This window comes from Nostoc sp. DSM 114161, from assembly GCF_052692665.1.
Map to the genome: position 1 here is coordinate 8488538 of NZ_CP195141.1, position 115343 is coordinate 8603880.

General features: G+C 40.4%; 77 protein-coding genes and 2 pseudogenes (2 of these 79 running past the window's edge). 24 read left to right on the plus strand and 55 right to left on the minus strand.

The window, feature by feature from the left end; all coding sequences use genetic code 11:
• Window positions 1–919 carry the 5' portion of a NupC/NupG family nucleoside CNT transporter gene (locus tag NSTC745_RS35535; RefSeq protein WP_445635222.1) on the minus strand. It extends 290 nt beyond the left edge of the window, so the window shows 919 of its 1209 coding nt (coding positions 1–919); it begins with the start codon at window positions 917–919; its stop codon lies beyond the left edge, outside the window.
• A gap of 434 nt (window positions 920–1353) precedes the next feature.
• Here NSTC745_RS35535 and NSTC745_RS35540 point away from each other — a divergent pair, with 434 nt between their 5' ends.
• The 4 genes and pseudogenes from NSTC745_RS35540 to NSTC745_RS35555 form a co-directional block, all read left to right on the plus strand.
• Window positions 1354–2568, plus strand: coding sequence for a lipid-A-disaccharide synthase-related protein (locus tag NSTC745_RS35540; RefSeq protein ID WP_445635223.1), 1215 nt, complete (start codon window positions 1354–1356; stop codon window positions 2566–2568).
• A gap of 1044 nt (window positions 2569–3612) precedes the next feature.
• Entirely contained in the window at window positions 3613–5361 is a 1749-nt protein-coding gene (locus tag NSTC745_RS35545) for an ABC transporter ATP-binding protein (protein WP_445635224.1), read from the plus strand.
• Window positions 5362–5492: 131 nt separating this feature from the next.
• Complete coding sequence (locus NSTC745_RS35550) at window positions 5493–5756, plus strand: peptidase (protein ID WP_445635225.1); 264 nt, start codon at window positions 5493–5495, stop codon at window positions 5754–5756.
• Window positions 5738–5937: pseudogene (locus tag NSTC745_RS35555) on the plus strand (transposase); the annotation flags it as partial. The gene NSTC745_RS35550 and the pseudogene NSTC745_RS35555, both read left to right, overlap by 19 nt.
• A gap of 456 nt (window positions 5938–6393) precedes the next feature.
• Here NSTC745_RS35555 and NSTC745_RS35560 read toward each other — a convergent pair.
• Window positions 6394–6882 carry a hypothetical protein gene (locus NSTC745_RS35560; protein WP_445635226.1) on the minus strand — a complete coding sequence of 163 codons (489 nt, stop codon included), beginning with the start codon at window positions 6880–6882 and terminating at the stop codon, window positions 6394–6396.
• 164 nt (window positions 6883–7046) lie between these two features.
• Between NSTC745_RS35560 and NSTC745_RS35565 the strand changes: the two genes are divergently transcribed.
• The gene (locus tag NSTC745_RS35565; RefSeq protein WP_445635227.1) at window positions 7047–8948 is read left to right on the plus strand and encodes a protein kinase domain-containing protein; all 1902 of its coding nucleotides are present in this window, start codon (window positions 7047–7049) and stop codon (window positions 8946–8948) included.
• Window positions 8949–9378: 430 nt separating this feature from the next.
• Here the strand turns inward: NSTC745_RS35565 and NSTC745_RS35570 are convergent, their stop codons facing one another.
• Window positions 9379–9717 carry a CU044_2847 family protein gene (locus NSTC745_RS35570; RefSeq protein WP_445635228.1) on the minus strand — a complete coding sequence of 113 codons (339 nt, stop codon included), beginning with the start codon at window positions 9715–9717 and terminating at the stop codon, window positions 9379–9381.
• 69 nt (window positions 9718–9786) lie between these two features.
• Here NSTC745_RS35570 and NSTC745_RS35575 point away from each other — a divergent pair, with 69 nt between their 5' ends.
• A complete protein-coding gene (locus NSTC745_RS35575; RefSeq protein ID WP_445635229.1) occupies window positions 9787–13311 on the plus strand; it encodes an nSTAND1 domain-containing NTPase in 3525 nt (1174 codons plus the stop codon).
• Window positions 13312–13699: 388 nt separating this feature from the next.
• On the opposite strand, the gene NSTC745_RS35580 is transcribed toward NSTC745_RS35575, so the two are convergent.
• Together NSTC745_RS35580 and NSTC745_RS35585 are read right to left on the minus strand one after the other, a co-directional pair.
• Entirely contained in the window at window positions 13700–14008 is a 309-nt protein-coding gene (locus NSTC745_RS35580; RefSeq protein WP_445635230.1) for a Txe/YoeB family addiction module toxin, read from the minus strand.
• Window positions 14005–14250, minus strand: coding sequence for a type II toxin-antitoxin system Phd/YefM family antitoxin (locus tag NSTC745_RS35585; RefSeq protein WP_445635231.1), 246 nt, complete (start codon window positions 14248–14250; stop codon window positions 14005–14007). Before NSTC745_RS35585 ends, NSTC745_RS35580 begins: the two co-directional genes overlap by 4 nt.
• Window positions 14251–14465: 215 nt before the next feature.
• On the opposite strand from NSTC745_RS35585, the gene NSTC745_RS35590 reads away from it, so the two are divergent.
• From NSTC745_RS35590 to NSTC745_RS35605, 4 genes are all read left to right on the plus strand, one after another.
• Window positions 14466–14870 carry a thiol-disulfide oxidoreductase DCC family protein gene (locus tag NSTC745_RS35590; RefSeq protein WP_445635232.1) on the plus strand — a complete coding sequence of 135 codons (405 nt, stop codon included), beginning with the start codon at window positions 14466–14468 and terminating at the stop codon, window positions 14868–14870.
• Window positions 14871–15094: 224 nt separating this feature from the next.
• Window positions 15095–16942 (plus strand): malto-oligosyltrehalose trehalohydrolase, encoded by a 1848-nt coding sequence (treZ, locus tag NSTC745_RS35595; protein WP_445635233.1) that lies wholly within the window; start codon window positions 15095–15097, stop codon window positions 16940–16942.
• Between the two features lie 244 nt (window positions 16943–17186).
• Window positions 17187–19985 (plus strand): malto-oligosyltrehalose synthase, encoded by a 2799-nt coding sequence (gene treY, locus NSTC745_RS35600; protein WP_445635234.1) that lies wholly within the window; start codon window positions 17187–17189, stop codon window positions 19983–19985.
• A gap of 157 nt (window positions 19986–20142) precedes the next feature.
• Window positions 20143–21657, plus strand: coding sequence for a trehalase family glycosidase (locus tag NSTC745_RS35605; protein WP_445635235.1), 1515 nt, complete (start codon window positions 20143–20145; stop codon window positions 21655–21657).
• A gap of 116 nt (window positions 21658–21773) precedes the next feature.
• Here NSTC745_RS35605 and NSTC745_RS35610 read toward each other — a convergent pair whose 3' ends face one another.
• Entirely contained in the window at window positions 21774–22757 is a 984-nt protein-coding gene (locus NSTC745_RS35610) for a DUF1517 domain-containing protein (protein WP_445635236.1), read from the minus strand.
• A 913-nt stretch (window positions 22758–23670) separates the two neighbouring features.
• Between NSTC745_RS35610 and NSTC745_RS35615 the strand changes: the two genes are divergently transcribed.
• The 3 genes from NSTC745_RS35615 (at window position 23671) to NSTC745_RS35625 (ending at window position 28137) form a co-directional block, all read left to right on the plus strand.
• Window positions 23671–24903 (plus strand): glycosyltransferase family 4 protein, encoded by a 1233-nt coding sequence (locus tag NSTC745_RS35615; RefSeq protein WP_445635237.1) that lies wholly within the window; start codon window positions 23671–23673, stop codon window positions 24901–24903.
• 632 nt (window positions 24904–25535) lie between these two features.
• Window positions 25536–26789, plus strand: a complete 1254-nt coding sequence (locus tag NSTC745_RS35620) for a phosphotransferase family protein (RefSeq protein ID WP_445635238.1) — start codon at window positions 25536–25538, stop codon at window positions 26787–26789.
• A gap of 250 nt (window positions 26790–27039) precedes the next feature.
• Window positions 27040–28137, plus strand: a complete 1098-nt coding sequence (locus tag NSTC745_RS35625; protein WP_445635239.1) for a T3SS effector HopA1 family protein — start codon at window positions 27040–27042, stop codon at window positions 28135–28137.
• A 587-nt stretch (window positions 28138–28724) separates the two neighbouring features.
• On the opposite strand, the gene ahcY is transcribed toward NSTC745_RS35625, so the two are convergent.
• Entirely contained in the window at window positions 28725–30002 is a 1278-nt protein-coding gene (gene ahcY, locus NSTC745_RS35630) for an adenosylhomocysteinase (protein ID WP_445635240.1), read from the minus strand.
• A gap of 596 nt (window positions 30003–30598) precedes the next feature.
• On the opposite strand from ahcY, the gene NSTC745_RS35635 reads away from it, so the two are divergent.
• From NSTC745_RS35635 to NSTC745_RS35645, 3 genes are all read left to right on the plus strand, one after another.
• On the plus strand, window positions 30599–32230 hold the full coding sequence (locus tag NSTC745_RS35635; protein WP_445638768.1) for a mechanosensitive ion channel family protein: 1632 nt from the start codon (window positions 30599–30601) through the stop codon (window positions 32228–32230).
• A gap of 238 nt (window positions 32231–32468) precedes the next feature.
• A complete protein-coding gene (locus tag NSTC745_RS35640; RefSeq protein ID WP_190958943.1) occupies window positions 32469–32732 on the plus strand; it encodes a hypothetical protein in 264 nt (87 codons plus the stop codon).
• 280 nt (window positions 32733–33012) lie between these two features.
• Window positions 33013–33384, plus strand: a complete 372-nt coding sequence (locus NSTC745_RS35645; RefSeq protein WP_193917874.1) for a hypothetical protein — start codon at window positions 33013–33015, stop codon at window positions 33382–33384.
• A gap of 456 nt (window positions 33385–33840) precedes the next feature.
• On the opposite strand, the gene NSTC745_RS35650 is transcribed toward NSTC745_RS35645, so the two are convergent.
• From NSTC745_RS35650 to NSTC745_RS35665, 4 genes are all read right to left on the minus strand, one after another.
• Window positions 33841–35589: an NAD+ synthase gene (locus tag NSTC745_RS35650; RefSeq protein WP_445635241.1), complete on the minus strand. Its 1749-nt coding sequence runs from the start codon at window positions 35587–35589 to the stop codon at window positions 33841–33843.
• A gap of 123 nt (window positions 35590–35712) precedes the next feature.
• Window positions 35713–36459 (minus strand): NUDIX hydrolase, encoded by a 747-nt coding sequence (locus NSTC745_RS35655; protein ID WP_445635242.1) that lies wholly within the window; start codon window positions 36457–36459, stop codon window positions 35713–35715.
• Window positions 36420–37019 carry a nicotinate-nucleotide adenylyltransferase gene (locus tag NSTC745_RS35660; RefSeq protein WP_445638769.1) on the minus strand — a complete coding sequence of 200 codons (600 nt, stop codon included), beginning with the start codon at window positions 37017–37019 and terminating at the stop codon, window positions 36420–36422. The genes NSTC745_RS35655 and NSTC745_RS35660 overlap by 40 nt, the downstream gene beginning before the upstream one ends.
• 4 nt (window positions 37020–37023) lie before the next feature.
• Window positions 37024–38430, minus strand: coding sequence for a nicotinate phosphoribosyltransferase (locus NSTC745_RS35665; RefSeq protein ID WP_445635243.1), 1407 nt, complete (start codon window positions 38428–38430; stop codon window positions 37024–37026).
• Window positions 38431–38890: 460 nt separating this feature from the next.
• On the opposite strand from NSTC745_RS35665, the gene NSTC745_RS35670 reads away from it, so the two are divergent.
• Window positions 38891–39052 carry a hypothetical protein gene (locus NSTC745_RS35670; protein ID WP_445635244.1) on the plus strand — a complete coding sequence of 54 codons (162 nt, stop codon included), beginning with the start codon at window positions 38891–38893 and terminating at the stop codon, window positions 39050–39052.
• A gap of 495 nt (window positions 39053–39547) precedes the next feature.
• Here NSTC745_RS35670 and NSTC745_RS35675 read toward each other — a convergent pair whose 3' ends face one another.
• The 9 genes from NSTC745_RS35675 to NSTC745_RS35715 all read right to left on the minus strand — a co-directional run bounded on the left by NSTC745_RS35675 (window position 39548) and on the right by NSTC745_RS35715 (window position 57108).
• Window positions 39548–41365, minus strand: coding sequence for an SUMF1/EgtB/PvdO family nonheme iron enzyme (locus tag NSTC745_RS35675; RefSeq protein ID WP_445635245.1), 1818 nt, complete (start codon window positions 41363–41365; stop codon window positions 39548–39550).
• Window positions 41366–41575: 210 nt separating this feature from the next.
• Complete coding sequence (locus NSTC745_RS35680; protein ID WP_445635246.1) at window positions 41576–42337, minus strand: Uma2 family endonuclease; 762 nt, start codon at window positions 42335–42337, stop codon at window positions 41576–41578.
• Window positions 42338–42461: 124 nt separating this feature from the next.
• A complete protein-coding gene (locus NSTC745_RS35685) occupies window positions 42462–44300 on the minus strand; it encodes an SUMF1/EgtB/PvdO family nonheme iron enzyme (protein ID WP_445635247.1) in 1839 nt (612 codons plus the stop codon).
• Between the two features lie 608 nt (window positions 44301–44908).
• Complete coding sequence (locus NSTC745_RS35690; RefSeq protein WP_445635248.1) at window positions 44909–45712, minus strand: ABC transporter permease; 804 nt, start codon at window positions 45710–45712, stop codon at window positions 44909–44911.
• Window positions 45713–46063: 351 nt separating this feature from the next.
• Window positions 46064–46681, minus strand: a complete 618-nt coding sequence (locus NSTC745_RS35695) for a 2OG-Fe(II) oxygenase (RefSeq protein WP_445635249.1) — start codon at window positions 46679–46681, stop codon at window positions 46064–46066.
• A 123-nt stretch (window positions 46682–46804) separates the two neighbouring features.
• On the minus strand, window positions 46805–47200 hold the full coding sequence (locus NSTC745_RS35700) for a type II toxin-antitoxin system VapC family toxin (protein ID WP_445635250.1): 396 nt from the start codon (window positions 47198–47200) through the stop codon (window positions 46805–46807).
• The gene (locus tag NSTC745_RS35705; protein WP_445635251.1) at window positions 47200–47487 is read right to left on the minus strand and encodes a hypothetical protein; all 288 of its coding nucleotides are present in this window, start codon (window positions 47485–47487) and stop codon (window positions 47200–47202) included. The genes NSTC745_RS35700 and NSTC745_RS35705 overlap by 1 nt, the downstream gene beginning before the upstream one ends.
• A gap of 216 nt (window positions 47488–47703) precedes the next feature.
• Window positions 47704–48573 carry a fructosamine kinase family protein gene (locus NSTC745_RS35710; RefSeq protein WP_445635252.1) on the minus strand — a complete coding sequence of 290 codons (870 nt, stop codon included), beginning with the start codon at window positions 48571–48573 and terminating at the stop codon, window positions 47704–47706.
• A 150-nt stretch (window positions 48574–48723) separates the two neighbouring features.
• Window positions 48724–57108, minus strand: a complete 8385-nt coding sequence (locus NSTC745_RS35715) for an FG-GAP-like repeat-containing protein (protein ID WP_445635253.1) — start codon at window positions 57106–57108, stop codon at window positions 48724–48726.
• 413 nt (window positions 57109–57521) lie between these two features.
• Between NSTC745_RS35715 and NSTC745_RS35720 the strand changes: the two genes are divergently transcribed.
• The gene (locus NSTC745_RS35720) at window positions 57522–60731 is read left to right on the plus strand and encodes a TIGR03032 family protein (RefSeq protein ID WP_445635254.1); all 3210 of its coding nucleotides are present in this window, start codon (window positions 57522–57524) and stop codon (window positions 60729–60731) included.
• A 104-nt stretch (window positions 60732–60835) separates the two neighbouring features.
• Window positions 60836–61687: a hypothetical protein gene (locus NSTC745_RS35725; RefSeq protein WP_445635255.1), complete on the plus strand. Its 852-nt coding sequence runs from the start codon at window positions 60836–60838 to the stop codon at window positions 61685–61687.
• Between the two features lie 510 nt (window positions 61688–62197).
• On the opposite strand, the gene NSTC745_RS35730 is transcribed toward NSTC745_RS35725, so the two are convergent.
• From NSTC745_RS35730 to NSTC745_RS35750, 5 genes are all read right to left on the minus strand, one after another.
• Window positions 62198–62566: a pentapeptide repeat-containing protein gene (locus NSTC745_RS35730; protein ID WP_445638770.1), complete on the minus strand. Its 369-nt coding sequence runs from the start codon at window positions 62564–62566 to the stop codon at window positions 62198–62200.
• Window positions 62556–62870, minus strand: a complete 315-nt coding sequence (locus NSTC745_RS35735; protein ID WP_445638771.1) for a hypothetical protein — start codon at window positions 62868–62870, stop codon at window positions 62556–62558. Before NSTC745_RS35735 ends, NSTC745_RS35730 begins: the two co-directional genes overlap by 11 nt.
• Before the next feature lie 222 nt (window positions 62871–63092).
• Window positions 63093–63629, minus strand: a complete 537-nt coding sequence (locus tag NSTC745_RS35740) for a hypothetical protein (RefSeq protein ID WP_445635256.1) — start codon at window positions 63627–63629, stop codon at window positions 63093–63095.
• Between the two features lie 263 nt (window positions 63630–63892).
• Entirely contained in the window at window positions 63893–64459 is a 567-nt protein-coding gene (locus NSTC745_RS35745; RefSeq protein ID WP_445635257.1) for a hypothetical protein, read from the minus strand.
• A 201-nt stretch (window positions 64460–64660) separates the two neighbouring features.
• Entirely contained in the window at window positions 64661–66013 is a 1353-nt protein-coding gene (locus NSTC745_RS35750) for a helix-hairpin-helix domain-containing protein (RefSeq protein WP_445635258.1), read from the minus strand.
• A 519-nt stretch (window positions 66014–66532) separates the two neighbouring features.
• Here NSTC745_RS35750 and gatA point away from each other — a divergent pair.
• On the plus strand, window positions 66533–67993 hold the full coding sequence (gene gatA, locus NSTC745_RS35755) for an Asp-tRNA(Asn)/Glu-tRNA(Gln) amidotransferase subunit GatA (RefSeq protein WP_445635259.1): 1461 nt from the start codon (window positions 66533–66535) through the stop codon (window positions 67991–67993).
• A gap of 135 nt (window positions 67994–68128) precedes the next feature.
• Here the strand turns inward: gatA and NSTC745_RS35760 are convergent, their stop codons facing one another.
• On the minus strand, window positions 68129–68584 hold the full coding sequence (locus NSTC745_RS35760; RefSeq protein ID WP_445635260.1) for a helix-turn-helix domain-containing protein: 456 nt from the start codon (window positions 68582–68584) through the stop codon (window positions 68129–68131).
• A 199-nt stretch (window positions 68585–68783) separates the two neighbouring features.
• On the opposite strand from NSTC745_RS35760, the gene NSTC745_RS35765 reads away from it, so the two are divergent.
• Entirely contained in the window at window positions 68784–69674 is an 891-nt protein-coding gene (locus NSTC745_RS35765) for an alpha/beta hydrolase (protein ID WP_445635261.1), read from the plus strand.
• A 500-nt stretch (window positions 69675–70174) separates the two neighbouring features.
• On the opposite strand, the gene NSTC745_RS35770 is transcribed toward NSTC745_RS35765, so the two are convergent.
• Together NSTC745_RS35770 and NSTC745_RS35775 are read right to left on the minus strand one after the other, a co-directional pair.
• Window positions 70175–70573 carry a TIGR02588 family protein gene (locus NSTC745_RS35770; protein ID WP_445635262.1) on the minus strand — a complete coding sequence of 133 codons (399 nt, stop codon included), beginning with the start codon at window positions 70571–70573 and terminating at the stop codon, window positions 70175–70177.
• The gene (locus tag NSTC745_RS35775; protein ID WP_445635263.1) at window positions 70570–71454 is read right to left on the minus strand and encodes a TIGR02587 family membrane protein; all 885 of its coding nucleotides are present in this window, start codon (window positions 71452–71454) and stop codon (window positions 70570–70572) included. The genes NSTC745_RS35770 and NSTC745_RS35775 overlap by 4 nt, the downstream gene beginning before the upstream one ends.
• A 323-nt stretch (window positions 71455–71777) precedes the next feature.
• Here NSTC745_RS35775 and NSTC745_RS35780 point away from each other — a divergent pair, with 323 nt between their 5' ends.
• A complete protein-coding gene (locus tag NSTC745_RS35780) occupies window positions 71778–71960 on the plus strand; it encodes a CsbD family protein (RefSeq protein WP_190956154.1) in 183 nt (60 codons plus the stop codon).
• A gap of 159 nt (window positions 71961–72119) precedes the next feature.
• Here the strand turns inward: NSTC745_RS35780 and NSTC745_RS35785 are convergent, their stop codons facing one another.
• The 27 genes and pseudogenes from NSTC745_RS35785 to NSTC745_RS35915 form a co-directional block, all read right to left on the minus strand.
• Window positions 72120–72392 carry a GlsB/YeaQ/YmgE family stress response membrane protein gene (locus NSTC745_RS35785; protein WP_445638772.1) on the minus strand — a complete coding sequence of 91 codons (273 nt, stop codon included), beginning with the start codon at window positions 72390–72392 and terminating at the stop codon, window positions 72120–72122.
• 252 nt (window positions 72393–72644) lie between these two features.
• Entirely contained in the window at window positions 72645–73196 is a 552-nt protein-coding gene (locus NSTC745_RS35790) for an RNA 2'-phosphotransferase (protein WP_445638773.1), read from the minus strand.
• Between the two features lie 72 nt (window positions 73197–73268).
• On the minus strand, window positions 73269–74579 hold the full coding sequence (locus tag NSTC745_RS35795; RefSeq protein ID WP_445638774.1) for an amino acid permease: 1311 nt from the start codon (window positions 74577–74579) through the stop codon (window positions 73269–73271).
• A 184-nt stretch (window positions 74580–74763) separates the two neighbouring features.
• Window positions 74764–75735: a threo-3-hydroxy-L-aspartate ammonia-lyase gene (locus NSTC745_RS35800; protein WP_445635264.1), complete on the minus strand. Its 972-nt coding sequence runs from the start codon at window positions 75733–75735 to the stop codon at window positions 74764–74766.
• Window positions 75736–75769: 34 nt separating this feature from the next.
• Complete coding sequence (locus NSTC745_RS35805) at window positions 75770–76606, minus strand: GNAT family N-acetyltransferase (protein ID WP_445635265.1); 837 nt, start codon at window positions 76604–76606, stop codon at window positions 75770–75772.
• A gap of 1 nt (window position 76607) precedes the next feature.
• Window positions 76608–77837, minus strand: a complete 1230-nt coding sequence (locus tag NSTC745_RS35810; RefSeq protein WP_445635266.1) for an AAA family ATPase — start codon at window positions 77835–77837, stop codon at window positions 76608–76610.
• A gap of 210 nt (window positions 77838–78047) precedes the next feature.
• Window positions 78048–78860: an SDR family NAD(P)-dependent oxidoreductase gene (locus NSTC745_RS35815; RefSeq protein WP_445635267.1), complete on the minus strand. Its 813-nt coding sequence runs from the start codon at window positions 78858–78860 to the stop codon at window positions 78048–78050.
• Between the two features lie 144 nt (window positions 78861–79004).
• Window positions 79005–80207, minus strand: a complete 1203-nt coding sequence (locus NSTC745_RS35820) for an AAA family ATPase (RefSeq protein ID WP_445635268.1) — start codon at window positions 80205–80207, stop codon at window positions 79005–79007.
• A gap of 915 nt (window positions 80208–81122) precedes the next feature.
• Window positions 81123–82286, minus strand: coding sequence for a bifunctional glutamate N-acetyltransferase/amino-acid acetyltransferase ArgJ (gene argJ / locus NSTC745_RS35825; RefSeq protein WP_445635269.1), 1164 nt, complete (start codon window positions 82284–82286; stop codon window positions 81123–81125).
• A gap of 212 nt (window positions 82287–82498) precedes the next feature.
• Window positions 82499–84013: a response regulator gene (locus tag NSTC745_RS35830; RefSeq protein ID WP_445635270.1), complete on the minus strand. Its 1515-nt coding sequence runs from the start codon at window positions 84011–84013 to the stop codon at window positions 82499–82501.
• 17 nt (window positions 84014–84030) lie between these two features.
• Window positions 84031–85056, minus strand: coding sequence for a PAS domain S-box protein (locus tag NSTC745_RS35835; RefSeq protein ID WP_445638775.1), 1026 nt, complete (start codon window positions 85054–85056; stop codon window positions 84031–84033).
• A 102-nt stretch (window positions 85057–85158) separates the two neighbouring features.
• Window positions 85159–85992 (minus strand): annotated as a pseudogene (locus tag NSTC745_RS35840) (PAS domain-containing protein); the annotation flags it as partial.
• Window positions 85993–86431: 439 nt separating this feature from the next.
• A complete protein-coding gene (locus NSTC745_RS35845) occupies window positions 86432–86791 on the minus strand; it encodes a DMT family transporter (RefSeq protein WP_445635271.1) in 360 nt (119 codons plus the stop codon).
• A 122-nt stretch (window positions 86792–86913) separates the two neighbouring features.
• Window positions 86914–88284, minus strand: coding sequence for a hypothetical protein (locus NSTC745_RS35850; RefSeq protein WP_445635272.1), 1371 nt, complete (start codon window positions 88282–88284; stop codon window positions 86914–86916).
• Window positions 88285–88332: 48 nt separating this feature from the next.
• Window positions 88333–89481 carry a glycosyltransferase family 2 protein gene (locus NSTC745_RS35855; protein WP_445635273.1) on the minus strand — a complete coding sequence of 383 codons (1149 nt, stop codon included), beginning with the start codon at window positions 89479–89481 and terminating at the stop codon, window positions 88333–88335.
• Window positions 89482–89640: 159 nt separating this feature from the next.
• Window positions 89641–90528 (minus strand): SDR family NAD(P)-dependent oxidoreductase, encoded by an 888-nt coding sequence (locus NSTC745_RS35860; protein WP_445635274.1) that lies wholly within the window; start codon window positions 90526–90528, stop codon window positions 89641–89643.
• Between the two features lie 198 nt (window positions 90529–90726).
• On the minus strand, window positions 90727–92109 hold the full coding sequence (locus NSTC745_RS35865) for a hypothetical protein (RefSeq protein ID WP_445635275.1): 1383 nt from the start codon (window positions 92107–92109) through the stop codon (window positions 90727–90729).
• Window positions 92078–93730 carry a cyclic peptide export ABC transporter gene (locus tag NSTC745_RS35870; RefSeq protein WP_445635276.1) on the minus strand — a complete coding sequence of 551 codons (1653 nt, stop codon included), beginning with the start codon at window positions 93728–93730 and terminating at the stop codon, window positions 92078–92080. The genes NSTC745_RS35865 and NSTC745_RS35870 overlap by 32 nt, the downstream gene beginning before the upstream one ends.
• Window positions 93731–94502: 772 nt before the next feature.
• Complete coding sequence (locus NSTC745_RS35875) at window positions 94503–96380, minus strand: TubC N-terminal docking domain-related protein (protein ID WP_445635277.1); 1878 nt, start codon at window positions 96378–96380, stop codon at window positions 94503–94505.
• A 144-nt stretch (window positions 96381–96524) separates the two neighbouring features.
• Window positions 96525–97853 (minus strand): phthiocerol/phthiodiolone dimycocerosyl transferase family protein, encoded by a 1329-nt coding sequence (locus tag NSTC745_RS35880; protein ID WP_445635278.1) that lies wholly within the window; start codon window positions 97851–97853, stop codon window positions 96525–96527.
• Window positions 97854–97890: 37 nt separating this feature from the next.
• Window positions 97891–98196 (minus strand): phosphopantetheine-binding protein, encoded by a 306-nt coding sequence (locus NSTC745_RS35885; protein ID WP_445635279.1) that lies wholly within the window; start codon window positions 98194–98196, stop codon window positions 97891–97893.
• A gap of 180 nt (window positions 98197–98376) precedes the next feature.
• Window positions 98377–98664 (minus strand): 2Fe-2S iron-sulfur cluster-binding protein, encoded by a 288-nt coding sequence (locus NSTC745_RS35890; RefSeq protein WP_445635280.1) that lies wholly within the window; start codon window positions 98662–98664, stop codon window positions 98377–98379.
• 169 nt (window positions 98665–98833) lie between these two features.
• Window positions 98834–100132 carry a hypothetical protein gene (locus NSTC745_RS35895; protein ID WP_445635281.1) on the minus strand — a complete coding sequence of 433 codons (1299 nt, stop codon included), beginning with the start codon at window positions 100130–100132 and terminating at the stop codon, window positions 98834–98836.
• Between the two features lie 14 nt (window positions 100133–100146).
• Window positions 100147–101808: a PfaD family polyunsaturated fatty acid/polyketide biosynthesis protein gene (locus tag NSTC745_RS35900; protein WP_445635282.1), complete on the minus strand. Its 1662-nt coding sequence runs from the start codon at window positions 101806–101808 to the stop codon at window positions 100147–100149.
• A 51-nt stretch (window positions 101809–101859) separates the two neighbouring features.
• Window positions 101860–105132 (minus strand): PfaB family protein, encoded by a 3273-nt coding sequence (locus NSTC745_RS35905; protein WP_445635283.1) that lies wholly within the window; start codon window positions 105130–105132, stop codon window positions 101860–101862.
• A gap of 225 nt (window positions 105133–105357) precedes the next feature.
• Window positions 105358–112443 (minus strand): SDR family NAD(P)-dependent oxidoreductase, encoded by a 7086-nt coding sequence (locus tag NSTC745_RS35910; protein WP_445635284.1) that lies wholly within the window; start codon window positions 112441–112443, stop codon window positions 105358–105360.
• Between the two features lie 628 nt (window positions 112444–113071).
• Window positions 113072–113470 (minus strand): hypothetical protein, encoded by a 399-nt coding sequence (locus NSTC745_RS35915; RefSeq protein WP_445635285.1) that lies wholly within the window; start codon window positions 113468–113470, stop codon window positions 113072–113074.
• A gap of 632 nt (window positions 113471–114102) precedes the next feature.
• On the opposite strand from NSTC745_RS35915, the gene NSTC745_RS35920 reads away from it, so the two are divergent.
• The gene (locus tag NSTC745_RS35920; RefSeq protein ID WP_073640979.1) at window positions 114103–114426 is read left to right on the plus strand and encodes a hypothetical protein; all 324 of its coding nucleotides are present in this window, start codon (window positions 114103–114105) and stop codon (window positions 114424–114426) included.
• Between the two features lie 259 nt (window positions 114427–114685).
• Window positions 114686–115343 carry the 5' portion of an ABC exporter membrane fusion protein gene (locus NSTC745_RS35925; RefSeq protein WP_445635286.1) on the plus strand. It continues 560 nt past the right edge of the window, so only the first 658 of its 1218 coding nucleotides appear in the window; the start codon lies at window positions 114686–114688; the stop codon falls past the right edge of the window.

Consider the following 115343-nt stretch of genomic DNA (forward strand, 5'->3'; position numbering starts at 1 on the left):
GACAATCAGCCCAAGGCACGCCCATCAAAAATGCTACGGGAGCCATAAAATAAGACAAAATCCGCTGTAATGAAAGTTGTTGTAAACCGACAAATCCGCCTAACCATCCCAGCAGCGCATTCACAGCAGCTAATAACCCCAAAAAAGCAATAATCATCACCCCAACATTAACAGCTAACTTTACGCCGTCAATGGCTCCGCTACTAGCCGCATCAATTACATTTATATAATTAGTTTCTACATTCGCTTTTACTTTACCAGCCGTTTCTGATACTTCTGTTTCCGGGTAGAGCAATTTTGATACCACCAAAGATGTGGGAGCAGTCATAAAAAAAGCCGCTATCAGGTGTTCTGTTTGTACGCCAAAGGAAATATATGCCCCTAGAACTCCACCTGCAATTGTGGCAAAACCAGTCGTCATCAGCGCATGGAGTTCAGATTGCGTCATATTCGCTATGTAAGGTTTCACCATCAGCGCCGACTCTGTTGGCCCCAAAAAGATGTTACTGGCACAAGATAAAGATTCCGAACCCGATGTTTTCATCGTCTTCATCATCACCCACGCCATTATGTTTACTATTCGCTGTAAAATGCCGTAGTGATACAAGACACTAATGAAGGCAGAGAAAAAGATAATTGTCGGCAGCACTTGGAAGGCAAAAAGATGATCCTTAAAATTTTCTCCAAAGACAAATTTGGCACCAACATCAGAGAATGCCAAAAATTGACTGACAATATCTCCGAGAGATTTAAACACATTCAAGCCCCAAGGAGTTTTCAGAATTACTAGGGCAAATATAAACTCCAATCCCAAACCCCAGGCGACTATTCGCCAACGCACCGCCTGACGATTCACCGAGAAAGCATAAGATATGCCGATAAAAATTAAAATCCCCAACGCAGAAATGGCGCGTTCCATATTTTCTCTGGCGATACAACTTTTTTATAACTTTGTCGTCAACACTAAAAATTACTAAGTTCAAATTTATGAAACCAGATTAATGTACGCATACCACTTGTACTCCTAATACTGTATTCTCTGATAAATCAGCGTCTGCAAAAACAGGGCAATCATTCCATTCCGGTTTACACCTGAAAAAGTAACTTTGTAGATTTGTCTATAAAATTACAACTCTCAAGAGTAAAAATACCAAACTGTGGCGCATTTAAGTTGTACATTTTTTTGTGTTGGCTATGACTGTTGGCAGTTAACTGTCAGCCGTCAACTAATCTCATGAATAACTGTGCAATTTCAAAGCGTAATAGCCGATCGATTTCTTTGCCTACTTACTTTATGTAGGTTAAAAATTTCACTAAACAAGCATTCTAGACCTAACACTTACCAACCCCAAGATGCCTTCTAAGCGAATCTTGTTTATCAGTAACGGTCACGGAGAGGACAATCACACCTCTCATGTGATTCAGACCCTCCGGGAATTGTCTCCTTCCATTGAAATGGCGGCAATGCCGATTGTGGGGGAAGGAAAAGCTTACCGCAGCTTGGATATTCCCATTATCGGGCCCACACAAACAATGCCCTCTGGCGGATTCTTTTACATGAAGCGCCTCTATTTGCTCAAAGATTTTCAATCGGGATTGATTGGGTTAACGTGGCGACAGTTACAAGCGGTGTTGCAGTATGCTCCCAACTGCGATTTGGTAATGGCTACTGGGGATTTTATCTCTCAGACATTTGCTTACTTAACAAAGCGCCCCTTCGTGTCGTTTATCTCTTGTCTTTCTGCCATCTATGAAGGGCGATTGCGTATCAATCCGCTGCTGTGGCACGATTTGAATTCTCCTCGGTGTCTGACAGTTTTTACCAGAGATTCTTATACCGCTTCTGACTTGCAACGGCAAGGTATAGCTAAAGCTCAGTTTGGTGGTATTCCAGCTTTAGATCGCCTTGTGCCCACTGGCAAAGACTTGCAGCTCAAACCAGACATTCCGGCGATCGCTCTCCTCCCCGGCTCGCGAATGCCAGAAGCCGCGCGAAATTTCTGTTTGCAGTTACAGCTAGCGGTAGAAATTGCCAAGGTAATGCCATCAGGATTCCAGTTTCGCGCCGCCTTGGTACCGCGTTTGATGGCAGAACTAGACGACATTGCTAAAAGTCAAGGTTGGCAGTTGAATCAAGGCGTACTCACCTATTCTTTGCCAGGAAGTTCTGCTGGAGAATCGCCACTTGTGGAAGTGAGATGTTACTCAGATGCCTTCAGCGATATCGTATATTATTCTAACCTCGTCATTGGTATGGCAGGGTTGGCGGTGGATTTAGCAGTGGCGATCGGCAAACCAATTATCCAAATTCCTGGAGAAGGCCCTCAATTTACCTATGCATTTGCAGAGGCGCAAACTCGACTCTTAGGCATTAATGCCCAAACCATCGGCACTGGCCCAGCAACCCCTGAAACTCTCAAACAAGCGGCCCGACGAGTAATCGAGACATTGGAAGATGCAGACTACCTTGCTAAGTGTCAACAAAATGGCCCTGAGCGATTCGGCCCCCCCGGCGCATCTGAAAGAATTGCCCGCTTTTTGCTAACCTCTCTAGGAGAAATCGAGTAAAAATTACGTCATAACTCAGGAGTCAAAATTCAGAATTCAGAATTCAGAATTGACAAAATTGCTGGTGCTACCAAATTTGAATCATGAAGGCAAGGATAACAATACAGAATTCAATTAAGTATTTCGGAAGTTCCAAAAAATAAAAACAATCGCTTTAGGTTGTTGACTGTTGACTTTGAAGCGTCAACCGTCAACAGTCAACAATAGCAATGGAATATTTTTTTACTTGGAACTCCCTTATTGAATTCGGGGTATCGTTCATTGAATTCGGGGTGTCGTTTATTGAATTCGGGGTATCGTTTATTGAATTCGGGATGTCGTTTATTGAATTCGGGGTATCGTTTATTGAATTCGGGATGTCGTTTATTGAATTCGGGATGTCGTTTATTGAATTTGGGATGTCGTTTATTGAATTTGGGATGTCGTTTATTGAATTTGGGGTATCGTTCATTGAATTCGGAGTGTCATTTATTAGATCTGTTGCAAAAATCCCTAACACCCCACCCCCAACCCCTCCCCTTGCTAAGGGGAGGGGAGACAAAGCGTAGCTTTGGCGGGGTGGGGTTTTTATTTTCGATTTATGCAACAGATCTATTGAATTCGGGCAACCACCGATAATGCACAGCGCAAAGTGTTGCCACGCTACTAAGTAAGTGGACACAATTATTTAGAAGACGCATTTCGACCCTTCGGCAAGCTCAGGGCATCGCTGCGGTCAATGCTCGACCTTTGAGAAGACGAGGGTTGAGCCAAGTCGAAACCCGGTAATCTCAAGTTAGGTTTAATTTAGTCCTTCTACTTACAAACAAATTGGATATTTTTTAATTGCAAGTCTCTTATACCAATTCTCTGTGAAGATGCACTTTATTTTTAAAACGAACCGCCAAGAACGCCAAGAGCGCCAAGAAAGTACCAAGAAGAGAGATTAAATTATTTAGTGCAAGTTTATAGAGAATTGATATTAGACAGAATTAATTACACGCGTTGTTTTCTTGTTCCCTGTTCCCTATCTCCACGAATAAATTTAATTTTGTCCAACTACTTATGAAAGTCCGCTCTAGCTACTGGCAACTGTTACCTTATTTGTGGCCCCAATGGCCGCTGTTAGTTCGGGGATTCGCTTGTATCTTAGGATTTGTGTTGTTCACCCTAGCACTGCCCTACCTAACAGGTCAGATCGCTTTTTTTGTCGGTCAGGGAAATGTTAACCAGATTGCCTACTGGCTCGGACTAGCTACTTTGGTATTTTTGGTTCGAGGGCTTTGTCAATACGGGCAGAATGTGTTTATGATTGCTGCCGCTCTGAATATGGTTTTAGAGTTGCGTAAGCGGATTTACGCTCACCTGCACAAACTCGGATTGGATTATTTTGAAACTACCCAGACGGGTGACCTCACTTATCGGTTAACTGAAGATATCGATCGCGTAGGCGAGATTGTAGACAAGTTATCCCATCAGTTTCTTTCCAATCTCTTGCAGCTAATTGCGATTCCCATTTACATGCTCTACCTGAATTGGCGACTCACCCTTGCAAGTTTGATTTTGGCTCCTTTGATGGCTTGGTTGATTGGGTTATTTGGTCAGCGATTGCTTATACTATCTCGCCAGAGTCAAAATCAGGTTTCCAATTTGTCGGCAATGCTAACTGAAGTATTTAGCGGGATTCGTGTTGTTCAAGCTTTTGCAGCACAGGGTTATGAAATTAAGCGATTCAATCGAGAAGCAGAAAGTAATCGCAAAGCTAAGTATCGCGCCCTACAACTCAAATCTATTCAATTTCCCGTTGTCGGTTTTTTGGAAGCAATTAGCATTATGCTGCTGTTTCTATTGGGAGGATGGCAGATTTCTCAAAATCAGCTGACAGCTCAAGGGTTTATTAGTTTCTTAACTGCTGTGGCTATACTGATTCAGCCAATCGACTTGTTGATTAGCAATTACAACGAGTACAAACAAACTGAGGCTTCTGTCGAACGCATCTTTGAATTGATGGCGAAGCAGCCGAGTTTAAGCGAAAAGCCAAATGCTAAGGAATTACCACGAGTTGCAGGGAAGGTAGAGTATCGTCATGTCAATTTCGCTTACAATCCCGGTCAGCCAGTCCTTAAAGATCTCTCTTTGGTAGCCGATCCTGGCAATGTCATAGCCTTGGTTGGTACTTCTGGTGCGGGAAAATCAACATTAATTAGCCTTTTACTTCGCTTTTACGATCCCCAGGCGGGTGAAATTTTGATTGATGATATCGATATCCGGGATGTCAGCCTTACCAGTTTGCGCCATCAAATTGGCATTGTTCCCCAAGACATTACGCTTTTTTCAGGAACGATCGCCGAAAATATCGGTTACGGCCAGGAAGAATTAGATTTAGCAGCAATTGAGGAAGCGGCGAAGATTGCCAACGCTCACTCGTTTATTAGCCAATTTTCCCAAGGTTACCATAGCTGGGTAGGCGAACGCGGAGTTAATTTATCGGGGGGACAACGCCAAAGATTAGCGATCGCCAGAGCGATCGTCAATAATCCGCGAATTCTCATCCTCGATGAAGCTACTTCTGCTTTGGATTCGGAATCAGAAGCGTTAGTTCAAGAGGCACTAGAGCGAGTGATGCAAAACCGTACTGTGTTTATCATCGCCCATCGCTTGAGCAGCGTTCGTCGGGCTGACTGCATTCTCGTACTAGAACAAGGACAGGTAGTTGAAGCTGGTACTCACGCCTCCCTCCTGGCTAAAGAAGGACGCTACGCGCGTTTTTATGCCCAACAGTTTTACTCCACAGATGAGGGAGGGAGGGAGTAGCTTTAGTGGGCAGGGGAGCAGGGGAGGCAGGGGAGCAGGGGAGGCAGGGGAGCAGGGGGAGAAGAAATCAGTCGTATGGATGTAGGAATTGAGTAATTTAATTTTTGGATGTTCTTTTTCAGGAATTGTTTATGACTAGAATGTTTCGACGATATCATCGTCAGATTGCGATCGTGCTGTGTCTGCCATTATTTCTGACTGTGCTGACTGGCATGAGTTTTACCATCGCCCATGAATGGTTGCATCAAAATGACTTAGGCGAATTTCTCCTGAGATTACACACCTTGGAAATTTTCCATTTAGAAAAAATTTATCCGCTTTTAAATGGTTTGGGATTAGTCGGCTTGTTGATTACTGGTTTAAGTATGACGGGGTTATTTCGTCAACGAGCCTAATTACTTTCGCGATCTATAGCAAAAAGTTTATTACTAAGTCCAAAAAAAGCATGAAAAATCGTTTAGTCAAACTAATTGACAAAATCTGGTTACGCAAGCGAGCCGTAATTGAGTCAGTTAATGACACCTCAAGAATATATGTCAAATAAAACACTCAACACATCATAGTCCATTAAACTTTTGTTATTTTCGATTTATGCACTCTTACTCCATGAGTTGCACGCACAAGGAATAATGAAAATATCTTGGTTTTCCCAGTCACCAGTCCCCAGTAAAGAGTCCCTATTTTCAAGGCAGATCTAATTCTAATAGACCTCTTGCAAAAGTACTTTTGGCAAGAGGTGGGAAAAGGGAAAAGGTTAAAGGGGAAAGGGTAAATACCAAACCTTTCCCCCTTTCCCGCCCCTTATCCCCAGAGGGGGCCCCACCTTCCCCTTTTCCCGACTTCTGCAAGAAGTACAATGAATACCTGCATGAATTAATCGTTATTCGAGTAGCACTGAATAATTGGAAACCAGAATAGGCATTCACAAAAGTAACCAAACAACACTGAACAAACCCGAACAAGCTGAAAAAATCCATTAGCCCACCCAGGTGGGCTTTGTTCGTAAAGTCCCAAAATCCTATTTTCAGAGCTTTAACTCTCTGGTAAAGCAGCAAAGGCCTCTTCAATTAACTGCTTTGCCTTAGCATCCAAACGCAGCCAATCAACTTCGCCAAGTTCATCAATTAAACTAGTATCAATAACAACCTTTTCTTTCTCTGGGTTGTATTCAATAAAACACACTTGGTAGCATAACTCCCACAAATCGATACTTACTTGTTGCTCTTGACGCTGCAAAAGTAAATGATATCCTGGATGGGGCATTGGTAGACGAGTTAGAGTCTGTCTGATTTCATCTGCTTCTTCGGTGGTTGCAGTTTCCATTGCTTGCAACAGTTGAGTCACCAATGCTTTGATTTCATCGGTGGTGTTAGGCGGCCAAATCAGGACATCTTGGTAAGTCCCCGTCCATGAAGACTCATCAAGCTGTTTGCGGATATTGTCGATAACGCGAATGAAAGCAGGTTGCATGAGGATTTCAGCCTGCTGCCATGCAACTGAGTTTGTTATTTTAGGTGGCATTGGTAATAAATAGGGGCACTAAACAGAGAAATAAACAGTCTGCGTTTATTAAAAAGCTGCATTTTTAATCTAAATCTTTTTTCAAGATAGCGGATTTCATTGAAGAAAATTTGGAGATATTTATTACTAGCCGAAAAATTAGGTGATAACTGTGGGGAGGGAATATGATAGGCAAGTTACTAGACCATCGTTACCAAATAATTCGAGTCCTGGCGACGGGAGGATTTGGTCAAACTTACATTGCCGAAGATACTAGGCGGCCAGGTAACCCCATTTGCGTTGTCAAGCACCTCAAACCCGGAACTGACCCCAGAGTTTTTGCTACTGCTAAGCGTCTGTTCAACAGTGAAGCCGAAACCTTAGAAAAACTTGGCAACCATGACCAAATACCCAGGCTATTGGCTTACTTTGACGAAAATCAAGAATTCTATCTAGTACAAGAATATATAGAAGGACATACCCTAGCCGAGGAACTTTTACCTGGTAACCGCTGGAGTGAAGGCCAAGTAATTCAACTTTTGCAGGAAATTCTTGGCATTCTCGAATTTGTCCACCAGCAAGGCGTGATTCACCGCGACATCAAACCAGATAATATTATCCGCCGCGCCTCAGATAATAAGTTAGTTTTGGTAGATTTTGGGGCAGTGAAGCAACTGCGTACCCAAATGGTGACAGTTGGCGGACAAGCTGCTGCCACAGTGGTAATCGGCACTCCTGGCTATATGCCTACAGAACAAGGGCAAGGTAAACCCCGCCCCAACAGTGATATTTATTCCCTGGGAATCATTGCCATTCAAGCATTAACAGGTTTACCAGCAACAGAATTACAAGAAGACCCGGAAACAGGGGAAATCATTTGGCGGCATTCAGTGACTGTGAATCCTCGACTGGCGGCGGTGTTGGTGAAGATGGTGCGTTATCACTTCAAAGACCGTTACCAAAGCGCCACGGAAGCACTCCAAGCATGTAAAAACGCGATTAATCCTGTAGCTGCAATTTCTACGCCTCAAGAAGCTGTAAAAAATTCTAGCTACCAAGCAACGAAACCCCAACCTCAGGCAGTATCTCGCCAGCAAACTCTGGCAGTTGCACCAGCAAATCATGTTCCCCCTAGACCTGTCCGTCAGCATAGCAAATCCGACCCGTGGCCAATATTAATTGGCATATTGTTGGCGGGTGGTGCTGCGGCTTTGGTAGCAAATGTATATCCTAATGTGAAAAATTTAGCTGCTAATTTTACAGGTAAAGATGGCACTTTAGCCAACAAATGTTCGGCTGTTGTTGTGGGAAATTCTAATATCCGTTCTCAACCTAGTTCCATCAATTCCGGTAATATTGTGCAAACTGTTGGTGATAATACTAACTTCGAGGTGACTGGCAAGCAAACAAAACGAGGTTGGGTAGAAATTAAACTCAAATCTGGAAGTTTGGCTTGGGTACACCCGGATGTGATAGCCAATAAAGGAGAATGGACTTCTTGCCTGCGGGAAAAAGGCATCGCAACTAAGACAATAGATGATAGTACCTTGATTACTACTCGACAGATTGCTCCGGTAAAACCAAAATCTAAAGATGTAGTAACTTCATCGTCAGAAAAATCAAAACCGTCAACTTCTGATAATGGAAAATCGCAGCCTAGTGAAAATAGCGCTCAGATTTTAGAACAGGCAAAAAAGAAGTATGATTCTGGAGATGTAGTTGGAGCGATCGCACTTTTAAAATCAGTTCCAACAACTGCCGCTTCTGATATCCAAGAAACGGGCAAAGTCATTGCCCAATGGCAAGAAGATTGGGCGAAAGCAGATGCATTATTTAATGATATTAACCAAGCACTAGAATCCGGTGAATGGAATAAAGTTTTAGATTACAAAAATCATCCAGAAAAATTGCCTAATACTCAATATTGGCGAAATAAAATAGAACCCTTATTTAAACAAGCGGCTGAAAATTTGGCAAAACAAGCAATAGAAAAAATAGGCGATCGAGGTAATCAAAAGAATCCCCAAAAAGAAGTTACTGATAGTAAACAATCTGAAACTATAGAAACTCCTAAAGGAAGTTTGTAATATCATTAGCAAAGCAATTTGTTTACAGCGATTTTCAGGTAAATGAAGTACACGGTTGGGGGCTTTAGCATTGTTCATTGGTGTCAATTTAAGCTCAAACACCTATCCCACAGGCATTTTACCCCACCCCTTAATCCCCTCCCCTTGCCAAGGGGAGGGGAAGTTTTGCGTCAGCAAAGCTGGGGTGGGGTAAAGCGGATCTTGATGGGAGATGAATAAATTCAAAATCAAGTATTCATCAGGTTTCACGTTAAGTTGACACCAATGAACAATGCTAAAGCCCCTACAGTGATTTGTACCTCACCAAGCTACAATCTCCTGTATATTGTTGTTTTGAACTATTGCTATTTATACCAATTCTCTAAAATTCGACAACAGATTCAAACTTTGAAACATAGATACAATCTGAATTCTTAATTACGAATTGCTATTATGGCTTCTTTTCTGGAAACTTATACTTAACCTCAATTTCAAAATTACTCTCCGCCGAACCTTCAGTTAAAAATGGAATGCCAGTTTTACCACCCAATTTGATACCAAACTTAACTGTTACCTCTTCAGCATCAGGTAAATTCTTGAATGCACCAACAGCTAACTTGGCATAATTACGAATCTTGCCCTGAAATTCCTGAATATTCAACGTGGGTAAAAAACCATCACGATATCCCGGTTCCTCTTCTTCTGGAACCTCAGGAGCGGTATTTGATTCTACGTAGATTTCGTACTCTAAATCGTCTTCTTTGATGATTAAACGTTGCACTTCTGACATAATAGCCTCAGTTAATCTTTAAGGTATTCTTGGTAATATTACGTAAAAACGGATGCCAGGTTAGATTATATGGCTAGATATGCGCTGGTGCTGGGGATTGCCAAATATGACAATTTCAGCAACCTACCAAAGGCTGTCAATGATGCAGAACAAATCGCCCAACTGTTGCGCGAACAAGGACGGTTTGATGTTCAGCCTTTACCTAGCAAGTTAATCGAGAGTGAGAATCGCTGGCAAGTCACACTGGATAAAAAATTAACTGGTAAAGAACTGGGACAAGCGCTGAGGATATTTTTGTTAGAAAAAGCTAAAGGTAACGAGGCGCTGATTTATTTTGCGGGATATGGATTTGAAGCACCCAGCCTGACGGGTGAAGCGAAAGGGTATTTGGCAACATCAGATTGTAACAAGGATGGGCAAAATGCGATCGCCTTTGATGACCTCAACACTTTAATCGCTAAATCTCAACTCAGCAGCTTGGTGGTATTGCTGGACTGCTGCTATGCTGGGTCTTTATTAGAGAGGAGTTTTATCAAGTCTGGTTTCTCCGTATTCAATAGTAAACAAGACTACAGCTTAATTACAGCCTCTCGTGCCTTTGAAAGAGCGCGTGAAGATGCTGAAGGTGGAATTTTCACCAAAGCAATTCTCAAAGGACTGGCTGAGGATAAAGCTGATGAAGCTACCGGAGAAATTAATGTCAATGATTTGATGAGCTTCATTTCACGGGAACTCAAGGGAAGTGGGCAAGAACCAATTTACATGGGCGGTGGTAGGTCAATTCCTTTGGTTTGGTATCCACCCAAGAAATTAATAGTTATTACAGAAGTACTTGACGAATGTCCCTATCGGGGCTTGGAAGCTTTTGACAAGCAACACGCAAAATTCTTTTTTGGTCGTCAAAAAGTAGTTAACCATATTCAACAGAAACTCGACTTGGCTAAATTTGTCCCCATCATTGGCGCTTCGGGGAGTGGTAAATCTTCAGTAGTGCGGGCGGGTTTGATTCCCCAATTAGATGATCGTGAGTGGCAAGTATTAGAACCAATTAAACCAGGATTTGAACCTTTAATTAAGTTGCGCGGAGCTTTTCAACAATTTTTTCCAGGAGTTAAAAAAGAGAAGCAACTGAAGGATTTGATTGAAAATGAGCAGAATAGTCTATCCACAATTCTCGAAAATCTCTCTGATTCAGCAAAACTTTTGCTAGTGGTAGATCAGTTTGAGGAAGTATTTACTGGCGGTGCTAGTCAGCAAGAAAAGCAGAGATTTATTGACTTGTTGACTCAGGTCGTAGAGATTACCGATTTGCGCTTAGCAGTTGTGATTACCATGCGAGCGGATTTTCTCGAACCCTGTTTGCAATATCCCTCGCTAACTCAGCTGATTCAAACTCAGGCTGTTTATATGCCGCCCTTAACTGGGATTGATTTAAAGGACACTATTACCGAACCTGCTAAGCTTCAAGGCCATAGTGTTGAAGAAGGGCTAGTACTGAAGATTTTAGAAGATGTGAAACAAGAACCAGGGTTTTTGCCTCTGTTGGAGTTTGCTTTAACTAAACTTTGGGAAAAACGCGACCAAGAAAAATATCAACTCACCCTAGAAGAATATCAAAAATTGGGAGGATTAACTGGGGCGTTGAATCTACATGCAGAAAATGTTTATCTTTACCAAGATTATGAGGAGGAATTCCCAACCCAAGAACGCACTCAGCAGGAGAAAGAATGGATTGAGCGAATTTTTCTGCGCTTAGTGCGAACGGGAGAGGGGGAAAACGATACGCGACAGCGCCAACCAAAAGTTGGACTGTTAGCCATTGCTGGTAATGACCAAGAACAGGAGCAAGCATTAAGTGAATTGCTAGATGAAGGATTAGTCAAAGGACGTTTGCTGGTAGCAGGAAAAGATGAACAAGGAAAAGCTTGGATTGATTTAGCCCATGAAGCATTAATTGAGAGTTGGGAGAGGTTTGGGGAATGGCGACAACAAGACCGGGATTTGCGGCGATTGAGTGAAAGGTTAGCAGATGCTTTACGTGAGTGGGAAAACAAATGTGAGAATGAAAAATATTTAATGCACGGGGGATTGCTGGCAGAGGTGCGTGAAAATTGGCATAAGCTAGAGATCTCTGTATCATCATTAACTAAAAAGTTTTACCAGCGCAGCGATTCCTATGAAAAAGACCAAATTGCCGAACTGCAACGGGCACTCACTGAAGCTAACTTGGCTACCTTGCGAGAGAAAGCGGCAAGGGCACAGAATTTATTATCTGTTCAACCTCTAGATGGTTTAGTCCTTACAATCCTGACAGTAGGTGAGAATCTAGAGAAAATGCCTCAGCAAATCATCGAACAAGTTCAGAAAAGTTTGAATTGGGCAATAACAAAAGGTATAGTCTCAATTCCCTTTCGAGGACATGATGGTATTGTCATGTCTGTCGCCTTCAGCCCAGATGGGCAAACAATTGTCAGTGCCGGTTTTGACGGAACAGTGCGGTTGTGGAACATCCAAGGCTACCCCGTAGCAGACCCCTTCCGAGGGCATCAAGGTTTTGTCAGATCCGTTACTTTTAGCCCGGATGGGCAGAAGATAGTTAGTGGTGGTGAAGATGGCACAGTGAGGTTGTGGCATATACAAGGTAAGCCGTTAGCAGACCCCTTCTGCGGACATGAAGGTATTGTCATTTCTGTCGCCTTTAGCCGTGATGGACAGACAATTGCCAGTGGCGGTCTTGACGGGACAGTGCGGTTGTGGAATATCAAAAATAATCCTATGGTAGACCTTTTTAGTGGGCATAAGCATTGTGCCTCGTCCGTAGTGATTGGGGTGGATGTAAAGCAGATTTTCCCTGGCGGTTATGTTTCTTCTGTCGACTTCAGTATGGATGGGCACAAGATTGTCAATGGCAGTGTTGAGGGGAGGGTGTGGTTATGGGATATCCAAGGTCAATCTTTAGCAGACCCTTTGCGTGGACATGAGGGTTATATTCCTTCAGTAGCAATTAGCCTAGATGGACAGAGGATTGCCAGTGGCGGTGCTGACGAGACAGTGCGCTTGTGGGCTATCCAAGGTCATCCGCTAGCAGACCCCTTGCGCGGTCATCAGGGTTATGTTTGTTCCGTTGCCATTAGCCCTGATGGACAGACAATTGCTAGTGGCGGTGTTGATGGCACGGTGCGGTTGTGGGACATTCAAGGACACTGGTCAGATATCCCAACACACTCGCTGGTAGATCCTTTACGTGGGCATGAAGGTGATGTCTGTTGTGTTACCTTTAGCCCAGATGGACAGATGATTGTCAGTGGTGGTAAAGATGGAACTTTGCGGTTGTGGAACATCCAAGGTCATCCCCTAGCAGACTCTTACCGTAGCCGTAAGATAGATGTCATGTCTGTCGCCATGAGATCAGATGGGCAGACAATTGTCAGTAGCGGTAGTGAAGGTGAGGTACAAGCGTCGTTGCAACTCTGCTGTGATAGGTTGCGTTACCATCCCATCTTCACCAATCCGGAAACAGAGGAGGCAAAAGCCGCTTGCGAAGTCTGCCGTAAATATGTTTGGAGTAAAGAAGCAGTTAAAAGCGGGGATTAATGAGAAGAAAACAGGAGAAATAAACCTCTAATCTCCAATGCTCAGGCTCAGAACTCCGCTTTTCACTTTCAGAACTAAAAACTTCCTGTTCAAAACGAAAACGTTCTTGTTCAAAACGAAAACGTTCCTGTTCAAAACGAAAATGTTCCTGTTCAAAATCAAAACGTTCTTGTTTAAAACGAAAACGTTCTTGTTCAAAAAGAAAACGTTCCTGCTCAAAACGAAAACGTTCCTGCTCAAAACGAAAATATTCTTGTTCAGAACTGCAACAACCGAGTTAGGAGGGTGAGTGATGCTGAATGAAAGGCGATTATTTAAGAGTGAACCACAATTAATATCAAGTTCGAGTCAACCCTAAAACTAAATGTTGTCATCAACTACCTAGAACTTACTCATAATGCGTCCACATCCGAATTATCTTGACTACTTGTTCGGATTCGATAACTTCATATACCAAACGATGCTGTATGTTTATCCTGCGAGAATAAGCACCTGATAAATCACCAAGTAGCTTTTCATAAGGTGGAGGATTTTGAAAGGGATTTTTTTTAAGAACTACAAGCAACTCCTCGGCTTTTTCCTTTAAATTACTAGAAGCTAACTTCTTGGCATCTTTTTGCGCTTGTTTTGTGTAAACCAACCTCCAACTTACTTCTTTAGAATTAGGAAATGGTTCTTCATTACTGCCATGACTCACCAATCCAACTCCTCATCGCATTCTTCGATTGGCGTTGCTAGTCCTTCTTTGATAGATTCTCGCATTCCAGGTATAGATAACAAGTAAAGAGTCTCCTGAATTGCAGACCAGTCTTTTTCTGCAAGCAGAATGGCATTACCACGTTCACCCTGAATCATCACAGGCTTACCCTGCTCTAAAACTTGGTCTATGAGCTGTTGTAAATTATTTTGAGCGTCGTTGACGGGAAGCGAAGACATCATAATTTTTTGGCTAGTAATAATTATAATTTAGTTTATTTATGAGAAGTCAGTAGCGATCGCCTTTCATCTACCAGAAGAAGGAAGCCATAGGAATAACTTAGTTCAAATCAATATTCTAAACTGGAATTATATTGTCAGCAATCGATGAAATTAGATACGATTACTGAGACGTGATTAATTTTGAGTTTTGAATTTTGAATTGGGAGCAAAGCGACGTGACTTACTACGTAATCTACGACGGAAATTGTAATCTCTGCGTTACCTTAGTACAATTGCTAGAAACCTTAGACAAGGGAAACCTGTTTCAATACACTCCTATGCAAGACGAACAGAAACTTTTAGAGTGGGGAATTACAGCCCAAGATTGCGAACAGGGAATGATTTTAATTGATGGTAATGAGCCTCAAAGACGTTGGCAGGGTAGTAACGCAGCAGAAGAAATTGGGCGATTATTACCATTAGGAAGTATATTTGTAGACGCTTATCGGGCGTTACCAGGGGTGAAGTGGGCAGGCGATCGCTTTTACGAACAAATCCGCGATAACCGCTACACTATATTTGGCAAGCGTTCTAGTACTTATCAATCAACATACTGTGTTGATGGCAGCTGCAAGCCGTAGGAGTGGATGGCTGTGGGGGATATAAAGATACGACTAAAGCACAGCCACTAAAATTAATCATTAGAGAGAGTTTTATACTAAGAAATTCAGCCCTTCGATACTAGTAAAAAGTCTGGTAGAACCACCATGATCCTATTTGGCGTGTTTGTAAAGATCGTGTAACAACATGAAATTACTTTCACGGCAAAATTCAGCACAAAGTATTGTTGAAGAGGGGAATCTGCGTGAGAATAGGTGCTAATTATTTGGGTAACGGAGAGTGTGAATTTACAGTTTGGTCTCCAACGTTAGATAGCGTTGCTGTGCAAATTTTGACGCCCCAAGCGCAAGTAATTGCGCTTAAACCTCAAGCAGAGGGATACTGGCAGACGAAAGTGAATGATGTGTATCCGGGTACGCTTTATAAGTATGTGCTGAATGAGGAAAATGCTTTTCCCGACCCGGCGTCACAGTATCAACCAGAAGGCGTGCATGGCCCATCTCAAATCATAGATCCTCAGTTTGAGTGGACTGATGAAGGATGGTCTGGCATTCCTGTAGAATCGATGATTTTTTATGAACTTCATGTGGGGACATTCACCCCTGAAGGCACTTTTGCCGCCATTATTCCCCGCCTACCGGAACTACGAGAACTGGGAATTAATGCTATTGAAATCATGCCTATTTCCCAGTTTCCTGGAGATACCCATATTGAGCCTGCTTTAGCATACCGTAACTGGGGCTATGATGGCGTTTACTCCTATGCAGTACAAAATTCCTACGGTAGTCCAGCGGATCTCAAACAGCTGGTGAATGCTTGCCACGAAAACGGTATTGCTGTTGTGCTGGATGTGGTGTACAACCACTTTGGCCCGGAAGGTAATTACATGGGTCAGTTTGCGCCCTACTTTACCAGAACCTATAAAACGCCGTGGGGCAATGCGATGAATTTCGATGACGCCTTGAGTATGGGCGTGCGAAATTATTTTATCCAAAATGCGATTTATTGGTTGGGTGAATTTCATATTGATGCATTGCGGTTAGATGCAATTCAAGCAATTTATGACTTGGGAGCAAAGCATTTTTTGTGGGAATTAGCAGAAGCAGTTCATCATTTTTCCCAACAAGGGCAAAGATGGAAACAGCATTTAATTGCAGAAAGCGATTTAAATAATCCACAAATAATTCGTCCGGCAGAATTGGGCGGATATAATCTAGATGCCCAATGGAGCGATGATTTTCACCATGCATTGCATACACTTTTAACAGGCGATCGCCAAGGATATTATCAAGATTTTGGCACATTTGCCGACTTAGCAAAAGCTTATCAAGATACTTTTGTTTATGATTGGAAATACTCAGTCGATCGCAAACGATATCATGGTGTATCTTGCAGCGATCGCCCTTTATCACAGTTCTTAGTTTGCAGCCAAAATCACGACCAAATCGGCAACCAAATGAAGGGAGAACGCCTCACAGCGCGTATCTCTTTTGAAGGATTAAAAGTAGCTGCTGGTGCTGTTTTACTATCACCTTATTTGCCGTTATTATTCATGGGAGAAGAATACGGCGAACCCGCACCCTTCATATATTTTGTCAGTCACTCCGACCCAGATTTAATTCAAGCAGTTCGAGCCGGACGTAAAGAAGAATTTGAAGCATTTCACTATGAAGACGATCCCCCAGATCCCGAATCGGCAGAAACATTCTTAAAAAGTAAACTCAACTGGGAATTACGCCACGAAGGTAACCACAATGTTTTGTGGAATTGGTATCGTCAATTAATTAATTTACGCAAAACACATCCCGCACTTCTCAATCAAAACCGCGATTCTATCCAAGCAACTAGCGATGAAGAAAAGCAAATAGTTATCGTGCGTCGTTGGAGTGAAACGAGTGAAATAACATTTGTATTGAATTTTAATTCGTCTCCAGTAACAGTAACTCTCCCAATTCAAAGCAAGGCTCACAAACTATTAGATTCGGCAGACACTTCATGGTCTGGGCCTGGTTCCCAAGCGCCTGAATGTCTGTCTGCGGGAGAAGAAGTGAAATTGCAACCCATTAGTTTAGTACTGTATGAAAGGGAGTAGGGAGTTTAAGAGTTAGGAGTTAGGAGTTAGGAGTTATGAGTGGGGAGAGTTAGAATTTAAAGTTTTAGCCTAAAGGTTCAACGTTGAAGCTCAGAGGTTCACTGTTAAGCTTGAAAACCTCAAACTCTCAACTTTCGACTTATAACTCCCAACTCCTAACTCCTAACTCCTAACTCCCAAATAACTCCCAACTCCTAACTCTTCAGTCAACAGTCAACCATCATCACTCCCACGAAAAACAAGTATGCGAATTCCTAGAGCAACTTATCGAATTCAGTTTACACCTCAATTTGGCTTTGAAAATGCAAAAGCGATCGCTGCTTATCTTTCTGATTTAGGCATTTCGGATTTATATGCTTCGCCGATTTTCAAGGCGCGGTCTGGTAGTACCCACGGCTACGATATAGTAGATCCGACTCAACTCAACCCAGAACTGGGAACTAATGAGTCCTTTGATGCATTAATCAGTGAAATACAATCTTTAGAAATGGGTTGGTTACAAGATATTGTGCCCAACCACATGGCCTATAGCAGCGAAAATGAGTATTTAATGGATATCTTGGAACACGGGCCAGATTCCAGCTATACTGATTATTTCGACCTTTCTTGGAATGTACCATTTGGCGATCGCCAGCAACGAATTCTCGCTCCTCTACTGGGAGATTTCTATGGTGTATCTTTAGAAAACGGACACATTCAACTGCAATACGAACAAAACGGTTTAACCGTCAATTATTACAGTTTAAAACTCCCTCTGCGGTTAGAATCTTACACAAAATTTCTCACATACAATCTCGGCAAACTCACGCGCACGCTAGGCCGCAATCATCCTGATTTTATTAAGTTATTGGGGATTCTCTACATTCTCAAAAATGTACCTTCAGAAGTTGCAGGCAAACAGCGACAAGACCAAATTGCGTTTATCAAAGGGTTGGTTTGGGAACTCTACAATACCAACGATTTAATCCGCGAATTCGTTGAAGAAAACCTCAAAACTTTTAACGGAGAACCGGGCAATTCTGAAAGCTTTAATCTGCTAGACGATTTACTCAAAGACCAGTTTTATCGTCTTGCCTTCTGGAAAGTCGGGGCAGAAGAAATGAACTATCGGCGGTTCTTTACTGTCAATGAATTAATTTCTGTCAAAATCGAAGAACTGCGGGTTTTTAATAACACTCATAGTTTCATTCAAAGGCTAGTTGAAGAAGGCAAATTTACAGGTTTACGCATTGACCACATAGATGGGCTTTATAACCCACATCAGTACCTCGAACGGCTGCAAGAAAAAGCCCCAGATGTTTATATCACTGTTGAAAAAATTCTAGAACTGACGGAAGATTTGCCAGAGAATTGGAAGATTCAAGGTACGTCTGGATATGATTTTTTGAATTATGTCAATGGGGTATTTTGCCAAACTGACATAGAATTTTGGTTTGACAAAATTTACCATGCTTTTATCAGCAGTAAAGTAGATTATGCATCTTTGGTCAAGGAGAAAAAGCAGCTAATATTAGAAAAGAACTTAGCAGGTGACATAGATAATTTAGCCATCCTGTTAAAAAATATTTCCAGCAAATATCGCTATGGCAATGACTTTACCATCAATGGACTCAAAAGAGCGATCGCGGAAATTTTAACACTGTTCCCAATTTACCGTACTTATATTACTCCCGATGGCATTGGGGAAAGCGATAAACTCACCATTCAAGACGTAATTAGTCAAGCAAAAGAACAAGCACCTTTATTGCAGCATGAGTTAAATTTTATTGAAAAATTGATGCTGCTGGAATTTGATAATTCTCTTTCGCAAACAGAACGCGAACAGTGGATATATTTTGTCTTACGAATGCAGCAATACAGCGGCCCCCTCATGGCCAAAGGTGTAGAAGACACAACATTATATGTTTACAATCGCCTGATATCGCTCAATGAAGTGGGAGGAAATCCCAGCCATTTTGGTATTTCTGTAGCTGACTTCCACAGCTTTAACCAAAAGCACCAAGCAACATGGCCTCACACCATGAACACCACAGCTACCCACGACACCAAACGCGGTGAAGACGTGCGAGCAAGGTTAAATGTATTGTCGGAATTGCCAGAAGAATGGGAAGAAAAAGTTAACATCTGGAGTCATTATAATCAAGGACATCGCAAAATTCGCCACGGATTTGCCATGCCCGATCGCAATGATGAATATTTTCTCTATCAAACCTTAATTGGTGCGTTTCCCTTTGCCGAAGAAGAACGCGAATCTTTCGTAGAACGGGTGAAGGAATACATTATTAAATCAATTCGAGAAGCGAAGGTGCATACTGCATGGTTACGCCCTGATAGCGAATATGAAGAAGCTTGCACTTCCTTTGTGGAAAACGTTTTAAATCCTGCAAATTCTGGGCAATTTCTTGAAGCCTTTCATCCTTTTCAACAGCGAGTTGCCTACTTCGGAATCTTCAATTCTTTTTCCCAAACTCTACTCAAAACTATTGCTCCTGGCGTACCTGATTTTTATCAGGGAACGGAACTTTGGGAATTAAGTTTAGTCGATCCAGATAACCGCCGTCCCGTGGATTTTGATTTAAGGCGCAGTTATTTAAGCGCCATTAAAGAGCAAATCAAAACCGATATACTGGGATTAATTCAAAACTTGCTCAAAGACAAAACCGACGGTAGAATTAAACTGTTTTTAACGGCGCAATTACTCAAAGCCAGAAAAGATTATCTCTCATTATTCCAAGACGGAAATTATCTGCCCTTAGAAATTCACGGAACTCACGCTAATCATATTATTGCCTTTGCGCGACAATTAGGGAATCAAACAGCGATCGCCATCGCACCCCGCTTTTTCACTCGCCTCATTCAGCCTGGAGAAGATCCCTTGGGCGAGTCAGTCTGGAAAGATACGCACCTACAATTACCCCCTGGAACTTCCTCCTCTTGGAAAAATGTCTTAACCGAACAACCGTTAGAAAGCAAAGGAACTTTATCTATCGGGTCTGCTCTGGCTCATTTCCCAGTTGCTCTTTTGGTTAGTAGTGCTGAGTAAAAAATAGAATCTCACGCAGAGGCGCAAAGGCGCAGAGAAAACGCTGAAAAGCTCTGCGTTCCACCGAAGTTAAGATCGGCGGAAGCCGCCGCTCTGACTTCTCTCTGCGATTTCCTTAGCGTTCCTTAGCGTTTAAAAATAATTCCGAGTCCACATTATGACTACTTCACCACTCACCACCATACAGATTGACGCTGTACAAGCTCATATCAAAAAAACCTGGAAAACCTTAACCCGATCGCACGAACACTTATTACAATCTGCAAAGGATAGCAAGCTAGACCACACATCAGATACTCCTTGGATTGTCTACATTTCACCTTTAGAAGATTGTCCTAACGTCCAAAGTGTGTTAGAGCGAGCGCTATCTCCCAAGGATATGCAAAGAATTGAAATTCGCACTTTGCCTACCGAAATGGATGCAATTAAAGAGCATGGATTATTGTACCTGCCAGGGCCTTATGTTGTCCCCGGCGGTCGGTTTAACGAAATGTATGGTTGGGACAGCTACTTTATATTATTAGGACTTTTGCACGATGGCGAATTAGAACTTGCCCAAAGCCAAGTAGATCAATTACTCTACCAAGTGCAGCATTACGGTACTATCCTCAATGCCAACCGGACTTATATGCTGTCGCGATCGCAGCCGCCCGTCCTGAGTATGATGGTTATGGCGCTATTTGAACATACCCAGGATGAAGAGTGGTTGAAGTCAACTGTACCGCTACTAGAACAGTTTTACTATTACTGGGTAGTTCCGCCGCACCTCAATCCTGCAACAGGTTTATCCCGATTTTATGCCTTTGGCGAAGGCCCTGCACCAGAAGTTTTGTTTTCCGAGCGAGATGAGAACGGAAAAAGCCATTACGATCGCGTTAAAGAATACTACCAAACCTTTGACATTGAAGATTATGATGTCAGCCTTTATTACGATCGCGAAAATGACGAACTGACGAGGCTGTTTTATAAGGGCGATCGTACCATGCGCGAATCGGGTTTTGATATCACTAACCGATTTGGTCCCTTCAGTGCTGATATCCTGCATTACGCTCCTGTCTGCCTGAACAGTTTGCTGTATCAGATGGAACTAGACTTAGCAGAAATTCAGGAAATATTCGGTAATCTAGAATTAGTGCAACAATGGCGCGAACGTGCAGAGAATCGCCGCGAACGCATCAACCAGTATCTCTGGGATGAAGAACAGGGATTGTATCTAGATTATCATTTCCAGAGCGAACAACGCCGTCGTTATGAATTTGCCACGACATTCTATCCGCTATGGTTGGGAATTGCTTCCCCATCCCAAGCCAAACGCCTGGTAGAAAATCTTTCTTTGTTTGAAGCCCCAGGGGGAATTTTTACCAGTACTCGCGTTACTGGTAACCAGTGGGATGCCCCCTTTGGCTGGGCGCCGCTGACGTTAATCGCTGTCCAAGGACTTCATCGCTATGGATATCATACAGAAAGCGATCGCATTGCCAACAAATTCCTCGCTATGGTGGTTAAGGAATTCGGGCGTCACAACACTTTAGTTGAGAAATATGATGTCGAACGCTGTTCTGCCAACGTTTCCGATGAAATCTGCTTTGGATATAGTTCTAACGAAGTTGGTTTCGGCTGGACAAATGGAGTCATTCTCGAACTTTTAGCAGCGTCTTGGAAAAAAAGTTAAACCAAGAACCTCAGCCTACAAAAATAGAGACGTTGCAATGCAACGTCTCTACATTTGTTTTAAACCCTTGTCTGGCTGGTTATGAATTCTGACTCCTGAATTCTGATTCCAAAAAATTAAACCAATCTCAAATCAGAATAATTTGCCAACACATCATCTGATGTCAGAGTATCGCCTTCAGCTTGGGGAGTCCAAAGAACCTCAATTGCTAGAAGTCTATCGCTGGGGATACTACCAATTTGGCGTAGGGCTTGGCGCAAATCATCACCGCTGTTAATTTTTGGGATTTCAGATTTGCCTAGTGTCGCCGCTAATAAAGTGACGATAATGTATTCGCCAGGGCCTTCAGTGATTAGACGGGTGGGGTTGTCGATTTCATCAGCTGGAGGTAAAGCTTCTTTGGCGAGGGCTGCTTTGAGTTGGTTGTTGACGTTAGTCAGAGTTTCTTCGCTAAACTTGCTGCGTTCTGCTAGTGATAAGCGGTTGAACTGAGCTTCAGCTGAGTTTAATCTGGCTTGTTGAGTATCACCACCTGCGTATACCCAATACTCTGGATGGCGGAGTAAAGCTAAACTGGCTTCTTGAAGTATTTCTGCTCTTCCTTCTGGGGAGTTGGTATCAGCAGTTTCAGCAATGTGGTTGAGTTCATTTTGCAAATCGCGAGCTTGAGCCAATAAGCCGACTTGCAAACGAGTCACGGAAACTGGAGAGCTGGTGCTGTAATCTGCTTCTTGTGTTTCACCGCTAGCAGCACGACGGAAACTTTGTAATAAGAAATTACCGATCGCCAAAAAAATTAAAATGCCAAATAGGCCGCCAAATCCGCCTCCAATTCCCCAAAAAGGAATCAAGAAGGGAAAGCCAAAACCGCCGCCGGGATAATATCCACCACCGGGATAATATCCGCCACCGCCTGGAGGTGCATAGGTGCGCGGTGTATACGTGCGGCTAGAGGGGACTCTAAATGAGCCACCGCCAATTCGTCCGCCACTAGCAGCTAAGGCGCCATCGGCGTGACTCAGAGCCAATGTTAACACCAGGCTGAGGGCTAGGAAGGTTTTTAGTAGCGGTTTGATGATTTGTTGTAGTTTTTTACGCATAATACAATCGCTTCAAAAACGGAATTTTTTATGATTTTTCCCTACGTTCTTGGGATTCTTGTGGTGTGTCACTAACGCCAGCCCGTAACAACCTTTGCGATTTGTAGCATTTAGCTTTAACAGCTACACATTCACTTTACCGCGTCCGATCTTGGGTAGGCAGCGAGCGCAGGGGGGATTTCTCTACAGGAGAACCGTACCTAAAGATATGTTCGCGATTAGAGAAATTGGCATCGACTAATTTCGCAATCCTAATTTGAATTGTAGAAATTATCAGCGATGAGTGTTGAGTGTCAACAGCTTCTACCAAGATTTAACAAATTATTTAGGATTGTTATTATTGCTATGTCTTTGACTAGCAATTTTTGACTACAGTTTTGAATTATACAGATTATTTGAAATTTTAGTAATTATTTTCACTTATTTATTTAATACTTGGCGCTAATTATTTTCTTCCCTTCTCGGAAATTTTGTAATAAATTACACAACAATACTATAAAAATCACTTTAGCTCCACACACAAGGGTTAATCGCCTCTCTACTCGCTATTCTCCAAACAATAGACATCTTGGCATTCTGGCACAACTGTCGAGACTATTTCAGATATTCTGTTGAACGTAGCTAAATTTCAAAATTTTCGCCACGTTTGCTCGTCGAGCGATTTAGCTGCAAGTGATAGCTTCATATTTATTGTTGACGAAAGACAAAAATTCTCAGGTGATGAGAAATTTACCAAATGAAATCAAATATACAGAAATTAAAACTAATATTACTGGCTAATGTTCTCAAATCAGCTTAGAATTTATCTACAGCATTCGTGAAAAAAACAAACAATAATTATCCTGCTTTGGAAAATCATCTCAATTGTAAATAAATACAAAAAATATTTAAAAATCGAGTTCTCAAGTTGATTATGGAACATATTTCTCAACTCACAGCCAACATTAGAGACGAAACTGCACATCCGGATATTCTGGTTATATCCCGAATCTTCTTACCGAAACAAGCTGTCATTGGGGAATATATCTACAATCGGTGTTTGCAAGATCCAGAACGAGTGATTGTGTTGGCGGCTGGTTGCTCAGGAGATAAAGTATTTGACGAAAATCAACAGTTTCCTATATATCGCTGGTTTTATCCTAAATACTGGCATAGCGGCTGTTTAGCAAGTTTTCTCAAGCCTTTGGTGAATATTGTTTGCTCCTTTGTGCTAGCAATTAGACTTTATTTTCGCTATCACTACCGTTATATTGAGTGGGGCCACGGCTATGATTTTCCTTCACTGTTGCTATTGAGCTATTTCTTACCGATTCGCTTTTTTATCTATCTGCATGGCAACGATCTTGTGGTTCCGTTGCATAATCCGGTGTGGCGATCGCTATTTAAATTAACACTTCATAGAGCTGAAGGCATTGTTTGTAATAGTTCTTATACACAAAACTATCTCAGAAGTGCCTTGCGGTTAGACACACCAACCTATGTCATCAATCCAGTAATCAGACCAGAAAAATTTGGTAATATAACAACTTCTGCTAGTCTACTAGATGATTTACGCACGCGGGTGCGTCAAAGTTACAACATTCCCGAAACAGCAATAGTTATCCTCTCAGTAGGAAGGTTAGTAAAACATAAAAGCTTTGAGAGCGTCATTGATAACATTCCACTATTGCTAACTTTTGGTGTGGATGTCCACTACATAATTTGCGGTCAAGGGCCTTGTGAGTTAGAACTAAAATCTCTCGCACATCGCTTGCGAGTAGGTAAAAGAGTACACTTTGCTGGATATGTACCAGAGAAACAATTAGCAGGTTATTATGCAGCCTGTGACATATTTGCTATGCTGAGTTTATTAGATACAAAACATCATAATCTAGAAGGTTTTGGTATCGTATATTTAGAAGCAAGTTACTTCGGTAAACCTGTAATTGCCCCTCGCTTAGGTAGTGTTTTAGACACAGTTCAACACGAGGAAAATGGCATACTCGTGAATCCCAATTCTGGTTATGAGGTTTTTCAAGCTTTTAATAGGTTGTGCAAAAACCAACAGCTACGCGAACAGCTTGGTCGCAAAGGGAAAGAATTAGCTAATCGTAGAACCCTTCATCGTTCGCTGTACAAATCAGAAACAAAAAACATGATTTTGTGAAATCAACATTGAGTAGGGGCGTACATCTATACGCCTCTACTATTGTGTTATGACAAGTCTCTATAGGAGTCCTAAAGGAAACGCAGGGCAAAGTCTGTAGCAAGCTCCCGGAGGGTGCGCCGGCTTTTGGCGAAAATTTAGGCAAAAAATAATTAGTAACCGGCTAAAGTGTCCGGTTTTTTTGCCTTTGTGATGATAAATAAAAATAATAACGTTGAAAGTCATGCTTCGTACCCCGAAGAATTGCTGAAATTCTTCGCTGCTTTCAGGATGACTGCTGACAACATCTGCCGCCAATCAGTTTTTTTTGCTGGGGATGCTGCTAATCCGCTACAAACAAGGGAGACAGAGCTACATCAAAAGGCTCTACCACAAAATTTGCTCTAGATGTGTCTAAGTAACTATGCTGAGGAAGTGTAAAGATGTCACGGTGTCATGGAGGCAATTTTAAAGCAATTATAAAGAGCTAGGTGCCATTTTGGCAGGTTTAGATCGTAAATATGCGATATTAGTAGATTGTACAAATCTTTATTCTTGCTCGCACACTAGTTACTATCTACCTAAAGCTGCTAAGGCTGAGCGAATTCTGACACGGATGAACTTACAGTAATTTACGAAGTAGGAAATAATACATGGTATTATCACTGTCTTCTCACAACGTTATCCAGTATCTGCAAAATGCGGGTCTGTGTAACTCAGAAGGTGGCACGGATAAATTTGATTTGCCAGGGAGTAGCAAGAAAAATTTCAATTTAGTTGTAACTCTAGCTGACAATCGCAAACTGCTCCTTAAACAAGAACGTAACCTTAACAGTGAAGGTCAGCCCCATGAGTTATTTAAAGAGTGGCTCTTTCACCAATTGCTCCAGCAGTTTCCAGTTTTCGGTAATGCTTCGGCGATGCCTACGGCGGTAAACCACGCACCATTAGTAGTGCATTTTGACGAAGAAAATTCTATCCTCGTCCGCAACTACCTAAGTGACTACCTGGAGCTTGGGACAGTATACCACAATAATGAAATTTTTCCACCAGAAATTGCTTATGCCATTGGCACGGCTTTGGCGGGACTGCATCGTACAACCTTCCAACGCCGAGAATATAGGGATTTTATGGCAGCTGCTCCCCAAGGGGAGTTTCGCTATGGCTTTTACAATCCAGCTCAAGGGATAGGATCGATTAGTCCAGAGATTTTTGGTACTGTTCCCAGCGATGCGTTGAAATTCTATCTACTCTATCAACAATACGAGAGTTTGGAATCTGCGATCGCAGATTTGGCGTATGAGTGGAACCCTTGCTGCTTAACTCACAACGACCTGAAATTGGACAACATTTTAGTTCATTCTCGCTGGCAGCAACTAGACAATTGCCTAGTGCGGCTAATTGATTGGGAAGCTTGTGCGTGGGGAGATCCAGCTTTTGATTTAGGAACTTTATTAGCAAGCTATTTAGAAATTTGGCTCAAAAGTCTGGTAGTAGACCCTACCATTGAATTAGAAGAATCTCTCAATTTGGCGTTGATACCCTTAGAGATTTTACAGCCTTCAATGATTGCCCTCATCAGGTCTTACCTCAATGCTTTCCCGATGATTTTGGAATACCGTAGTGACTTTATTTTGCGCGTTATCCAATTTGCAGGGCTGGCACTGATTCATCAAATTCAGGATACGATTACCTGGCGTAAATACTTTAGCAATGCTGATATCTGTATGCTGCAAGTAGCTAAAAGTTTACTCACTATGCCAGAACAGGCTGTGCTGACTATTTTCGGTATCTCACAATCAGAAATTGTCAACCCTGTGGCTAAAGTCCATAAACTTCCTCAACCTCAAAAACAGCAGCAGTTACTTCGCATTTATTACGAAAAAACTCGACTCCGTGGTTGCTAATGATAGGAAACCGAATAGCAATAATTCAGAATTCAGGAGTCAAAGTAGTTGAAGAATCAGCAAAAATTTTGATGAAGTAACACAGCTAATCAGACTGTATTTATTTTGAATTCTGAATTCTGAGTATTGAAGTTTTACGAAATTTTAAATTCTTCTGCGTATTATTTCTCTTATCATAAATCTCACAGGATTTTGCTCCATAGTAGTTTTATGATTTTGAATTTTATCTTTTTGAGTTATAAATGGATTAATGCTATATTCTGCCAATCAACCGCTGACTTCTCTATTAGATATTGCTAGAAATATCCACATTGAGTCGAATTTTTGTATTTACCATCCCAACTATCAACCCTTTGCTCTGCCGACTAAAGTAGCCGATAGATTTCAGCAAACCCCGGTAGATTTGCAACAAAAGTATCTGACTCTACTACTGCGAAATTTTCTCTATGGGATCTATTACAATGGCTCCCTACAAAGTACTTTGACAGTCAATACTGATATTAAATATCACACATATAAATATAATTTAGAAGATAGTTCTATTTCCGATATTGATTGGGATTTCTACAAACAACTGCACGAAAGTAATCACGGTGTAGGCTACTTTGACTCACAATGGGAAGTATTGCGCCAAGAACCTGATGGTACGATGGCGGTGACGAAAGGCGGTTTAACACTTTATATTGAGCCAGACTGTCACTTAGAATCTAGTAAAAAATCTACTAAGGTGGGTGATATAGTAGCAATTTGGATGCCTAAAAATCGGCTACAAAACGGTTGTTATGTGGCAGTTAGTAATGTGGCACAGGAACAGCAAAGCAATCCAGACAGTGATTTAGGAGCAGGGCGAATCTACTTTAATTTAACCCCATCTGGTGCGATCGCTCTCATGGATAGCCTAACACTGCAACTAAATGCAGCCTCGATTCCTTTTAGCTTTCAGGTTCTGCACAATCCCTCTGCATACGGACGCTATGATTCGGGGGTACTCTACTTTGAACTCCAAGACTATCTAGCAATCCACACCATCCTTGAGATTGTTTATTCAGAGAACCAATTTCATTTCCAGCCAGAAATTCCCTTGTTTACGAAATTTTTAGCACCAGGGTTAGGTTTAGCAGAAGAACCAAGCCAAAAATTTGCCGCACAAGAAAGTTTTGGTATGAACCGCTGTCAAATTGTTGCTAATGCCTTGTTAGAAGCTTGGCAAAAAGGTAAGAATGCGATGGAAGAACGAATGAGGGTGATTAACCAACACTTTACACGCCACGCCCTTGACTTGCAGCGTCCCTACCTGAACCCGAATTCTCAAGATATTTATATTCCTCTGAAATTACAGCAGATTTAAAGTTTGTCAATTGTAATAGTAGTAGACCTTGCCTTGAAAATAGGGACTCTTTACTGGTGACTGGTGACTGGGAAAACCAAGATATTTTCATTGTTCCTTGTGCGTGCAACTCATGGAGTAAGAGTGCATAAATAATTTTTTATCTCACGCAAAGGACGCAAAGAGGAGGCAGCGCGGTCTTGGGGGTTTCCCCCATGAGCGACTGCCGTCGCAAAGAAGAGGAGGAAAAGAAGGACTTTTGCAAGAAGTGTCAGTCCAGTAGGGTGCGTTACGCCAAAGGCTAACGCACCTAAATCTTGGCGTGTTATGGCGTAGCCTAACACACCCTACAGATACTGCATTAGACTTCTTGCTTTTATTGGGGAAAAGGGTAAGGGGTATGGTTCGGCAAGCTCACCAACCAGGGGAAAGCGGCTCATAAAAACCCTTTTCCCTTTAACCTTTTACCTTTCCCTCCCTCTTGCAAAAGTAACTTTTGCAAGAGGTCTATTATCAAAGATATCTTTCGCTGACATCGAAAGTTAAAAACACAAAAAAAGGGGATAGGCTTTAGCTTATCCCCAAAAAAATTAGTTAATCAATTAACATTAAGTTCCACTAGTCCAAGAGTTGATGTACTCAATTTGGTCGGGTGTTAGGCTATCGATCGCAATTCCTAATGCTTGCAACTTGAGTCGAGCAATTTCTTGGTCTACTTCAGTAGGAATGGAGTGTAAACCAGCTTGCAACTTACCTTTATTCTTCACGAGATATTCCACAGCTAAAGCCTGGTTGGCAAAGCTCATATCCATCACGGCGCTGGGATGTCCTTCCGCAGCGGCGAGGTTAATCAAGCGTCCTTGACCGAGAACCACGACTGATTTGCCGCTGGTTAATTTATACTCTTCGGTGAAAGGACGGACTTCTTTGATTTCCTTAGCTTGACTAGCCAAGTATTTTAGGTCGAGTTCAATATCAAAGTGACCGGAGTTACAAACTATCGCACCGTCTTTCATCGCATCGAAATGTTCGCCGCGAATTACGTGTTTGTTACCGGTGACTGTGATAAACAAGTCGCCAACTTTAGCGGCTTCTGCCATTGGTAGCACGCGGAAACCATCCATCACCGCTTCAATTGCTTTGATGGGGTCAATTTCGGTAACAATTACGTTACCACCCAAACCACGGGCCCGGAGTGCTGTACCTTTACCGCACCAGCCATAACCAACAACGACGATGGTTTTACCAGCTAGCAGAATGTTTGTAGCGCGGATGATGCCGTCAAGGGTCGATTGCCCGGTACCATAGCGGTTATCAAAGAAGTGCTTGGTGTCAGCATCATTAACATTCACTGCGGGGAAGGTGAGAACGCCATCTTTGAACATGGCCTTCAGGCGGACGATTCCCGTTGTGGTTTCTTCGGTGGTGCCAATCAAATCAGCAATTTGATGTTGGCGTTCTTGGATCAATGTCGCAACCACGTCGCTACCATCATCAATGATGATGTTGGGGCGGTGATCTAAAGCTATTTGAACGTGGCGGTTATAAGTTGCGTTATCTTCGCCTTTTTGGGCAAATACGGGAATTTCATGATCGACAACGAGGCTAGCAGCTACGTCATCTTGGGTTGATAGGGGATTGCTAGCAATTAGCAGTGCGTCTGCACCACCGGCTTTAAGAGCGATCGCCAAATGTGCTGTTTCTGTTGTGATGTGGGCACAAGCCACAAGGCGTAATCCAACAAAGGGCTTTTCTTGAGCAAAGCGATCGCGGATTTGCCGTAATACTGGCATTTCGCGTCCAGCCCATTCAATGCGCTGTCTTCCCAAGGCAGCTAGGCCGAGGTCTTTAACCTCGTGCTTTAATCGGGGAGAAGTTGCGGTCATCAAAAGTTACCTCAAAAATGTGAAAAAGTTACGTACAATCTACGCACTCTACTAGGTTATTCTACGACTGGCAATTTTCGCTCAGAAAGCAAATTACTAGTCAAGACTCCTCAGAACTAGCTTGACGTTTGATTCGCCTAATGTCAACTTCATCGTCAGCTTTTTCCTTTTTGTTTTATCTTTGGTAAGAGTAAGACTTTTCTTAGCTTTGCTCGCCTAGTCTCAGTAAATTTTCATCTGTCTAAAGATAGATTATTGCTAAAAAAACATCAAAAATTCATCATTTGGAGGGAAAGACTTAACTTTAGATAGGCACATTTACTCAGATTTATTGAGCAGGATGGTTATGAAATTAGTCAATGGAAAATTTTACTCAAGGAGGTGTTTGAGTGCGCTTTCAATTTTTGGCGGCCGCGAAGGGAATTCTATTGCCGAGCTTTGCAAAAGGTTCAAAGGAGCAGGGACAGGTATTTTCAGCAGGAACATACCTTGGTAACATCGCCAAGCCTGTGCCACACTTGGAGGCTTCCAATCAAGCGTCCCACTTGTCTAAAAAGAATGTATCGCCCAAAGGTCGCAAAGGTTCGGGTGTAATAATGGCGATCGCAACTTCAATGGCTATAACAGTTGTAGCTGTGCCAAAAGCCACCGCCCAGATTCCTTTTTTATTTGATTTGCAAGCTCCCAAGAGTGCGAGCAATGATTCCAATGATAGAGTTGTTTCCGGCTGGATTTATTTGGATGGTCGTCGCTTATTTCAGATAGCCGCATCAAAAACTAACTTTCCTGAGCGTTTAGAAGACATCCAAAAGAAACTAGAAGCGATTAGTCAATATTACTTTCAGTTACCAGCAAACGCACCAGTCAAGGTAGAAGTTCGCAAAGTCAACGAATTACCAGTAATTTACGTCAACGACCAATATCTGATGACCGTCACCTCTGAAGATGCTGGACTGCGACAGGTGGATATTTCAACATCCGCAAATCAAATTGCCGACTCATTAAAAGAAGACTTACAACAGGCAAAACAAGAGAGACAAACTCAATTTTTAATCGATCAAAGTAAAATTGCTGGGGCTACGGCGCTAGCAATGATTGTTATGAGTTCCGCGGTATATGGCTGGCAGAGACGTTCCAAAAAAAAATCAGACTCCGTTGCCTCCCAAGCCCAAAACGAACTCTTCGATTCCCCAACTTTAACGGCGGCTCAACCAATTACAACACAACTAGATCGACGGCAAGTCCGACATGTAGAAGAAGCTAAGAGAAGATTGTTCCAGCTAACTCAAGCAGGAATTTGGGGAGGTGGAAGTTTCTTTATCTTGGGTTTGTTTCCCTACACGCGAGGATTTCAAGTAGCAATTCTCACGGCTGCTCAATTTCCCTTGCGATTAGGTGTTGTGTTATTGGTAACTTACGTAGCAGTGCGTCTGAGCTATGCGTTGATTGACCGCTTCGCCTCCACTTTAATCAAAAATAGTGCTTTTATCACCCCAGAAGATTCTGCACGTCTGCAACTGCGAGTTTCCACATTTTCTGGTGTAACTAAAAGTATTGCTACCGTTATCTGCGTGGGAGTAGGCTTTTTGCTGGCGCTGGTAGCCTTGGGTATAGATGTCGTCCCCTTGCTAGCGGGTGCAAGTTTGGTTGGTGTTGCCGTATCCTTAGCTTCGCAGAACTTGATTAAAGATGCGATTAACGGTTTCTTGATCATCCTAGAAGACCAGTATGCTTTAGGCGACGTGATTAATGTAGGAAATGTCGGAGGCTTAGTAGAAAACTTAAATCTGCGAATGACCCAGGTGCGGGATTCCGAAGGGCGGTTAATTACCATTCCCAATAGTGAAATAAAAGTTGTTGCCAATCTTTCTAGCCGTTGGTCGCGAGCCGATTTAACGATTCCCATCGCTTACCAAGCGGATACAGAAGAGGCTTTGAAGTTGATTAAAACCGTTGCAGACAACATGAATCAAGAACTGCAATGGCAGCATCAAATCATAGAACCACCCCAAGTTTTAGGAATAGATCAATTTGGCGATCGCGGTTTAATTATTCGTGTCTGGATTAAAACACAGCCCCTTAAACAATGGGATGTCGCACGAGAGTTTCGCCGCCGTCTGAAAATCGCCTTAGACGAAGCCGGAATTTCAATCTCTGTACCTCAACAAGCAATTTTGCTGAATGATAATGAGTTATTAAATTTACAAAATAATGGTAAATCTAATTAGAAATAGGGAGTAGGGAGTGGGGAGTGGGAAGTAGGGAGTGTGGGGGGAAAGAGAATTCATGCCCCCTCTCTTCCCATCCCTCCCACCCCTCCCACACCTCTCCGCTTGCCCCATACCCAATCTCCCATTGGCAATTTAGTACAAAAGTACTATAATATAGATAGCGTTGGCAAAGCCTAGCCAAAGGCACAATGGCTGCGTGAAAACCTTCTGGAAGATGGGTTAAAGGGTTAGTTCGATGATGAAGCATTATATTCTCAACCTCAATCCGACTGCCAAGCATGAATGGGATCGCTGCATTTTACGTGACCCCCTGACAGCTAAGCGTCCGGATATTGCCAAATTAATTGCTGAAGCAGTTGGCGCAGACACAGGCAGTTATTTGGTGAGTGTAAATATCGAAGTTCAAGTGTTGGAACAAGCAGCGATACCTCAAGCCGAACAACTCTCGCTTTCGTTTCCAGAGGTGAGTGTACCGTCACAACTGCGGGAAGCGGCTTGAGACACGGTGCAGTATTTCATTAGAGATATTGTTGGGTTGCGTTTGGTTTAACGCAACTTCAATTTTTTCTACAACAGAATTCAGTCTAAATCTGACCAAAACAGAGTCTTTGAGTCGGTTGGAATCACTACGTTTTTAGTATATTTGACTATAATAGATATATAGCGTTTATAAACTTGGTTAAGTGTAAACTGCTCTGTGACAGCCTTTTGGGAAATGGATTCCAAGGTTAGTTTTATGCTCAAACATTAAATTCTTGACCTTAGAGGAAAATTATTAGATGATGCAACTGAGTCATTATCCAGGTGCGATCGCTCAAGCTGCTCAACGGGCTAATGAAATAGATTCTCAGTTGATGGCAGTGCAGCACCAAATTAATCGATTTGAAGGCAATGCGGATCGTGTCGCCGCCTTTGAGATGGATTTGAAAAATGATGCTCAACGCAAGGCGCGGCGTTTTGAAGTGCTGCTTGTGAATCAGGAATATCAAAAGGCGATGGACACCTTAATTCGCTTGACTGGGGAAAAGGCAAATGCCATCGGACATTTAGAATATCTGCGTAACCAGTTTAGTGTAGCAAAGTTAGAAGCTAGATTAGCGATCGCTCAACAACTCACTGATTTTGAATCTCGTGAATTAGTAGGTTTATAGTCATATAACAGAATTCAGAATTCAGAAGTAATATCAAGCCTGGTATGTAGCGGGCTTGATATACAGCAAATTGCTACTTTGTGAGGTAAAGATAATTGTAGGGGCACAATATATTGCATACGTGTCAACTTAACGTGAAACCCTGATGAAAAGGTGATGAGCGAGTTCTATTCAATTACCATCAAGATCCGCGTTACCGCACCCCGGCTTTGCTGACGCAAAACCTCCCCTCCCCTTGCCAAGGGGAGGGGTTGGGGGTGGGGTAATATTGTGTCCGGATGAATAGTTATAAATAAGCTCTCCTTGTTCTTGGCCACCAGTAATAGCAAGTTATATGATGTCCGGTTAATTAGTTACTAAACCTAAAGAACCCTAAAGAGCCAAAGCTGTGCTTTGTCTCCGCTAAGACCAAGACATCGGAAAGTATCCTGCGTTCCCACGTCCCCATGTCTTCATTTACTTAAGTCGTGGCTGGACATCTTGTGCATCAGAAGAGACTAAGGTAGGTGCGGGTTTGGTTTTAGTCTGATAGGCGTCTTTGATAGCAACCCAGTTACTCGCAATTGGCATTCGCCAGCCAGTTCCAAAGGCGCGGTCAGTAATTTTTAAGCCTGGGGGTGCTTGCCGACGTTTAAATTCTGCACGCGCCACCATTTGAATTACTCGGTTGACAATTACCCAATCGTGACCTGCTGCGACAATTTGCGCTGCTGATTGATGATTGTGAATCAGGCGTTGTAAGATATCGTCTAAAATTTCATAGGGTGGTAGAGAGTCTCCATCTACTTGACCTGGTTTGAGTTCGGCGCTTGGTGCTTTAGTCAAGACGTTTTGGGGAATGATTTCGTTATTGCGATTTAACCAGTGACAAAGTGAATAAACGCGGGTTTTGGGGACATCTGCGATTACTGCTAAACCGCCATTCATATCGCCGTAGAGAGTACAGTAACCAACTGCCATTTCTGACTTGTTACCAGTAGATAAGAGAAGATAACCAAATTTGTTAGCGATCGCCATTAATAAATTACCCCGAATCCGGGATTGGATATTCTCTTCTGCCAGTCCAAATTCTGTACCTGCAAATAAATTGGCTAAGGTGCGATCGAAGCCTTGCATTAACTGTTCTATTGGTAAAATATCAGTTTTAATTCCCAGATTTGCGGCTAATGCTAAAGCATCGCTAATAGAATGATCGGAACTATAAGGCGAAGGCATGAGAACGCCCAGCACATTTTCTTCTCCAAGCGCAGCAGTGGCGATCGCTGCTACTAATGCTGAATCAATGCCGCCACTCAGACCCAAAACTACTTTAGAAAAGCGACACTTGCGGGCATAATCTCTGACTCCCAAAACCAAAGCTTGCCAGATTTCTTCATCTTCTGACTCATACACAGGTGCCACAGAACTTAATTGTAAATCTCGAAGTGCCTCGTCAAATTCCACCGCCAACAAATCAGCTTCAAAACCACGGGCACGACAGACAATTTCACCTTGGCGATTTAAGGCAAAACTGCGACCATCAAAAATTAAATCATCATTTCCCCCAACCTGGTTAGCATAAATTATTGGTTGTTGAAAACGCACTGCGCTATGCTGGAGCATTGTTTCGCGAAACTGTTGCTTGCCGGCAGTATAAGGAGAAGCAGACAAATTAACAATTAAATCTACACCTATAATTGCTAAATCCGCAATAGGATTCACGGCATAACTACGTTTGCCCCAGAATTCCTCATCATTCCATAAATCTTCACAAATAGTGACGCCAATATCGAGATTATCTAAGGTGAAATAATTAGCTTGTAAGCCGGGTTCAAAATAGCGGCGTTCATCAAATACATCGTAAGTTGGTAAAAGTCGCTTGTGAAAAACTTGCTTGACTTCGCCATTTTCTAACAAAGCGATGCTGTTAAATAAACTTTTACTACCAGTAATATTTGCTGTGGCATTTTCTTCAACGGTTCCTACTAATACAGCTAATTTTGCTGGTAAATCCTGGGCTAGGTTTTGTAAAGTTATATTCATAGCTTCCACAAAGCTAGGATTTAGTAATAAGTCTCTTGGTGGATAGCCACACAAAGAAAGTTCTGGTGTTAGCAACAAACGCGCACCACCGGATGCTGCGCGTTGTGCCGCTTCTAGGATTTGTTGGGCATTTCCTAGTAAATCACCAATTGTCGGATTAATTTGAGCGATCGCAATTTTCATATTAATTATTAATTATTGGGCATTGGGCATGGGGCATGGGGCATTGGGCATGGAGGATGGAAATATGAGAAAGAATAATAACTCCTAACTCTTAACTCCTCACTCCTCACACCTCACTCCTCATTAAATAAACACCAAAGGTTTATCTTTCAATGGGGCAAAGGCTTCGGCATCAAACTTATACAAACTAGCGGGACGACCGGCACCGCGTGAGACTTTGATTCCGGTATCGGATAAGAAACCTAATTTTAGTAAACGCGCCCGAAAATTAGAATAATCGGAAAAATTTTCACCTAAAACTGTGGTGTATAACTGATATAAATCATTTAACGTGAACATTTCTGGTAAGACTTCAAAAGCCACCGGACTGTACTCCAATTTATTTCGCAAACGCCTATGTCCATAGGTCAAAATTTCGTTGTGATCGAAAGCTAATTTAGGGACTTGTTTAACCAGATACCAAGCTATGCCGGCGACGCGATCGGCAATTAATTCTGCTTCTTCAAATCGCACAAGGGCAAAATAACTAACTGATAGATAACGCACACCATAGCTATCAGTTGATTCTCGCGGATCGCGGTTCGGGCCTCCAAAGGTATAAAGTTGTTCCAAATAAAGGTTGTTGACCTTGATTTTCTCTGCCATAATGCGATATGCAGCATCTTCTAAAGACTCTCCTGGACGCACTAAAGTACCAGGAAGACTCCAATGATTTAAAAATGGTTCTTGCTGCCGCATTACTAACAGAACTAAGAGCCGATTTTGTGCGGTATCTACAGAAAAAATTACATTATCAACACCAACCTTGAAATCGGCCAAAGGTTGTTGATTTACCGAAGTTGAAATCTTTTTTTGCTGGCGTCCTGGCATTTGTATAAATGCTCTCGATTAATATAAGCAACTACAGGGGCAGTAAGGGCTTGAGAATCTCCATGTTCGCGGTAGGCTGTGGAGGAAATATCTAGACCAGTTAGACTAGCGATCGCAATTTTGCCTCCCAAGTTTTGCACTGCTTCCAAACTAGACTCATCTATTGCATACCTTGGTCGCGGCACAATCAATAGTTGCACTTCCTGTAACAAATCTTCAATGCGATACCAACGTGGTAACTGAGTGAGTAAATCTGAACCAATGACTAATATTAATTCAACGTTTTCACCCCAACGCAATTTTGCTTTTTCCACTGTTTCCAGGGTTCTCAAGCTACTCAATTCTTGTTCTAAAGCGATATTGTGCCGTGGTGCATCGATATCCGCAATCAACAATTGCAGCATTGCCGCCCGATGTTCTAAAGGTGTTTGATGGGACTTAAATGGATTATCTGCTGCCCAAACCGCTACGCGATCGTAACGCTCAGACAACCAACTTAAAACTTTCTGATGTCCAGCAGTTGGCGGATCGGCACTAGTTCCAAACAAAGCAATTCTCATCATCTTACTTTGCGCCCTTTGCGGTTCGTTTCTTAGTTTCTTCTGTCAACACCTGTAAACCCTCAGAAATTTCCACTTCTACAGACACAGGACGATCCAAGCGCCGTGTCTGTTCTGGCAAACTAGCAACTGAGGCAGCAGTACGCTGACGAATTGTTTCCAAAGTCTCCAGGGGTTGCACCTGTTTGCCTTCCTGGACTACCAACTGCAATAATGGTTGTTCTTCCCAGGAACTTTCACCTAAAAGCCCCAACCTGTCTGCTTTTACCTTACCTCCTGTTAGCGATCGAAAAATCTGCTTGCGTCCTGGATAAGTTACCTTACCACTCGATTGTTTCATTACGGGGATGCCATCAATCTCTACAAGTTTGTAAACTCCATTTACCGGAGAACCCGTAACTAATCGCGTCCCCAATCCGTAACCATCAATTTGTGCCCCTGCGGCTTTGAGTTTGACAATTTCCCACTCGTCCAAGTCGCCACTAGCAAAAATTGGCACGCCTGGAAGTAGCGATCGCACCTGTTTTGATAAGGTAACTAAATCTCCTGAGTCTAATCTCACGCCTGTTAATTCCATTTCCCCGGAATTAACTTTTGCAGCTAAGCCTTGGGCAGCAGCAATGGTATCGTAAGTGTCAATCAACAATGGCGCACCCGGAAAATATCTATGAAATGCACTAAAAGCTTGTTCTTCAGTGCCTTCTATTGCTGACAACGCCATCACCAGGGCGTGTGCCATAGTACCACTTGGCTTTTGTCCCAGTTGTAGCGCTGCTAACACATTGGAAGTGGAATCTAAACCACCTGCCAAGGCCGCCCGCGCCGCCCACAAAGACGCCTGGGGACTAAAAGCGCGTCTCGTGCCAAATTCCAAAAGGGTTGCTGACTCTCCAGCCACATCCCGCAACCGTGCTGCTTTTGTGGCAATCAAAGTCTGATAATTAATGGTATTCAAAAGATAAGTTTCCACTAATTGTGCTTGCCAAAGAGGTGCTTCCACCCGCAACAATGGCTGATTGGCAAACACAGCGGTACCTTCTGGTACCGCCCAAACATCCCCGGTAAACTTGCCTTCGGTTAACAACGACCAAAAGCGATCGCTTGCCCCAGCAAAAATTCCCGTCGCCTGTAATGCTGCAATTTGCGATGGACTAAAGCGTAATTTTGCTAAATATTCCAACGCCTGCGCCAAACCCATTGCAATTAAATAACCAAAATTTTCTGGTAAGCGTCTGACAGACAACTCAAAACTTGCCCATCGTTGTTCTATACCTTCGCCTGTGTAACAAGCCGCCATCGTCAATTGGTAAAGATCGGTCAGCAAGCTGTAGTCATCCGCACACAGGTTTAGCCCCTGGTTTTGCTGGGTTTGCTGTTTATCTACATAATCTAAATCTGGAAAAGTTGTCATGCCAGAGCTTCCTTATAAGAATGCTTCTTTTATTTATGGTAATATTTACCATAAATATTGTCAACTTGTAGGAAATATATTTCCGAGACTGCTGAAAAACCTTGAATTCATAGGCATATTAATAATAACTTTATCAAAAATTTAACGTTTTTTAATAGTAATAGCTATTAATAGCGCTAATTGTCGCTGACAAAATTTTCTAGCTTCCAACCTAATCCCCAGTCTCCAGCCCCTAGAAAAGCAAGCTTCTTTTCCAGACTGAGATTGCAGAAATAGCTATGTTACAATTAGAATTAAGGAAAAAATTTTGACTTTTTTCAAAGCTAAAGTATTGCAAACATATCTGAATAAACATTGCATAGGTTCTCAATATATTGAGAGTTACGGCTAGCTAACAAAATCAGGATTAAAGTATAGTTATCACAACTAAAGTGACTCAGGAATTAGGAGTCCAAATAATATGACTATTTCCAAGATTTCCCAAATGCTTGCTGATGTAACCCAATATATTTATGAAGCTGCAATGCGGATTTTTGGGCCTAATGATGATGCTTATCCTACTATTGGCGTACAACCTTTTACAGGTGAGCCTTACAAAAAAGGTACAGCCGATAATTGGTAGTTACTCATAAGTAGGTAGGTGGAAACGAATGAAAGTTTGTAGTTAGTACTCGATCCTCGAACGTCTGGAATCAGTGAGGAATCGCTTACTACAAACTAAGATTTATTTGATGTTTTAATAATGCCTATCTACTTACATTAATTTCTGATAAATGTTGAATAATAAAATTTAGTTTTTGAGCTTAATAGGGCATTAATCTAATCTATCACCCATAACAACCGTCAATACGGTTGGGTTAAGATCCCCCCGCCTACGGCGACCCCCTTAAAAAGGGGGTAAAAGAGGGTTGTGAGCAAGCCTTAAAAAGGGGAGTTGGGGGATCTTGGAGGAATAAACCTGTTAACCGAACCGTATTATAACAACCGTGAAATGAATGTCATCGCAAAAACGAAATTACCCTTGACTTAAGCAAGGGTTGTTGAGTTTTTGTCATTTTATTTTGACGTTGTGAAAAATTGCGATCGCACTTTGGGCGAAAAGTGTAAAAGTCAGGGCTTACACGGAAACTAAGACAACACGAAAACCAATACTGTTGAAACGGAGATTAGCACCATCGGACTTACGATTTGCGCTGCGACAACCTTCTGGAAGAAAGCCCCAAGAACCACCGCGCATCACTCTATCAGATAACAAATTAGAGAATAAACCAGTTTGTAACCAAGCACTACCATCAGTGGGTGCGCCCTGGTAATTGTGATGCCGATTATCTTGACACCATTCCCAGACTAACCCATGCATATCGTATAAACCAAAGGCGTTAGGAGGAAAACTTCCTACTGGTGTTGTTTGGTGACGATATTGACCTTTTGGTGCAGAGGCGTATGTATAATTTCCGTTGTAGTTGACTAAATCAGTGGTAATTGTTTCGCCAAAATAGAATGGTGTGGTGGTTCCAGCACGACACGCATACTCCCATTGTGCTTCGCTAGGTAAACGATAGGTTCGTCTTGTCTTTTGGCTCAACTTTTGACAAAATTCTACCGCATCATTCCAACTCACACTTTCCACAGGTCGGTTTGCGCCATTGGTGCGGAAGTAGGAAGGGTTAATACCCATAATTGCTTGATATTGCGCTTGGGTAATTTGATATTTACCGATAAAAAATGAAGGGACTGTAACTTGATGTTGTGGCGTTTCATCATCGCGTCGTCCTTGTTCTGTTGATGGCGAACCCATCATAAAAGTACCGCTAGGGATGGATACCATTTCTAGGATTACCCCATTTCCCAAGTCTTCTATAAATAAGTTTGCACTATGGCGTTTACGGCTAATTTGTATACCTTTTGCATCTACTAAGATGACATCGAATTCAAAAGTTTTTAGAGATACGTTTGTTTGAACGGTTGGTAATTGCGGTTGGGGAATCGCGATTATTGTTGTTGGAATTTTGGCTTTTGGAGAGTTTAAATCTTGCAAAACTTCTGCTGCTGATTGATATCTTTCCCTTGGTAAGTGCTTGAGCAATTTATCGAGAATTTGCCCTAAATCATCGCTGATAGTAACACCTTTCTCTTGCAAAATTTCTCGCCACAACCATTGAGCATTAAAAGGATCGTAAAGACGGTCATGGAGATTTCCAGAGGTATCTTGCACAGCCAAACTTTGAGTTAAAAGACGCACACAAGTGGCACCCAAAGCATATAAATCGCTAACAGGAGTGGCGAATCCTGCCATTTGTTCGCTTGGGGCATAACCAACGGTATAAATTCCTGTGGCTTGTCTGGCTAAACTGGTTTGAGTTACTTGTTTAGCGCCGCCAAAGTCAATTAAGATCGGATAGCGATCGCTCTCCCTTCGGATGATATTTTCTGGTTTAATATCCCGATGGATGACATGGCGATCGTGGATAAATTGCAGAACTGGTAATAAATCTGCTAAAAGTTCTCGAATTTGTTCTTCACTATAAGGTTGTTGTTGAAGTTCTTGGAGCAGAGTTTGGCCTGAAATAAATTCTTGTACGAGATATAAGCTTGCACCTTGTTCAAAATAAGCTAATAATCTCGGAATTTGAGAATGATTTTCTCCCAATTCATAAAGTCGCTTGGCCTCTTGTTTAAATAATTCTTTTGCTTTAGTAAGTGCTGCTGTTCCTTGCACTTGTGGAAAAAATTGCTTGATGACACAAACATCGTTAAATCTAGTTGTGTCTTCTGCTGTATAAGTTCTGCCAAACCCACCTTCACCTAAAAGTTTCAAAACGCGGTAGCGATTTCCCAGCAGGTTGCCAAAGTTATTCTGTCCGCAACTCATACAAAATCTATTGCTATCAGGGTTGAAGGGATTTGAGCAATTGGGATTTTGGCAGATTTGCATAACTCAGAACTACAAGCAGCTTGTTATATATATTACCAGCTTAGCTAATATTGTAATAAGCTTGGGTTAAAGATTGTTCCTAGAGATAATTGGTCTAGAGAAGACGCGAGAAATCGCGTCTCTAGATGAGGGTTTTGGACTTCTTTAGATTTGAAGTTTTGAATTAACAATCCAAAATTTCAAATTTAAAATCCGGTGAGGGCATTTTGGCTAACTCAGCGCATCAGGATCGATACCCAATGCACGTAATCGTTCCCGCAACCGCTGATTTTCTTGTTCTACCGTTTCCGCACGTTGGCGTTCAACTTCCGCGCGTTGGCGTTCAACTTCCGCACGTTCATCTCCTGTTAGGAGTAAATTACCTTGTTCATCCCACCACCGCAACCAAGGTAATTCTCTGTCTAATACAAAATTACCTTGCCAAATACCTAATTCCACACCCATAGGTGCAATTGGATAATGTCCTCTACTATTGGGAACCATTTTTTCGTAATGATTAGCCATTAATTGATAGACTTCCACAGCTGCTTTTTTCACTTCATAAATGCCGTAGTAGGGAGGACGGATAATATTTTCGTAAATCCAAAATTTACCTTTATAAGGAGTTTTATCTCGTTCTTCCTCTCCATCTCCAGATACAAATTCTAAAACAATCATCGGTGCAATTAATTCTTGCCAAAAAACATAAGAACGCCGGATTTCATTATTCAGAGTTGGTGGAACATTAGGTACGTAAAACCAATCTGGTGCTTCTGCACCTCGTTCTGGTGGTTCAGTTAATCGCCAGTAAATACCAGAGTCTTGACCGATACAATAATAGCCATCAGGATGAATTTCTTGTAATCGTGGCAGGATAGAGTCAGTTAATAGAATACTTTGAGGATGTTCTTGGAAATTTTTCACGAAAGTACCATCGGACTCTGGTAGCTGAGTGTGATCTGGTAGCGCAAGATTTTTAGCTTCGATGACCATCGTTTTACCTCACCGAAATTATTAAGGCACATAATTAATATAGTAGAGACGTTGCAATGCAATATCTCTACATCTAGGTTCTTGGATAGAAATGTAACGAATTCAAATACTCAAAATCCAAAACTTAATATTCAGGCGTCTCTTCAGCGGAAAATACCACCCGAAAGCCACAAATTCTCAACCCACCGTCTGACTCATTCCAACTACGGCTGGCGCTGCGACAAAGTTCTGCACTGAAACTCCAAGAACCACCGCGCAGTACCCGGCGATGCATATCACCACCGATTTCCCAAACTCTTGCATCTGAAGGTGCATCATTATAATTGTTATGCCACGGATCGGCGCACCATTCCCAAACTAGCCCGTGCATATCGTACAATCCAAAGGCGTTGGCTACTTCAAAACTGCCTACGTTTGTTGTTTCTTTGCGGAATTTGCTTTTTGGTTCGTCAGCACAGCAAACTAAATCGGTGGTAATGGTTTCGCCAAAGTGAAAGGATGTCCTAGTTCCAGCACGACAAGCATATTCCCATTCTGCTTCACTGGGTAAACGATAGTCGCGTCCAGTTTTTTGTGATAACCTGAGACAAAATTCTACAGCTTCATGCCAAGATACATTTTCTACTGGTCTATCTAAACCTTTGAATTTCGATGGATTAGGATTTAAGGTTTGGTTGACTTTGGGTAATGCTGCTACTATTCTCCACTGTGCTTGAGTTACAGGAAATTTTCCCATAAAAAATGGTTCTACACTCACTTGGCGTTGAGGACGTTCGTCAGCGTCTCCTTCAAACTCCAGCGAACCCATCATGTATGTACCGCCAGGAATTGATACCATTTCCAGGGTGACAGACTTACCCAATTCTTCAGCAAAGAAGTTTGCACTGCGGCTGACGCGGCTAACTTCTCTACCTGCTGTGTCTACTGTGACTACATCAAATTCAAAAGTTTTTAAAGGCGGTAATGGTACTATTACTTTTGGCGGTGGTAGCACAGGTTGGGGAATGGAAACCATTTTTAGGGCTACAGGTTCAAGATTTGATTTGATAAACTCCAAATCTTTGATAACTTCTGTTGCTGTTTGATACCTTTCACTCGGTAAATGTTTGAGTAATTTATCTAAAATTTTTCCTAATTCGTCGCTGATAGTAATACCTTTTTCTTGTAATCGTTGGCGCCACAACCACTTAGCGTTCATGGCATCATAAATAGGATCTTTAACTTGTCCAGAAACATCCTGTAAAGGTAAACATTGAGTTAGAAGACGCACGCAAGTTACGCCCAAAGCATATAAATCGCTGGCGTGACAAGCAAAGCCAGCCATTTGTTCTGTCGGTGCATAACCAAGTGTATAAATTACTGTAGCTTGTCTTCCTATACTTGTTTGTGTTACTTGTTTGGCACCACCAAAATCAATTAATACGGGTTTTCCATCGCTTGCACGGCGAATAATATTTTCTGGCTTGATATCCCGGTGAATAATGTTACTTGTATGAATAAATTCTAGAACTGGCAACAAATCAGCTAAAAGTTGCCAAATTTGTTCTTCGCCATATATTTGTTCCTGAACTTCTTGTAAAAGAGTTTTTCCTTGAATAAATTCTTGCACGAGGTACAAACTAGTACCTTGTTCAAAATAAGCAAGTAATCTAGGAATTTGGGTATGATTTTCTCCGAGTTCATACAACCGAAAGGCTTCTTCTTTGAAAAATTGGGCTGCTTTGGTACGTTGTCCAGTTCCTTGGAATTGTGGGAAAAATTGCTTGATGACACAAGGCGCATTGAGTCTATCTGCATCTTCTGTAGCATAAGTTCTGCTAAACCCACCTTCACCTAAGAGTCCCAATACGCGGTAACGGTTTCTCAGAAGTTTGCCAAAGTTGCTTTGTCCGCAACTGACGCAAAATCTATTGCTATCAGAGTTGAATGGATTCGAGCAATTGGGATTTTGGCAGATTTGCATAATGAAGTGGAAATAGCATCTTCTCCAAAGTTAGCCCCAATATCATCTTATTGAAAACAGTTATGTAGAGAAGCGAACACGGAATTTTTTATATGTGTTTAAAAATATCAGAATTCAGAATTCAAAATTATTCTTTAATATAGCTGTTGTTTCTAAATAAAAAAGTTCACTAAGAACTCTAGCGGTTCCCAATGAAAAATTTGTAGGGGCGCATAGCTATCATTAGTGTCAACTTAAGCTAGAAATAGCTTCGGTGTCGGCTTCCTCACCCGCCAAGAAATAAATTTCTTGGCTAATAGCTTAAGTCTACTGAAGTAGACTCAAAATATTAGGGGGTATTTAGTAATCTTTAGATTACTTTTGCTATGAGCAAGGAACTTGAGTTCCTTGCGAGACATCGGTTCTACGTTAAGTTGATACCGATGATAGCTATGCGCCCCTACCTTATACTTCACTAGAACGGGAAATGTTATAAATAATGAATAATTTTAATCAAAACAGCAATATTGGCGTCAGTATCGAAAATTTTCTTGCTTGTATTCTGTTCGACTAGCAGATAATTGATTGTAACTTTTGACTACTGAATTCTGAATTATGAGTTCTAATTATCAGCTTTTATTTTCTCCAGAAACGCGAAGCAACTCAGCAACAAAAGCAACGATCGCTGATACGGAAATTAACATTACACTCAAAGCATTAATATCAGGCTTGACTCCTGTTCTTATACGACTAAAAATTTCCATTGGCAGAGTGTTAGAACCACTACCAGCAGTAAAACTGGCAATTAAAAAATCATCTAAACTCAGGACAAAAGCTAACAAACAACCAGCAATAATACCAGGCATTAATTGAGGTAATAATACTTTGATAAATGCTTGGGTTGGTGTCGCGCCTAAATCTAATGCTGCTTCTTCTAAGTGAGGATCTAAATTTATCAGTCTAGATGAAACCACTAGCCCCACATAGGCGAGGCAAAATACTATGTGTGCTGCAACTATTGTCCACAAACTTAAAGGTATTGCAAAGGCGGCTAAACATACTAAGGTAGCCACTGCGATCGCAATATCGGGAATAATTAATGGTAGGTAGGCGATACCGCGATACAAATTCTTAAGCGGAAATTGGTAACGCGCCAAACCAACCGCCATCAAGGTTCCCAGCACTGCTGAAATCCCAACTGCACAACCAGCAACTATCAAACTATTTTGCAAAGCTGATAAGATGCGATCGTCGGCGAACAACTTTAAATACCAATCTAAGGTAAATCCCTGCCAAGTTGCGCTGTAAGGCGATTGATTAAAGCTATAAAAGCCAAGTACCAGTATAGGCAGGTACATAAACACAAATATCAGCAGCGAGAAAACCGCCTGCCATGTGACACGCGGTTTTTTGATATGTGGAGAAATATTCACGTTTCTATTTGATTTTTCTTAGTGAAAATACAAAATATCATATTTTTTGTAAAAAGTCAATAATTTTGTGTCGTCTGATGCTTGTCCCTTGGTGTTCCCATCCTTTAGGTAGGAGTTAACTGTTGGGGAAGTAAATTGGTGAAGTTATTGTTTTATGTTTAATGAAGTTGTCGAACAAATGGTTGATGGCTACGAAGCAGTTTATCGACAAATTATTGGAGAAAAATTTTTTCGCAATGGACATTTTCGAGTTTGCTTAGTTTAGGTAGCGATCGCAGTTCAAGAAAAGAAATAGGGAACGGGCAATAGACAATAAAAAATGATTAAAATTAATTGCCTATTGCCTTCTACTTAATATGACTTTCTCTTTTTACTTCCAGACTGAGTTTTTCTTGACTCAATAGTAAACTGGGGAATTTCTTGGAGTTCAGTTTCGCTTAAAGAATATTGTTCGCAAACCAAGCTAAGGCGATCGCCAGGTGTTTTGACTGCGTTAACAGAATGGGTTAAATCTCCCTGAAAGTAAAGTAAAGTATTAATTTGCGGCTTAATTTGTCCAAGTTGACGCTTGTGCGATCGCAGTACTAATTCTCCCCCTTCCATATCAGCAGGGACTCGTACATAAAGCACACTCACAAATATAGGTGGTTCAATGGTTTTGCAGTAAGAACGTAAGGAGCGATCGATATGCGGATCGACACGAGAGCCTTCTTTTAACTGTAAAGGATTGAGATAAAAAGCATTACAATTTGGCTGGAGAGCTAAATCTAAATAAGGTTTAAAGTAAGGAAACTGCTGTTCTACCGTTGTTAATCCAGAACGCTGAAATACTACCGAAAATCCTTTAGTAGCAACAAAATCGCGGTTGAGGTTGTTGGTAGCAAAATAAGGACAAGCTTGGATTTCTCCCCATAAATTATTTAGATAATCGTTAGTAAATGCGTTAGGTTGTTGTTGATAGTATTTCACGATTGTAATAGGGTTGGGGGAACAGGTAACAGGCTTGCGAAAGTTTATTGCTATAGTGCTTTGAGTAGCAAATGAGGATATTGCTGGAGTAACTAATTTTCCAGGAATAATCGTGTCTGTTTTTCAACTTTCTAACCAATTATCTAATTTTAAATTGGCAATATTGATAAAATATTTAATATTGTTATTAACAATAACATCATCGCGAGAACGAGCTACAGCAGCAATCAAAGCATCAAATTCTCCTGTGGGTTTACCTATTTTTCTAAGTTCGCTTTGAATCTTGCCAAATTCGATAGCTGCATCTAAATTAAACGGTTCTACTGGTAAGAGTTCTGCGAACTGTTCTAATATCTCTATATTTTTAGCTACTTGTTGAGAACAATAAACGCCTTTATATAGCTCTGAAACTACAATGATAGAAAGATAGCATTGGCTGAAAAAGCGATTAAATTTAGTAACAGCTTGAGGATTTGCGTTCAGTAGTGCAATACAAATATTGGTATCTAGTAGATACATTATTCATTATCTTCGTTATCGATTGAATTTATGGTTCTGCCTTGATAAGCATGACGTTGTTCGTCAATTTCTGTAAAGATTTCTGTTAATTCAGGTTGGTTCTTCCAAATTCCAAATAATTGATGAAGTTTTGCTAGTCTTTCTGCTTCTGTTAATGGTTGTTGGGGGGCTGTAATTTGAATGGGAGTAACTTCTAACTCAACTATAATTTCTGTACCATCAGGAATATTGTTGATTTGTTCTAGTAATTCGATAGTTTGGCCGCGTTTTATTCCTTTGATCTTCATATTAGGTTTACCTTTTGAATTATAAATAATTGTTAAATTTTTTGGTGTTTTAGAGAGCTAAATAGGTTTTGTTGGCTTTATTGGGTAAATTTGGCATCTTTTATTTATCAATTACTCCAAAAGCTTGATAAATCATCTAAACAAATTACTTCACAGTTACTAGATGTAACTTTAATATACCTCATATGAAAAGTCGGATTTTTCAAAATGTCAAATTTAAAATTTTGACAAAATTTGGTCAATCATGCGGTTGGCTTGGGAAGCATAACCACCACCAAATAAATTGAAGTGATTCAAAATGTGATAAAGATTATAAAGTGTTTTTCTTTGCTCGTAACCGTCATCTAAAGGGAAGACTTCGTTATAACCCTTGTAAAATGCTGCGGGGAAACCACCAAACAATTCTGTCATGGCAATATCAACTTCGCGATCGCCAAAATAAGTTGCTGGATCGAATATCGTTGGTTCTCCCGACACAGTACACCCAGCATTTCCACCCCATAAATCCCCGTGTACCAACGAAGGTTGCACTTGATGATTTGCCAACAATTGAGGAATCGCCGCTAATAACCGATCTTGTTGAGGGAAATTACCCCCGCGCCGCCTAGCTAATTGAAATTGATAACCCAGGCGATGTTTCGCATAAAATTCCACCCAGTCTGGCGTCCAAGTGTTAATTTGAGGGGTGGAACCAATAGTATTGTTAATTTTCCAACCAAAACCTTGACTACTGCTAGCTTTATGCATTGCCGCCAGATGGCGTCCCATCTCTTCCCATGATTTGGAATTACCGCTTCCCATTTCCAACCATTCAAGGACAATGTAAGCAGAATTACTAGCCACACCCCAACAAACAGGTTTTGGAACCCGAATACTAGCGGTTACTAGCATTTCCTCTAAACCCAGCGCCTCAGCCTCAAACATTGCAACTTGAGAAGCTTGGTTGAGCTTGACAAAGTACGTGATTTCGCCATTAGAGACAGCATAACCTTGGTTGATGCATCCGCCACCAACCGATCGCCGTTGTTGACTTTGAAATTTTTCACCAGTTATTTGGCTAATATGTGCGTCGATTTGAGTCCACATAGTTTACGGGGAGTAGAAAGTTTGGGGGTGAGGAGATATTGCCTACCCCCAATTTAGACCAATCTATAAACCCAACTTATCATGTATCCGAGATCGTCTAGTTTTTCTACATTCCCTAAAAAATATACAATTGTTTTGCCTGTATAAGGCTTAAATTGTGCCAGTCAAATTAACTTTGACAATCAGATCGTTAAAATCGCGATCGCCACCACCAGGTAAATCCTCGAAACCAAAGGTATTATTTCCTAACAAGCGAATATGATCTGAGCCATCGGAATTAGCACCCAAGAATGGAAAATAAACTGCCGGATCGTTTTTGGAATCTTTATCTAAAAGCGCATCAGGAGTACCATCAACAATAATAAACGGAGCAAAAATCCCACCAGGTTGGAAAGTACCACTGTAAGTAGCGCTACCTTGATTGCTGACACTCAAATCAATACCAGCAACTCGACTACGCACGGCAGCCTGAATATAACCAGCTTGTCCCGTGAGAATATCAGCCACCCCATCGCCATTCGTATCAATTCCACCATTTTCATCAATTACTTGATAGAAGCCGACATAATTGTTGTAAGCCGCCTCTCTATAAACATTAAATTCAGCAATAACTGATTGTTCGACATCTCGCAAATCAATCATTTCTCCTTGGAATTTACTTTGTAGCTTTGTACCCAAAGGTAAAGCTTGATTTGTCTGCTTAATCTTCACCACCAGAGCGTTAAAATCTGTAGCAGTGTTATTAGCAAAATCCTTCCAACCTAGAGAGAAATTATCATCACCCAAGGCTGTAATTTGTTGTGTTGAGACATCAGAAAACAATAATTTGCCGATGGAGTTAGGATCGTTACGTACAGCATCAAAAGTACTATCTTTGACTAATAAAAATCTGAAATACTGACCAGAAGTCAATTCCAGTAGAGTTGTGAGATTATTAGAGTCAAAGCCATTAGGAGTATTGGCGATCGCAGATAAAATTACCTGTGACCGTTGTAAAGCAGCTGCGGCATAACCATCAGCACCAGGCGCAATACCGTCAATCGTACCCAGAGCATCATCAACAGTAAATAAGCCCAGTTCATTTACTAGATTACTACTGTGTCCAGCGAGCTTGATTTCAAGCCTGACTTTGATATCCTCACCAGTAATATTGAAGACATCATCATTAGGGTTAGTTAAATGACTGGGTATTTCCTCATCTATAACTGGTGTGAAACTAATGTCGCGGGTTGCGACGATACTATCTAAGCTGCCATCATTGACAACAAAGTTGATACTGCGCTTTGTGGTGCTGGGTTTATTGCTGCTGTTTTTATAGGTAACAGAACGCAGTGCAGTTTGATAGTTGGCGACAGTAGCACTACCAGTTAAAGTTAAAACACCATTGCTATAGCTGCCAGTAATGCCGTTTTGGTCAGTGAAATCGAGGATATCTTCTGTAGCAAGAAAATCGATAATACTGACTGTGGCACTGTTGAGGTTGCTGGAGTCAACATCACTGATGGTAATACCGGAGTCGATGATTCTAGCGTCGTCATTTTCGGTGTAGTCGAGGGGGGTGTCGGTGGCAGTAATAACTGGGGCATCATTAACTGGGATTAGATTAATATCGCGGGTTGTAGCAGTACTATCTGAACTACCATCATTGACGACAAAACTGATGGTGCGGCTGGTGGTGGGGTTATCGCTGCTGTTTTGATAAGTAACAGAACGCAGTGCAGTTTGATAGTCAGCGATGCTGGCACTGCCACTTAAGGTTAAAACACCATTGCTATAGCTGCCATTAATGCCATTTTGGGCAATGAAAGCGAGGGTATCTTCTGCGGCAACAAAACCGCTGCTGATGCTAATTGTGGCACTCTCTAGGTTGCTGGAGTCAACATCAGCGATCGCAATATCCAAGTCGATGGCTTTAGCTGGGTCGTTTTCGGTATATGCTAGGGGGATGTCGGTGGCAGTGATGACTGAGGCATCATTAACTGGGATTAGATTAATATCGCGGGTTGTAGCAGTACTATCTGAACTACCATCATTGACGACAAAACTGATGGTGCGGCTGGTGGTGGGGTTATCGCTGCTATTTTGATAGGTAACAGAACGCAGTGCAGTTTGATAGTCGGCAATGCTGGCAGTGCCACTTAAGGTCAAAACACCATTGCTATAGCTGCCAGTAATGCCGTTTTGGTCAGTGAAACCAAGGTTATCTTCTGTAGCAATAAAATCGATAATACTGACAGTGGCACTGTTGAGGTTGCTGGAGTCAACATCACTGATGGTAATACCGGAGTCGATGATTCTAGCGTCGTCATTTTCGGTGTAGTCAAGGGAGGTATTGGTGGCAGCGATAACTGGAGTATTATCAACTGCGGTGAAATCAATGTCGCGGGTTGCAGCGATACTATCTGAACTACCGTCATTGACTACAAAACTGATGGTGCGGGTGATGGCGCTGGGGTTATCGCTGCTGTTTTGATAAGTAACAGAACGCAGTACAGATTGATAGTCAGCAACGCTGGCACTGCCAGTTAAGTTTAAAACACCATTGCTATAGCTGCCACTAATGCCGTTACTAGCAGTGAAACCGAGGCTATCTTCGGCGGCGACAAAACCGATGATGCTGACAGTGGCGCTGCTGAGGTTACTGGAGTCAACGTCTGTAATAGTCAGATCCGGGTCGATGACTTTAGCCGCGTCGTTTTCGGTGTACGCCAGGGGAGTGTTCGTGGCGCTAATGACTGGGGCATCATTAACTGGGATTAGATTAATGTCGCGGGTTGCAGCAGTACTATCTAAACTACCATCATTGATAACAAAACTGATGGTGCGGCTGATGGTGGGATTATCACTGCTGTTTTGATATGCGATCGAACGCAGTGCAGTTTGATAATCGGCAACGCTGGCATTACCAGTTAAGGTGAGAATGCCATTGCTATAGCTGCCACTAATGCCATTAGCATCAGTGAAACCGAGGGTGTCATCTGAGGCAATAAAACCGCTGCTGATGCTGACTATGGCACCATTGAGGTTGCTGGAATCAACATCGCTGATGAGGATACCGGGGTCAATGGCTATAGCGTCGTCGTTTTCAGTGTAGTCAAGGGGGGTGTTTGTGGCGGCGATGACTGGAGCATCATTAACTGCGGTGATATTAATATCGCGGGTTGCAGCGATACTATCTGAACTACCGTCATTGACGACAAAGCTAATAGTGCGAGTAGCGGTGCTAGGGTTATCGCTGCTATTTTGATATGCGATCGAACGCAGTGCAGTTTGGTAGTCAGCGACGCTGGCATTGCCAGTTAAAGTTAAAACACCATTGCTATAGCTGCCACTAATACCATTTTGGGCAATGAAAGCAAGGGTGTCTTCTGCGGCGACAAAACCGCTGCTAATGCTGACTGTTGCACTGTTGAGGTTGCCGGAGTCAACATCGGTGACGGTAAGACCAGAGTCTATCGCTGTAGCCGCATCGTTTTCAGTGTAAGTCAGAGGGGTGTTAGTCGGGGTGACGACAGGAGCATCATTGACTGCGGTGATGTTAATGTTGCGAGTGACAGTGCTGCTGTTTAAGCTGCCATCATTGACAACAAAGCTAATAGTGCGGGTGGTGGTGCTAGGGTTATCGCTGCTGTTTTGATATGCGATCGAACGCAGTGCAGTTTGATAGTCAGCGACGCTGGCATTGCCAGTTAAAGTTAAAACACCATTGCTATAGCTGCCACTAATACCATTTTGGGCAATGAAAGCAAGGGTGTCTTCTGCGGCGACAAAACCGCTGCTAATGCTGACTGTTGCACTGTTGAGGTTGCCGGAGTCAACATCGGTGACGGTAAGACCAGAGTCTATCGCTGTAGCCGCATCGTTTTCAGTGTAAGTCAGAGGGGTGTTAGTCGGGGTGACGACAGGGGCATCATTGACTGCGGTGATGTTAATGTTGCGAGTGACAGTGCTGCTGTTTAAGCTGCCATCATTGATAACAAAGCTAATAGTGCGGGTGGTGGTGCTAGGGTTATCGCTGCTGTTTTGATATGCGATCGAACGCAGTGCAGTTTGATAGTCAGCGACGCTGGCATTGCCAGTTAAAGTTAAAACACCATTGCTATAGCTGCCACTAATACCATTTTGGGCAATGAAAGCAAGGGTGTCTTCTGCGGCGACAAAACCGCTACTAATGCTGACTGTTGCACTGTTGAGGTTGCTGGAGTCAACATCACTAATGAGGATGCCAGAGTCTATTGCTGTAGCCGCATCGTTTTCAGTGTAAGCCAGAGGGGTGTTCGTTGATGTAATAGCTGGGGCATCATTAACTGCGGTGATATTAATATCGCGGGTTGCAGTGGTGCTATTTAAGCTGCCGTCATTGACGATAAAGCTAATTGTGCGGGTGGTGCTGCTGGGGTTATCGCTGGTGTTTTGGTATGCGATCGAACGCAGTGCAGTTTCATAGTTGGCGACAGTAGCACTACCAGTTAGGGTTAAAACACCATTGCTATAGCTGCCACTAATACCATTTTGGGCAATGAAAGCAAGGGTGTCTTCTGCGGCGACAAAACCGCTGCTAATGCTGACTGTTGCACTGTTGAGGTTGGTTGAGTCAACATCGGTGACGGTAAGACCAGAGTCTATCGCTGTAGCCGCATCGTTTTCAGTGTAAGCCAGAGGGGTGTTAGTCGGGGTGACGACAGGGGCATCATTGACTGCGGCGATGTTAATGTTGCGAGTGACAGTGCTGCTGTTTAAGCTGCCGTCATTGACGATAAAGCTAATAGTGCGGGTGGTGGTGCTGGGGTTATCGCTGCTGTTTTGGTAGGTAACAGAACGCAGTGCAGTTTGATATTGGGCGACAGTAGCACTACCAGTTAAGGTTAAAACACCATTGCTATAGCTGCCACTAATGCCGTTTTGGGCAGTGAAACCGAGGATGTCTTCTGCTGCGACAAAACCGCTGCTAATGCTGACTATGGCGCTGTTGAGGTTGGTTGAGTCAACATCGGTGACGGTAAGACCAGAGTCTATCGCTGTAGCCCCATCGTTTTCGGTGTACGCCAGGGGGGTGTTGGTCGGGGTGATGACTGGGGCATCATTAACTGCGGTGATATTAATGTTGCGGGTTGCAGTGGTGCTATTTAAGCTGCCGTCATTGACGATAAAGCTAATTGTGCGGGTGGTGGTGCTGGGGTTATCGCTGGTGTTTTGGTATGCGATCGAACGCAGTGCAGTTTGATAGTTGGCGACAGTAGCACTACCAGTTAAGGTTAAAACACCATTGCTATAGCTGCCACTAATACCGTTTTGGGCAGTGAAACCGAGGATATCTTCTGCTCCGACAAAACCGCTGCTAATGCTGACTGTGGCGCCGTTGAGGTTGGCGGAGTCAACATCAGCGATCGCAAGACCAGAGTCAATGACTTTTGCTGGGTCATTTTCAGTGTAAGCCAGTGGGGTGTTAGTGGCAGTGACAACTGGGGCATCATTGACTGCGGTGATGTTAATGTTGCGAGTGACAGTGCTGCTATTTAAGCTGCCGTCATTGACAACAAAACTAATGCTGCGGATGGTAGTAGTGGGATTCTCGCTGCTGTTTTGGTAGGTGATAGAACGCAGTGCAGTTTGATATTGGGCGACAGTAGCACTACCAGTTAAGGTTAAAACACCATTGCTATAGATGCCACTGATGCCATTTTGGGCAGTGAAACCAAGGATGTCTTGCCCTGCGACAAAACCGCTGCTAATGCTGACTGTGGCACCGCTGAGGTTGCTGGAGTCGGCATCGATGACGGTAAGACCAGAGTCTATTGCTGTAGCCGCATCGTTTTCAGTGTAAGCCAGAGGGGTGCTGGTCGGGGTGATGACTGGGGCATCATTAACTGCGGTGATATTAATGTTGCGGGTAACAGTATTGCTATTTAAGCTGCCGTCATTGACGACAAAACTAATGGTGCGAGTAACGGTACTGGGGTTATCGCTGCTGTTTTGATAGCTGACAGAACGCAGTGCAGTTTGATAGTCGGCGATGCTGGCAGTGCCACTTAAAGTTAAAACACCATTGCTATAACTGCCACTAATGCCATTTTGGGCAGTGAAACCGAGGGTATCTTCTGCGGCGACAAAACCACTGGTGATGCTAATTGTGGCACCGTTGAGGTTGCTGGAGTCAACATCGCTGATGAGGATACCGGGGTCGATGACTTTAGCTGGGTCGTTTTCGGTGTACGCTAGGGGGGTGTTGGTGGCAGTGACGGCTGGGGCATCATTAACTGCGGTGATATTAATGTTGCGAGTGACAGTGCTGCTGTTTAAGCTGCCGTCATTGACGATAAAGCTAATTGTGCGGGTGGTGCTGCTGGGGTTATCGCTGGTGTTTTGATAGGTGATAGAACGCAGTGCAGTTTGATAGTCGGCGACACTGGCACTGCCAGTTAAGGTTAAAACACCATTGCTATAACTGCCACTAATACCGTTTTGGGCAGTGAAACCGAGGATGTCTTGTGCGGCAACAAAACCGCTGGTGATGCTGATTGTGGCACCGCTGAGGTTGCTGGAGTCGGCATCGGTGACGGTAAGACCAGAGTCGATCGCTGTAGCCGTATCGTTTTCGGTGTACGCTAGCGGGGTGTTGGTGGGTGTAACGACCGGGGCAATAGGTTCTGCAATTGTTAGAGTCGCAGTGATACTTGCACCAAGGATGTAGTCCGGGCTGGATTCTAGGTTGATAGTAACTGTTTCATTGGGGTCATCTAGGGGGATATCGGTTACAGCTGTGACTTTTAAGGTAGCGGTGGTTTTTCCTTGGGCGATGATGAAGGTGTTAGCTGTAACAGCGGTGATATTTGTGTCGGCTACCAAGGCGTAGTCTGTGGTAGCGGTGGCTGTGCTACCGATGGTGTTGAATTTGACGACTAAGCCGCCAACAGGGGCGGGGGTGTCGAGAGTGATGATAAAACTGCCGTCTGGACCGCCTTCTTTGGGATTAGTGCCTGAAGCGATGGTAATTTTGGGGGTGGTGTTCAACAGCACTGAGACTCTGTTGTTTCCGAAGTTACCAGCAGCCAAATCCAGCTTGCCGTCCCCGTTGAAGTCTCCCACTGTAATTGACCGGGGACTATTACCGACGGTGAATTTGCTGGCGGTGCCGAAGCCGCCTGTGCCGTTGCCTAAAAGTACCGAGACATTGCTGCCGTTTCTGTTAGCGGTAGCCAAGTCCAGCTTGCCGTCGCTGTTGAAATCTCCCACTACCAGCGATCGCGGACTGCTGCCGGCGCTGAAGTTAGTAGGGGTGCCAAAGCCGCCTGTGCCGTTGCCTAGCAGCACCGAGATGTTGTTGCTGGTGTAGTTAGCAGTAGCCAAATCTAGCTTGCCATCACCGTTGAAGTCTGCCACTATGACTGACTGAGGAGCACTACCGACAGTGAAGTTGGTGGCGCTTCCAAAGCCGCCTGTGCCGTCACCTAGAAGCACTGAGACCTTATTGCTGTTTCTGTTAGCGACAGCCAAGTCCAGCTTACCGTCACTGTTGAAGTCTGCCACTGTGACTGACTGGGGATTAGTGCCGACGGTGAAGTCGGTGGGGTTTCCAAAGCCGCCTGTGCCGTCACCTAGAAGCACTGAAACCTTACTGGTGGTTCTGTTAGTGACAGCCAAGTCCAGGTTGCCGTCGCCGTTGAAGTCTCCCACTGTGACTGACTGGGGACTAGTGCCGGCGCTGAAGTTAGTAGCTGTGTCGAAGCCGCCTGTACCATTGCCTAGTAGCACTGAGACGTTGTTGCTGGTGTTGTTAGCGGCAACCAAGTCCAGGTTGCCGTCGCCGTTGAAGTCCCCCACTGTGACTGACTGGGGACTAGTGCCAACGGTGAAGTTGCTGGCAGTGCCGAAGCCGCCTGTGCCGTTGCCTAGCAGCACAGAGACCTTGTTGCTGGTGCTGTTAGCAGTAACCAAGTCCAGTTTGCCGTCGCCATTGAAGTCTTCCACTGCGATCGAGATGGGGCCAGTGGCGACTGTGAAGTTGCTGGCAGTAGCAAAGCTTGCTAATACTTTGGTGTAAGCTTCTCTAATTTCTGGTTGTAAAGCTAGGCTGGAGTCAATTTGACCTATTTTGACTTCTAATTCCCAACTTCCCCCAAGTTGGGCATTGCCGATTTTACCGACTGAGGCGGCAATGTTCGCTCCGGTGAGTCGGTGTAGGCTTTCTATGAAGGTTTTTCCTGTTTCTCCAGCCGCGACTTCACACCCGTAGATGAGGATTTCTGCGGCAAACCATTGTTGTAGTTGCTGGCGATATGTGTGGAGGTTGCCTAAATTTAGTTGGCTACTACCTAGTTGCAAGCTGCCGGGGCTGCCGTGGGCAATTATCTGGATACTGGCTGCCGGATGTTTCTTGCACAGGGCGCTGATTTGGTCGATGCCGTCAATGTGTTTGTTGAGGACGGCTACTTTGGCTGTGGGTAGGATGCCTAATTTTAGTATTTGATGGTCATCAATTCCGGCGTCGATGATGACTAGAGTCTGCTTTGTAGCGATCGCGTTGGTAGTTCCCATGATATTTCAGTATTTTCCGATTTGGTAGTCATTTGAATGCTAATTTTTATGCTTAAAAATATACGTACTTAAGTAGTATAATTTAGCAAAAACTTCAGTAAAATTGCTGTGGTTCTTTATATGTAAATGGTTTTAGTAAATCATTTACAGTTGCTAGATTGGGTTAAGGAACGAAAGCCAACCCTAAACGCTGATTTCTCGCTTTCACTCTGCTTAACTAAAGCTAAATTTAGCCTTGCGTGAATTTCCTATATACCGTAGGTTGGCAGTAAATTTTATAGACAAGAAGCGCTCAAATAAACTTCAGGTATTTGTTGACTTCAATTGAATATATGTATATTTAATAACTGAACGCCCAACATTCTAGCTATGTTGTTCGTGAGTGTCAAAAGTCAAAATTTATATCTTTACTAATGCTTCAAAAATCTACAACTAAAGCTTGTCTCCCTATAGAAACACTCGCCTCACGACATTTCATCGACTGGCTACAAATTCAGCAAATTAGTTTGGCTTTCACTACTTATCAAAGTTCCCGCCTCATGCTGCTAGGAACGAACGCCCGCGGTGAATTGTCGGGATTTGAGCGTTTTTTTGACCGTGCAATGGGGTTATTTGCTACACAAGAACGAATTTATCTTAGTTCTAGATTCCAACTGTGGCAGCTAGACAATGTGCTGGCTCTAGGGCAACTGTATGATGGTTATGACAAGCTTTATATTCCCAGGATTGCTTATACTACCGGGGATTTAGATATTCACGATTTGGTGGTGGAAACTGATAACCAACGCATTGTATTTATCAGTACAATATTAAATTGTGTAGCAACGGTGAGCGATCGCCATAGTTGCATTCCTTTATGGAAACCTAAGTTTATTTCTAGTTTAGTCAATGAGGATCGCTGTCACCTCAATGGTTTGGCGCTGGTAGACGGTAAGCCCCGCTATGTTACCCTCTGCGGTGAATCGGATGTGGTGGATGGTTGGCGGGACAAGCGACAAGGCGGTGGCTGTATCATTGATATTCAATCTGATGAGATTATTGCCACGGGTTTATCTATGCCCCATGCGCCACGATTTTATCAGGGTAAGTTGTGGTTGCTCAATGCTGGTACAGGGGAGTTCGGCTATATCGATAGCGATGGAAAATTTCAGGCTGTTGCTTTTTGTCCCGGTTTTTTGCGTGGTTTGGCATTTACTGGAGATTATGCGATTGTTGGCTTATCTAAACCCCGCGACAAAACTTTTTCTGGTTTAAAACTAGATGAAAATTTAGTCAATAAAAATATTGAACCGCACTGTGGTTTGATGGTTATTGATTTGAAAAGGGGCGAAGTCGCCCACTGGTTACGTCTAGAAGGAGAAGTGACGGAACTCTATGACGTGCAGGTGTTACCAGGTGTCCGTCGCCCGCAAGCTTTGGGATTCCAAACTCAAGAGATTCAGCAGTTAATTACCCTCGATCCGCGTTCTCCCCTCATCGAGGGAAATTTGGCTGGTGAAAATAGCCATCCAACCATCTCTGCAATAACTCCTCATCAAGCTTGGGCTAATTCTGATTCGCTAACAGAACAAGCCCAGCAATTCCCAACTGTAGAACAGCTTTATCAACAGGCTTTTGCTTTACAAAAACAACTAAAATTTACAGAAGCGATCGCCCAATACGAAGAAATTATCGCCCAATATCCCCAATATGCTCCAGCTTGGTATCAGTTGGGCGTAATTATGTGCAATCAAGGACAAATTTACCAAGCTGTTTTCGCTTACCAAAAGGCATTGACAATCAACCCGAAATATGCAGAAGCACATAATAGTTTAGGTATGGTGCAAGTAGCCGAGAAAAATTTAGAAAAAGCGATCGCTTGTTTTGAATCTGCAATTCTCAGCAATTCTAACTATGCTTTTGCTCACAATAATCTTGGTCTAGTTTGGCAAATGCAAGGGAAGCTATCAGCAGCAGCAACCAAGTTTCGCCAAGCTTTACAGAAAAATCCTAATTATCCAGAAGCTTATGTGAATTTGGGTATTGTATTAGAAACACAAGAAAATTTACAAGGTGCGATCGCTTGTTATCGTTGTGCCATTCGTCGCAAACCAGACTATATTAAAGCTTATAACCGTTTAGGGTCAGCATTGTTATCCTTGGCTATGACTTCTCAAGGCGAAGTAGATGAAGCCAGGGTAGCATTTGAAAAGGTTTTACAGCTGCAACCAGATTCGGCTGAAGCATTCAATTATTTGTTTTACCTCAAAGAAATGACTTGTGACTGGCGGATGCGTCAGTCCGATTTAACCCGCATTTGGGAACAAACTCTTTTGGAAGTCGAACAAGGAAAACCGACAACAATCGGCCCCTTCGATACTTTATACAAGCCTTGGGACAGGAATTTTCTGCTCAAAATAGCCCAGACTCATGGAGAGAGTATTAAAGCACAATGGGCAAGCGAAAAACAATTTCTCAATTTTACTCATTCCCGTTCTTTGAATGGGCGGCTACGCATTGGCTATTTATCTAATGATTTTCGCAACCATGCTACTAGTCATTTAATGAAAAGCTTATTTAACCTCCACAATCGAGGTAATTTTGAGATATTTGCTTACTCTTTTGGCGGGGATGACAATAGCGAATACCGCCAACATATTGTTGCTAACTGCGAACATTTCCAAGATATTACTACTTTATCTACAGAAGAAAGCGCCCGCCAGATTTATGATGATGGCATTCATATATTAGTAGATCTTAAAGGTTACACCGCTGGTTCTCGCAGTGCCATTTTAGCTTTACGACCTGCTCCGATTCAGGTTAATTATTTGGGCTATCCTGGAACGATGGGTGCTGACTTTATCGATTATATTATTGGCGATTCAGTAGTCACACCACCAGAATTTGCTAATAGTTTTAGTGAAAAGCTAGTCACCTTGCCACACAGTTATCAAGTCAACGATCGCCAACAAGCTATTGCTTCGACTCCCGTGGCTCGTTCTCAGTATGGTTTACCAGAGGCGGGTTTTGTCTTTTGCTGCTTCAACAACAACTATAAAATTGAACCGCAAATTTTCGATGTTTGGATGAGAATTCTCGCCGCAGTTCCGGGAAGTGTCCTGTGGTTGCTTGTGAGATTTCCTGCTGCTGAGGATAATCTTAAAAGAGAAGCCGAAGCGCGGGGAATTGATAGCGATCGCTTAATTTTTGCTCAATATCATACCAAAGCAGAACATTTAGCGCGGCATCAATTAGCAGACTTATTTTTAGACACTTTATATTGTAATGCTCACACTACTGCTAGTGATGCTTTATGGGCAGGGTTACCAGTTCTCACCTGTATAGGAAAAACATTTGCTTCTCGTGTTGCTGCTAGTTTACTAACAGCAATTGGCTTACCAGACTTAGTTACTAATAACTTAGAAGAATACGAGCAATTGGCAATAAATTTAGCTCATTCTCCTACGGTATTGCAGGAACTCAAACAAAGATTAGCACAAAATCGTACTATTTATCCGCTGTTTGATACACCACGATTTACCCGCAATTTAGAACAAGCCTACTCTGCTATGTGGGAGATTTATGCTAGTGGTAAACCGCCACAAACAATACAAGTGAGCGATATTAGCAAATCGCCGAGCTAGCAGAATTCAGAATGAAAATATGGTTTCGGTCTAGCTTTAGGATTTAGATTGCGTAGTTGATTAACTTGAAATCTGCTGTAATTTGAATTAAAAAACCGTGATTTATGAAATTTGCAGTCTCGATTATTAAACCATCTGATTATCCTCATAGTGCAGCCTTTCAAGAAATTGCGGAAAGTATTCACTATGGGTTAATAGAATTGGGTCATGATTCGATATTGACTACGGTAACAAATTTAGGCGATCGCCAATTAATTGTTTTAGGTGCAAATCTTCTTTCGTGGTATCCAGTGACTCTACCATCTGATACAATTCTCTATAATCTAGAGCAGATTTACCAAGGTTCGCAATGGTTAACTCCAGCTTTATTGAAATTATTTCGTCAATATCGTCTCTGGGATTACAGCCAAGAAAATATCTTACAACTTGCTAAATTGGAAATTACTAATGTTAGCCATTTACCAATTGGCTATGTACCCCAATTAACTCGTATAAATCAAATTCCAGAAGCACAACAAGATATTGATGTACTATTTTATGGTTCGCTGACTAAAGAACGTTTATCTATTATTAGAACGCTTCAAGCTCATGGGTTAAATACTGTTGCACTTTACGGCGTATATGGTGAAGAACGAGATAAATTTATTAGCCGTGCCAAGATAGTTATCAATATACATACCTGCGAAAGCAAATTATTTGAAATAGCACGTGTTTCTTATTTATTGGCTAATCAAAAATTTGTGATTTCTGAACGTGGATTAGATCCAGCCGCAGAAGCTCCATTTTCATCAGGAATGGTATTTGCAGACTACGAGAAATTAGTAAGCGCTTGTTTAGATTTTATTCATCGTCCTTGTCGCAGAAGACAGATTGCTACAATAGGATTCGAGATTATGCAACAGCGATCGCAGGCAAAATATCTCCAAACTATTCTCACATTTAATCCTTGTAATTAGGACGTGTCAAATAATTAGCGATCGGCAAATTAGATGAAGTCGAAAACATTGCGAAATGTTCTCATAAGGACGCATAACTTCAAAAGGATAAACCATAAATTTGAGACATTAACCCATACATAAAATATTCTCTGGCTGAACAGGAAAAAAATGAAGTTTTGGTATTGCTGAAATTCAGTATGATTTGCTGCCCATCTAATTTATAATCTTGTTTGTAGAAGCAATTCACGAATTGTCTCTAAAGAAATCACACTTAGAATTAGCAACACCAAAATTTTGAACAATCTGTCTTTAAAAAAGAATTCCGTCGTTGTATAATTGCGGGATGATTTTGGAATTTTTGGCTCGACCATATAATCTGCGCGTCTGGTGTGTTTTTACCTCCCCTGTTCGCGCAGGGTCTCTCTTAAGAGAAGTTCAATTCGCTGGAAGCCAGCGTTCCGACTTCTCTTTGCCTCAGCCTCAATCATCCCCCTATTTAGCAACGCCAGAATTTCTTAGCAGTCTTTTTCACATCTTCTGCATATTTTGGCTGATGGGGTCAAAACCTTTAGAAAAACGGGTACTCTCATCGTAGTAAGCACCAGTCAGATTTGCTCCATATAACTTGGCATGTTGGAGTTTAGCTCCCCGGAGATTCGCTTCATTGAGTTTGACACCGCTCAAATTCGCCCTAGTCAAATTCGCTCTGGCTAGGTTAGTTCTACTCAAATCTGCTCCCCAGAGTTTGGCTTTAGCTAAATTAGCTCCACTCAAGTCACATCCCCATAAATTAATTCCAGGTAAGTAGGCTCCAATAAACTTGTACCTACTTAAGTTGAGGGCTGGAAAATATCTCTCTCCTCCGGCATAACGCCTTTTCAATTCCTCAGCATCCATGCATGACATTGACCTTTTTCAGCAATATAGAAGTTATTTGTTCCCATTCTTGACTTAGCCCTCCTGCAAACTCTTGCTGGCCGCTGCGTTGATACCAGTAACGCGCATTATTCAAATCGCCCTCTTTGCGGTGCAGGTAAGCATGAACCCAAGCACTATCAGCATCGCTGGCATCTTGAACTATTTCATGAGCTTTGCTCCAATCGCCTTTCTTTTCATACCACATTGCTTGCAGCGCTTTTGGCAATGTCTGAGGACATGGGCGCTGTTTTTCCATCAATCGCAAGAATTCCTCGGTATTCACGATCGCCACCCAATAAAATCGAACTTCTATCTTTAAGATACTCCTCAGAGGGGCAGAGGTGCAGGGGGAGCAGGGGAGATGAGGGGATAGGGAAGTGTGGGGAGTGTGGGGAGTGTGGGGAGTGTGGGGAGTGTGGGGAGTGTGGGGGGAAAGATTTCTTCCCCATCCTCCCACACCTCCCACCCCTCCCACACTTCTTGTTTGCCCCATGCCCAGTCCCTTTTATATCCGCTTGACTGGAATAACTTCAAACTCGAAAGTATTAATTAAACGGTCATCAACGTAGACTTCTATTTTATATTTACCAAGTGGATCGCCAGGAGCGATCGTCCAGAAATTCTCAATTGTGCCGTCGGGTGCAGACTGTGTGCGCCGCGTTACCGATGTTGTACCGTCTGCGGAAATTGAGAAGTTTTCACCGTTATCTGTACCCCAAGTTTCTGGAGGTTTTGGTAAACGCAAGACTTCACGCCATTTGACTTCACCTTGGTAATTTTTGAGTTTAATTCGCCATCCGTAGGCGTTTCCTTCCTGGAGTGGCACTGTTTTTGTCTTAAAAATGGTAACGTTACCTTTGGCGTCAACTCTTTTCAACCCAAACTCGGCGTTACTAACAGTAATCTTTTTCAAGCTTGTTGGCGTAGGAAATTGTGCGGCATTTTGTACTACAACATAAGTAGCGCTGATTGGCTCAGAAGCTATGATGTCAAATAATAGCCAAGAAGAAGCTAGCACAGCAGTAGTAGCCCAAATTCTCATTTTTTGTGGTTTTCCTGTCAGACGTTTGGTACTTATTCCAGTAATCTGACATATTTTCCGGGCCAAAGATACTGATGATTGAACAAGGATAAAATTCTTTTTATTAGTTGGTTTGATTGAATACTAGTGTTAGCGATCGCAATTTAAAACTTAGACCCCTAACTTCTTTTATAAGTCGGGGGTCTTAACACTGGGAATATGAAATCAAATATGATTGCCATAGAGCAAACTTATATTGATAGAGAATGAATTTTCAGATGAAATTAATAATGTTTGCTTACTTCAATACCTTTTTCAACAGTATGATAACTTCTTCGCCATTTTTCCAAATGCTCTATAGATATTGATTTCGATATGACATTCACACCATTTCCTCGCCAAGCAACTTCTGGATCTGTTGTGAAGACTCCGCATTCTAATTGGTCTAGCCTAATATTCCAATATTCGCTAAATCGACCTTTTAAAGTAATGACTTGCTCAAATACTTTATTTCTGTGTTTATTTCTTCTTTTTCTTTCTGTTGCTCCTGTTGCTTCTGTATCGATAAACTTAGTTTCAATTAAAAACAGGCTGCCTTTATACGTTAGGTAAACAAAATCACATTTACCCAAATCGGTATAATCTGATATTGGTGATTTTTCAAACAACAATAATTCAGCGCATGAGGGAAACAAGTCTCTAATATTCAAAAATAAATAAGCCTGCAACAAGAGTTCCTTATCATAAGGAAACAACAGCACCCCTTCAAAAAATTTTTTAATGTCTTCCTGAGTTTGGGGTTGAATTCTTTTACAGTATGAGACAAATTTATGCAGGTCGTTGACGATCATCAAGTTATAACTCCTTCCCCCAGTCGCAGCCTCAAGGTTCATGGCATAAAAAGATACCACTTTCTTAAGAGAAATTTCATCCGCATAAGTAACGAAAAAAACTATTAAAATCCAAAATACTTAAGGCAATTTACTGTTGACAGTCGAGTAAAACTGCTAACTTTATGTACTTTCAGTACTGATGGACTTTTTACTTTAATATCAGCTACTAGTCAGCGATTTGATATGAGCAGGAAATCTAGCGTTTTGTAAAGCTTGAACAGCGATTCTAGAATCTTGTACGCAAAATTGCCAACCCAAGCGAACAAGTTTACGCGAATTTTCAGTTTGTATAACTCCAATTACTGGCATTTTTGCCTTTTCTTTGTCTGGTGAATGCTCTTGCAAAATTGTTTTCAATCGATGTAGTTCTTCAATATTAACTGCTTGCTGGGGATTTAATTCCACCATTACCATTTGAACTGTTTCTACTGGTTCTCCATCTTCAACGATAAATTGAGTTTGCTCGTCACGCCGATCTACTTTTCCCCAAATAATCAATCTGGTATCAACTTGGAGTAGGGAACTAATGCGTTCATAAGTTTTGGGAAAGACTACAGCTTCTACTTGTGTAGTTAGGTCTTCTATTTGCAAAATTGCCATCTGATCGCCTTTTTTGGTAACAACCTTTTTGACATTATTCAACATGACAACTGCACAAAGTCTTGTATCTTCCCTTTGCTCTCCAAGCTGTGAAAGATTAATTGGAGTCAAAAGTGGTACTATTTGCCGTAAAGATTTGAGTGGATGATCTGAGACATAAAAACCTAATAATTCTTTCTCCATCTGTAACTTCTTTTGTGGAGGAAAATCCGCCACAGGTTTAGCTTTAGGAGCAATTTCAAAGGCATTATTTACTCTTTTATTTTGAGTCTGAGAAAATCCATCGCCTAATAAGTCAAAGAGATTCCCTTGACCGCTGGCTCTATCTTTAGCACGAGATTGTGCCCAATCATATACTAATTCTAGGTCATGAATTAACTGTTGACGGTTAGGTTCAATTTTATCAAAGGCTCCACAGTATATGAGTGACTCTAAAGTGCGGCGGTTAACTGCACGTAAATCGACGCGATCGCAAAAATCAGCTAGAGATTTAAACTCTCCCGTCTCATTTCTGGCTGACAAAATACTAGCGATCGCATTTTGTCCCACATTACGCACGGCTGAAAATCCAAACAAAATCTTTCCTGCCGTCGGCGTAAAATCAATACCAGAACGATTAATATCTGGCGGATCTATGGGAATACCCATATTTGTACAGTTAGTAATGTATTTTTGTACCTTATCTGTATCGCCACTGTTCGCCGTCAACAGTGCCGCCATATATTCCAATGGGTAATTAGCTTTTAAATATGCTGTTTGATAAGTTACATAGCCGTAGGCAGTTGAATGGGATTTATTGAAGCAATTAGAAGCTATTAAACCGCTTTTAATCGCAAAATTATGGTCGCGTTCAACCCCAATATCATAGACATTTTGTCTGCCTATATATTTGCGTGTTAGTATTTTTACCATCCTACCCCCTCTCAAAACAAATTTTGCAACCAAAATTAATTAATTGATCGAATGATGAAATTTGTATATTTGGTATTACTGATAATACAACTCTTTAACGCTAGAAAACATTGCTATACTCTTACACAAAATTAATCACAATATATCAAAAGTTTAATAAACGAATAAATAAACAGTTAATAAGCAGATAATTGGTGTTTTTAAAGCTTATTAAACACATTTCAATACATATTAATCCGCTTAGTAAAGTATTTAGGCATAGGGCATTGGGCATTGGAAGACGACAAGCGGAAAGAATTGTTGCAATTTGTCTCCTTGTCTGTCCGAAGTTCCGTTCGTCGTTCGCGCAGCGTCTCGAAGAGAAGACGTTGGCGTTCGCGCAGCGTCTCCGACAGGAGAAGCCATCGCCGGAAGCCGGCGCTCAGACTTCTCTCCTTGTCTCACTATGCCCAATGCCCTACTCCCCAATCCATTCAATATGTACTAAAATCAAGGACTTGAGTCACAAAGAGAGCAATCATGGCATCCATCCGCGAGTTGCACGAACAGCTAGTAAAAAAAGAACGTTCTGCTGTTGAAATTACCCAAGAAGCTTTAGAGCGCATTCAAGCGTTAGAGCCAAAATTACACAGCTTTTTATGTGTGACGGCAGAACGGGCATTAGAGCAGGCGGGTACTGTGGATGCCAAAATCGCTGCGGGAGAACAAATTGGGCTGTTAGCAGGGATTCCTATAGGAATTAAGGACAATATGTGTACTAAGGGGATTCCTACTACCTGCGGTTCCCGGATTTTGGAAAATTTTGTACCACCTTATGAATCAACGGTGACACAAAAACTGGTAGATGCTGGGGCGGTGATGGTGGGTAAAACCAACTTAGATGAGTTTGCGATGGGTAGTTCCACAGAAAACTCCGCCTACCAAGTTACGGCTAACCCTTGGGATTTATCACGAGTTCCAGGTGGTTCTTCTGGTGGTTCCGCAGCGGCGGTAGCAGCCGAAGAATGTGTGGTTGCTCTCGGTTCTGATACTGGCGGTTCGATTCGCCAACCTGCGTCTTTTTGCGGTGTTGTGGGAATGAAACCGACTTATGGTTTAGTTTCGCGTTATGGTTTGGTGGCTTATGCTTCGTCTTTAGATCAAATCGGGCCATTTGGAAACACAGTAGAAGATACTGCGATATTATTGAATGCGATCGCAGGTTACGATCCCAAAGATTCCACTAGCCTCAAAGTTCCCATTCCCGACTACGCTGCTAGCTTCAAACCGGACTTTAAACCAAGAGGTCAGCTCAGAATTGGCATCATCAAAGAAACTTTTGGCGAAGGTCTAGATTCTGTTGTCGAACAAGCTGTTACTAAAGCAGTTGACCAACTACAAAGTTTGGGAGCAGAAATTCATATAATTTCCTGTCCTCGCTTTCGCTACGGCTTACCTACTTACTACATCATCGCCCCATCGGAAGCATCAGCTAACCTAGCTCGTTACGATGGCGTTAAATACGGTTACCGGGCTGCTGATGCCGATAATCTGCTATCGATGTACACTCGTACCCGTGCTACCGGCTTTGGCACAGAAGTCAAACGCCGGATTATGATCGGTACTTACGCGCTTTCCGCTGGCTATTACGACGCCTATTATTTGAAGGCTCAAAAAGTCCGCACATTGATTAAGCAAGACTTTGAAAGGGCTTTTGGTAAGGTTGATGTGTTAGTTTGTCCCACATCTCCCACTACAGCATTCAAAGCAGGGGAAAAAACTACTGACCCCTTAAGTATGTATTTAAATGACTTAATGACTATTCCCGTTAATCTTGCTGGGTTACCTAGCATAAGTCTGCCATGTGGTTTTGACGACCAAGGGTTACCCGTAGGATTACAGCTAATTGGTAATGTGTTAAGAGAAGACCAACTTTTTCAAGTAGCTCATGCTTATGAGCAATCCACTAATTGGCATCTGCGTAAACCGCAAATATCTTAATGGGCATGGGGCATGAGGCAGGGGAAAAGGTTAAAAGTTAAAGGGAAAAGGAATAAATTTAATCTTTCCCCTTTTCCCCGGTTGGTGAGCTTGTCGAACCATACCCTTTTCCCTTTCCCCATACGCTGTTTGCCCTCACTGATTACTAACTAGCGACTGCCCATCGTTATCTTCTGGAATCACTGATTCAGCTGTAAGGCGTGGATTAAGTGTATGGAGAAGACCAGCAGATGCACTTACTAATAATAAAATATAGGTCACAACAAGAGGTATGTATGTATTTCGTTTTTTATCTAAATTCTTATGAGTATTTTTAGAGTCTTTGCGAACAACATTGATTATCAGCATATGCGATAAAGCATTTCCATCTAGCCCTAAGGCATCTCCATAACGACGGATAAATCCTTGAAGAAAAATAGGCTCTGGCAGTTCTTCAAATCGCTCATGTTCTAATGCTTCCAAAACGCCTAATCGAATCATTGTTTTTTCACTTATTTCTTCGATGGCTATGGATTTTTGTTGTCTTACTTGTCGCAAGTGTGTGCTTATTTCCTTTAGTTGCTCTAGTTGAGCTTCGTTTAAGGGTGTCACAGTCTTCTCCTGGTATGGGCTAATTCTACTTTCATTGATGAAGACTTAAACTTGCATACGTAAATTTACTAAATATTTGATTTTCAGATAAAATTTTTTCATTATGGCTTAATTGTTCATTTTAAGATGCTAAAGCAGTTGTGGTAAGTATTTATCCTGTTATAATAAGCACTCAAAAAACAAATATTTTCAGACTTAAATGAATTATAACCTGCAATTTATAATACCAGTATTTATACGATTGCTACTTTGGGCTGGGATAATTACAATCTTTACCTACTTGGGTATCTGTCTATTCCTTTTTATTAGCCAAACTCGATTCATCTTCTTTCCCACTGCTGTGATTGAAAAGACACCAGAGTTTTTTAATCTCGCTTACGAAGAAGTTTGGTTACCTGTAGCTGTTAAAACAGGTAAGGTAGAGCACATTTATGGTTGGTGGATAAAAACCAAGCAACCAAATGCCAAGGTGTTGCTATATTTGCACGGTAACGGTATTAATATTGGTGCAAACATAGCTCATGCCAATCGATTTTATCAGTTAGGATTTTCGGTATTGCTGATTGATTATCGGGGTTATGGCCGCAGTGAAGGTTGTTTTCCCAATGAAAAGCAGGTTTATGAGGATGCAGCCACAGCTTGGAATTACTTGGTACAACAACAAATTCCACCCAAGCAAATTTTTATTTATGGTCATTCTTTGGGGGGTGCAATCGCCATTGATTTAGCAGTGAAACACCCACAAGCTGCTGGTCTAATCGTGGAAAGCTCTTTTACATCCATTGGCGATTTGATTGCTTATCGAAAAAAGTTTGGGATGTTTCCTGTAGATTTAATTTTGACACAGCGATTTGAATCAATTAAAAAATTGCCAAACTTAAAAGTGCCTGTTTTATTCATTCATGGTGTTGCCGATTTGGCTGTGCCTTCTTTCATGAGCCAAAAACTTTATGCTGCTGCTCCCGAACCAAAGCAATTATTTTTAGTTCCAACTGCGGAGCATAACGATACCGCATTAGTCGCAGGTTCACAATATTTGCAATGGGTAGAGTCTTTTGTAGAACAAGTCTTAACAGTAGATAAATTATAACTTCTAATATCAAGTTCGGATGATTAGTTATGATTGCAGTCCTGGCGTTACCCCTCCCCAACCCTCCCCTTAGCAAGGGGAGGGTGCCGTAAGGCGGGTGGGGTGTTTCAGAATTTATAAGTAATTAAGCGAACTTGATATAATAGAGTTTTAGATTTTAGATTAGGATTATTTTAGTGCATCTGGCTTGATGCGATCGCGTTTACAGCGCTTTTCATTTGGATGAAATACATGCTTGAATACTAAATTATCGTAAGGGCACAACAATGTTGTGCCCCTACTGTGGTCTATTCAACTGCAAGTTGCTGTAATATAAAGTCTCGTTAAACACTTATATTATTTGTAGCAGTTCGTCAAATTTAAAACCTTAGGTTCCAAAAATTTAGACAATCCAAAATAAAATTATTTTGATAATTACTCAACCTAGCAAATTAAGCTTGCCGCGCTACTACGAATCTAAGATTCTGAATTCTGAATTCTGACTCCTGAATTCTCTTGCATTATGGCAATTTATAACTACCAATACGCAGATTTAATTTACCTTTGCTGGGGTTTTGGCTGAATACAAATGCACCTTCTTCTGTTTCTCGACTAGATAAAAAGTCAATTTGTTGTTCTCCTGATTCTGCAACTTCGCCATCAATTACTAACTCAGCAATAATTTGAACTGACTCGGCTGTACCTCCTCCAGTATTTGCGACTTCAAAAGGTACATAAAATTGCCCATTAATTTCGCGGATTGTCTCTTTTTTACTGACAGAAATAATAGGAGGTTGGTTTTTTTCGTTTAGCCAAGTGTAGACTACTAAACTGACAATGATGGCTAGGATAAACGAGGCAATAGTGAATGTTACCCACTCAGCAAAGGAACGCTTTGGTTTTTCTTCTGTTTTAGTCATATCGCTAACCTACCAGCTGCACCGCCAATGGTTGCAGGTAAACCTAACATTAAGGTGTGGTCTAACCACATTGTCCAGGGGTCGCTAAGAGTCAACTTTTGAAAGAACCACAGCATAAAAGCACCTGCTAGTAGTGATACTAGATAAGACATGATGGTTTCGCTAGATGGCCTTTGAAAAATTCCTTTCTGCTGTCTTCGCTTTCGCTGGTCAGAAAAACCTGCCTGAAATACGATGCCATAAGAAATCAGTAAAGATGCAGCGATAATTGCTAATTCCCAAAGCGGTGAAGCGGCGGCGGCTAACATGGTAATTTCATCTGTTGGGGCAATGTTAAATGCAATGACGATCGCACCAATTAAGGTTGCACCTATATCTGCTAAGGTAGCGTCTATTTCATTCTCATTTTTCTTCGCTTCATCATCTTTTGCAGGCGGTGTTTCCTTGCCATCGGCGTTTCTAGTATCTCCCAAAAACTGGTTGGCTAATGCTACGCCAAGAGTAAAAGGTACGCTTTCAAAGATAATTTTACCTAAAGATTCTCTTAGGGAGGTTTCTAGTGTCAATTCTCGCAATAATAGCAGCACAAAGGTAGAGCAAGTTATTCCGATCGCTATTGCTTCTACCGTATCCATTGCGGCTTGTTGAGCTTGCCAAGTATATCTGCGTTTACGAAAACCTTCTGTTTGATTGAGCAAGAAAACCACAATAAACATCAGTGCGATCGCCATCATCATCAGTTGTGGTTTTGCCAGCGAGCCAATCCACCATACCTCCATTGTATACAGCAAAGGTATGCCAAATAAAAAACCTCCACACGCACCCCGAATGATGTCATTAATCTCACTTTTCCAGATGTTTTTATGACGTTTTGTTGCCACTCCTTGACTTTCCTTTTATTGAAATTAGCAAAGCGATATCTACATATCTAGGTTGTTAAGCAACATATAAATCAGCGATAGGGGCGTACAACTATACGCCCCTATATATCTATCTCCTGATTGCATTGTGCTTTTTCTTCAAGATATATAAGTTTTATTCATTGATTATTCATATTTTACACTAAATGCTGCTGCACCATCTGGTATCTATCTTAAGATACTAGACTTTATGTAACTTTTCTCTCCCTTGAAGGAAGTAAAAAACAATACATTACTAATAAATTTATTAGTAGCTTAATCAACTACAAGCCGGAGATAAAACCATGAGTGCCGAAAAAAGAATCGAAGCTACTGCAAAAAATATTGAAGGAAAAATTCAAGAGGTTGTGGGTGAATTAACTGGCAATCCTCAGGATAAAGTTGAAGGGCAAGCAAAGCAAGCCGAAGCTGAAGGTATTCACGTTGTAGAAAACATCAAAGATGAAATTAAGAAGGCTTTAAGCTAGTTTAGCTTCTGGAATGTCAACCGTAATTTTAGTGCTGATTTATTACAGGTAGTCTGACATTAATTACTCCACTAATTTTGGAAAGTGGAGTTTTTATATTGGGGCAAAATTGGCTAAAAGCTTGACTCCGATCGTAATTTTTGTAGCAATTTGATTCAATTAATAGCTGGCACGACCAGCCACTAAATTCCATATAAAGATAGCGATGATTGCACCAATTATGGCGACAATTATACCGGGGATGCTGAGGGATGCGGCAGCTAATTGAAATCTACCCGTCTCTAAAAGAGTAACTAAAATTCCGCCAATTACAGCACCTACGATACCTAATACCATAGTTGCAACGATTCCACCACCTTGACGGCCGGGATAGATAGCTTTTGCGATCGCTCCAGCTATCAAACCTAGAATTATCCAAGCAATAATGTTCAGCATAAATTAATCCATCAGAAAAGTTACTAACTAGCTTAGAAATTATAATACTGTTTTCCTTCTACCATAAGATATAGGTATTCAACTCAAGCTTCGTTAGCGTACTTTCTTTGAATCTAAGATTGTTAGCAAACAATAGCTAAGTTTTTGGCAATAAAAGTTACACTCTTATTGCTAACAATGAGCTATCGAGTAATTTGCTTGATTTTTGAACTTTATTTACTCCCGCATAGGAGTAGGGAATCGGCCTTTTTAAGTAGAAATTTTTTGTAGATATTCAGGTGGCACGCTATCCACTAACCAAACACCATTGTCAGAACAATAAAAAATGTAACCACCCTGATGCATTGCCGCAGCATCTACGATAAAAACTACAGGTTTCCCATGTCTTGCTCCCACGTTCTGGGCTGTAGCAATATCCTTCGATAAATGAACGTGGTGACGCGACATTTTGCAAAGTCCTGTTTTGAGGATTGACTCTACAGATTTGTGTCCCGTACCGTGATAAAGCCGATCTGGGGGGATAACAGGTTCTAATTGTAAATCGATTTCTACACTATGTCCTTGATTAGCACGAATCATAGTACCTGTAGAGTCAAAAGAAAAGCGTTGTTTCTCGTTAGATGCAACTACTAACTCTAATTCTTGGCGGCTAATGGGAAACTTGTTTTTTGCACAAGCTGTAAGTAGTTTATCAACAGCAACCCAACCACCAGGAGCAAGTTCAATTCCAATTGCATCTGGCGTGTGCCGCAGATATTTGCTGAGATATTTGCTGATTTTGATGAGTCGAGAATCACTCATTTGATTGCGGTTAGGATTATTGATACTACAGACTTGCATTTATATACTACATCACAATTTTAGCTGGTAGTTTTAATTTGTGTAAATTGACATAATTTGTCTAATCATGAGGACTAATGCCACTGCAATCATCGCAATCAGTGTCAACTTGCCGCCAGGAACGAGTGGTTGATGAATGCTGTTCGAGTTTTTTTGTTCTTGACGTTGCTTCCAAGTCATTAATGCTGGAATAATTCCACCTAAGACTGAGATACTGAATGTTCCTGTGTAATCTAGGGCAGTAAAAAAGATGCTGGGATTGAGGGTACCGAGAGTCATCGGAGGGAAAAGAACTAGCGAATAAAGGGGTAGGCGAGTAGATACTTTGCCCTGTGCAATGAGAAAAATATCTTTGAACAAATCCAACAATCCGTATACAAATCCAATAAATGATGTGACGATCGCAAACTCTGAAAACACCGATACTAGCACTCCTAACCATTCTCCTGCGCCACCGGCTCGTAAAATTTGTAGTGGGTCAAAAACAGTTTTGCCAACAGACGTGTTATTTACCAGATCGGGACTGACGCTGGCCAAAATTACAGCATTCCACGCCAAGAACATGATTAGGGGAATCAACGAACCAATCAAGATAGATCGACGAATTTTGCGGACATCTCCTTCAAGTTGCGTCACAACCACCGGTACAATGTTTTGATAAAACATTGCGACACACATAACTGAAACAGCACTACCAAGGGCGCTCCAGTTCTGAGTGAAGAATTGGCTACTCTTAACTTGCCCTCCTGCTAGTAATAAAAGTCCCAAAAAAGAAACAATGACAATTGCCACAAAGGCGCTGTTTAATTTCTCAATAAACTTTTCTCGCCCAACATACATTACACCACCAAAGATGAGTGTGAAAGCCGTTGTACCCACCCATGTTGGCAATAAGTTCTGCACGCCCCAAAGATTTGCGATCGCAGTTCCTAAAATCTCTCCGCCTTGGGTAATGTATGCTACCAACAGAGCATAGTGCATAAATAAATATGCGCTGCTAGCAATTCGCGCCCCCAACTTTCCCAGAGTCTTCTCAACGACTCCCAACAGGCCTATACTCGGCCGCCCTTCTAGACGCATGGTGTTTAAAGTCACCTCTGCAATCAGCAAACCTGAAATTAAAGCGTAGAGCCAAACAGCAACCAACCCAAATGTCGATGGCAAAATTCCTGAAGGCAGGGTGACAGCTGGTAGGGCGAGAATTCCAGCCCCGACCGTGGTTCCCGCAATCAGCGCTGTACTTCCCAATACACTACCTGGTTGATGATTGAGTTTATTTCCATCAAATTGAAGGTGAGAAAAGAACCGAGTTACTTGCTCTGAATCTTTGAGAACAGCCTTCATGAGGGTCATATTGAGTAATTGCACCTAAAATTAAGGAAACAATGTTAACATATGTAAATGATTTTAGCAAAAATCCTTGATTTACTATCTTTGGGCAAATTTTTAGAGAGAATTCAGAATTCATTCTGCGGTTTGATAGATTAAATTTTTACGTAAGCTTTACCCTCTTTACCCAGTCCCTTCATTAACGCTGAGAAAACAATTTACCAACTTGTGCCAAATCTACATTTCCACCGCTGATGATGACACCAATCTTGGCTTGTGGTGCTGTTACCACACCTTCGAGTAAGGCAGCGGCGGCGAGTACTCCAGTGGGTTCGACGACAATTTTCAGGCGTTCCCATAAGAAAAACATGGTACGAACGATCGCTTCTTCAGATACGGTTACCATATCATCGACGTAGCGCAGAACTAAGGGAAAAGTGATTTGGCCAAGGCTAGGAGTGCGGGCGCCGTCAGCTATGGTGTTAGGATTTTTGACAGTTTGCAGGGTTTTGCTGTGAAAGGAACGGGTGGCATCGTCGGCAAGTGCCGGTTCTATACCGATTACTTTACAATCAGGTAAAAGTGCTTTGGTGGCGATCGCACTACCGGAAAGTAAGCCACCACCACCGCAACAAACTAATAACAAATCCAATTCGCCAATTTCTTGAGTTAGTTCTAAAGCTGCTGTACCTTGTCCTGCAACTACATGGGGATGATTGTAAGGCGGAATCAGTGTCAGATGGCGATCGCTTGCTAAATTTTGGGCTAATTCTTCGCGGTTTGTTGTTTGGCGATCGTACAAAATTACCTCTGCACCATAACTGCGAGTGGCAGTTTGTTTGACAGCTGGTGCATCGTCAGGCATAACAATGGTGGTGGGGATATTTAATAGTTGTCCAGCTAAGGCGATGGCTTGGGCATGGTTTCCCGATGAATAAGCGAGAACGCCTGTTTGTTTTTGTGTTTGGGATAGTTGCGCTAAGGCGTTGTATGCACCTCGAAATTTAAATGAACCGGTGCGTTGAAAATTTTCGCACTTAAAAAATACTTGGCTATGAGTGCGATCGTTAATAATTCTAGAAGTCAGCACGGGTGTGCGATGGGAAATTCCCAAAAGTCGCGCTTGTGCTGCTTGGACATCGGTTATGCTAACTAAGCTATGTTGAGACATCGACGGCACTATTAAAGATTCTTGCTTTTTATTTTCAGACGAACGAGTAATTATGCCAATCACTCACTGGCTGGTAACCAATTTCTTGATATATATGATTGGATGTTGGATTTGCCAAATCCGTGAATAAAAAACAGAATTTATTTCCTCGATCTAGTAAAGTCTGACTCAAAGCTGCCACGCAAGCACTAGCGTAGCCTCTACGGCGATACTCTGGCGGTGTGTAAACTATACTAATCCGCGCACCATTGGGCGTGTTTCCAACATGACAAGCTATTGAAACTGGTACTTCATCCTGCCAAAGGTAAGCAGTACCTTGGTGCAAAACTCGTTGAACCCAGCGTTCTGCATCTGATTCAATCTCGCCCAAAGCTTCTAAAGAAAAGCTTTCATACCAATTTTTCAAAAGTTCTCCGTTTTTATCTCTGGCTAGACATAAATAACCTGCAACTTGAGAAATTGGTTTTACTTTTTCTAATTGGAAGATACGCAAGGCTAGTTTTAACTGGTAGGATTGACCAGTCAGCGAATGCCACGCCAGAATAAAAGCTTGTGCTTCATTTGTGGGAGCATTTACTCCTGGTAGTGATGGGTAGGAGATAGATAAATCTTGGGCGAGTAATTCTACTGCTTGAAAATCTTTTATTTGTGAGAGTAGCAATAGTCTAGGTGGTGTTCTCATCGCTACAGCCACAATATCTCCATTTTCTTCCACTGTTGCCAAATAAGGCTTTTCGTCAAAGCGTTCGGGATTTTCAATCAAGGTATGGCTAATTCCCAACAGTAAGTTATGTAGCCCTTCCTGATTCAGCAAGTAGTCTTTTACCCTGGCATAAAATTCAGTAGGATTTTGAAATTTATTAACTTTCATTCTAATTTTCTGAGGCTTCACTAGTAATAGTTGTGCTGCTCATTTGTTCTCGCAAAACTGCAACTTGAGATAGCATAATTTTCTCCATTACCCCGGTTTCTAGAGTTCCCATCCAGCGAATCATTGATGAGAGAAATAGTTCTTTTAGATATGCAAAAGAAAAGCCATCTGTCAGTGTAACTATATGATTTATAGCTTCGTAAGACAGCTGCATTACAGTTTTTAATTTCTGATTCCATAATGCTATGTAAGCTTGTCTAACTTCGATATCTGGTAATTCAAAGTGATATTTGCGGTCAAAGCGACTGGGGCGATCGCTAATTGCTGAATCTAAACGTTCTGGATGATTTGTAGTTGCAATGGTGACGATCCCTTCGTTCAAAGCAAAGCCATCCAATTCATTTAAAAAGAAAGAGCGATTTTCATCAGTCAACAGAGAATCGATATCTTCTAGTACCAAAATACAAGGTGCTGATTGCCTAGCTTGTTTGAATACTTTGCGAATATTTTCGCTATCAGTGTCATACTCAGACTTAAAGCTTTTCACGTACAAGCAAGGTTGTTGCATTTGATTAATCAATGCTTTTACTGTATGGGTTTTGCCATTTCCCGGCGAACCAATGAATAAAATACCCCGCTTCCAAGGTACACCATAAGCTGCGTAAGTTTCGCGGGATGCAAAGAATGTATTCAGGTCATCTTGAATATCTTGCTTGAGGTTACCCTGTAAAATCAGATTATCAAAAGTCGCACCCTTAATGGATTGAAATAAATCTTGGTTTTTTTCCCAATAACCATCTTCAAAGACTAAAACTTCATCACGGATTTCGGAATTCCAATCACAAACATCAACAAAAAATTTTTCAGCTATTTCTTTATTATCAGCCAAAATCCAGTAATATCGAGTTTTACAATAACCTTCTTGCCAACTCATTAATAAAATATCGAGTTTGTAACCTTGCCATGTAACTTCAAAACTGGCATTTTCGGTATGATTGTAAATTTCTTCCTCCATCCCATCCCAGTTAGTCGTAATCTGGTTATGGATAAAGATATTATCTTGAAGATTACAAAGGTTTACCGTAGCAAACTTCTCTAAATTAAATGTAGGATCGCTCCCTTCTACCAGTCCTTTATGCGGATAAATTGCTGCTAATTCCTGACTGATATGATAGGCGATCGCATTATTCGGTAGATTAAGTGCTTCTGTAATCAATTGTTGAATTTTCACAAGTATTTATTTCCCTGGTAAGTTTTGGTCTGCAAAGCCTCACACTCGTGTTTAGCTACAAGACCTCTAGTATCAATTCCAGAAAAAATCAAATATTTTAAATTTTGAAAACTTTTATATTAATATATTATTTAATATGGAAAAAATTAAAGATTCGCGTCACCCATCCGCGAATCTTTATTGCATCATCAAAAATTTTGAGATATCAAGCTACTTGTTCTTTTTCAGTTCGTGCATACTTCTGACGACTTTTGTAACTAAATTTCTGGGTGTAAATCTGACGCTTTGAGTTAAAATCTTATTTCTCATCCCAGGAATAACAACAGTTTTGTTTGTCATTAAACCACGATAGCCGATACTGGCAACGGTTTCTGTTTTCATCATTCTGTTAACGCTGGCAATTTTCGAGTCTTCCATTGCAGCTGTTTGCTGAAATTCAGAGGCCGTAGGCCCCGGACAAAGAACAGTCACGCTGACACCCGTACCTTCTAATTCATTAGCGATCGCTTCTGAAAATGATAATACATAAGCTTTAGTAGCGAAATAAACTGCCATGAGAGGCCCTGGTTGAAAAGCAGCGGCTGAGGCAACGTTTAATATTTTTCCATAATCCTGTTCGAGCATATCTTTGAGGAATAATTTAGTTAAATGAGTCAGACTCACTATATTTACCTGTAGCATTTTTAGTTCAGTGGTGAGGTCTGTTTCACTAAATGTTCCGTAAGTACCAAAACCAGCATTATTAATCAGTACATCAATTTTGATGGATGCTTGCTGTAGTTCTGTAAAAATTTCTTCTGGTGATGTTGGTCTAGATAAATCCTTAGCAAAAGTTTTGACAAAAATATTAAATTTTTTTGGCAATTCGCCTGCAATTTCAGTAAGTTTTTGTTCGTTCTTATCTACTAGAACAAGGTTATAATTATGGCGGGCAAAAATCTGGGTAAATTGGTAGCCTATTCCGCTAGCTGCTCCAGTAATCAAAGCAGTTTTTTGGTGTTGATTTTTTGATGTTGTATTCATTAAAGCTGCAAATTTGAGTTAATTAATTGAAGTGTAGTAAGATCCAAACGAGTATATTATTATCAAATATAAAAATATGTATCTATATAAACAAGATCCCCGACTTCTTTAAGAAGTCGGGGATTTGAGGTATAAAAAATGAATTTACACAAATAGTTGCGTAAACTCATACATTAAATCCACCCTACCTTTCCGTAACATAGCTGGATCTAATCTTTCAGTTGTGTTGCAAGTCATTAAAACAACTAACCTTTGCTGCATTTGAATACCAGAGTCATCAATTACACTTTGATATAAAGTACCATCCAGCAAACTTAGAATGTGTTCGGTTTTGTTATTGTATTGCGCTACTTCAGATGCACGATTTTGCGCTAAATTATCAGCTTCGTTAATGACAATACAAATTCGTTCTAGGTAAGTGGGTGGGACAAAGTTAGCGATCGCATCATGATCTAAAATGAAAATTACAAAACCTAAAGGTACGAGAATTTCTTTTGCTACTGCTTGTGTCCAAGCTGTTTTACCCGTTCCTGGTTCTCCATGTACAAGAACTGCTAACTGATTTTGATTGAGAATTGTTTGCTGTACAGAATCGGTAAAGTTTTGGATATCTTCTGGAAATGTGCGAATGGGAAATTGGCTGTGAACTTTGCCTACACGACTTTGATATCCACTCAGCATCACTGCTAAGTCGTAAGTTGCTTTGTTAATTAATGGCGCTAAATTTCTCGCCATTAAAGTATATTGTCGTCGTCCGCGATCGTAAGGATCGATTTGCAACCAAACGTCATATTCAGACCAGTAAGCATAAACAGTATTGATAACATCTAATCTTTCCCAACTAAAAAACTTTTCTACAGGAAAGTAAAAATCTCTTTCTGAGTAATATTGGGTAATAATATCAGGACGAGCTAATAAATGTAAAACACGCAATACAGTAATTTCTTGCAATCGATTCAAAACATAATCAATGGGAATGCTGCTGCGACTGACAAATTGAACTATTGGTGTTTCCGTACTCAAAACATCTTTGTAACGATGATCTGGTGATTGAGGATCTGGTGTGATGTAATTCCAAAATTTTTCAATTTCGTAACGCGTATTATCAGAGACAACATTTAATAAATTTGCCCACCAAGCATAATTATGTCGTCCCAAAATATCAGCAAAATTACTTGCTAAATTCAAAGTTTTTTGGCTTAATTCGCGTGAGTCATGAGATAATAAATGCCATAAAAAGCCCCAGTCTAATTCTCGGTGAAACGGCCGCCAACCGCTAGCAAGTAAGCTTTGACGAGTATTATTCGCAGGGCTGCCATCATTGCTTCTATAATAGTCAAAATCCATATTTATCTAGTTATGTAGCGTTATTGAGTTATGTTGTGCTGAACTAGGAGATTTTGAAAAAATTCTCTCGTAATATCAACTAATTGCGTACAAATGTTAAGTTTATTTTCACCGTGCTGTACTGGCTAGCAAGTCTTCTTAATGTAACTCATATTATATGTATTATACTATAATACATATAAACTACCTGTGTCAATTGATTTTAGCAAGTAATTGGTAAATAGGAAGCTTTTGATGTAGTTACTGTGACACTTATAACCTTTCGTCTTTTGGCCAGGTACGTTATAGCGATCGATGGTGTATTTTGAATTAAGTAAGAATTAAGCGATAGTTACTAGTAAGAATTTACAATTCAGAATTGTGAATTCAGAATTAATATAGGTGTTTCCAATTACATCAGAAGGTAGGGGCGCACAGTCGTGCGCCCCTACAAAGGTATCTGTATCAACCTTAAAGTAAAACAGTATTAATCTATAGTTAATTATTTTTCCCGTAGCTTATACCATTTCACAAAATACTTGATACAAATGATTAGCCTTTAATTCTCTCTCCCCTGCCGTATATTTGTATGACTTTTAAGGTGAAACTGTATTATCTGTGCGGAACTAATATATAGGAGTCCGATTTGATTTCTGAAAAAATCTCAGTATCTGTAGGGGAGCCAGTGCGTTGCGGAGGTTCCCTCCGTTGTAGCAACTGGCGTTGTGTTATGGCGTAGCCTAACGCACCTAAATCGTTAACTGGTGCGTTAGCCTGTGGCGTAACGCACCCTACTGGGTCAAATGTCCTAAATGAGTCTATGCCAAAATTAGCAAAGCCCTTGTAGAAAAAGCTTTCCCTGGTTTTAATAATGGCTATGACCTTGCCACTTGACCCACTACGTGTATTTCTCCAAATCAAATATTATTCCTATAATCAAGTTGAGTATTTGCCATTAATTTCTATGTAACCTTCTGAAAGATCGCAACCCCATACAGTTGCAGAAGCTTCGCCAATATTCAAGCTAACATGAATATCTACTTTGTCTTTGGACATAATTTGCCGCAACTGTTCCAGATTTTCTGCGGTTAAAGTATCAGGATAAACTTTCACATTGTCAAACCTGATAACAACTTGTTCGGGATTTATTTGTTGTTCGTCTTCACATTTACCTATAGCCATAGCAACCCTTCCCCAGTTGGGATCTGCTCCATAGACGGCGGTTTTAACTAATGGTGAATTGACAATTGCTTTAGCTACTTTTTTAGCTTGTGCATACTTAATAGCAGAATCCACAGTTACCTGAATAATCTTAGTAGCACCTTCTGCATCTTGGGCAATTTTGAGTACTAATTCATGTGCAACTTCTTGCAATGCATTAGCAAAATCTACTTCTGGAACTTCGCCTGCCAAACCATTTGCTAGAATTACGGCGGAGTCACTTGTAGAAGTGTCTGTGTCTACACTCAGACAATTAAATGTTTTATCGATAGTAGAGCGAAAAATCGAACGCAGACTATTTGCTTCAATAGCAGCATCGGTAAAAAAGAAAGTTAGGAGGGTAGCCATATTCGGCTCAATCATACCAACACCTTTGGCAATTCCCACCAAATTGGCATTTCCGATTTGGCGTGTAGCTAGTTTCGCTACTGTATCGGTGGTCATAATACCGCGAGCTGCGGCATGAAAATCAGCAGCAGTTAATTTTTTTCCGAATCCTGATAAACCGGTGCGGATTTTTTCAATGGGGTAACGTCTACCAATCACACCTGTAGAAGCTATGACAATATTATGTGCAGCAATTCCAGTTTCAGCTGCAACTAATTGTAAAACCTCTTTGGCGTCAGCAATACCAACAGAACCATTAGCAACATTCGCATTTTTAGAGATGACAACAATTGCTTGTGCTTGTGAATCTTTTAAATTATCGCGGCTAATAGTAACACTCGGCCCGGCGAAAAGGCTTTGAGTGAAAACTCCATCAGCAACACAAGGAACTTCTGATTTAATCAAGACAAAATCATCCGTTGTATCTCGAATTCCCAAGTTAGTAATAAATGCGCTAAAGCCTTGTGGTACAGAAGATATAGTTAATGACATTTTTCCTATTTAATTAGGTGCTTCATAAGAAAGAATTCAGAATTCAGGAGCCAGAATTTAGTAGGCATTCTGTATGAATTACGGAATAATAAACGTGAAACATGATAACTTTTTAAGAAAGAGTTGGGTCTAAAGACCTGACTTTCTTATTCTCATTCCTGAATTCTGAATTCTAATTATCTCAGCTTTTGGAACTGATAGAAGCCAACAAACTATAAATCAGGTAACCTTATGGTGAATGTCGTCCATCCATTGCTGCTTTCTACTTGAATGGTTCCTTGCAATTGTTCGACTAACTTCTGTACTATGGGTAGGCCTAATCCTGAGCCACCTTGATTCCAGATGTCTGCATGAGGAAGGCGATAAAATTTCTCAAAGATTCGTGGTAATTCTGTTGCTGGAATTTCTGTTGAGTTACTAATACTAATAATAGTTATTGGAGGTGTTTCTGAAGAATTGTGACCTACACTGAACATAATTTCACCACCCGCAGGTGTGTATTTACAGGCATTATTGAGTAATTCTCCCAAGATTCGTTCTAAACTAGTGCCGTCTGAGGACAATGGTGGGAGATTTGTAGGAAGATTTATCTGTAGAGTTTGCTGATGTTCTTGAATACGGATTTGAAATGGCTCAATTACCCAAGGTAACCACTGTTGTAACAACAGCGCATCAGGTGTAATTATGGAGTAGGATGAGCTTTCTAGGCGTTGTAAGTCTAGTAAATCGTTGATTAATTCTAGCTCGCGATCGCACTCGGCATCCATGAGTTCTAGATAGTGCTGATTTTCCTGCGTATCACGAGAAGTCTGTAACATTTGGATCATGACTTTGATATTACTCAGAGGCGATCGCAATTCATGAGAAACTAAACTCAAGAAGTCATTTTTAAGTTCATTTATTTCTTCTAATTGGCTCACAAGTTTCTCTTGCTCAATTTGTCTTTGACGCGCTTCCATAGCTCTTTTGCGCTCAGTAATATCTCGAAATATTAACACAGCACCGGTAATTTTATCTTTGTCATCTTTAATTGGTGCAGCACTATCATCAATTGGTATTTCTGCGCCATCCCTCGCAATCAAAATTGTTTCTGTTGGTAGATTGAAAATAGTACCATCTTGCAGGACTTTTGCGATCGGATTTTCAATAGGGTCATGAGTTTCTCCATTGGCAATATTAAATACTTCTGATGAATTTCTACCAAAAGCTTCTTCTTGTTTCCATCCAGTCAAATTTTCAGCCACAGGATTCATAAAAGTGACTAATTCTTGTAAATCGCTAGCAATTACACCATCGCTGATACTTTTTAAAAGTGCATCCAACCATTTTTTATTTGCTTTTAATTGCTTTTCTAAACCGTGTTTAACCAAAGTTATTTCAATATTAGTATGTAGTTCTTTTTCTTTAAACGGTTTGAGTAAATATCCAAAAGGCTCGGTTATTTTAGCTCTTTGTAATGTAGTATCATCTGCATAGGCAGTCAAATAAATTATTGGAATATCCAACTCTCTAGAGATTTCTTGAGCAGCTTCTATCCCGTCCATATTTCCTTTTAGTCTAATATCCATTAGCACCAAATCGGGCGAGGTTTCTATTGCTTTATTAATAGCTTCTTCTCCAGAAGAAGCTATGGCAGGAACCGTATAACCAAATTTATTTAATCGATACTGTAGATCTTTGGCAACAATAGCTTCATCTTCGACAACTAAAATTTTTACGTTTGTCATATCTTAATTAAGATTTTTTATATTTGTATAAATGGAAATTTTAACTGCCATTCTACTCCATTCTCACCTTTTATATCGATAGTTCCTGCTAACTGATAGGTGAGAGCATCGACTAATTGTAAACCTAATGATGCTATTTTTTTAAAATCAAAATTTGAAGGTAAACCAACACCATCATCGCTAACTTTCAGGAGAAAGTTGTTGTCACCAATTAGATGAAGTTCAATATTAATTGAACCATTTCTGCCTGTGGGAAATGCATATTTTAAAGAGTTAGATACAAGTTCATGGATAATTAAGCTACAAGGGATAGCTGTGTCTAAACCTAGTAAAACATCCTCGTCAATATTTATTGTCACGGCGATCGCATCTTCATTGACCTCATATGCAGTCAATAAACTTACCACCAAATCTTGAGTATATTCTCTAAAATTAATTCTTGCCAAGTCTTGGGATTGATATAATTTTTCGTGAATCAGAGCTATCGATGCAATTCGCTGCTGGCTTTGTTGGAATATAACCAAATCGTCTTTGTTTTTGATATATCCAGATTGCAAATTTAGCAAACTGGAAATCACCTGTAAATTGTTTTTCACCCGATGGTAGATTTCTTTTAATAACACCTCTTTTTCTAAAAGCGATGCTTTGATTTGCTCTTGTGAATGCTTGCGATCGCTAATATCTTCGATTACAGCAATAAAATACTTTGGCTCTGTGCTAGATTCACGTATTAAAGATACAGTGACATTAACCCAAACAATGGAATTATCTTTGCGGAAATAACGTTTTTCCATTGAGTAAGTTTGAATGCGATCTGCTAAAATATGCTCAACATATTGCAAGTCAGCCTCAAGATCTTCTGGATGGGTAATATCTTGAAAAGTTAGTAATTCTAGTTCTTCGAGTGTGTAACCAAGAATATCACAAAGCCTCTGATTAACTAATAACCATCTTCCATCTATTGCCACATGAGCAATGCCGACAGCAGCTTGATGGAATGCAGACCGGAATCGCTGTTCGCTTTCCCGCAATGCTGCTTCCATTTGTTGACGCCCAGTAATTTCTGCCTGTAATGATTGATTAATTATTGTCAACTCTGCTGTCCGTTCCTCAACTATGCTTTCTAGTTGATTAAGTAGACTACTAAGTGCCTCCTCTGCTTGCTTGCGCTCAGTTATATCCGTATGTGAGCCTGCCATCCGCACTACATTACCGTTTTCATCCCACAGTCCTTGACCTCGATTTAAAATCCATTTGTAACTGCCGTCTTTACATAAAACTCGATGCTCGGTAATGTAAAAAGGTGTCTTCTTCGCAAAGTGATCTTGAACTGCTTGTGTTACCCAATCGAGATCGTCGGGATGCACTCGTGTCAACATTTCATCTAAATGGTTAGAAATTTCGTGGTCTTGATAACCGAGCATTTCCTTCCAGCGAGTGGAGAAGAAAACTTCATTAGTTTTAAGATTCCAGTCCCAAATTCCATCATTATTGCCACGTAAAGCTAATTGCCAGCGTTGCTCGCTTTCTCTTAAAATTTCCTCAGTGCGTTTGCGCTCAGCAATTTCCTTTGCCAGTTGGCAGTTGGCCGCCTCTAGTTGAGCGGGACTCGGTAAAGCTAATGCCTGGGGTATCAATGGCACAAGCTCTAAGGCGGTAACTACGGAGACAAAAGCGGTAATAGCTTTAATTAACCCTGATACCCAATAAGTAGGATACCAAAGCGTCCACACATCCATTAAATGAGTAGTTCCACAAGCAACAATAAATGTGCTGAACATCAAGAACATCCAGTCAAAAGGCACATCTCGTCGTTTGCGAACAAAATAGATTAACATTACTGGAATTGAATAATAAGCAAGTCCAGTTAACACATCTGAAAGTAAATGCAACCATACCAGTCCTGGTTTCCAGAGGTAGCAATGTCCGTGAGGAATAAACTGGTTAACAGAAAAAAAACTATTTAAAAATTCCACGATTAAAACCCATATACTGCTCAATTCTCCATCGAAGCCAGAGTGTGAGAAAAGAGATTTTCTGCCTAACTTCGTAGACGCAAAGACGCCTAGACTGTGGCTTCTCACATTCTAAAAGAGAAAACATTCAGCGCTGGTCATACTATTGCTGTAGTATCAAGCACAAGCTGTAGGCTAGGCTTGAGTACGCTTGGACGTTGCCTGTGGCTTCTACATCTATCCTTGTTTGTTCATCTTTGTAAAGTTTTTAACCTGAAAACTTAAGATTTATTTAAATTAAAATACCGCGATCGCTTTGGTGATTGTTACCGTAGATCTTCTGAAATCAACCATTTATATATAGCAAGTAATCCACAATGATTAATGAAAAACAAAATCCCCGACTCCTGGTAATAAGTCGAGGTTCTACCACTTGTAATTATTACAAATTGAAATTAATGAATTAAGAACGCGACATAACAATGATGCCAATCAAAATTATTCCTAGTCCAAGGTATTGGCTCAAGCCAAGACGTTCTCCAAAAAACCAACTTCCAGTAATAGCAATCAGCCCAAATCCCAACCCAGCGAAGACAGGGTAAGCTGTTGAAACTGGTAATTTATCTAATGCTTTGCCAAATAGCACGACGTTTATGCTATAGAAAACCAGTCCGCTGATAAACCAAGGGGACAATAGCAATGATACTAAACCAGGATCGGGGGCTTCAAGACGCGATCGCTTCAATAACAGATTCCCAATGCAACTATTGATGCTAGCAGCGAATACGAAACTCCATGTGACGAAAGTAAAGTTTATATTCATACGAAACTAATTAGTGAAATTGCTTAAAGAGCATAATTATCTATTTTGGAAAATGGAGTTAACAAATTAATCAATTTTCTTACTTGCCAAATTATAATTTTTTTAGCATAAAATATCTATTTTTACCAGCAAGCTTTTGCTTCTCTACCTTGCAATATGTCTGGGTGTTTTAAACTATTTTTATTGATTAATCTTCCGATTAAAAAAGCAGAAATTAAAACTCTTAATTTGTGAAATATTGTATATAAATTTAATTTATCTTTTCCCTTTAGCCTTTTCAAAAAATTAACTAATTCTGTGAAAATAGACAAAGGAATTTTACCCGATGTTATTGTACTGATATTATGTTTTCCATAACATAATTCTAATGCGTAATGACCACAACTCCATCTAGATACTTGCTCAATCCACACTTGTTTTGGTGGCTTATCCATTGTAACTTCATTAGGACTGGGAGTTCTATTTAGAGAAATAACATCTAATAAAACTTCGTATATAAAGCCTGCATACTTAGCTAAAATTGTAAGTTGAGTGTCTTCAACTCTTATCCCTGGATAAAATTGAGCAACGACAACTAACAAACTAATCAGTACATCTGTTCTGCCAAATGTGCCTCCTCCTTGCATCCACCTAAAACCATTATGTCTACCATGCATAAGGTCTAAAAATAATTGAATAGGAGGAATTTCTTGGCTAAAGTCAGGGAGAAGAATTTCTATTCCGTCTTCCATAGATTTTTGATATACAGCAAATCTATTTCTGGCACTAATGATATCTATTTGAGGATGCCTGTTAAGGTAACTAATGATTAATTCTAAACCATTAGAATCTAGGTCTAGAAATGGATATTCTGGCTCAATTAAAAACTGAGATTCAGCATCAAAAGTAAATAATATTGCAGGAGGTATCCATCCATTTTCTATGCTATTTAATAGTAAAGAACAATAAATATCACCCAGAACTCTAATTTTACCTGCTGCATGTAGGCCTTCTTTTTGATGCACAACAAATATTCTATGCTGGGAAAAAGGGCAGACAATATTACTTAGTAAATAAGGCTTTCCAGCACACATTAAATTGTCAAATATTTTAGCTGGGATATTATTTGCCAGTTTTTCATCAGTATGTAAATGAATTACTTGGACATTTGGTAGCAAAGTAAAGCGATCGATAACACTTGGACATTCAAAGCCATTATTCAAACCAATTACTATATCAGCCATCATCCCAATTTGGGAGACTTGTTCAAGGATCTTAGGAATAGTATATGGTAAAAACTTTTCTGCTCCTTTTGCAGTTGCAACTATTCCTAATACTCTTGTGTTATCAAAAGTATTATTAGTTTTTTGTATAATCCATTGTTTGTAATATAAGACATTTTCTACATCTTTTTTAAGATTCATATCTTGTTTTTTTTGCAATAATTGGCTATGTCGTAAAATACGATTTGATAGCCTAGATAAGAGAAATAGCTTTAAATTTTTTAAAATCATTGTTCGGGATTCCTGAAATTTGTAGAATTTTTTACTTTTCAACCTTAACTACAAGTTTTTTTGTCTAAAAAAGTTCAACTGCTCCAAAGAATATTGGAGCTTCACAAAAATGAGATCCACAAATAGCTTCCAATATTTTATTTTTAAGGGACGTTTGTAGAGATAAGCCAAAAGATTCAAAGCAAAAGCAGAGCTTATAATAGCTTGACGAGTATTTCGGGCTTCTTTAGGCCAATGTTCAATTAAAATCTCTACGACTTCGGTTCTGTTTTCCAGTAATTCCATAGACAAATGAGGAACGAGGAACCAAGCTAACATATGCAAAATTGATTGAATAAAGGCAGTTGATTCACCTGCTAAACTTTCTTCAAGGGTCAGGGCAGATTCTTTTAAAAGTTTGCATTCTGAATTAGCTACTGCTTTCAAAATATTTGACATTGGCCTCAACATTTCTAAATTCTTTTTCAACCTAGCAGAGTCTTGAGGATAGACAGTCAGTCGGTGAGCAACTGCATCTTCTGAAGCAGCCATCGCGGCATCAAAGTATCTTTGAATTTCTTCTTTTTTTAAACGAAGATTTATATTCATAGCATTCTGATGCCAGCGGTATCCCATAGAAATACTTCGATTCATGAGCAAAGGTTGATTAGCACTTAGCCTCAGCCAAGTATAGACATCAGTATATGCAGCAAACCGATTAGGCCAACCACCGATTGCATCAAGCGAAGCACGTCGAATCACTACAGATGAAGGTGTATAAACTTGATTTTTAGGAAAATTAATCCACGGATCGAAGGCTACTACATCTGATTTTGGAGGTTGCAAAACAAGGCTATTATCTATTTTGAAAACTCGGACATTAGCAACAGCAGCTGGACATTCAGGATGCTGTTCGAGAATACTGCAAAGAAGTCTTAAGTGAGCAGGATGCCAAACATCGTCATGATCTAAGAAAGTAACTAAAGGTGCAGTAGTATGTTTCAAGCCAAAGTTACGAGCAAAATTTTCTCCTTTGCCTGGATGCTGAAGCAATATCGCATCTGAGTAAGTTTTAACTATGTCTGGGGATTCATCCTCTGAACCATCATCAACAACGACTACTTCCATTGGGTAGTGTTCTTGAGAAAAAACAGAGTCTAAGGTTTGGCGAATCCATTTAGCTCCATTGAACAATGGAATTACAACAGCAACATCCATAAATCTTTCTAGATCCAATTTTCAAAAAAAGACAGCGATGTGAAGTTTAAATTTAATAGTCTTTCGAGAATTTTCAAAACTATTTACTCTGCTCAGTTTTTCTATTTAGAAATATGAATTTCCAAAGTCATAAAATTAACATCAAATCTTTTGAAATGACTAGCTTCTTTTCTGATATATTCCATAATGATGAATCGGCGCAGCATTACGATCTGTAGCAGAAATTTTGGCATTTGCACGCTTGCGGTTCAGTTTAACTATGTCCAACCAATGGTAAAGTTTATCTACAATTTCTGGACAAAATTGCCCAATAGCAAACATTACTTTAGTCATATTTGCTGTTAGCAGATTTTGATTAACTATTATCTCTGCTTTGTTTTGTTTGATAGCTTTAATCACTGCATTTGCTACATCTATCGGTGTAGATGTACCTGCTAACCAAGGAGCAGGTATCCGACTATTAACAGTCATACCAGTTTCGGAAATATATCCCGGACAGATTACCGAGATATTAGTATCAGTAGCAGCTAATTCTTGCCGCATAGCATCAGTCCACATAATCAAACCAGCTTTACTCGCAGAATAAATGCTGTTATAAGGGACTCCCTTTTTACCAGCTAGAGAAGCAATGTTAACAATGTGACCGCTACGGCGCTCCAACATACTTGGTAGAAACAAACGGGTTAATTCAGCGGCAGCAAGTAGATTAATTGTCAATATTGACTGGAGATCCTCTAAAGAATAATCAACAAAATCCCGGTAAATTTCTATGGCAGCATTATTAATTATAATGTCTACTGGGCCAACAACTTTATTAATTTGCTGTTTAAGAGTTGATAATTCTGTCACATTTTTAATATCAAAGGGAATACTTATTCCTTTCCCACCCAAAGCTTTTATTTGAGCGCATGTTACATCTAATCCTGATTTAAAACGAGAAACGCAAACCACAGTTGCTTGTTCTCTGGCTAGAGCACGAGCAATGTATACCCCTAAACCACGTGATGCACCTGTCAAAAGTATTGTTTTAGTAGCTAAATTTGTCATGGTAAACACCTTAAGTTTGAATCTATTACTGTCACACTATTTAAAGTCAAACAAAACTTTCAGCTTGAGATATAAGTTTTTTTTAGAAAGCATTGATTTTTATTAGTTTTTTTCACAGCATTTTTACTGTAATAGCTGAGTAAATTAAACTAAATTAGCTACAAGTATCTAGCATATTTTTTAGTAAATATAATACTTTCACCAAAAAGCTTTTGCTTTATCACCTTGTAAAATATCAGGATTTTTAGTACTATCCTTTTGGATATTGTAATAGTATAAAATGCTCAAAAACAATAATTTTGTTTTATTAAAAATAGTAGGTAAATTAATACTTTTATTTGCCATTACCAGCTTCAAAAATGTAATTGGATGAGTCAATGTAAACCAAGGAAAACCGATATTTACCAACATGCTAATATTATGTTCTCCATAAAGTAATTTTAATGACTCAACAGAAGTTAACCACCTATAAATTTGTTCTATCCAAGCTTTTCTTTGTGGGTGTTCCATTGTCATATCTGCGATACTGGGAGTTCTATTTGTAGAAATCACATCTAAAAATATGTCACCTATAAAGCCTGCATACTTGCCTAAGATTGTGAGTTGAGTATCTTCAGTTCTAATACCTGGATAATTTATAGAAATTACTACTAACAAACTAACTATTACATCAGTTTTGCCAAATGTGCCTCCTCCCCATTTACACTCAAAGCTACTGAATCTACCATGAACAATATCTATAAACCATTGGATAGGAGGCAGTTCTTCACTAAAATCAGGCAGTAAAACTTCAATTCCATCTACTATTGCTTTTTGGTAAACTGCGAACTTATTTTTTGTACCTAAAATATCGATTTTCGGAGAGGTTAGAAGTTTTGTTATTATTAATTTTAAGCCATTAGATTCTATATCTATAACTGAATGATTGCGTGCTACTAAAAACTGAGACTCAGCATCAAAAGTTATTAAAAGGGCAGGTGGTATCCATCCATGTTCAATACTCTTAAGTAGTAATGAACCATAAATGTCTCCCAAGACTCGAATTTTTCCTGCTGAGTATTGCCCCTGTTTTTGATGGACAACAAATATTCTATGTCTGTATTTGTAAACGTCAGTGTTAGTTAAACAATATGGTTTACCTTGGCACATTATATTGTCAAATATTGGTGCTGGGATATTGTTTGCTAACTTTTCTTGAGTATATAGATGAATGATTTGAGTATTTTGCAACAACGAAAAACGGTCGATAACAGCAGGACATTCAAAGCCATGATTTAAACCAATGACTATATCAGCCTTCATCCCTATTTCTGAGATTTGTTGAATGATTTTAGGGATAGTATAAGGTAAATAATTTTCGGCTCCTTTAGCGGCTGCAACTATTCCTAATATTCGAGTCTTGTCGAAAGTATGATTAGTTTGAGTCTGAATCCAATCTCTATAATACAGAACAGATTTTACATCTGCACTTAAAGTTCTATTTTGTTTTTCCCGTAATGCAATTTTTCCTTGGGAAAATTTTCTGGATTCATCAGATACTTTGAGTAAATTATTCAAAAACATTAATTTGCTCTTTTCCATTATTTAAATGTTCAGTTTTAACTTGGCCGTATTCCAGTTTGACAATTCGATCTGCTAGGTAAAAATATTGGTCGTCGTGGCTAATAACCAGTACAGTTTTTCCTCTATTTTTTAGCTCTAAAATAAGTTGGGTATAAAAAATTTCCTTGAACGCAGGATCTTGATCTGATGCCCACTCATCAAACATATAAATGGGACGATCTTCAAGGTAAGCAGTAAGCAGAGCAAGGCGCTTGCGTTGTCCTTGAGAAAGGTCTGTGGTAGAAAGTACACCATTCTTGACCTTAACTTTGTGGTCAAGTTGCAATTTTGCAAGATATTTTTGAGTTTGAGAATCGAGATTATTATTATCAAAACCCAAAAAGCGATCGAAAAGATAAAAATCAGAAAATATTACAGAGAACTGCTGACGATACCATTCTAAATTCTGATTAGTAATGGGATTACCATCTAGATAAATATTTCCTGTTTCAGAGATGTAAAGACCAGTAATTAATTTGGCAAGAGTAGATTTACCACTACCATTACCTCCTAGAATAAAAATCAGTTCTCCTTGATGGAATTTCAAGTTAATAGGCCCAAGGATAAAATTGCTTTCTTCCTGTTCATGATAGTAAGTATGAGTAACATTTACCAGTTCTAAACATTTAAATTTATGTGATATTAGTAAAGTATTGTCAACAGTTTCCTTTGAAAAACTTGCCAATACAATGCCTAAAGATTCTACTTTTTTTAAAGCAATCAACGCTCTGGTTATATTAGGCATTGTACTCATAATGTACTCCAAAGGTGATATTAAGTAAATAATAGTTAGAGCATATGCAGATAAAATAGTAGGATGAATTTTGTTAATAGTCGGTATAGTGAATAAAAGCAAACCAATAGCAACAAAAAATAAAATTTGTCCCCAACTAGCAGCAGCAGCAAATATGCTCATACCCACAACATTATGATGACGAGATGATAGAGCAGTGTCATGTAGGTCTTCTGAGAGAAATACTTCCCGTCGTCTACGGTGTAGTTTGAGTTCCTTTGTGCCTTGAGTTATGGTGCGGAAATGCTTAAACAATTTATCTTCCTGTTCGCGAGCCAGTTTCAAAAAAGACATGGCTTTTATTGTTGGTAGTGAATAGCTAAATATTCCCAAGAACATAAAGCTAATACCTATAAGAAAAATAAGTTGAGATAACCAACTCAAATAAATTAGACAGGCAACTACAATAGCAATATTAATGCATAAAAAAGGAATAATAATAATTGTGTTAGAGATTGTTTGGATATCTTCAACGAGAACAGCTAAAAGAGAATGAGTGCCAATTTTTTCTAAGTGTCGTAAAGGCGAGGCCAAAATATGACGGCTTAAAAATATCCGCAAGTTTAGAATGGCTTTTTGTGAAACTTGAATTAATAAAATTTGAGAAATAAAATTAGCAACTAACCGTAGTAAACAGAGAGCGACAAAACTCCAAAATAGTATAGTTTTTGATGGTTGGTTTTGATTCAATGTTGTATTAATTATAGCAATTAAACCCGCAGCAGTACCACCGCTTAAAATACCAGCTAGTATTGCCAGACTGAGGTGAAGAGAAGAAGTACGTAATAGTAGGCGAATCAAGTTCATAATAGTGATTAATTAACAACGCACAGCTTTTGGTTTGACCATGTTGTTTATTCATGGTTTAATAATTGTTATCTATACTTAAAATTGAAAATTTTTAAATTAACTGCGATAACTAAATAAATTATTAGCACGATCCATATAAATTCATTTTTTAACGAATTTAAAATCAGCTAAAATTGCAGACATATGAAAACAGAATTTTCCGAAAGCTAGTGTCTGCTAACAATGATATTATTGCTGTCAACGCAATGTTTAAATCGCTTAATTAACTATCCAGTTCTGATGTATAAGCATATTATCCCAGTGAGATACTCAATCGCAACTCATATGCAACTCATCATATAGCGCTCCTAAATGATTTGTGAAAATTACATATCTCTTTCTTCTTTCTTCCCTTTGCGTACTTCGCGTACTTTGCGGTAGCCTGCGGCAAGCCCTTCAGGTTCGGTAGTTGCTTCTCCTGTCGGAGACGCTGCGCGAACAAGTCGGGAAACCCGCCCAATGCACTACCTCACCGCTGGCGCGTCTACGTTTCCTTTTCTATATTTTTCACAAATCAAATAGGACTGCTATATACAGTTATTATAAGTTGAGATAAATGCGTAAATAAAAACCCCGGCTTATTTGATAAGTCGGGGTTTTGTAGCTTTGAATTATCACAACTCATTATAGAATTACTATAGTAAGTTGGGTTAAACGAGGCCAAAGCAAACAATAGGTATTGAATGTTGGGCTGATAGCTAAACTCAGCCTACGTACTTTTTTATACATTTTATATTTTGCATTCTTCTATCTCAGATTTTAGAGAGGTAAAATGTTTTCCACCTAGTTCGATTTGTCCTTGGGTACACCCATCTTTTAATCTTTGAACTAAATATTCCAAATCATGGGCTATAAAATTTGCACCATGATCTGGTTCTATTAAAGTAACTAAAGATATATTACTTGGTTGTTGATTAGCCAAGCTAGAAATACCCAAAAAATTGAATACACCAGATTCATAAGTTCCACAAGGAACGGAAGGATTATTAACTCCAACACAGTATTCATTTGGTTTAAACCAATCAAATGCTGGATAGCCGTGGAAATGAACAATTGGCGCACCATCTTTGATTAATTCTGGTGTATATAAAGCGGCAGAAAGGCTGATAGCAAGCATGACATAGATATCATAAGAAGGTTTCATATCTACTAGCTCAGAACGAATCGCTTCAGGTAATTGGAGATATAGCTTTTCTTTCAAACCAATTCTGATAACATCGTCAGCAATATTTAAATCTGTTTTATTAGACCCTGAGCGAGAACTTACAAGCCAAATATCGGGTATTTGCCTAAACACATATTCTTCTAATCTTTTGATTTTGGCATAACGCCTGCCTTTGTCATTTTGACGAATTTCATTACTGCTAAATCCTGGGACAGATAGTAGATTTTCCCACTCACTTTTTGCGATTTCCAGTTCACCAAAATACTGTGGTGGTTCGGCATAAGCAACAAAACCATAAGAAACACCTGTCCTACCATTTATAATGATGCTAACAATATCTCTATGGGATTTCCTTTTAATAACTTTATCCAGCTTAAAACCAGGAGGAAATAAACCTGTTGATGCCAATTGTTGACCTAATCTAACTAGTTTTGCAGCATAAATAGATTCTTGAGGATTATACCGATCTACCTCAAATCGACTTAATAAGAGTGGAGCAATCGGTACAAAAACTTTAGGAATCAGTGATTTTAAAACGAAAGTACCAATCTCATTTCTTTTAAAAATAGAATCTGAAAGATTCATATTTAATATAGAAATTTTATCGGATGATACTCCGATAACAATTTCTGAGAATGTTCTAATTAAAGTGTTTAATCCAATATTGATTTTTTCCTTATAAGGAATGAGAGGATTAATAAAATTATGGTCAATTGTCGTAATTACAATTACTTGTGTTTTGCTAGGGTTATCAACATATTTAGCTGCATAATCTTCAGCCCAACTGCTCAATCTAGCTATTTTGATTACAGGAATTTTTCGATCGTTTAAAATTAATGTAGAATAAATTTGATAGATAGCCTCTGCTATAACAATACCCAATCTTCTAATAAAAGAAGGAGGAATTTCTACATCAATAATTGCATTAACTTCTGATTTTACACCTTTAAATTTAAAATTTTTCTTTTTGTTAATTATTGGAAGTATAAGGTCATAATTAAATTCGGCGATCGCTTCTTCCCAAGGTAATATTTTGACGCCGTAATATTTTAGTTGCTCGTGTAATTCTTGGCGAAATTTTAAAATTTCTTGATTATTGTAACTCTTAGATAAGGGTTTAAATGTAACTATTAGCTTTTGAGCCATAATTTTAGGATCGATAATTGGTGGCTTAGATTCCACTGATGATTGCTGAGCGAATCCGCCAATTAAACGACCAATAGTTTGTAAATTTAATCCTTGAGGTAAAGGGGTAGACTCCAAATCTATAGCTACATCCATTTCGTGCAAAAATGCTATAATTTCTGTTTTATGAGTAACTATTTTTTGCTGAATGTCTGGTGTGATTACCCCTTTTGGGGAGCGAATTTTTAGTTTTTCGTTATCAACCCACAAATTAACACCCTGTTGTGTAAGGTTTTTTACAAATTCTGATACGTTCATAGTTTGATAATCTCCTAAGTTTTTTTAAATATTGTTTTGCCAGTCTCTCAAGAATATTTGCAGAATTGAAAAATAAATGCAGAATGTGTAATCGTCGTATTATTAGTCATAATTTTTGATTGCTTGATTGCTAAAGTGATATTTTTATATTCGGAAAAAATTATCGTTTAAATTGCAAATATCAAAAATATTAGACATGAGATCGTCCACAAGATGCTCCATAGTATTTTTACTAATTGATGGTTGAGAAAATGCAAAATTTAAAAGCATTTTTCCTTGGAATGTGGAAACATGGATCGCGAAAATACCTGCAAAAAGACTATTAGAACTGATGAAACTGATTTCTTCGAGTTCAAAATTACCGTAATTTCTGGGGATATTAATTTTACCAACATTAGAAACAGACACTGTGGCGGCTATTTTTTTAGGGGAAATGCAACAAAAATTTATAAGGTTTTTAGCAATTAAAACCATTCTAAAAAGCTCGCCGTGCTTTCTACTCACTTCCAGCTTATATTGTACTTCTCTAGCTAATTCCCAAAATGAACTGTTTGGTTTTATGACGTGAAATTGCATGAGAGAAGAGGCTAATATAGCTAGATGTTCATCACTAATCGCCGGTTCTAAATGCCTTCTTAAATCGAGATAAGATAAACAATTTACTCTTATATCTTTTCTACGACCTTTAGTTATTGTTCTAGCTACTGTCAACATCATTGCAGCACATAAAGCGTTGTGTACTGTTGTATTTTCTTGTCTACAGCAACTTACAAACTTTTGGGTTAACTCTTGGTCAAGTTTTCTGTGGATAATATTACAACTACGCTTTGCAATAGGCACATATTTTTCAAAACCTAATGTTTTTGGTCGATTCCAAATTTCTTGTAAGCCAACTTGTAACAAAAAAATCGCACTATTTATCCTACCTCTGAACCCCTTAGCCCATTGAGGCATTAATTCTTCAATGGGCGGAAGTGGAGTTAAGCTAGTAACTGAATTAATTGGTTCGCCTGACACAATTTTTTGGCAAAAAGTTAAGATTTCCGAGTGAAGCCGGATGCATGATAAACCATCTGCGATCGCATGGTGTACTGTTGTAATCAAATAGTTTATAGGCTCATCACCTAAAACATAGACAATAACCACTCTTAGCAGGCTTTTGCTACTATCAATTACCTCGTTCATCTCTTGACAAACAACTTCTTGCCACTGGTAATTATCTAACGCTTTGACAAGGCGTAAAGGAATCTTTACTGTTTCTTGAGTTTGAAAGCTGAGACTATTCCGAGAACGCACAATTCGGGAATTAAGACGAGGATGGCGACATTGAATTATCTCCAAAGCCTGTATCATAGTTTCTTCATCTATATAGCCATTGATACGGCTAATAGTTACTATGTTCCAGGTTTTAGCACGGCTATTTAAAATTTCCATAGCCTGTTCGAGGCGTCCCAGCTTTCTGTTGTAAATCATTTGAATTTTGATGACTGTTCAAGAACAGTTTTGACGTTTAAATCTCAAAAATTTCTGACTGTGAAGCTTTACATTCTTCGGCTAAACGTTCAGATAATGTTTCAATAGTGGGGTAGCGCCACAATAAAATTGGAGATAATTCAAAACCAAACAACTTCTCAGCTTTGCTAACAAGAAGCATTGCTTGTGCTGACTCTAAACCGTAACTATCTAAAGGCTGCCGCACATCTATATCTTTTGGCTCGACTCCCAATTGCTCTGCAATATGAGAAACTATCCAAGCTTGAATTTCTTGTGCGCTATAAGACTGCTTTTTAATTGTTTCAGGAGTAGACTGGCTCATTTTCACACCTTTAAATTTATGAGGAAATAGATTTAGCGATCGCTACTATTTAGTCTGTCGATTGTTGAATTTTGGACACTATATATCGATGCAGAAAATCTCTCTTGCTGTAGTTATAGACGAAAGTTACATCTATTTCATGTCCGCCAAATATATATTTGGCTATGTGATAATTATCAATTAATTAGCTACCCGAATCCGAATATCACCTTCTACTAAGCATTGACAAGCTAGGCGAATATTGGAATTATCTGGAGCCAACACATCAAGTAAAATCTGCTCTTCGTCCATGATAGGAGCTAAATTTTCTATGCCACTCACAACTTCTATCAAACAAGTTCCACAAGCAACACTACGACAACCAAAAAAAATTGAACTTGGATGTTCGTCACAAATCTTAGTTAAACGTTGGTTTGCTTCGACTTGCACTGTTTTATCATCATCTTCAAAATGAATAGACACTATCATTGCTAGATTCACCCTGATTTTGAAAAAAAGTTAACAGATGTAGCTAATACCCCAAGCGTTTAGTACTAAAAAATCAGAAATTTTCAGTAATTTATTATTATTGGCATATTAGTTCATTAAATATTATTTTGATGTTTTCATAATTCTGACTCCTGAATTCTGATAACTATTAGGCAACTTCAAGAACCTTGAAAATCTCTTTAATCGCCAGAGCATCCTGATAACGCTCATAGCGATTACCCAACTTAGTTGTATTTAATTCTAATCCCAGTTCTTTAATCAAACGCTCTAGTTGCTGAGATTTGTATTGCCAACTCTTTTGCTCCATGTAACCGATGATATTTCGCCACTTTGAGCTTATATTTCTCCAAGAATCAACTAGTTGGCTGACATCTACCTGCTTATCAGCTAATTCTGGATGGTGCAGAGACATACGTAGTGAATTCAGCCCGATTCTAGTATCAGTTAACAACATCCCTTGGGCAGTAAGATCTAACTTCTCCAAATAAGTTGTGTAACTAGCATTAATATAGTCTTCCACAATTATTTGTAGGAAATACTTAACGAAATCTTGAGCTTCTGGAGGAGCTACTTTATACAGTTCTACCCCTAACTCAAAAGATGTTGTATAGTGACGTGCTTCATCTGTTAAATGACCTTGATTTAATTCAAAAGCTAATGGTTCATAATCAAAATCTTCTGGAGAATCAAATAAATATGCTTCGCTTTTTTTTAATTCCACATTAGCCATGTACCGATACAACAGAGTCAAACTACCCAAGCCACTTTCTTGAACTTTTTCGGCAGGTAGCATTCTCATGGCATCCCCAACCATAAACCGTAAAGTTCGATATGTGAAATTTTTACCTTGCTGTTGTGTCTCTTCCACTATGTTTTTCAGAAAGCTTTTCCCTTTCTGGAGATGAGACAGAATTGCATTTAGGTTTTCATCAAAAGTAAAACGAGTATCGAATTTTTCAAAATCTGATTGGGGTATTATACCAACAGTTCCATAGAAAAAACTAGGTTCATCAAACGAACTTTGAATTCCTATGTCTCGGCAGACCATATTATATACAGTTCTAAAAGACCAAATATGATCCATCTCTTCATTAGTTTCCTGATGAAGAATCATAAATTCGTCTGAGTATGGCACAAAAACTTTCTCAGCAATACTCATATTGGATATTAGTGACTGATATTCACTATTGGCAACATACTTATAAAAATTGGCAAAGAATGTCGCAGATAAAATTGCCTTTTGGCGACTATTAAAAGAAAGCAGATATTCACAAATTGGTATGGGTAAAGGTAGCATCCCAGGATGGCAATAGAGCTTTTCTCCTTTAATTCCCTGTTTGCTCATAGCTATAGCAATCGGTTTTAATTCTAAGGCATTACTATGTGCCTGCTCAAAAAGCTTATTTTGAATTTTAGGAATTCTGCGATCTATTTGTACAGTATTCATGTAATTTTTCTCCTTTATTGAAAGTTAACTGGGCGATATTCACTATAGGAAGCTGGCATTTGTAAACCCTGGATTTTTAAACTTTGAATCCGGTATAAAAACGCTGCTCCAGCCATTATGTGGTTAGCAACATCAACGACATGGCGATTTTTTGAATCAGATAAATAAGAACCTTTAACCCAATCGTTAAAGCTGCCCATAGCTGGGCCACACCAAATTTGGTAATCCATTTCTCTTCCTTTTTCACCAAAATTAGACCAACGAGATGATAATCCAAGATACCAACGGAAAATTAAAGCCATTTTGAGTTTGGAATTGTTAACAGCTTTGGCTAATTTATCAGGGTTGCGCTGAGACAAATAACTAACTGTTTCTTCCCAAACTGCTTCTAAGCTTTTTCGCAAAACTTGTTTTTCTAACTTGTCTATTTCTGCTAAGGGAATATCTTCAATTGAGTCATAATTTTTATATAATTCAAACAGTTTTTGCGCTCGTAAAGGAAAGAGAGTTCCTCTTTTAAGAACTTGAAGTTTTACTCCCATTTCAAACATATCTGCTGCTGGAGCCATCATCACATCAGCCATCTCGGCTTGAGCTAGCAAATGTTTAGTGTGTTCAGAAGTTCCAGCTTCAATACAAGACTGATTAATTGAACCAGTCACAACATAAGCAGCCCCCATCATAAAGGCAGCTAAGGCTGATTTTGGTGTAGCAATTCCCCCTGCAACTCCAACTCTAACTGGTTTTTCATAACAATATTTGTTTTGAATTTCATCTCTCAATTCCAAGATAGAAGGTAACAAACAAACCAGAGGACGATTATCTGTATGACCGCCAGAATCGGCTTCTACTGTAATATCATCAGCTACAGGAATTTTTTGGGCTAGGGTTGCTTGTAATTCAGTGATTAGACCTTGCTCAACTAATTTTTTTAAAACTTTTGTGGGAGCAGGTTGAAGAAATTTAGTCGCAACTTCTCTGCGAGAAATTTTGGCAATGATTTTATTTTTGATTTCGATTTGATTAGCTGCATCCAAACTAAGTCCAGCAGCTCGGTAATAGATGATGTTGTCGCTCAAATCTAAAAAGGCAGAAGCTTCTATTGTTCTTACTTGGTATTTAAGATACAAATCAACTACACCGCGTTCAATAGCAGGTTCGCTAGGACTGTGGAGTAAGTTAAAAGCATAAGGGCCTTGGGGTAAAGCTTGTTGAATACGATTAATGGCTGCTTCGACGCGACCAGGAGACAAGCCACCAGCCCCAAATGAACTCAAGATTTTCTCTTTACCAAGAGCAATTACCAGTTCTTCGGAAGCAATACCTTGAGCCATTGCTCCCGTGGCATAAGCATATTTTACACCATGAAAGTTGAGAAAATTTGAATCGCCTAACTGTTGAGTCGATATTGGTGGAACAGCTATTATTATTTCTGCTTCTTGAATTTTTTCTTGATTGTAAGGATATAAACGACCTTCGTTAGTTGCACCAATTTTTCCTTCGACTCTAATAATATAACAAGGTTTATCTAAATTTAGCAACTTAGATTTTATGCCTGTTTCATGAAATGAAACAGAATCTAAAATTCCGTGCCAAATTTGATTATGGTGATGAGGAGATTCTGAGATTTTGAGATAATTACCATTTTTATTTAATGTATTGTTAGTAACGCTCATGTTTTAGCCTCTATTTATGTAATCTGGCTGAAGAGAATTATGCAAATCTTATTATTCAAATAATTTTTGATAGCAAGCTATTTGCAATTGAATCATGGTGCTGATTTGTTTGAGCGATTCCTGTCGCGCTTGTAAAAAAACAACATGGGCTTTGGTCATCTGGGAAGCATTCTCACTTAGTTTTTGATAAGCAAGGCTGCGAAAGTTCAATAATTCGGATTTCTCAGCAATGCTGTAAGTGGTTAAATTGTATTGATGCTTTTCTTCTTCTTTAGTCTGAGTTTCGTTAGCTTGTGATTTTTCTACAGTTTGTAAATTGCGTTCTTTTAGCAACAACTGAGTAGGTTGCTTGCTATTTGGAAGATCGACTGGCTCTAAAATATTCTCTAGTTTGTTAGAGAAATTTTCAGCATTTTTGACAGGAGTTTCTGTATAAGTATTCATTGGTGTCGATTCCTTGAATTCTGGTAGTGTATATTCGTGTTTTCTCACATTAATCATTGGATGTAAATCTATATCTCCAATAATTTTTTGATTGCTATTTCTCAAAAATGTGTAACTTGTTTTATTACTGTCTAAAACTATATTTTTAACTTTAGACTGGCTGTTGTAGAAAGTTTTTTCTAATGGAGGATATAGTGGTGATAAATCTAGATGAACTCTATAACTCACGAGTTTTGCTAAAGCCTTAATAAAAGAAGTACAATCGTCTACACCTCTTTTATTAAGCGTTACTGTAATGTGTTCTTTTTGGTTGAGGACTTTATCTATCCATCTAGAACAGTTACTACCTGCGCCTACTTCAATAAATATGTTGAAACCATCTTGATAAACGCGGTTAATTAACTGAGGAAAATTAAGCTGTTGACAGAGGTTTTTAGCAATGTTGTGAGCAATAGAATGGCTGTCTAGTTTAATCGGTTTATACTCGGCCGCGGAATAAAAGATCGTTTCTGGTACGTTTTGGGTAGGTAATGTATTTAATCTCACAAGTTCATCGTACTCAGAACACATTGGTTCGCAGTGAATAACATGGGTAAAGGGAGCAGAAAAAGCATCACAATTGAGATTGGTAATTACCCGCTGACACGCTTGGATATCACCAGCGATCGCCACTTCTTCTGTAGTATTAATTAAAGGCAAATAAACTCGCTTTTCTTGTTTAATTGCTTCTCTCACGCGAGATACTGGACACATAACAATATAGTTACGCCAGAAATTTTCATTATCATCTTCTGCTTGAGATAATCCCCAATATTCCCGCACAGCATTTTTCGGGCCAGATAGCCTTGTCTTCAATAGAGATGATGAATTAAACCCTTCACTACCTTCTTGAAACTGAGTCCAGACACCTTGAGCCAACATCATGCTAATTTCGCCCAGACTATAACCAAAAGCACATTGAGCTTTTACTTGAAAATAATTTTTTAAAATGGCTGTCATCATTCCAGCACAGCCCATTTCTGATTCCAATACTGCTACTGAATCATCAAGAAATTGCTTTTCAATAACTTCTAATTGCCTATTGGATAATCTTTCTAAACTTCGAGGATAAATAAACTTTTCTACGTTGGCTACACGTTTATAAACGCTGCCGATGAGGGGGTCATCATAAAGTTGAGGAAACAAACGAAACAGATTTCGCCCTAGTCCAAGATAAGCACTATAAGCACCTGGATAAACGAAAGCGATTTTACCTTTTTGTCCGAGTGGTTTTGCTGTGAAATAGCTGCCTAAAGGAGTTTGCCAATCTTTTCCTGTCTCGAAAGCATTAGCAACACCTTTTAAAGAATGCTGAATTTCCCGCTGCAATTCATCTTGATTGTGTCCGAGAATTACTACAGCATAAGCCGCCTGTTGACGCTGTTGAAAAGTTGCAAAAGTCTGGCTAGCAGCAGTAGATAGGGAAGAAGAATTTTGAATAGTTTCTTGAAGAGTGCGGATTTGTTCTAATAAACTTGATTGGTCGTTAGCAGCGATCGCAAATAAATAATAAGGCATTTGCTCTAAATATTTGCTGCTATAATGCTTGTGGCTTACTTCCTCAGACAAAATTAGATGTGCATAACTTCCGTCTTCCTCTATCCCATTAATAGCAGCTATTCTTTTAATACTTCCTTTTTCTAGAAACCAAGGTTTTGATTCAGTAGCAACATAAAAAGGACTACCTTGCCAAACCTCTGGCATTTTAGGTTTAGACCAGTTGGGAACTGCGGGAATATAGCGGTGATATAAACACAATGCTGTTTTAACTAAACTCGCTATTCCCGATACAGCATAAGTATGACCAATATTTGCTTTGACACTACCAATTGCACAACTTAAATTGACTTCGCATGTGCGATATGCTTCAATCAAACCTTGAATTTCTAACTCATCTTGCTGTGCAATTCCACTACCAACAACTTCTAAATAATTAATCTCTCTTGGTTTGATATTTGCAAGCTCAAAAGCTAACTGACAAGCTTGTGTTACTGCTTCTTGGGGAGTGGGATTTATGGAATTTTCTAGGAGACTGAGAGCGTCAATTGTTGCATAGATGCGATCGTTTTCTTGTTTTGCTGTTTCGTGGAGTTTCAAGACTACAGCCGCTGCACCTTCACCTACTATCCAGCCATTAACATTTTCATCGTAACCGAGAGTGTTTACGCCTGTGTTAATTTTTGCAATTTTATTTCTTAATAAAACACTAGCGCCATCTCCAGCAAGCTCAACTGCACCAACTAAAACAGCATCTACTTCTCTAATTGCGAGTAGTTTTTGTCCAAGTTCTAAGGCTTTGAAAACAGAGTTTTCTGTAGCACTTAATGTAAACGCCGGGCCAGCAAAATTCCACAATTTGGAAATATAATTAGCCAGATTGTTTTCAATGTAGCTTGGATATTCATTATGTTTTTTAATATCTGTTTGTGGAAGTTGATTGAAATCCAATTCTGTAGCAGTCACAAGAATAATTGCTATTCTTGTTCCTTGAGGAAGTGCGGCATCTTTCAAAGTGCGATCGGCTACCTCAAGCATCAACAAATCTTGAGGATCGAAATTCTCTACTTCTTCTGGCGGGATTCCTAAACGTAAAGTATCAATTTCAAAATCTTTGATGTATGCGCCTAATGGTGCAAAATCTCCATCAAAATCAGAGTTCTTCAGCAAGTCTTCTTGTGTTTGTATTCCTTGCCATCGCTGAGGAGGTATGGAAATAAAATGCTGAGTTCCTTCATAAATACTGCGTTCAAAGGTATCTAATCCCTTGCAACCGCCGCCTAAATAGCAATCCATTCCTACAATTGCTATTTTAGGAGTTTTATTTTTTGCAAATTCTTCCATCACCTATCTCCTCAAGCTGATTTATAAACTTTTTGGCATTGCTGAATTTGAAATTCCAAAATTAACTCTTCTCAACTCTTACTCTCTGCGACTCTGCGCCTCTGCGTGAATGTCAATTCATATTTCCACTCACCAACGCCAATTTTTTGCTGTTGCTGAATCAAGTAAAATGTTACCTAGATGGAGAAAGATTCAGCAACGTCCGTTTTTAATTACAGATTATATTTAAATTTCATCTAGTTGCTTGGGCAAAATAGTTCCTTTGGCTCCTAGCATTCTGGTATATATTTTTCCTTGTTGATTATGGGCGATGACATCAACAAGCAAACTCGATTCTGTCTTGGATTTGATTTGACAGGAAACATAAAATGTTTCGCCAAATGGGACAGGGAGAAATTGTTCAAAAATTGTAATTTCTGAAGGTAAACAAGCAACTTGATGAAAATATTGCGACCAAATCCAGAATGCATGAATCTGCACATCTGTAATGTAGGGATTAAATGTTTGGACTGGGAATTGTCCTTGTTGTTGTTCTTTCGGCTCTGGCAAATAGCACTCTATAGTAATATTTTCCAGATTTGCATTTAAGACAGATTTGACGCCTTGAAAAGTAGCTCCGTGAAATAAAGTAGTTGCCCCATTTTGATAAAGTGATGAAGCGGTAGCGGTGATTTTATTATCCTGGCTTAAGTTGATAAATTCGTGTAGTGGGGCGTCAGGAATTTCCCGCTTTAGTTTCATTTGGCTACTGAAATGATAACGAATTTTCCCTTCAGGAGTTTTACTCCAGATTTTGGCATCAAAGTCTATTTCAGAGATACCATTTTTAGCAATTTCTTGCAAGTCTAAAGTATATTCATTAGGCAAATTTTCATCGAAAATTAATCCCTTCAAAACTTTATAGTTTGTGCAACTGAAGGCTTTGTAACCAGGATAAAGTTGTTCGCAGGTATTAGCAATCCATAATAGTCCACAAGTGGCTGGTAAAACTGGATAACTAGCAATTACGTGGTCTTGTAAAAATGGATTTGCTGCTAATGTTAGATGTCTGTGGATACGAAAACTTTTCAACCCATTTGGTAATTTATTGGGGATATATACCAAAGGGCTACCAATCACAACTTGCACGCTTTCTTGATTGGCACTAGCTAATTCCTCTGCTAACATTTTTGTGCCAATTTCAATCGGAATAGTCTCGATATTGCGTTCAGCAAAAGCTTGCTTTAATTCTGGAGAAACCATACCGCTATCCCAAGGTCCCCAATTGATTGCTACGACATGACAATGGGGATAATTAAGTTTGAAAAGGTGGGCTGATTTGTTGAGAATTTCATTAGCGATCGCATAATCAGATTGTCCGACATTTCCGTAAAAACCAACTACAGAAGAAAACAGGACTAAATAATTCAATTGATTCGGTAATACACACCGCAATAAGTTTTCTAAACCTTTAACTTTGGCAGCGTAAACTGTTTCAAAATCTTGGAGCGATTTTTTCTCAATCCGCTTATCAGCTAAGTTACCAGCCCCGTGAATAATCCCTGTTATCGCACCAAAACGCTCAACTATACTAGCAACTTGTTCAGAAACACTTAATCCATCAGTCACATCCACACTCAAATATTCAGCTTGTCCGCCCGCCTGTTCAATAGCTTGTAAGGTTGCGGCAATTTCCCGACTAGATGAAATAGCGTTAAATCTCTTCTGCACCATTGCAGGTGTCGGCTTTTCACCTCTAGCTAGGAAATCCTCCATAATCTGCTTTTTCAAATCTGCTTCACTCAAGTAGCCTTCAGCCCATACGGGTTCTGCATCGGCGGCGGAACGACCTAGCAGAATAAATTTGCATTGATAACGCTGCGCTAGCTCGATCGCACATTGAGCCGTTATCCCTTTGGCACCGCCACTTACGAGAAAAACCGATTGGGCATTGGGCATTGGGCATGGGGGGATTGGGGAAAATTCTTTCCCAGTCCCCAGTCCCTGTACTAACGTGGTTCGTCCTTGTGGGCTATATCCGGCTTCCACGATTAATAGATTGGGGTCGTGGAGTTCGGCGAGGATATACTGTGCTGATGTTTGAGGATCTAGAGCGGGGCTGAGGTCGATCGCTCGACAAAATACACTTTCCCATTCCTGATTCAAAGTTTTGGTCAACCCAAATAAGCCAGCGCCAATTGCACCAAAGTTAGTTTTTTGTCCCAGTCCGAACTCGCCATCAAGACGAGCTACAGTTACAAAACAACTACGTCCTTGAGTCGCTGCATGATTTAGTGGTTCTTTGAGATATTTGGCAATCAGAAAGACGTGGCGAAGAATAGCTTTTTCTGATTCTAGATAGCGGACACCATCGCTGCTATCGTCATGATTTGAGGGATTGAGATGGATAAATGCAGCGATTTGACCATAGTTAGTGGCGATCGCTGTTAACTGTTCTTGCAAATGCTCCTCGGTCAAATCTGCAAGCACCACACGACTAATCCCTTCTGCTAAAGGCAATTGTTGAGCAATCAAACTTTGGGGGAAACTTAAGACAACAATTTTCCAACCACGCTTGTACAAAATTTCAGCAAGTTTCGTCGTCGTCAAAGAACCATCATCGGTAAGCAAAGCGATATGCTCATCAGGTAAAGTGAAATCTAAAACATCAGGTTCGGGAAGATATTTCAGTCTGACAGGACTGCGAAGAATTTGGGATTGGGGATGGGGTATGGGGGAAGACAAGGGAGAGGGGAAAGACAAGGGAGAAAAATTGCTATCTTGTCCCCCTTGTCCCCAGTCCCCAGTCCCCAGTCCCTCTTCTATATATCTAAGAAGTTCCCCCAGGGTAGGCACTTGAACTAATGTTTCTACATTCAGCTTAGGTAGATTGGGATATAGTTCTGATAATGCTCCTTGAATCTCCACAAGTTTGACAGCATCAATTCCCAAATCTGTCTCCATATCCATCGACAGATCTAACATCGTCGTTGAATAGCCGGTGCGATCGCTCACAACATTAAGAAAATTTTTAGTGAGTTCTGGATCTGCTGAGTCAATAGATGGAGCCTCCTCACGTCTCCCCTTCTTTCCATCCTCGTCTTCCTTGCTCTCCGTATCTGCTTCAATCACTGATGCAACTCCAGCTGAGATTTCTGATGCGATTTTCGCCATATACTCAGCTATTTGAGCAAGGGTGCGTAGTTGTCCCACTTCTTCGGGGTTTGGCCTGGGCAAATCGGGATATAGTTCTAACAATGCTCCCAAAATTTCTACGCGTTTGATGGAATCAATTCCCAAATCTGCTTCGATATCCATCGTTAGCTCTAACATTTCCGTTGGGTAACCTGTTTTATCGCTAACGACATTGAGCAGAGTTTGACTCAGGGTATCTTGGTCAATGATTACTGGTGCTGCGGGTGTTACCGTTGCGATCGCAGTCTGATTTTCTTTTGGTGGGGTAATATCCCCAACTGGTGGTGCAGATATTTGCGTTGCAGTCTGATTTTTTATTGGTGGAGCAATATCCAGAACTGCTATTGCTTGATGATTTGCACCATTACTTGTGCCGTTACCATTAGTTAAAACTGGCTCAGTTTTACTAGCAAATCCATTGCTAGGTACAACAACAGATGCATTATTAAGAATCAGATTGTCTTCTTTTGATAATGGAACCGTCGGGCTATCTTGATAGTTTACTGGTGCTATTAGACTTTGTTGAATGGTATTGTTAGAAGGCGGCAGTTGATAATGTCGCTGAAGTAATTGGAAAAGGTCGTTAGTGTATTCTTGCTGATAGTTGAGATATTGCTCGTGGATGCGGAGACTTTCACCTTGATGGTCGTGAAACCGCATGATGCTACGCTCGGAACTGGAGACTATTTGTTGCTGTGTTGCTATTGGTGATTCGCTAAATTTACTATTTCCCCATAACCCATGTTGTTGTTCCATGAGTTGGAAGAAGGTTTTGGTATATTCTGTTTGATGCTTTAAAGATTGTTCGTGAATTTGTAAGATGTCATGTTGATGGCGATGGAATTCTATTAAGCTGTACTCTAAGTTATCTATAGCTGTTAGATAATTCAGAGGAAGTTCGCCACTAGTTTGTAAAGACTTGAGTTCGAGTTGTCCTGATTGCCCGTTCTGGACAGATTTCACTCCACCATTAACTGTTACTTTCTCTGTTGTTTGAGAGGGATTATATGTTACTGAGTTATGGTTATTGCCATTAGTGACAGAAGATTGATGATTGACTGCTACATTCTCTGTTGTTTGAGAGGATATTGGTGAGTGGGGTGTATTGCCGTTAGTAGCAGTAAATTTTACTTGATGGCCATTTTGCATAGCTTTTTCAAAAGACTGCTTGGTTTTTTCTGACACATAATTAGTGCTATTTAAGCGGACATTCAAAACCTTATTCGGGGAAACTTCTGGGATTTTCTGCTCTAGTTGATAGGGGTCTAAATTTTGTAAAGGTAATCCCGCAACGCGCAACTGGATAACAGCTTCCCTCAAAGAGCGATCGCTATCTTTGAGATGACTGGGATTTAAAGCTACAGCTAAATGAGGGCGATCGCTCAGAATATCTTTGACTAAGTTGGTGAGAACGCTTCGCGGCCCAAATTCAACAAAACAGTAACCGCCTTCAGCATAAATATTTTCAATTTGCTGCTTGAACAATACTTGACTTCTCAAGTGTTCTTTGAGGACTTTTTGAATAACTTGCGCTTCATTTGGGTAACGCTTGCCGGTCACATTGGTATAAACCGGGGTTTGTGGCTCGTTGAAAGTAACTTTCTCAATTGCTTTGGCAAATGGTTGCTGTGCATAAGCCACTAATGAAGTGTGAAAAGCTGCTGAAACTGGTAACAAAACTGTAGAGAATCCTTGAGTTTTCAAAGCTTCTTGTACATTAACAATTTTAGCTTTTGTCCCAGCCAACACCATTTGATTTTGAGAATTCAAGTTAGCAATACTGATTTCCGGGAAACTTTGAATTACTTCTGTAACCTGATTCACATCCCCTTTCACCGCTAACATAGCTCCAGCATCAAACTGGGGATCTGTTGGTGTCGCCATTGCTTGGCCTCTAGCTTTCACCAAGAAAAAGTAATCTTCCTCGCTCAAAACCCCCGCAGCCCATAAAGCGGTAAGTTCTCCAAAGCTGTGTCCGGCGACAAAATCCGGCTTGAACCCAGTTTGTTGCAATATCTTGTAGAGACCAGCGCTAAAAGCTCCAATTGCTAGCTGTGCGTATTCTGTTTGCTGCAACAGTTTCATCTGGGCAGTCTTTCCATCCAAATCGAACACAGGCGCAGGGAAAACAACTTCTGAAACCGGCTGCAAATTATCTGCGGCCAAAAGGCGATCGATTTGACTATAAGTCTGTCCCAACGAAGGGAAATTAATCGTTAATTCCCGACCCATCTCTAAATATTGCGAACCTTGTCCGGAAAATAGGGCAACTACTTTCCCTTGTGTAACTATGCCTGTTTTGCGGTAGTAAATACCTTGGGGATGCTCCCAAGATTCTACTTGCAGTTTGTTTTTCAGCAATTCAATACTTGTTTGTAATAAATTGCCCGCTTGGGTGAGAGAATCAGCAATAAACCCAAGTCTGGCATTTGTGACTGGAATTTCTAAAGATTGAGATGCTGCAATCAATTCTGCATAATGCTGTTCTCCCGTTTCAGATTGCAATTGATTTTTGATTGCTTGACAGCGGGATAACAATTCTTCAGGTGTTGGCGCAAATAACAACACTGATTGGGCAGATTTGTGTAAACGATAAGGGCGATTTTGTTGGGTTTTGTATTCTTCCAGAATCACATGATAATTTGTGCCACCAAAGCCAAAAGAACTCACCCCTGCGCGTCTTGGCTGGTCATTGCTGGCAATCCAAGGTCTGGTTTCGGTATTTAAATAAAATGGGGAATTCTCAATATCTAATTTAGGATGGGGTTTGGTGACGTTAATTGTGGGTGGTAAGACTTTGTGGTGCAAAGCTAAAGCTGTTTTGATCAGACTCGCCGCACCGGCAGCCGCTTTTGTATGTCCAATTTGGGATTTGACGGTTCCCAGGGCGATATATTGTTTTTTCGGATTGTTTTCCCCAAAAACTTCTTTAATTGAGCTAAATTCCGCTGGATCTCCAGCCATCGTACCGGTGCCATGTGCTTCAATCAAACCCACACTAGCAGGGGAAAATCCCGCATCTTCGTAAGCACGACGTAAGGCTCTGACTTGCCCTTCTGGACGGGGTGCATAGATGCTTTTATAACGCCCATCGCTAGAAGTACCAATGCCTTTGATGACTGCATAAATGCGATCGCCATCTCGTTCGGCATCTGCAAGGCGCTTGAGTACTAACATCCCCACGCCTTCACCTAACATCATCCCATCGGATTCTGCATCGAAAGGTTTGACATTTTGACCAGGGGAAACGGCAGGAGTTTTACTGAAACACATATACGCCAAAATTGAGTTGTCGGTGTCAACTCCCCCAGTCAGCATCATGTCAGCGCGATGTTCGACTAGCTCGCTAATTGCCATTTTTAAAGCACCTAATGAACTAGCACAGGCAGCATCTACAACACAGTTAGTACCGCCAAAATCTAGGCGGTTAGCAATTCGCCCAGAAACAACGTTTGCAAGCATACCGGGGAAGGCGTTTTCTTCCCACTGCACATATGCACTTTTGATTTTCTCGATAATTTTTTGTGTATCCTCATCGGATAAACCACTGCTTTTCAGGGCTTTTTCCCACACTGGATACTGCATTCTGGCAGTTAGTGGCACGCCTAATTGCCTACCTAGTGCTACACCTAAGATTACACCAGTGGCTTGATGATTAAACTGTCGAGATTCGCCGTAACCGGCGTCTTCCATCGCGGCTTTAGCAACAATCAAACCTAGCAATTGCGAAATATCTGTAACTTCCAAAATGTTGGGCGGTAGTCCAAATTCCATCGGATTGAAATTAACATCCGGGATAAATCCGCCTCTTTTACAGTAAGTTTTATCTGGCGTTCTGGGATTAGAATCGTAATATTCATCTATGCTCCAACGAGAAGGAGGAACATCAGTGATACAATCAACTTTATGAATAATTTTTTCCCAGTATTCCTGTAAATTTTTTGATTGTGGGAATATAGAAGCCATCCCAATGATGGCAATATCAACTTGCTGCCTTTGTGTGCTAATTTTGGTATTTAATGCTAAATTCTCAACCATAGTTTTTTTTCCCTGTATGAGTTTGAGTACAGCTTGCTCACAATTGCTTACTTCCTCTTGCAACTGTGCCAAAACAGCTTCAATTTTAGAAGCAGACATGAGTTTATCTTCACTAATGGATTGATGAAATATAGAGGTATTGATAGATTTAAGCTCAAAATTCAGGAATAAGCAGAAATAACTAGTAATTTACTGATTTTCAGTTTCCTTAGAGTCTTTTGAAAAAGCAATACTAGTATTTGTCCAGCCCGTCGTCAGGCTCGGCGCTGCTGAGAATCAATTGTCAAAATTCAGTTGAGAATCGTTAAATCAAGCGCATTATGATTTATGTGATTCTCTTAAACTGATTAAACTTCGCTATCAAAGTATGATGAGTTTTGAATTCTGGATGTTAAATCTTTAGGATTAAATACCTCTAAAAATAAGGTAGGTTGAGATTTCAGGCTAATGACGATTTTTATTGAAAATAGTAGAATATTTAAGTACATTAGCTTGACCTCAACGTTGCAAGATAAATTGTTAATCAGATGTACGTAAGAATTCTCTGAGTCAGAATTTGTATTAAATTGCAGCTTACAGGCAATATTAGACTGATTATGTCTTCATTACAATTGATATGCAACTTGGATACAATTAGATACATATTGCTAAATGAAACGTTTTTTGAGCGTTTGCTTCTACATTTACGATTCAAAATGCATAAATTAATTAAAAATCACACATGAATCTATACAGAATTGTCTTCTGAATTAGCATCATCATCTTCTTTACTGGTTATCGCCTGATGCTGAGCAGATGCTAAGAGCTTTTGCTCAAGTCTACTAATACTAATTCCAAGATCGGAAGCTGTTTTGCGTTTCCATTCTTCAAGCTCACAATCATGTTGATTGAGCCATTCACGCACCGCAAGACGGGCCATCTCAGCTTTGCGAAGTGTCTGGCGAGCTGCATGAAAGATCAGTCGCTGATTATCAAAGCTTGGCAATGAGAGCATGAATCGCTGTAGTTTCATCTTATTCAGTGTCTTTCGAGGGCGATCGCTATCACTCACATAACTATTAAAACTCTTTTCAAGTAGTATCTCATATCCCAAAAATACATTGCCAAAATTGCATACAAATTGCATTTATCGCAATCTAACAGTTAATAGCTGATAGTTAACAGTTAACTCTCGACAGCCACCACCGATATCTTTCACAACTCCAATAGGATTGCTATATAGCTTTTACATCTATCCAAAAGTTGATTTATTTAAAAATTTTTTATGTCTTAATCAATCAGTTAATTTTTTGGACAATTTATTGTTAATAAACAATAAATTTTACCGTCAAGTAAAATTAGCCACTGGGAACTATATCTAAAGAATGACAAACCTTGCTCAACAACAACGCAATAACAAATTAAATACACATTTTCAAATGCTGAGTAACACCAACTACATCAAAAGCTTCAAAATTTATCGAGATTTGCAATTATGTTGTTTTACTTTATGCAATATATTGCTACTAATTCATTAACAAAAGTGTTGCATATGGATTGCAATTGAGGATCAATCGGTTTATCCTATGTAATTAAATAGTGGAATTCAATACTGTTTGTTCGGAAAATTGGAGAGAGAAAATATAATTTATTTTGATTACTCAATTCTTCCATACATTCCTAACTCGACAGTATTAGAAGATGATTTATGCGATGATCCGTATTGTATGAAGCGTTCTGCATAATTAAACTGTCATGAAAATATAAGGGCTTGCTGGCATGAGACTATCTGAGCTAGATCCACTCATACCGCTAACTGAGTTAAGAGAAGAACTCTTGAAGTTGCCAAAAGGTTATTCGTTTTATGAAGAAGAATTGGTAGATTTCTTATCCAGACGAAGATGGCCTGAAAGCAATCGCCGCATCGATCGAACAACTTTTTGGCGGTGGAGAAATGATAACGGAATTGAACATCAAAAAGTATTCAGCAGATTAGATATATTGAAACTCTGCCAAATTTGCGATCACTATCGAATAGATGGAACTCGCAGCGAATACTTAGCGATCGTTAAAAGTAAAAAAGAGGCAGTGCTAAATAAATAAAATCAGAATTCAGAATTCAGAATTCAGAAGCCAGAATTAAAAAAAATAAAGTTATAGATGCTCCGCGATCGCAGTAGCTGGAAAATCGAGGGTGTTACAACTATTTGATTTTCTAAAAATTCTGAACTTAGGGTGTCTAAATCTGGCAAGTTCGCTGATTCTGGATTCTGAATCCTTAGAATGCAATCAATAAAAGTAAAAAGAAAAAATTCTGAATTCTTCTTTCTTTTACCTTGTTCGGTAACTTGAAAATATACTTATGGTACCAAAGCAAAAAGAGTCGTTTATTAAACCATTCATTAAACCTATGGGTTGGTCTTCAGCCATGTTGGCAGGTATTATGGCTGTAGCTACTGGTGGAGTTTCACTTTATACTTTTTCAAAATTCCAATTGTCTTCTAAAGTAGAGCCTGTAGCTACTCCAAGTAGTTCTTCTAGAATGACTGCTGTTTCTGCCTTAGGACGTTTAGAACCTCAAGGAGAAGTTATTCGCCTGTCTGCTCCCGACTCCCAGGCAGGCGTTCGAGTCACAAAACTGTTGGTAAATAAAGGAGATAGGGTGCGGGAGGGGCAAATAGTTGCACTTCTTGATACTTACTTTCCTCGTCTTGCAGCCCTAGAAAAAGCTCAACGACAGGTTTTAGTTGCCCAAGCTAGTTTCAATCAAGTAAAAGCGGGGGCAAAAAGTGGAGATATCTCTGCACAAGAAGCAACCATCGCTCGCCTAGAAGCTGAGTTGGAGGGAGAAACTTCTGCACAACAAGCAACCATCGCTCGCTTGGAGGCTGAGTGGCGTAACGCTGAAAGCGAAAACCAGCGATATCAGCAGTTATATAAAGATGGTGCGATTTCTGCTTCCGATGCAGATGCTAAACGTTTGCGAGTCGATACTGTTCAACAGCAGCTCAATGAAGCTA

Excerpts from the sequence above, each read along its gene's own strand:
- NSTC745_RS35540 (WP_445635223.1), top strand. The coding sequence starts at position 1,354 with ATGCCTTCTAAGCGAATCTTGTTTATCAGTAACGGTCACGGAGAGGAC.
- NSTC745_RS35545 (WP_445635224.1), top strand. The coding sequence starts at position 3,613 with ATGAAAGTCCGCTCTAGCTACTGGCAACTGTTACCTTATTTGTGGCCC.
- NSTC745_RS35550 (WP_445635225.1), top strand. The coding sequence starts at position 5,493 with ATGACTAGAATGTTTCGACGATATCATCGTCAGATTGCGATCGTGCTG.
- NSTC745_RS35560 (WP_445635226.1), bottom strand. The coding sequence starts at position 6,882 with ATGCCACCTAAAATAACAAACTCAGTTGCATGGCAGCAGGCTGAAATC.
- NSTC745_RS35565 (WP_445635227.1), top strand. The coding sequence starts at position 7,047 with ATGATAGGCAAGTTACTAGACCATCGTTACCAAATAATTCGAGTCCTG.
- NSTC745_RS35570 (WP_445635228.1), bottom strand. The coding sequence starts at position 9,717 with ATGTCAGAAGTGCAACGTTTAATCATCAAAGAAGACGATTTAGAGTAC.
- NSTC745_RS35575 (WP_445635229.1), top strand. The coding sequence starts at position 9,787 with ATGGCTAGATATGCGCTGGTGCTGGGGATTGCCAAATATGACAATTTC.
- NSTC745_RS35585 (WP_445635231.1), bottom strand. The coding sequence starts at position 14,250 with ATGATGTCTTCGCTTCCCGTCAACGACGCTCAAAATAATTTACAACAG.
- treY (WP_445635234.1), top strand. The coding sequence starts at position 17,187 with ATGCGAATTCCTAGAGCAACTTATCGAATTCAGTTTACACCTCAATTT.
- NSTC745_RS35605 (WP_445635235.1), top strand. The coding sequence starts at position 20,143 with ATGACTACTTCACCACTCACCACCATACAGATTGACGCTGTACAAGCT.
- NSTC745_RS35610 (WP_445635236.1), bottom strand. The coding sequence starts at position 22,757 with ATGCGTAAAAAACTACAACAAATCATCAAACCGCTACTAAAAACCTTC.
- NSTC745_RS35615 (WP_445635237.1), top strand. The coding sequence starts at position 23,671 with ATGGAACATATTTCTCAACTCACAGCCAACATTAGAGACGAAACTGCA.
- NSTC745_RS35620 (WP_445635238.1), top strand. The coding sequence starts at position 25,536 with ATGGTATTATCACTGTCTTCTCACAACGTTATCCAGTATCTGCAAAAT.
- NSTC745_RS35625 (WP_445635239.1), top strand. The coding sequence starts at position 27,040 with ATGCTATATTCTGCCAATCAACCGCTGACTTCTCTATTAGATATTGCT.
- ahcY (WP_445635240.1), bottom strand. The coding sequence starts at position 30,002 with ATGACCGCAACTTCTCCCCGATTAAAGCACGAGGTTAAAGACCTCGGC.
- NSTC745_RS35635 (WP_445638768.1), top strand. The coding sequence starts at position 30,599 with ATGGCGATCGCAACTTCAATGGCTATAACAGTTGTAGCTGTGCCAAAA.
- NSTC745_RS35640 (WP_190958943.1), top strand. The coding sequence starts at position 32,469 with ATGATGAAGCATTATATTCTCAACCTCAATCCGACTGCCAAGCATGAA.
- NSTC745_RS35645 (WP_193917874.1), top strand. The coding sequence starts at position 33,013 with ATGATGCAACTGAGTCATTATCCAGGTGCGATCGCTCAAGCTGCTCAA.
- NSTC745_RS35650 (WP_445635241.1), bottom strand. The coding sequence starts at position 35,589 with ATGAAAATTGCGATCGCTCAAATTAATCCGACAATTGGTGATTTACTA.
- NSTC745_RS35655 (WP_445635242.1), bottom strand. The coding sequence starts at position 36,459 with ATGCCAGGACGCCAGCAAAAAAAGATTTCAACTTCGGTAAATCAACAA.
- NSTC745_RS35660 (WP_445638769.1), bottom strand. The coding sequence starts at position 37,019 with ATGAGAATTGCTTTGTTTGGAACTAGTGCCGATCCGCCAACTGCTGGA.
- NSTC745_RS35665 (WP_445635243.1), bottom strand. The coding sequence starts at position 38,430 with ATGACAACTTTTCCAGATTTAGATTATGTAGATAAACAGCAAACCCAG.
- NSTC745_RS35670 (WP_445635244.1), top strand. The coding sequence starts at position 38,891 with ATGACTATTTCCAAGATTTCCCAAATGCTTGCTGATGTAACCCAATAT.
- NSTC745_RS35675 (WP_445635245.1), bottom strand. The coding sequence starts at position 41,365 with ATGCAAATCTGCCAAAATCCCAATTGCTCAAATCCCTTCAACCCTGAT.
- NSTC745_RS35680 (WP_445635246.1), bottom strand. The coding sequence starts at position 42,337 with ATGGTCATCGAAGCTAAAAATCTTGCGCTACCAGATCACACTCAGCTA.
- NSTC745_RS35685 (WP_445635247.1), bottom strand. The coding sequence starts at position 44,300 with ATGCAAATCTGCCAAAATCCCAATTGCTCGAATCCATTCAACTCTGAT.
- NSTC745_RS35700 (WP_445635250.1), bottom strand. The coding sequence starts at position 47,200 with ATGTATCTACTAGATACCAATATTTGTATTGCACTACTGAACGCAAAT.
- NSTC745_RS35705 (WP_445635251.1), bottom strand. The coding sequence starts at position 47,487 with ATGAAGATCAAAGGAATAAAACGCGGCCAAACTATCGAATTACTAGAA.
- NSTC745_RS35710 (WP_445635252.1), bottom strand. The coding sequence starts at position 48,573 with ATGTGGACTCAAATCGACGCACATATTAGCCAAATAACTGGTGAAAAA.
- NSTC745_RS35715 (WP_445635253.1), bottom strand. The coding sequence starts at position 57,108 with ATGGGAACTACCAACGCGATCGCTACAAAGCAGACTCTAGTCATCATC.
- NSTC745_RS35720 (WP_445635254.1), top strand. The coding sequence starts at position 57,522 with ATGCTTCAAAAATCTACAACTAAAGCTTGTCTCCCTATAGAAACACTC.
- NSTC745_RS35725 (WP_445635255.1), top strand. The coding sequence starts at position 60,836 with ATGAAATTTGCAGTCTCGATTATTAAACCATCTGATTATCCTCATAGT.
- NSTC745_RS35730 (WP_445638770.1), bottom strand. The coding sequence starts at position 62,566 with ATGGATGCTGAGGAATTGAAAAGGCGTTATGCCGGAGGAGAGAGATAT.
- NSTC745_RS35740 (WP_445635256.1), bottom strand. The coding sequence starts at position 63,629 with ATGAGAATTTGGGCTACTACTGCTGTGCTAGCTTCTTCTTGGCTATTA.
- NSTC745_RS35745 (WP_445635257.1), bottom strand. The coding sequence starts at position 64,459 with ATGATCGTCAACGACCTGCATAAATTTGTCTCATACTGTAAAAGAATT.
- NSTC745_RS35750 (WP_445635258.1), bottom strand. The coding sequence starts at position 66,013 with ATGGTAAAAATACTAACACGCAAATATATAGGCAGACAAAATGTCTAT.
- gatA (WP_445635259.1), top strand. The coding sequence starts at position 66,533 with ATGGCATCCATCCGCGAGTTGCACGAACAGCTAGTAAAAAAAGAACGT.
- NSTC745_RS35765 (WP_445635261.1), top strand. The coding sequence starts at position 68,784 with ATGAATTATAACCTGCAATTTATAATACCAGTATTTATACGATTGCTA.
- NSTC745_RS35770 (WP_445635262.1), bottom strand. The coding sequence starts at position 70,573 with ATGACTAAAACAGAAGAAAAACCAAAGCGTTCCTTTGCTGAGTGGGTA.
- NSTC745_RS35780 (WP_190956154.1), top strand. The coding sequence starts at position 71,778 with ATGAGTGCCGAAAAAAGAATCGAAGCTACTGCAAAAAATATTGAAGGA.
- NSTC745_RS35790 (WP_445638773.1), bottom strand. The coding sequence starts at position 73,196 with ATGAGTGATTCTCGACTCATCAAAATCAGCAAATATCTCAGCAAATAT.
- NSTC745_RS35795 (WP_445638774.1), bottom strand. The coding sequence starts at position 74,579 with ATGAAGGCTGTTCTCAAAGATTCAGAGCAAGTAACTCGGTTCTTTTCT.
- NSTC745_RS35800 (WP_445635264.1), bottom strand. The coding sequence starts at position 75,735 with ATGTCTCAACATAGCTTAGTTAGCATAACCGATGTCCAAGCAGCACAA.
- NSTC745_RS35805 (WP_445635265.1), bottom strand. The coding sequence starts at position 76,606 with ATGAAAGTTAATAAATTTCAAAATCCTACTGAATTTTATGCCAGGGTA.
- NSTC745_RS35815 (WP_445635267.1), bottom strand. The coding sequence starts at position 78,860 with ATGAATACAACATCAAAAAATCAACACCAAAAAACTGCTTTGATTACT.
- NSTC745_RS35820 (WP_445635268.1), bottom strand. The coding sequence starts at position 80,207 with ATGGATTTTGACTATTATAGAAGCAATGATGGCAGCCCTGCGAATAAT.
- argJ (WP_445635269.1), bottom strand. The coding sequence starts at position 82,286 with ATGTCATTAACTATATCTTCTGTACCACAAGGCTTTAGCGCATTTATT.
- NSTC745_RS35830 (WP_445635270.1), bottom strand. The coding sequence starts at position 84,013 with ATGACAAACGTAAAAATTTTAGTTGTCGAAGATGAAGCTATTGTTGCC.
- NSTC745_RS35835 (WP_445638775.1), bottom strand. The coding sequence starts at position 85,056 with ATGGAAGCAGCATTGCGGGAAAGCGAACAGCGATTCCGGTCTGCATTC.
- NSTC745_RS35845 (WP_445635271.1), bottom strand. The coding sequence starts at position 86,791 with ATGAATATAAACTTTACTTTCGTCACATGGAGTTTCGTATTCGCTGCT.
- NSTC745_RS35850 (WP_445635272.1), bottom strand. The coding sequence starts at position 88,284 with ATGATTTTAAAAAATTTAAAGCTATTTCTCTTATCTAGGCTATCAAAT.
- NSTC745_RS35855 (WP_445635273.1), bottom strand. The coding sequence starts at position 89,481 with ATGGATGTTGCTGTTGTAATTCCATTGTTCAATGGAGCTAAATGGATT.
- NSTC745_RS35860 (WP_445635274.1), bottom strand. The coding sequence starts at position 90,528 with ATGACAAATTTAGCTACTAAAACAATACTTTTGACAGGTGCATCACGT.
- NSTC745_RS35865 (WP_445635275.1), bottom strand. The coding sequence starts at position 92,109 with ATGGAAAAGAGCAAATTAATGTTTTTGAATAATTTACTCAAAGTATCT.
- NSTC745_RS35870 (WP_445635276.1), bottom strand. The coding sequence starts at position 93,730 with ATGAACTTGATTCGCCTACTATTACGTACTTCTTCTCTTCACCTCAGT.
- NSTC745_RS35875 (WP_445635277.1), bottom strand. The coding sequence starts at position 96,380 with ATGAACGTATCAGAATTTGTAAAAAACCTTACACAACAGGGTGTTAAT.
- NSTC745_RS35880 (WP_445635278.1), bottom strand. The coding sequence starts at position 97,853 with ATGATTTACAACAGAAAGCTGGGACGCCTCGAACAGGCTATGGAAATT.
- NSTC745_RS35885 (WP_445635279.1), bottom strand. The coding sequence starts at position 98,196 with ATGAGCCAGTCTACTCCTGAAACAATTAAAAAGCAGTCTTATAGCGCA.
- NSTC745_RS35890 (WP_445635280.1), bottom strand. The coding sequence starts at position 98,664 with ATGATAGTGTCTATTCATTTTGAAGATGATGATAAAACAGTGCAAGTC.
- NSTC745_RS35895 (WP_445635281.1), bottom strand. The coding sequence starts at position 100,132 with ATGAATACTGTACAAATAGATCGCAGAATTCCTAAAATTCAAAATAAG.
- NSTC745_RS35900 (WP_445635282.1), bottom strand. The coding sequence starts at position 101,808 with ATGAGCGTTACTAACAATACATTAAATAAAAATGGTAATTATCTCAAA.
- NSTC745_RS35905 (WP_445635283.1), bottom strand. The coding sequence starts at position 105,132 with ATGGAAGAATTTGCAAAAAATAAAACTCCTAAAATAGCAATTGTAGGA.
- NSTC745_RS35910 (WP_445635284.1), bottom strand. The coding sequence starts at position 112,443 with ATGTCTGCTTCTAAAATTGAAGCTGTTTTGGCACAGTTGCAAGAGGAA.
- NSTC745_RS35915 (WP_445635285.1), bottom strand. The coding sequence starts at position 113,470 with ATGCAATTTGTATGCAATTTTGGCAATGTATTTTTGGGATATGAGATA.
- NSTC745_RS35920 (WP_073640979.1), top strand. The coding sequence starts at position 114,103 with ATGAGACTATCTGAGCTAGATCCACTCATACCGCTAACTGAGTTAAGA.